Here is a 95,279-nt window from a genome sequence, read left to right on the forward strand (position 1 = left end):
TCCTGATGCTGTAAGCCTTCACCGTTCAATGTGGTACGACCCGCGGTTGCACCAAGCAAGAAACCTTGTGCCTGTGCATCACCGGCTGCCCAGGCAATGTCACCAATACGCTGGAAACCGAACATCGAGTAATACATGTACATCGGAATCATTGGCAGGTTATTGGTCGAATAACTGGTCGCCAAGGCTGCCCAGGCACTCATCGCACCGGCTTCGTTAATTCCTTCCTGTAACATGTGACCATCTTTGGCTTCACGATAGTTCATCAGCTGTTCTTGATCTTCAGGCGTGTATTTCTGACCATGTGCAGCATAGATACCCAACTGACGGAACATGCCTTCTAAACCAAAGGTACGTGCTTCATCCGGTACGATCGGAACTACGCGGTCTTTGATTGCTTTTTCTTTCAGTAGCGCTGAAATTAAGCGGACCATGACCATCGTGGTTGATTGCTGTTTGCCATTTGAACCTTTGAGTACAGCATCAAACACTGAAAGTTCTGGAATTGCCAAAACTTCACTTTCTTTACGACGTGCAGGCAGATAACCACCCAATGCTTCACGACGCGCCTTCATGTATTTAATTTCAGGCGAATTTTCACTTGGACGGTAGAATGGAACTTCTTCAAGCTGCTCATCGGTAAATGGCAAGTTAAAGCGATTACGTACATACTTTAATGATTCAAGCTGCATTTTCTTGATCTGGTGGGTTTTGTTCACCGCTTCAATTTCTTCAGACAAACCATAACCTTTTACCGTCTTCGCCAGGATCACTGTTGGTTGACCTGTCGATTTCATCGCTTCAGCATACGCAGCATAGACTTTGTATGGATCGTGACCACCGCGATTTAAGTTATCGATATCTTCGTCACTTAAATCTTTTACCAATGCTTCTGCTTCTGGGTATTTACCAAAGAAGTGTGCACGGGTATACGCACCACCTTTTACTTGGTAGCGCTGGTAATCACCATCCACCGCTTCTTCCATCACGGCTTTCAATGCACCGGAATTATCTTTTGCCAGTAACGGATCCCAATGACGACCCCACACGACTTTAATCACGCGCCAGCCGGCACCACGGAATAAAGATTCAAGTTCTTGAATGATTTTACCGTTACCACGTACCGGACCATCGAGACGTTGTAAGTTACAGTTCACAACCCATACAAGGTTGTCTAACTTTTCACGGCCAGCAAGAGAAATCGCACCTGTACTTTCTGGCTCATCCATCTCACCATCGCCGAGGTAAGCCCAGACTTTACGGTCTTCTTCTTTAATCAGGCTGCGGTTCATCAGGTATTTTTGAATATGCGCCTGATAGATCGACATGATCGGACCCAGACCCATGGATACGGTCGGGAACTGCCAATAATCTGGCATCAAGTACGGATGCGGATAACTCGGTAAACCATTACCACCGACTTCACGGCGGAAATTGTTCAGTTGATCTTCAGTCAAACGGCCTTCAAGGAATGAACGTGCATAAATACCTGGTGCACAGTGACCTTGGTAATAGATCATGTCACCACCAAAGTGGTCGCTATTGGCGCGGAAGAAGTGGTTAAAACCGACATCATATAAAGTTGCTGAAGATGCAAAACTGGCCAAGTGACCACCGAGGTCGTCACCGGTTTTATTGGCACGTAACACCATCGCCAAGGCATTCCAGCGAATCAATGCACGGATACGGCGCTCCATATCCTGGTCACCTGGCATGGCCGGGGTTTCATCCACAGAAATGGTATTTAAGTAAGGAGTATTTAGACGCTGAATGGGAACATGCTTGGCAATCGCGCGCTGATAGAGTTTTTCTAATAAAAATGCAGCACGCTCTGTACCCATATGCTGCAAAACCGAGTCAAATGCATCTTGCCATTCTTGGGTTTCTTGCGCGTCGGTATCACCATAAAACGCCATATTTCACCTGTTCCTTGAGCTTATTTATAGTCTCTATATGTACCATACTTTAGAGAGCATCAGTTATTGCTACAGCTGAATACGGAATAGCACTATTATTTAGATAATAAATACTTGTTGACCATTCTTTACGCAATAAAACAAAAAACCGCCAATATAGGCGGTTTTTTATACAATAACTATTCTCTTGAATGATACTCTTATATTCGAAAGCTCTAACAGGCTTAGAGTTACTCTTTAATGAATATGCAAATACCTGTAGTTCTCAATTGTCGTTATCCACTTATGGCAGCATTGCTAAATAAGGGGATGGATTTTTACGTTGTCCATCTTTGACTACTTCATAGTGTAGATGCGGGCCGGTACAACGACCAGTACAGCCTACATTAGCAATTTGCTCGCCTGCTTCCACACGATCGCCAACACGGGCAATCAAACGGGATGCATGTGCATAACGGGTTAAATAACCATTGCCGTGATTAATTTCCACGTATTGGCCATAACCGGTACCCCAACCTGACTTAGTCACTACACCCGGGCCAGTCGCATAAATAGGCGTACCACTTGGAGCAGACAAATCTAAACCTGAATGATGTTCAGCTCGCCCCGCCATACTACGGCCACCAAAATCTGAGCTCACACGTTTCATGGCTGGAAGAGGATGAGATACTAGCCAGGAGTAAGCATTCGCAGAATAAGTTTGTGAATTCTTTGAACCATATTTTTTAGCCAATGATTCATTGTTTAATTCAATTGTTTTTTCACGCAATTGAACATTCATTCTGGTGTCAGCAGGAAGATCAATGTCATTTGATTCTGCATAAGACCCTTGAGCCAAAGTACGGGTCAATTGTTCAATGCGATCTACCGATGCATTGTTGGAGCTAGGATTTAATTCGACTAAATCTGCAAAAGCTACAGATGCGGCAGAAGCTGCCAATGAAAACGCTAATAAAATACGTCGCGTATGCATAAAAACCTCTTTTAACTGTTCTTAGTCAATGTCCTTGCGTGATCTCTTCCTTGATATCCACTAAAAGAAGTGCGTAAGATTAAGACACAAATATGTAGGAACAATGTATGTCGGAACCAGTAAACGTCTTTCAACAAACAAGAAAACACTTAAAAACAGGAAACTTTACGTTTCTCTCTACACAAGTTGCTGCATGGCAGAAACTTACAAAACTCATTCAACCGCTATTGCCCCAACCAGAGCAATGGCAAGTTGTTTGTTATCAACATGGCATTTTGACGATTACAGGTGCAAATCAAGCTATGATTAGTCAACTTGCATATCTTCAAAAGCAATATATCGCCCAATTGTTACAATTACCTGAATTTAAAGACTTACAAAAACTGCAAGTACGTTTAAGAATTCAGACGCAAGCCCCTCTAAAACCCCAATCTCTGTCCCGATCCCTTAGTCCAGATACTCAAGACTTACTTCGTGGTGCTGCCGACTTTGTAAGCGATCCTAAGCTTAGCCAAGCTATGCTACGTTTGGCAAGCAATAAAAAGTAACCAATACGGGCATACCTTTGAATTAATAAAAAGAATATGTGAACTGTTTAACAATTCATTTTGTTATATTATAACACTCGCATTAAAAGACAATGACTTATGTCACACTTACATAAGAAATAGGACATTGAGTAATGTCATCAAATGTTACAATTTCGTAATTACTTGGATCACTTTTAACATTGCGTAATAATTGATTATTTAAGGCATGGCCAGACTTATAGCCATCAAATTTGGCAATAATCTGGTGTCCCAAGAGATATAAATCTCCGACTGCATCCAGAATTTTATGCCGCACAAACTCGTCCGAGAAACGCAAACCTTCTTCATTGACTACACCGGTTTCATCCACTCCAATGGCATTTTCCAGACTGGCACCTAATGCCAGATTATTGGCTTTTAAATAATCCAGATCTTTCATAAAACCAAAGGTACGTGCTCCACTGACTTCGTAGACAAAGGTTTCAGTAGAGAAATCGATGGTTGCAGACTGGTATTCTTTTTTAAATGCTGGATGATCAAAATCGATGGTGAAGTTGAGTTGAAAACCGTCATGAGGATGAAATACAGCGCGTTTATCCTCAATGAGCGCTTCAACAGGTTTTAAAATTTTTATAAATTTCTTCGGCGCATTTTGTTCAGCCAGACCACCTTGCATTAGCAAGTAAATAAATGGGCCGGCACTACCATCCATAATTGGAACTTCTGAAGCAGAAACTTCAATAATAAGATTATCAATTCCCAGTCCGGCAATTGCACTCATGACATGTTCAATAGTACCGACTTTGGCATTTTCCTGAACCAGATTAGAACACATGAATGCTTCTTGAATCAGCATGGCATCTGCTGGAATATCCACCGGCGGATTTAAATCGATACGTCGAAATACAATGCCCCCATCCACATGGTGCGGCACAAAGTTAATTAAGACTTTTTGCCCACTATGAAGACCAATACCGCTCGCTTTCACGACACGCTTTAGGGTGCGCTGTTTCAACATGTTTTTCTATCATCTGCTCATCAAACCGCTATACGTTAGCATATTTAGCCATTGATAAAAAACAAAAAGGTAGCCTTAAGACTACCTTTTCTGCTGAATCTATACAGATTACCTAGCTCTATCTTTACTTACGTTGCTGATTTTTCAAGTAATCTTGAATACTCATTGGGGTTGGACGTGCTGAACCCACGGTTGGAGCAGGTGCGGCACTAGTCTCGTTGTGTTGACGTTGAATTGCCGGAACATCATCATCCTCAACTACAGCCTGAGCGACATGACTAGAAGGGCGTGTCACAGGCTGGGAAGTTGGACGTTTTACCGCATCTGCAGAATCGGCTGAATTTCGGGTTAAACCTGTTGCAATCACAGTCACGCTAATTTCATCACGTGCATCCGGATCAAATACAGTACCGTAGAACACCTGACCTTCATCCAGATCGACTATCTGATTGACTACATCGGTAATTTCTTCAATTTCACCGAAAGTCACGTCATCACCACCGGTCACGTTAATCAAGATACCTTTGGCATTCATGATAGTGACATTATCGAGCAATGGACTACGGATTGCCTGTTCAGCCGCCTGACGCGCACGGGTTTCACCACGACCTGAACCCACACCCATCATGGCATAACCACGAGTACTCATGGCAGTTTTCAAATCGGCGAAGTCAAGGTTGATGTGACCTGGGCGAACCACAAGATCAAAGATACTACGTACTGCGTTCAGCAATACATCGTCTGCTTTTTTGTACGCATCTTTCATTGAAATGTCGCGGAATACTTTAAGCAAACGCTGGTTAGGAATAATAATCAGTGAATCGACATGCGCTTCTAAAGCTTCTATGCCTTTTTCAGCAGACTGTTGGCGACGTTTCCCTTCAAAATTGAAAGGTGTAGTCACCACACCAACGGTCAAAATACCCATTTCTTTGGCAATTTCAGCAACCACTGGCGCAGCACCAGTACCTGTACCACCACCCATACCCGCAGTGACGAATACCATGTCGGTACCTTCCAGATGCTGGCGAATGATTTCACGGCTTTCTTCAGCAGCAGTTTGACCCACTTGAGGATTTGCACCTGCACCCAAACCACGTGTGCTTTGCTCACCCAGCTGGATTTTGAATTGGGCATTCATACGGTCTAAAGCTTGCTTGTCGGTATTGGCACAAACAAATTTTACCCCTTGAATGTCGGATTCAAGCATATGTTGTACAGCATTACCACCAGCACCACCAACACCAAATACAGTGAAACGGGCTTGACCGTTGCTATCGTTTTGATCATCTTCTAAAAATTCAAATGAGGCCATGATCTTTGGATTTCCTAATTCGTAATTGGCAGTCACTTAAGCCCGTATACTGCCTTGATCTTAATAAAAATTGTGTTTTAGGATGCTGTCCTACTACATGCTTGTCAAGTACAAGCCGTTAGACGTACAACTTCCTAACAATATTCCCAATAAATTTCACTTAAAATATCGATTTTAACTGATTGTTTAACGCCGACCATGCCCGACCTACCCGCTTAAAGACTGTCAGTTTTTCAGGGTCTGTCGCTTCTACAATGGTATCTTGCGTATCACTTTGGCTAAACATCAACAAACCGGCAGCAGTCGTATATTGTGAACGACGTAAAGCAGCCTGATTCTGTTCTTCAGCATGCACTTGTACCGGCGGATTACCCAAATGCGCTGAAACACCCAACATATGACGTGCCAAATTTACCATGCCTTCAATTTGACTGGCATCCCCGGTCAGTACCACACCATGATACAAACCATGAATAGCCCCATTACGCTGTAACTCCTGATGGACCTGAGTCAGAATTTCTTCATAACGCGCAATAATGATTTCCGCCAGTTCAATGCGGCTGATGGTTTGTGGTCCATCAATGCCCTGAAATTGAATCATATGGTCAGGTTTGACCACTTTCAGGTCAACACAGCCATATAACAACTTCAACCGTTCAGCTTCTTCGGTCGTGGTTTGCAATACCGCAGCAATATCACGAGTGACATGTTCACCACCACGTTGCAAAGTATGCGTCAATGCCAGACGACCATCCAGATACACGGCAATATTGGTGGTACCGGCACCAATATCGACCAAGCATACACCATATTCTTTTTCATCTTTCAGCAAACTGGCTTCAGCAGTCGCCAAACAGGAGACCACCATTTTTTCGACGCCAATATTGGCTCCTTTCAGCGCACGATCCAGATTCTGCATGGTGCTGATTGGCAACATCATCAGCTGATAATGTCCCATCATGCTATGTGCAGACATGCGAATCGGATTTTGCACCCATTCAGCAGAATCGTCCAATTCAAAACCTAAAGGTACCGCACTGACCAGATAATGATCTGAAGTCAGATGGCTGGCTTTGGCCAACTCGAGCGCACGGACCACTTCGCTTGTTGTAATTGTATGGTCACTATTTTCAATAGGTGTACGACCTGAGGCATAAAAGCTTTTTAATTCTGCACTGGGAATGGAAATCCAAGCGGAATGCACCCGGCATTCAGCCATATCTTCTGCTTCTTGTACGGCATTTTTAATTGCAGTGATGACCTTGTCGAGACTAACAATTTTCCCTTTATTCATGCCTCGGTTACGAGCGGTTGCCATCCCAATCACTTGGATATTGTCTGGCGCATGTACCTTACCAATCAAAACTGAAACTTTGTGTGTCCCAATGTCAATCGCAACAACCGAGGGAACAGCTTCATTCATTATCTACTACTACCATTACGTGTTTAGTTAATTTATGGCCTTAAGCCTCTATTTTATATAAAGCCGCTCAATTATGGCTTTACCATTCTCGCATCTGCAATGCTTGTGTCATCAATAGTTACAACAAAATGACCATTTACAATATTCGGCGGTGCCGAATTCTTCCATTGTATGGCCAATCCATTTCGATAACGCAAGTCCACTGACGAAATTTTAGCCCAAACCGGTTTTAAATCACTTTGTGCCAGATGACTCAAGCGTTGAAGTTTACCCATGGTCTGATCCTGATCCACAATAATGCGTAAACCTGAATCAAACTGCATGAACCAGGTCATACGTTCTGTTAAATATAATTCTTTTAAACGAACATTGACCGGCAGGAATAACTGATTAATTTCATTGTAGCGACGCATCATCATTTTTGACTGAGAAGCAGGGCCATGCAGCAAAGGCAATTTCTGGTTATTTTGCGGCACCACTTCTGCAAAAATATCACCACTATCACTCAATAATCGCCCGGTTCCCCAACGGGCAATGGCATGACGAGGCATCACTCGCACACGAATTGAATTTGGCCATGCGCGTGAGACCACCACACGATCAACCCAAGACAACTCTAAAGCCTGATCCCGGATTTGTTCCAGATCAGAAGTAAAATAATTTTCCGTTACTTTGGGTGCCACATGGGTCGTGACCTGGCGATTTTCAGCCTCCGATCGGGTACCCACCACATTCAGCTCTGCCACCCGTGCATCAGTCATCACACCGTACAGACCATATACCCCCACAGCCAATACCACAAGTGCAACCAGCATCAATAACCAGCCACCCAGATTCGTAAGCTTTTCCTTACGTGTAGGTGGCTTATCATGAATTGAAGTAATTGCTGCTCGTTTACGACGCATTGAAGCAGGGAGTTGAGCCATAGTTTAGTGAGCCGCAGCCGTTAAAGTTTGTTCTAAAATAGCCACACACAATTCATCAAAACTATAACCAACAGCTTTGGCAGCCTTTGGTACGAGTGAATGACTGGTCATACCCGGAACAGTATTCACTTCCAGTAACCAGAAGTTGCCCTGTTCATCCTGCATGGCATCAATACGTCCCCAACCACTTGCACCTACGGCCTGGAAAGCACGTAAACACAAAGCTTGCAGACGCTTTTCTTCATCTTCACTTAAACCGCATGGAATGCCGTACTGCACATCATTACGGTTGTATTTGGCTTCATAATCATAGAATGCCACATCTTTTGGTGGTTCCAAGCGAATGACTGGCAAAGCCTGACCATTTAAAATCACAATGGTGAATTCACGGCCAGTGATCCATTTTTCCGCCATCACCACTGCATCATGTTCAGTCGCCTTGGTAATCGCATCGGCAAAGTCTTCTTTACGTTCAACTTTACTCATGCCAATACTTGAGCCTTCATGTACCGGCTTGATAATGAATGGCAGACCGATACTGTCCACAATGGCATCCAGATCAGAATCTTTGGTCACAATGCGATATGGCGCAGTTGGCAGTTCTGAACCTTGCCACACCTGCTTGGTTTTCACCTTGTCCATACCGATAGCAGAACCTTGTACACCGGTACCGGTATAAGGCAGGTTCAACCACTCCAGCGTCCCCTGAATTTGACCATCTTCCCCACCACGACCATGCAGCACAATAAAGGCACGGTCATAGTTGACCAGTTCAGTCACACTGCGTTCTTGAGGATCAAAAGCTTCGGCATTCACCCCCGAGCGTACCAATGCTTCAAGCACCGCCTTACCACTATCTAGAGAAACCTCGCGCTCAGCCGATTTACCACCAAGCAACACGGCAACTTTGCCGAATTTTGAAGCATTTGCCACGTTTATATCCTTAAACTTTATAACTGAACGATCACATTCAAAATCACACAAGGTGATTATTTTAAATACAAATTATTTTGTGCAAGATCAACCGAGATCGCACCCACATTACCTGCGCCTTGCGTTAATAACAAGTCATTCGCCTGTAACACTTTTTGCATCGCATTGGGTAAATTGCCATCTACAGGATCAATTAAAATCGGTTCAACATCACCGCGTAAACGAATGCTACGTGCCAAGCTACGGCTATCTGCACCCACAATCGGTTTCTCACCTGCAGGATACACTTCTAGCAATAACAATTGGTCAACTTGTGACAATACATCGACGAAGTCATCAAAGCAGTCGCGGGTACGGCTAAAGCGGTGCGGCTGGAAGATCATCACCAAACGACGGTCTGGATGACTTTGACGCGCAGCTTTAATGGTGGCTTCCACTTCTTTAGGATGGTGACCATAGTCATCCACCAGTTTCACATTACCGCCTTCCAGCTCAAATTCCCCCTGAACCTGGAAGCGACGGCCTACACCGCTAAATCCTTCTAGTGCACGGCAGATCGCGCCATCAGAAACGCCTTCATCGGTTGCGATACCAATTGCCGCCAAGGCATTCAGTACATTGTGCAAGCCAGGCTGATTGACAGTCACACGAAGCGGTTCACGACCTTTACGTAATACGGTAAAGTGAGTACGCATACCATCCTGATCAACCTCAACAGCACGAATGTCATTATCTTCATTAAAGCCGTAGGTTAAAAGTGGACGGCCAATACGCGGCATGATTTCACGAATGTTGGCATCATCACCGCATACTACAGCCAGACCGTAGAATGGAAGTTTCTGCAAGAACTGTACAAAAGTATCTTTTAAAACATCAAAACTACCGCCATAAGTGTCCATGTGATCGGCATCAATATTGGTCACGATGGTGGCCATAGGCTGCAAGTGCAAGAATGAAGCATCTGATTCATCTGCTTCAGCCACGATATAACGGCTGGCACCCAGCGCAGCATTCACCCCGGTACGGTTCAGCAAACCACCAATCACATAGGTTGGATCAAGGTTTTCTTCTGCCAACATACAGGTGACTAAACTGGTGGTTGTGGTTTTACCATGGGTACCGGCAACCGCAATGCCATGACGATAGCGCATCAGTTCACCCAGCATTTCCGCACGACGCACCACTGGAATACGGCTTTCAATAGCCGCTTTAATTTCTGGATTTTCAGGATCAATTGCGGTTGAAACGACAAGCACATTGGCATCTTTAATATTGTCAGCAGCATGGCCGATGTACACTTTAATGCCATTTTCTTCCAGTTGTGCCGTGGTTTTAGACGCTTTGATATCAGAACCAGAAACTTTGTAGCCCTGGTTTTTTAATACTTCTGCGATGCCACACATCCCTGCACCACCGATCCCGACAAAATGAATGTGTTTGATACGGCGCATTTCAGGCACTTTAATTAACTTTTTTGCTTGGTCAGCAGGAGTAGATGGGGACATATATTACTCTAATTTACAATTCTTGAATTAAACGAACCACGTGTTGGGTTGCATCTGGTTGAGCCTGTTGACGGGCCTTTACTGCCATTTCAGACAATAATTGACGATTCATCAACGGTGCTAAAAGTTCTTTTAAACTGTCTGGGGTTAAAGTGCTTTGCGGACAAATTTTAGCGGCACCACTATTAGCCAAGAATTTGGCATTGGCAGTTTGGTGATCATCCACGGCACTTGGCAGTGGAACAAAAACCGCAGCCACACCCGCAGTAGCAATTTCAGTCACAGTAAGCGCCCCAGCACGACAGATAATTAAATCAGCATTGGAATAGGCTTGAGCCATATCTTCAATAAATGGCTGTACTTCAACCTTTAACGATGCCGGTTTATCGACATAGCGTGTCTGGGTGGAATCGGCATGGTTTTGACCACATTGATGATAAACATTCAACGGCACATTGAGCTGTTTTAATGCTTCAGGCACACGCTCATTCAGCGCTTGTGCACCCAAGGAACCCCCAACAATTAAAATACGCAGCGCTAAACCTGCTTTTTCCCGCTCTTGGTAACGCCAGGACGGACTTAAAATTTCAGTAATTTCTTTACGTACCGGATTACCTGTAGTGACTATTTTGGCACTTGCCGGAAAAGTATTGGGAAAAGCCTGACACACTGTTTTCGCAATACGCGATAGCTGGGTATTGGTAAAACCGGCAATGGCATTTTGCTCATGAATAATCACGGGAATACCCAAGGCGCGAGCTGCCAGTCCACCCGGGCCTGCAACATAACCGCCAAAACCGGCAACAGCATCGACTTTTAGCTGTTTCATGTAGCGCATGGCACTTAAAGTGGCTTTTAAAATTTTAAAAGGGGCCAGTAACTTACGTACTGCACCATTACCGCGTACACCTTGAATATCAATCTGATAAATTGGAATGTCGTGATTTTTTAATAAGCGGTTTTCCATGCCAGTTGGTGTTGCCAACCAGGACACTTGAATGCCTTGCTGCTGTAATTCTTTGGCAACAGCAAGTGCTGGAAAAACATGCCCGCCAGTTCCGGCAGCCATCATCATCACATGTTTCGGCTTTGTTTGCGTTGCTTCGGTCACAGTCTAATTCTTCAATTTTAAAATAGGGATAACGAGATTTGATTTTAAGCCAACAATTGTAATCACAAACGCATAACCGTGAAAGGTTATTTACTTTTTTTCAACATGCGTTTCATTGTTTTTTTCTTCAGATTTTAAAGTTTAAACTAGTTTTATTATTAATCGAGCAAAAATATACATTTTTATGCGTTGTTCACCGCATTTTATGCGCTATTTTTTTTACCCGCTCCATCAATTCGCGCCAATATCTCCCGATCCAAATAAAAAAATCGGATAAATAAATAAGACAAATAAAAAGAGCCCCTTCTTAGGAGCTCTGATGGATCAAAATAATGCTTAAGCTTTTATACCTGCTTCCAGAACTGTAAATAAATCGTCGGCAATTGAAGTTCCAAACTGGTGATCAATTTCACGAATACAGGTTGGACTGGTGACATTAATTTCCGTCACGTAATTACCAATCACATCCAGCCCCACAAAAACCAAACCTTTTTCACGTAAATAAGGTCCCACTTTTGCGGCAATGGCTTTATCATTTTCACTTAAGGGACGCGCTTGACCCAAGCCACCTGCTGCCAGATTGCCTCGCACTTCGCCATTTTGCGGAATACGGGCCAGGCAGTAGGGTACAGGCTCGCCATTCACCATCAGGATGCGTTTATCCCCTTCTACAATTTCAGGGATATAACGCTGTGCCATAATCGGTCGGGTACCGTTATTGGTCAGCATTTCAATGGTAGATCCTATATTTATACCATCTTGATATAAACGGAAAATGCCTGTACCACCCATGCCATCCAATGGTTTTACAATTACATCTACCTGTTCTTTCAGAAACTCACGAATCAAACTGTCTTGTGAAGTGACCAAAGTGGGAACCTGAAGTTCTGGGAACTGGGTGGCGAAGAGTTTTTCATTACAGTCACGCAGGCTTTGCGGCTTGTTGATAATCCACGCCCCTTCACGTTCGGCCTGTTCCAGAATGTAAGTGGTATACACGAAGTTCATATCGAACGGTGGGTCTTTACGCATCAACACCACGTCATAAGCCGCGATGGACTCTTTTTTCTTTTCGCCCAATTCATAATAATGGTTATAGTCTTCAAACACTTTCAGTGGTGAAATTAAGCCAAAGGCTTTACCTTGTTCGATATACAAGTCTTGCTGCAATGCATAACCCAGTTCATGCCCACGGCGTGATGCTGCCCAGAGCATGGCCATAGAGGAATCTTTTTTCAGGTTGACATTTTCGATGGGATCCATCACAACAAGTACGCGCATATCTTTGCTCTTTTAAAATTAATCTGCTTAAGAGTATAACGGAGATTATTCTTTTCTTTTTCTGAATTTCGGTAAAGCTTTATCTATTCTTTTGAGTTTTCAGGAGGTTTTTATGCAGCAAGCAATTATTGGTTTTCACCAGGATGAAGAACAGCATTGGGTTGCAGATTTGGCCTGTGGCCATACACAGCATGTACGGCATGATCCGCCGTGGCAAAACCGTCCTTGGGTGATCACTGAACAAGGACGAAAAGAGAAATTAGGCGTGAGGTTGGAGTGTAAAAAGTGTGAAGAACAAATTTAGTTAACCTGAATCGCGGATAAGAAATTAACTTGAAAAAAAGGTGGCTGAAAACCATTAGGGAGTTACCACACCTCCTACGCCTTCAGCCACCATGTTCGATTTTACATATTTCTTCTGCATGATCGATGACTTTTTTCAAAAATTCGAAGCAACCTATTTGCAATTCTTAAAACGGAATGGATACCGAAACTTGGCTACCATTCCATTCAAGAAGCAAGACTGGATGTTGGGCTTTATTTAATGGAATATTACAACCGCATCAGACCACATCAATTTAACCAGGGGTTCAGTCCTTATGAGGCTGAACAAAAACTTAAAACTGTGTCCAATATTTGTTGACCACTACACTTTAAAGCTTCTTCCTTTAAAAAGGAGGGCTCTTGAATTATTTCACCTTCATCTTACGGATCATTTTATACAGTGTGCTTGGTGATAAGCGCGATACCCATACGCCCAGTTTTTCTTTTGTCCCACCCACCACAATGTATTCTTCACCATTCAACAAAGCTGTGACCACTGTTTTGGCAAACACTTCCGGCTCTAGACCATTTTCAATGGCTTCATCCTGATGTCCTTGCGGTTTTCCGGCACCATTTAAGGCATTAAACGACACATTGGTTTTGACAAAACCCGGGAACACGACACTCACATCCACGCCATCTTGTGCCACCTCTGCACGCAAGCTATTGGCCCACATATGAATGGCCGCTTTTGCTGCCGAGTAACTGGCACGGTATTGGGTACCCAATAAACCTGCCACACTGGAAACAAAGATAATCCGGCCAGACTTCTGTTTCAGGAAAGTAGGCAGTACGGTTTTGGTCAGAAAAACTTGCGAGAAGTAATCTACTTCCATAATCGCACGTTCGGTTTGCATGGTGGTGTCGGCAATTAAGGCGCGCTGGCTTAAACCAGCATTGTTAATCAGCCAGTCAATACGACCTTTTTGGTTCAGTACCTGTTCATAGGCATGGCGAACCTGATTTTCATCGGTAATATCGGCACTGATACACATATGCTGTTCAGGATGGGCAAGACTTAAACGGACATTTTCCAGCTCCTCCACGCGGCGTGCAGTCAGTACTACCTGTGCACCCTGCAAGGCACATTTCTGAGCAAGTGCCTTACCCAAGCCTGAAGATGCACCGGTAATCCATACCACTTTATTGTCTAAACTGCCCTGCTGCGCCATGTGATGGTTCCTGTTTTGAGTTACGATTCAGAATTGTTTGAGCTGTCTTTTTTAGGCTCTGGATTCAAAAACATCAGAAAATGGTCAAAGTAACGATGGGTTTCGTGAGCATCGTAATAAGTCCCGATTTTTTCTAAACGTTTATAGCCTATTTGCGTGGTAAAACTAATAACACCATTTAAGGTTTTATCAACCACAAAATTGAATTTCAACATTTTTTTAGGCTCACGTACCAAATGTGTCACGCCCTGATCGACCATTTCGGTAAAAGCTTTCAAAGCAGGCGAAACATATTGGCTATTGCCGCTTTTGACTTGTTCCACACAGCCTAGCAGTTCCACCACCAACACATGATCAACACGATAGGAAATATAGTTTTGACCATTTTTTTCGTGTGCCATCTTAATCAAATAGTTGACCATAGGAATCAAGCGGTCATTACCAAAGAATGAAACCGACCATGGCATATATTTACGCACGGTATCGATAATTTGTTGAACTGCCTTTTCAGATTCGCGATCATCCGAGGTAGATAAACGGGCAATTTCACCAAACACCTGATCGACAATTTCACAAGAGATATCTGCCAGCACTTCACCTAGCGGTTTGGCCAGACTTTCATTTTCACCCTGATTCAGTTGCTGGTGTATTTGCTGGAACCGTTGATGCGTTTCGGCCTTTAATTTTAAAGAAATCATATAACTCATAATAATTATCTCCTTTTAGAATTGTTCTGCGATCATCTGCGCTGTTTTTATAATACTCTCATCATAGAACCTAATTGTGTATGTGCCAAATGCTTATTTTTTGCATTTTCTTTAGCTGCCTAATCTGTCTTTTTTTTTGCTACAATAGATGCAATTTTTTATTCACTTTCGATCTGTTTTCACTATGACTGATTCTGCGCAAAATATTGCTACGACCTACGATCCTACCGAGATCGAGAAAAAATGGTACAAGACTTGGGAAGAGAATGGCTACTTCAAGCCATCTCAGAAAGGCGATTCATTCTGTATCATGATTCCGCCACCAAACGTCACCGGTAGTTTGCACATGGGTCATGGTTTTAACAATGCCATCATGGATGCCTTGACTCGCTACAACCGTATGTCTGGCAAAAACACCTTATGGCAACCAGGTACTGACCATGCCGGTATCGCAACGCAAATGGTTGTAGAACGTCAATTGGGTGCTCAAGGTGTAAGCCGTCATGACTTGGGCCGTGAAAAGTTCATCGAAAAAGTCTGGGAATGGAAAGAACAGTCTGGCGGCAACATTACCCATCAAATCCGTCGTTTAGGCTCATCTGTAGACTGGTCACGCGAACGCTTCACCATGGATGAAGGCTTATCCAATGCGGTTAAAGAAGTATTCGTAAAACTGCATGAACAAGGCTTGATCTACCGCGGTAAACGTCTGGTTAACTGGGATCCAAAATTACAAACTGCCCTGTCTGACCTGGAAGTTGAGTCTGATAAAGAAGAAGCTGGTTCACTCTGGCATTTCAAATATTTCTTTGAAGATAAATCACTGCGTACCCACGACGGTAAAGACTACATCGTTGTTGCTACGACTCGTCCTGAAACACTTTTAGGTGATACAGCGGTTGCAGTTGCACTTGATGATGAGCGCTATGCAGATCTAGTCGGCAAAAACATCATCCTACCTATTACAGGCCGTGCAGTTCCTATCGTTAAAGACGAATATGTAGACAAAGAATTTGGTACCGGCTGTGTGAAAATCACCCCTGCACACGACTTCAATGACTATGAAGTAGGTAAACGCTGCGAATTGCCAATCATCAACATCTTCAACAAAAATGCTGAAGTTCTTGCTGAGTTTGAATACATTGCGAAAGCTGGCGAACAGATTTCTAAAACTATTCCTGCACCCGCGGAATACGTTGGTTTAGAACGTTTTGAAGCACGTAAAAAATTAGTAGAACAAGCTGAAAGCGAAGGCTGGTTAGATCAAATCCAACCGTACACATTGAAGCCACCTCGCGGTGACCGTTCAGGTGTAATCGTTGAGCCATTATTGACAGACCAATGGTATGTGAAAATTGCGCCACTTGCTGAGCCTGCAATTAAAGCGGTTAAAGATGGCGAGATTAAATTTGTGCCTGAGCAGTACAGCAACATGTACATGGCTTGGATGAACAACATTCAAGACTGGTGTATCTCGCGTCAATTGTGGTGGGGTCACCGTATCCCTGCTTGGTACGATGCGGAAGGTAATGTTTACGTTGGTCGTGACGAAGCTGAAGTTCGTGCAAAAAACAACATCGCCCCTGAAGTTGAATTGAACCAAGACGAAGACGTACTGGATACATGGTTCTCATCGGGTCTTTGGACATTCTCAACATTGGGTTGGACTGGCGATGCCAAGAAAGATGCGGAAAACTATTTCTTAAATACTTTCCACCCGACTGATGTACTGGTAACTGGTTTCGACATCATCTTCTTCTGGGTTGCCCGCATGATCATGATGACCATGCACTTCATGAAAAATGAAGATGGCACACCGCAAGTTCCGTTCAAAACTGTGTATGTACACGGTCTGGTACGTGATGGCGAAGGTCAGAAGATGTCTAAATCTAAGGGCAACGTACTTGACCCATTAGACCTGATTGACGGTGTTGATCTTGAAACCTTGGTACAAAAACGTACAACAGGTTTGATGAACCCGAAACAGGCAGCGAAGATTGAAAAATCGACTCGTAAAGAATTCCCTGAAGGTATTCAGGCTTACGGTACAGATGCAGTTCGTTTCACATTCTGTGCCCTTGCCAACACGGGTCGTGACATCAAGTTCGATATGAAACGTGTGGAAGGTTACCGTAACTTTGCCAACAAAATCTGGAACGGTACTCGTTTCGTATTGATGAACGTTGAAGGTCAAACCGTTGGTCAAACTGCACGTCCTGATCTTTGGGAATTACCTGAACAATGGATCGTGAGCCGTCTGCAAAAGGCGGAAGCTGCGGTTCAACAAGCATTTGCAACTTATCGTTTAGACTTGGCTGCTCAAGCGATTTATGAATTCATCTGGAATGAATACTGTGACTGGTATGTAGAGCTGACTAAACCGGTTCTGAACGATGAAAACGTATCTGAAGAACGTAAAGCTGAAGTTCGCCGTGTGTTGTTGGCGGTGATGGAAGCGTCTTTACGTCTAGCTCATCCAATTATGCCGTACCTGACTGAAGAAATCTGGCAAACCCTTGCGCCAATGATTGGTCTAGGTGCTGAAACCATTATGCTTGCGCCATACCCTGTTGCTGACCAAGCATTGATGAACGACCAAGCTGAAGCAGATATGCAATGGCTACAAGGTTTGATTGGTGCGGTGCGTAACATCCGTGGTGAGATGGGCTTAGGTAATGCTCGCTTGTTACCAGTTCTACTTCAAAACACGACTGATGCTGAAAAAGCACAGATCACGCGTATTGAAGCATTGTTCAAAGCATTGGCGAAAGTTGAAAGCATCACCTTCTTGGCTGATGGCGAACAACCACCATTGTCTTCGTCGAGTGTTGTAGGTCATGTGTCTGTATTCGTTCCAATGAAGGGCTTAATTGACCCTAAAGCAGAATTGGGTCGTCTACAAAAAGACTTAGACAAAGTTCAAAAACAGCATGACCAAATTGCGACTAAGCTTTCTAACGAAGGTTTCGTAGCAAAAGCACCTGCTGCTGTGGTTGAAGGTGAGAAAGTGAAACTTGCTGAGTTTGCTGATCAGTTAGCGAAAATTAAAGCGAATATGGAGCAGATTGCGGCGCTTTAATGTGTTGTTAGTTTGATATATTTCGTGTAAAAAGAAGCCTTTATAGGCTTCTTTTTTTGTTATATGAATATTGATAATTTATTATTAAATTTAAAAAATGATCACAAACTTAGTGAAAATGAGGTCAATAACAATATAGATACATTATTGCGTTCAGTAGTTTTTGAAGATATTAAAAAGAAAAAAATAAATTTTGTTCGTAATTACAAAATCAGTGAAAAAGCAATTTGTGATTTATATCTATTCGATTCTTACGAAAACTTTGAAGGTCCTATTGTTATCGAGTTTCAACCATATATAGATTCAAATTACTTTCACAATTTACTCAACCATCTTGTATTTAGTAGTAATGTAAACTATAAAACCTTATTAATTATTCATTTAAATGATTTTTATCCAGAAGAAATTTTAATAGAAGAAGCGAAGTTATGTGGTATTGAAATTCACTTTATAAAAAAATCATTTATCAATAAAATAATTAATAGAAACAAAAATTTAACAGAAAAAATTATAAAAAATTTATTTTCTATAAAAATTAAAGAAGCTGTTTTTAATAAAGAAGATGATTGGAAGACTAAAAGATCAAATTTAATTCTAGAATTAAAAAAAATATATAATGAAAGTGGTAAGACTACTTTGTTAACAGGAGCTGGCATTTCTTGTAGTGCGAATTTACCAAGCTGGAATGAATTGATATCAGGTCTATTTATTACTTATTTAATTAACATTAATTTTGATAATAGCGAGTTACAAGATATTAAAGCAGGAGATTTTATAAATTCAATTAAAGACATAAATAAGAATTTTTCAGAAAAACATTTAAAATCTGCTCTTTTATCAGCAAGATACCTACGAAAAGGGTTAGCTACTGATGATAAAGAAAACAGTAATGATTTTATCGATATTTTAAGAAAAAACTTATATAAAAATGAAAAAAATAGGGAATCCAAGTTAATTGAAGTAATTGGTAAATTATGTTTTCCTACAAGGACAGGTGCAAAAATTCATTCAATTATCAATTATAATTTTGATGATTTACTTGAACAACATTTTGAAAAACTTAATTTAAAGAATAAACCTATATATTTTCAAAATGCAACATATACCAATGAAGAATTACCTATATATCATGTTCATGGATTTATACCTGAATATTCCAACAACTATAACAACCTAGAATTAATAGAAATGGTATTTTCTGAGGAAGGTTACCATCGAATGTATTCAAACCCATATCATTGGTCAAATCTCGTACAATTAGCAAATTTTCGAGATAATACCTGCGTAATGATAGGACTTTCAATGGACGATCCAAATTTACGAAGACTGTTAGATATTGCTCAAAATGGAAACCCGAATGCTAACCATTATGCATTTCTTAAACGTGTAACTCTTTCCGAAATCTCAACTAAAAATGAAGGTGAATCTGTTATTGTTGAGGTATCTTTTTTAGAACGACACCATAAGTTACAAGAACTTATTTTTAAAGAATTAGGCGTTAACGTAATCTGGTTTGAAGAATTTGATGAATTACCCCAATTACTAGGTCAATTACTAAATTAACCATCCCTTCAGCCCTCTCCCAGTTGGAGAGGGAGCCTCATTTGATTTAATACCTGCATGAATTTTAAAACTGATATTCCCTCTCCTCCGAGGAGAGGGTTAGGGAGAGGTGTGCTTTAATTCATGACATTTTTGCCACAAATCCTCCAACACCACATCCGTCCGCCCCAACACATCATGATTCCAATACCTCACAACCGTTAAACCCAAAGCTTCTAAAAAATGAGTCCGTTCGGCATCATATTCAATCGCTTCATCAGCTCCATGCTGACTACCATCCAACTCAATCACTAAACCAATTTCATGGCAGTAAAAATCCACAATATACGGAGCAATCACATGCTGACGACGAAATTTAAGATTCATAAATCGCTTGGCACGGAGAATTTGCCACATCAGATTTTCAGCATCGGTGGCAGAGTGGCGCATGGATTTGGCGAATATTAGTAGTTGAGGGTCGATTTTCTTGTTCATAGGATTTTGTTTTTATCGTTTTCTTTACATTAGCAAATTTTATGACCTCTCCCTAGCCCTCTCCTACAAGGAGAGGGAACGTTCATTATTAAGTTACTTGATGGCATTTAATCAGATGCAGCTCCCTCTCCCTATGGGATGAGAAGCATTGCTTGTAGTGGTCTAATAAAGCTGGACACCAAATTAGGTGATAATAGATTCACCAATGAGGTGCTTATGAAACCAAGACGTACATTTACTCCAGAGTTTAAACTCGAAGCTGCTAGTCTTGTATTGGATCAAGGGTATTCAATCTTACATGCTTGCCGTGCCTTAGATGTGGGTCAGACTGCTATGAGACGTTGGGTCGATCAGCTTCAATCAGAACGTACTGGGCAGACGCCAACTCACAATGCTTTAACCCCAGAACAACGCAAGATTCAGGAACTGGAAGCTCGGATTTATCAGCTTGAGCAGGAGAAGATGATTCTAAAAAAGGCTACAGCTCTCTTAATGTCAGACGAGTTCAAACATATGCGCTGATAGACCGGTTAAGAAAGCTGAGCTCTGTTGAGTTGGTCTGTCGCGCTTTTGGTGTGCTTCGCTCAAGTTACTATCATTACCGTGCTAGACATAGTATGCATAGCTCTAAACGGTTACAACTTAAAGTGATGATTTCCAGCATCTTTAAGCAAAGTCGCAACTCCTTAGGCAGCCGTGGCATGAAATACGCATTGCAAAATCAAGGTATAAAGGTTGGACGATATTTAGTACGGAAACTTATGCGGAATCTAGGTCTGATTTCAAAACAGCGTAGAAAGCATAGATATCAAAGCTACACTGTCGATGATACTGGTACGGTAAATGTGTTGAATAGACAATTCAGTCCTGCCAAGCCAAATCGTGTATGGACTAGTGATATTACGTACATCTGGACTGGTAAAAGTTGGGCATATTTAGCTGTCGTGCTAGATCTATATGCCCGCAGAGTAATTGGATGGTCGATCTCAGATCAAGCAAGTCAGCAATTGGTAACCAAAGCATTAGACGACGCTTGGCAATGCAGAGGAAAACCGTCAGGTGTGATATTTCATACCGACCAGGGTAGCCAGTATAAAAGCCATATGTTCAGGCATAAGCTTCAGCAATATGCGATGGTACAAAGCATGAGCCGCAAGGGAAACTGTTGGGATAATGCCCCAACAGAGAGGCTATTCAGAAGTCTTAAAACGGAATGGATACCGAAACTTGGCTACCATTCCATTCAAGAAGCAAGACTGGATGTTGGGCTTTATTTAATGGAATATTACAACCGCATCAGACCACATCAATTTAACCAGGGGTTCAGTCCTTATGAGGCTGAACAAAAACTTAAAACTGTGTCCAATATTTGTTGACCACTACAGCTTTGCAAGGGGGTGAGGGAAACTAAAGAACTTGATGCTCCAACAACATCTCCAACCCACTCTCTTTCCCCATATACATCAATCTTTGCTTTTCTGCTTTTAACTGTTGCTTCACCGCAGACACATCCGCATCAATCTGCTTATATAAATCTGAAATATTGAGTTGCCCTTTTGACTTCTGCACCGCGATTTTGGCTTTATTCGACCAAACCAAAGAATCGATCAATTCCTGAATCTGCTTCTTCAATGCTTGGCTTTGCGCTTCCAAAGCCTGTTGGTAAAACTTCACTTGCTCTGCGCTTAAACCTTTATTTGAACCATTTTTACTTTGTTCTACTTCAAGCTGAAATTTCAGTAAAAAGAATAAATCTTCCTGTTCATAGGCTTCATTGGCACGTTGTAATAGCTCGGTCTTTTCGGCTTTTTTAGATTCATCAGGTTCACGGTCAGGGTGAATAATTGAAGCAATTTTTAAATACACAGTCTTAAGCGATTGATTCACGATCTTTTCAGCTTGTGCCTGTTTATCTTGCTGACGTTTTAATTTGGCTTGATCTTTTGCTTGCTGGTATTGTTCGCTATTCCAGTCTTCTTCAAAACTTTCATCTTCAGCATCTAGATTTTCAAATTCATCAAAAGATTCCGTCATTTTCTTTTTAGATTTCTTTTTCTGGGTGTATTCACTCGCCTGCTGATAGTAAGCATGCATTTTCTCAACTTCATCCAGTTGCTTTTGACTCAGCATATTCGAATCTTTTAACAATCGAGCTAATGCCTGAATTTTACTATCGACCTGTGCTGTATCAGACTTGCTTAAGTCATAACAACTTAGGCTATTCCAAAGCACCTGCATTTGCTCATACAGCGTTGTATACAACTCATGATAGGCAGGCATCAGTGCTTTTTGACTATAGGCACGAATTTCATCTTTGGCATTTTGCCACGCGGCAAGCAATAATTTTTGCTGTTCAATCTCATCAATTAAACGATTCAGCTTTTTCTCAGGCGTTGAACGTTCGATATTCGGCTGAATCGTGGTTTTTAAATCGAAAGACATAAGACAGAAGCAGGCAAAAGAGAAATTATAGCTTATTTATCTCGGTAACCCTCTTAGCTTGCTCAATGGCACTTCAGATCTATTGTTGGGAGAGCAACGCGTGAATGTAACATCAGTTTGCAGTTCACCTGCAAATCGCAGCAATTTTGAATAGGTATTTTTATTTTAACATTTTATTTTTCTTCAACTTAACTTGGAATCATCTCACATCTAAATTGCTACACAACTCTACAGTTTTACTGTGCTAAAACTTGCTAAATTCCTTAATAACAAAGAGAAAAGGAAACTAAATGGATTTATTGGATATTTTTATCTATGACACCAGCTGGCCTTTTGTCGGAGAAATTCTGATTCGCTGTGTCACCATGTATCTACTGATTATGCTGTTTTTACGCCTGACCGGAAAACGTGGTGTACGGCAGCTCTCGATCTTTGAAGTCGCCATTATTCTGGCTTTGGGTTCGATTGCCGGTGACCCGATGTTTACCGAAGATATTCCCCTGATTCAGGCCGTGATTGTCATGTTTGTCATTATTATCATGTACCGCCTGACCACTTGGCTGATGATGAAATATCAATGGTTTGAAGACTTAATTGAAGGTAAGGTGCTGTATATTGTAGAAGATGGTGAACTGGTACTGGATAAAATCAAAAAAGGTTCAATGTCACATGATGAATTTTTTGCCGAAATGCGCCAGCAAAATACCGAACACTTGGGGCAAATCAGAACCGCCTTACTGGAAACAGATGGAACCTTCAGTATCCTGTTTTTTCCCCACGACCAGGTGAGGTACGGTCTGCCCTTATTTCCCAAAGCTTGCCATATTGTCGATACAGTCGAGCCAGATATTCGTTATGCCTGTATTTATTGCGGGAATGTTCGTTTTCTATCCCGCCCGAAACAGCAATGTGACCGCTGTGGAGACCATGACTGGACCAAAGCAATGAATACCCGTCGGATTGGATAATCCTAAAATATGAATGAATTTTATAAAGAATACACAGAGAAAATAGCGTAAAGATTTCACTGGATCGAATCTGAATCCAGCATACTTACAGATCACTTCTGCTGAAATAAAACTGTATTTTAAAAACGATACCCCAGCAAAAAACATTTATTTCATAATCATTTATTGGTAACAAAACGGTAAAAAAATTTGCTTGAGCAATCCTTAAAAACTCGCTTAAGATGAAATCTGATCTATTTATGTACAGAAAAGAAAAACATCTTTTGCATAACAATATAAGCGGCTTTTATTCACCGCTAGGCACTTGATGATAATGAAATAAAAAAGGAGTTTTATACATGACCCATAAACGCAGTATCACCTCCCTACTTTGTGCAAGCGCACTCATGCTTGGTCTGAGTGCGTGTAGTGATAATAAAGCTCCATCTTCTGAAAAGCCTGCCGGCGGAGATGCCTCTGCTTCAGGTACGCTGGACAAGATTAAAAAATCTGGCACCATTGTTTTGGGCTATCGTGATTCTTCTATTCCATTCTCCTATATTGCCGACAATCCAAATCAGCCGGTGGGTTATGCACATGATTTACAGCTAAAAGTTGTAGATGCGGTGAAGAAAAAACTGAATATGCCGGATTTGAAAATTCGCTATAACCTGGTGACCAGCCAAAATCGTATTCCGCTGGTATCAAACGGTACGGTGGATCTGGAATGCGGCTCAACGACAAATAACAAGGAACGTCAGCAACAGGTCGATTTCTCGGTCGGTTTCTTTGAAGTCGGTTCTCGCCTGCTTACCGCTAAAGATTCCGGAGTGAAAGATTTTGCCGACCTGAAAGGTAAAAAACTGGTCACTACGGCGGGAACAACATCGGAACGTTATATCCGTCAGCATCAGCAGGAATTGGGTATCGGCGAAATCATTTCGGCCAAAGACCATGCCGAATCTTTCCTGATGCTGCAAAACGGTCACGCTGCGGCATTTATGATGGATGATATCTTGCTGGCCGGTGAAAAATCCAAGGCGGCTGATCCAAACAAATGGGAGATTGTCGGTACGGCACCGATTCACGAAATTTACGGCTGTATGCTGCGTAAGGGTGATACCGGCTTTAAACAGGTGGTGGATGATGCCATCAAGGCCACCTATAGCTCCGGTGAAATCAACAAGATGTATGAAAAATGGTTCCAGCAACCGATTCCACCAAAAAATATTAACCTGAACTTCCAGATGTCCGATCAGTTGAAGGCTTTAATCAGCAATCCACATGATCGCGACCAATAAACATTAGAACAACAACTTTATACATCAGGCAGGGAAAGGATTTTTTGCCTGATGCTACTCAGGAGTTACTATGAATTATAGTTGGAACTGGGGAGTCTTATTTCAGCCCACCGGGGTGGGCGACACAACCTATTGGAACTGGATTGTGACCGGTCTGGGCTGGCTGCTGGTCATTGCCGTGGTGGCCTGGAGCATTGCCCTGATTTTGGGCAGCATACTGGGCATTATGCGTACCTTACCCAGTCCAACCGCGCGTGGCATCGGTACCGCTTATGTTACCCTGTTTCGTAATGTTCCCCTGCTGATTCAATTATTTATCTGGTTTTATGTGGTTCCCAACTTTTTACCCACACCGATTAAATTATGGTGGATGAATGATCTGGGTGCCAATACCACAGCACTGATTTCAGCCAGTGTCGGTTTGGGGCTATTTACCGCAGCACGTGTTTGCGAACAGGTGCGTACTGGCATCGAAGCTTTGCCGGTCGGTCAGGTCAATGCCGGTTATGCCATGGGCTTTAGCACTGCTCAGCTATACCGTTATGTTATTTTGCCGCAATCGTTCCGCATGATTTTGCCACCGCTCAGTTCCGAACTAACCAACTGTGTCAAAAATACCTCTATTGCTTCATTGGTGGGCGTGGCCGAAATTATTTCCCAGATGAAAACCATCAGTGAATACACCCAGAACACCATCGAAATTTATACCTATGTGACCATCATTTTTATTGTAATTAACTTTTGTTTAATTCAGGCCATGTACATGCTGGAAAAACGCTTACGTGTTCCCGGTCTGATTGCAGGAGATAAATAATGGAATGGCTCACTGCATTTTTAAATGACTTACAACTCTCGGCTCCTGCCCTATGGCATGGTATGAGCATTACCTTAAAAGTGGTCATCAGTGCGACCATCGGCGGGATTTTGATTGGTACCCTGCTGGCCTTGATGCGCTTATCGTCATTTAAAGTACTGAATTTATTTGCGCAAGGCTATGTCAATCTATTCCGTTCAATTCCATTGCTGCTGGTGCTGATGTGGTTCTATTTTGCGGTGCCGTTTATCTATACTGCGATCACGGGGAATTACCTGACCATTGATACGGCACTGGTGTCGAGTATCGTGGCCTTTATGCTGTTTGAAGCGGCTTACTTTTCGGAAATTGTCCGGGCCGGAATTCAGTCCATTCCCAAGGGGCAAACTGCGGCAGCTTATGCGCTGGGCATGAGCTATGGTCAGTCGATGCGCCTGATTATTTTGCCGCAGGCCTTCCGTAAAATGACCCCTTTGCTGTTACAGCAAACCATTATTCTGTTTCAGGATTCAACTATGGTTTATGCCATTGGTTTACTGGACTTTTTCAGAACGAACTACGTACGCGGCGACCTGATGTCGTTATTGACCCAATACATCCTATTTGCCGGTCTGGTGTACTTTAGCGTAAGTATGATCGCGACCTATGCCGTTAAAAAATTACAAAGGAAGTTAACTGTATGACTGATGGTAAAGTGATGATTGATCTGCAAAATGTCAGTAAATGGTACAAAGATTTTCAGGTACTCACCGACTGTACCACCCAGATTCACCAAGGAGAAGTGGTGGTGGTGTGTGGCCCTTCCGGTTCGGGCAAGTCTACCCTGATTAAAACCGTCAATGGCCTGGAACCGTTCCAGCAAGGCAATATTTTGGTCGATGGCATTTCAATTAAAGACCCGAAAACCAATCTAAACCAGTTGCGTAGCCGTGTCGGTATGGTATTCCAGCATTTTGAACTGTTTCCACATTTAAGCATCACGGAAAATCTGACCATCGCCCAGATTAAAGTGTTGGGTCGATCTGAAGCAGAAGCCAAGAAAAAAGGCTTGGCCTATCTGGATCGAGTGGGTTTGAGTGCGCAAGCTAACAAGTTTCCTGCGCAACTTTCAGGAGGGCAGCAACAACGTGTGGCTATTGCCCGCGCCTTGAGCATGGACCCGATTGCAATGCTATTTGATGAACCCACTTCGGCGCTAGATCCGGAAATGATCAATGAAGTGCTGGATGTAATGGTCGAACTGGCCAAAGAAGGCATGACCATGATGTGTGTGACCCATGAAATGGGCTTTGCCCGTCAGGTGGCCAACCGGGTCATTTTTATGGACCAAGGTAAAATTGTTGAAGACTGTACCAAAGATGAGTTTTTTAATAGCCAGCGTGGTGAACGTGCACAGCAGTTCCTGAATAAGATTCAGCACTAATCCTGCAAGATTTAATTATGAAAGATTAATAAAAAGCAGATCGGATGATCTGCTTTTTTATTGGGTTATTCTAAAACCAAACGTGCATTGGTGGCCTGTACAGGTCGATTATTCGGATGTTCCATTAAACTGGAAAAGGCGTGTATCTGCTGTTTCGAGGCTTGTTGAATGTCTTTCAGTACAATCCAGCGCACCCCTTCAGAACAAGGTGGTGTGGTGAGTGAACCATTAAAACGGTAATAGTCTAAATGCTCAGGTAAAAAGGCTGTGGCAATATCCTGATGCTTTAACTGAACAGTACCACCGGCTTTTTTCGGCAATTCTTGCCATAATTTTTTCAGTTTTTTGTTTTCCTGTCCCTGTTCAAACATCACCGCGACTACTGCCAATTCCCCTTGTGCATTGGCATGCACCAGATGCATTTCCATGGCATAGCTTTTCCCATGAATGGTATTTTCACTTGGGCTATGTAAATGGAACTGTTTTAACTGAAAGCTTTGTTGATCCAGCGCTAGCGAACTTCCTTCATGAAAATTAACCTGTACCGTACGGTTATTATTGATGATGGTTTCAGCTTTAGAACTGTAATTGAATTTTAAGGCTGGCAGTTCAGCAGCTATGGTTTGATCAATATTAATCGGTGATTGATTCAAGCCCTCACAGGCCCGATATTCTGGTTTGATCTTGCTCCACTGTGCAGCTGTCTGTGCTTCATATCCCCAATCAAAAACTGTACCTTCGGCTGCGAAGGTAGAATGAATTCCGAACAGTGCCAGGCAAGCAACCATACTCCGTTTCATAGGTTAATCCTTAAAATACAATATAAAATGAGCACTTATCTTGTCGGCTTGCTATTTTGAGATCAAAACCAAAACTACCAATTGTTTAGGCTATTTGTATCTAGAATTGAGCAATTATTCATCAAAAATGGATGTTCAATATTTCTGTCTTTTATCTTCATTCCATATTCTTTATCCCAGCTCAAATCTGAATTAGATTTTTTTATGCACTATAATTGATTATAAAATCATCTAAATTTGCTTTATCAGCATGCATTTTTACTGAATATTGTTTAAATTATTTTTTAACATCTTCGCTTAAGAATATTGCCACTATTCAGTGCCATAAAAATTCAACAAAATTAACTTCTTTTAAAACTGTAAATTCCCCACAATTATCATATATTTATATATAATTTATATTAAAAATTATTGCACTATTATAGTGCGAAAAATACACTTCCAATAACTCTTTGCTTTATATCGAGTCTTATGATTTTTTGAGCTGGTTTAATCAAAATTTCCCAATTTCGACCATCTTCACGAAAACAATCACATGGTTATACTGAACATCTTTTTGTGATTTTAAGCACTAAAATGGAGCCATAAAATGCAAAATATTGATTTACTCTTTCTCCTTCTTGGTGCGATTTTAGTTCTGGCTATGCATGCAGGTTTTGCGTTCTTGGAACTGGGGACAGTCCGCCACAAAAACCAGGTCAATGCACTCAGTAAAATCCTGACAGATTTTTCCATTTCTGCTATCGCCTATTTTTTTGTGGGCTACTACATTGCTTATGGACAACATTTTTTCCATATTGGGGCAACACTAGCCGCAGATCATGGCTATAACCTGATGCGCTGTTTCTTTCTGCTTACTTTTGCCGCGGCCATCCCGGCGATTATTTCTGGCGGTATTGCGGAACGCGCCAAAATGCGTTCACAAGCGATTGCCACCTTATTGCTGGTTGCCTTGGTTTACCCGTTTTTTGAAGGAATCGCCTGGAATGGCAATTTAGGATTACAAGCATGGTTAGGCAAAACATTTGGTGCCAGTTTCCATGACTTTGCCGGTTCTGTGGTTGTGCATGCCATGGGCGGCTGGATTGCTCTGGTCGCAGTGATTTTACTTGGCGCACGTTACGGTCGTTATAAAAAAGATGGTCGTGTGAGTGCACATCCGCCTTCTTCCATTCCTTTTCTTGCCCTCGGCTCCTGGATTTTAATTGTCGGCTGGTTTGGTTTTAACGTGATGAGTGCACAACGTCTGGATGTAATTTCCGGCCTAGTCGCCATTAACTCACTCATGGCCATGGTTGGCGGTACCATTTCAGCCAATATCATGGGTAAAAATGACCCGGGCTTCTTGCACAATGGTCCTTTAGCTGGTCTGGTGGCAATCTGTGCAGGTTCGGATGTGGTTCACCCAGTCGGCGCCCTGATTATTGGTGTCATTGCCGGTATCATTTTTGTCAAACTTTTCACTTATACCCAAAACAAACTTAAAGTGGATGATGTACTCGGTGTATGGCCTTTACACGGCGTGTGTGGCACTTTCGGTGGCTTGGCTGTGGGGATTTTTGGACAACAATGGTTAGGCGGTTTGGGGGGGGTTTCCATGATTTCCCAAATCATCGGTACCTTGCTTGCAATCTCTATTGCACTTGCTGGCGGCTTTATAGTTTACGGTTCACTCAAAGCCATCATGGGTATTCGTTTATCACAAGAAGAAGAATTCCGTGGTGCCGATTTATCGATTCATAAAATTTCAGCCAATTCAGAAGAAACCATTTTTTAATACTTGACTGTTTAAACTGAATCTTGATTTTCAGCGCGACTCGAAAGGGTCGCTTTTTTTATTTTTTAAACTTCATTCCCCATGCAATAGCGAGATAAAATCTACATCGGCATCAAATTTAACATCATAAAAATTGCTTAATTTCGGCCAGACTTTGAATGCGTGCGATCTCCTGAGATACCTCCGAATCATGAAAACCTTGTAGCCATAAGGCATTCATTCCGGCACGGGTTGCGCCCTGTATATCGTTAACAGGATGATCACCAATAAACAGGCAATGCTCTGGCGCAATGTCTAACTTTTGACTGGTATACAGAAAAATTTCCGGATTCGGTTTACTGATACCAACCAGTTCCGAACTGACAATCTCATCAAAAAAATGGCTAAATCCCAAACCCTGTAAAATGGTTAAACGCGTAGCATGACCACCGTTAGAAACAACTGCCAGTTTATAACCTTGCTGTTTTAATTCATTCAGCAGTTGGTTGGCCCCTTGCATGGCCACTGCCGATAACCCAAATTGCTGAAACCAGAATTGGGTCAGTTCATCCAGCTCGGGTAAGCTGTGCCATTTTAATTCTTGCAATAAGGCATTAGCCACAGAAGCGGCAATACTGGGATGGGTCAAAAATTCTTTTTTTGGATATCCTCCGTTATCGATGCGGCGGATAATCGCTTGAATTTTCGTGGTTTGCTCAGGCTGTAATTGATGCTGATACCTTTGTGCCAGATATTGACTATAAGCCAGAATACTTTGATCACGATGCGTTAAAGTATTATCCAGATCGAATAAAACAGCACGAATAGTCATTTGAATACCTATACAAATCTTGCCGCTAATCTAGCACTGAAGCTTGATTCCATTATGCTCTTTCTTCGATATACTTATCAGTATTGCATGAAAAATGGGGCATCGTTTCTTGCTCTACTTAAAAAAATTAACTTATCTTCAAGCATGACTTAAGTCTCAGTTAAGTTTTTATTGCTGTAATCTGAGCACTTTACTTGATTCATCTTTACTATGCACGATAAGCAACGCTTCATGCTCTATCAGGGCTGCTTCCTCATTATCAGTTTCTGTGTACTTTTGGTGGGCTTCCCTATCGGTGGCTCTCTGGATCTGGCACTGATTCATCCCTGGGTGAGTGAGTCGGGAAAATTTTTGCTCCGTGACAACTGGTATTTAGCAGAACTGAATCACCGCTATGTTAAAGATTTGATCATTTTAGTCTATGTCATTTTCTGTATGCTCTGGCTCGCCTCATTCAAGCTTGAAAAACTCAAACCATTAGGCTGGAGCTATGGCTATTTCTTTTGGCTGGTGATCCTGTCGACCTCAATTATCGGGCTATTAAAATCACAATCAGCTCACGCCTGCCCATGGAATATTACCATTCCCACCCCTCAGGGTTTCTTATGGGATTTTTCTGCCACCAAGGGTCACTGTTTCCCGGGAGGGCATGCTGCTACTGGCTTTGCACTAATGACCGGATATTTTGTTTTTAGACAGTCCGATAAAAAACGTGCCTACTTTTATTTGGTTGCTGGCCTGATTTTAGGTTTTGCCATGGGCTGGGCACAAATGATGCGCGGTGCACATTTTCTTAGCCATAACCTGTGGACTGCCTGGGTGATCTGGCTGGTGAATGTCGGCTTTTATCTGTTCAATTATAAAAAATTCAAACCGGCTTCCTTAAAACCTCAATCTTAAACATAAGGCGAAACCCTGTTACAGGGGTAATTGCACATTCACCTGTAAACCGCCCAGACTGGCACTCTTGGAAAAAGACAGGCTGCCACCTAAACGCTCAGTGGCTTTGTCTACAATAGACAAGCCCAGACCACTGCCTATTTCCAGATGATGGTGAATCCGGTAAAAGCGCTTAAGTATGTTTTCATACATCTCTGGCGCAATGCCTGGTCCACTGTCCTCAACTTGAATCATGGCACAACCAGCTTGTTTAAACACCGATACATTGATCACCCCTTGATGAGGAGTGTATTTAATCGCGTTATCGATCAGGTTAAAAATGATGGAATGTACCGCCGATTGCTGACTGTGCAGCAGCAGATCTTCTTGTCGCTCCATCCCCAAATCAATTTCTTTTTGCATGGCTAAATGTATGAGTTGTTCTACACAATTCACCGCAACCTGATTGAGCAAAAATTGCTGTTTGGTTTCAAGCTCCATGATAGAGGCATCCTGTTTGGCCAGATTGAGTAACTGGCTGACCAAATTCTGAATACGGATTAAGCCCTGACTTAAATTCTGTAAATCCTGATCTTCCGGAGACTGTTTTAACAAAATCTGGATCTGTAAATTCAAGGCAGTGATCGGTGTGCGCAGCTCATGTGCAGCATCGGCAATAAACTGGCGCTGTTCCTGTTGCGATTGTGAAATGCGGTCAAACAGATGATTCATTTCAACTATGGTCGGAACAATTTCTACCGGATAATTATTCATTTGAATGGCCGTTAATTCATCTGAATCACGGCGTGCCAATTCTGCCTTAAAGTCATCTAAGGGCTGCAAACTACGACTGATAATCCAGCTCAGCCCCAAAATCACCACAGACATAAACAGCAAATAAGGAAGGAACATGCCGGCTGCCAGTTCTAAAGCCAAGTGCTCTCTGGTCGATTGCTGCTGGCTAATCTGAATCTGTTTATCTTTTAAAGGCAAGACATACGTATGCCAAATATCCTGTGTGGTTTTATGGGTATAAAATCCGGCTTTTTTTACGGGCTGAACCAGCAGGTTTAAGGCATGGGTTTTATAATTCTGATCTGCATAAGACCAGACATCAATAAATAAATCTTCTTCCTGATAATGCTTGGACTGATCGATTTGGCTTTGAATCAGTTCAGGATCATGTAGCGCGACGCGTTCTGCCAGATTTTGCATCTGGGCATCCAGAATTTCATTTATTTCTTGCAGCGCAATCCGGTAAGCCGAGAACACCAGCAGACAGCCAAAAGCAATACTGAAAATTGAAATATAAATAATCAGACGTTTTTTTAATGAATACTGTGGTTGCACCAATGATTAACCTTATAATTGCCCCAGTCGATAGCCCAACCCGCGAATGGTTCGAATAAAATCTTTGCCGAGTTTGGCGCGTAAATGGTGTACATAAACCTCAATGGTATTGCTGTTTATCTCACTGTCCAGATCATATAACTTATCTTCTAAATTGGCTTTAGAAAAAATCTTGTTCGGATGGCTGACCAAAGGAATTAAAATGGCCCACTCACGATTGGACAGGTCTATATATTGCCCCTGAAACTTGGCAATATGCTGTTCAACATCCAGCACCAAACCACCATAAGCCAAGGTTCTTAAACTATCTTGCAGGCTGGATTCCGCACCACTACGACGTAACAACGCATGAATACGCGCCAACAGTTCATCAAACTCATAGGGCTTGATTAAATAATCATCTGCCCCATGATTTAATCCATCTACACGGTTTTGCAACTGATCACGGGCAGAGATAATCAGTACTGGTAAAGTCGGCCATTGCTGGCGAATATTTTTCAACACCTGCATACCATCCATCATCGGTAAGCCAAGGTCGAGTAAAACAATATCAAATTTTTCTTGTGTCAGCCTTTTTAAACCATCAATGCCATTATTGACCCATTCCGCATCCATTTGCTGATATTTCAACAAAGTCATGCTGGATTCAGCAATCATAAAATCATCTTCAATCATTAATATTTTAGTCATGCGTTCAACTCATAGTTTCTTTTTTGATTGACATTGCTGCAACATATTATATTGCTCATCCATGGTCTGGCTTTGAACATCGAGCAGGCCGAGCAGACTTGGAAATAAATGATCATGACTCAATTCTTGGCTTTTTTGCTTTGCCAAGCAAGCAATTTGCGCAGAATTTTGTTGGCTCCACTCAGGTGAAAACCACATCAGCATGGGAATATGAGTTTGCTGTGCAGGTGCAATCGCATAAGGTGAACCATGTAGATATAAGCCATGCTCTCCGGTTGACTCGCCATGATCGGATAAATACCAAAATCCGGTTTGATAACTGGTATTAGTTTTTAAGACTTGAATAAGCGAACTTAACACATGGTCGGTATATACAATCGAATTATCATAACTGTTCAATAATTCTGTGCTGCTACAGCCCTGAATGGCATTGCTATCACAGCTCGGTTTAAACGGCTGGAATGCAGCAGTGGAACGCTGATAATAAGCCGGTCCATGACTGCCCATTTGATGCAAGACAATTAAACGTGGCGTTTGGTCAGTTGCCGGAATTCCTGCAAGATAGGCTTTTAGGCTGTCCACCAGAATTTCGTCATAACAGTCTCCATCTTTGGCACACCATTTATCTTTTAACTGTTGTGGAATTTGATACTGTTCCACCCGGTTACATGTCCCTTTACAGCCGGAATTATTATCAATCCAGGTCACCTTGTAGCCAGCTCGTTTGGCAACATCCAGCAATCCTTCACGATGGCTGGCAAGCTGGTCATCATAATCTTTACGCGGCATGCCCGAGAACATACAAGGCACTGAAACTGCCGTTGCCGTACCACATGAGCTGACATTGCTAAAATTGATAATATCCAGTTTGGATAGTTCAGGGTTGGTATTTTTAGCATAGCCATTTAAAGAAAAACTTTCCGCACGTGCAGTTTCACCCACCACCAGTACCATCAATTTAGGTTTATGCTGGGTACTGACTGGTTGATCCAAATGCGCATCTTCGCCATAAGCAATTAAAGGCAAATTCTGTTTCGGTGCAGATTTATGATAATAAGAAAGTGTTGATGCGATGGTGTTTTGAGGAGAAATCATGCCTTTTAAATCACGATGCTCCCGAAAGATCGCAGCATAATCCACATAAAAGAGAAATAACAATCCGCCCACCAATAACAATGAAACAATGCCATTAATGAGTTTTTTTGTGGCTTTAGGCAAGAAAACTTCAGGCTTGATACGCACCAAAGCCACAAAAATAAGCGGGCAGATCACCAGGAACACAGTCCAAAGCACAAAGCGCAGAGACATTAAACCTCGGACTTCACGTGCATCGGTTTGCATCATATTCTGAACCTGTTCAGGTGAAATCACCACGCCCAAACTATTGACAAAATATGCCGTAAAACCACCGACCACTAAAAGAATTGAAGCAAATATTTTTGCGTTCCATTTCCACTGGATCAGCTGAAAAATAAAGTTATACGCCGCAACAATCACCAATACGGTTGCCATTAAAAACAAATAGGCTTTAGGACCTTGATAGGGCGTTAGACTTTGTATTTTTTGAAAAAATGCAAAATTTAAAATCGCGCCCAGCCAGATTGCCAGCAATAAATTAAACTGGCTTAATGAAATCGGCTTTATCTTATTACGTATTGGATTGATGATATTGGACATAAGTGTTGGCTAAACTTTTTACTGATGTGTTAATCTAAAATATCAAACTTAAAACTCACTTAATATAAAAAAATAATAAAAAAAGGCAATAAAAACACTGCCTTCTCTTAAATAATAGCATCTAACCCATTAGAATTTGTATTCTAAGCCTGTACCTAATACAGGTTGTTTAGTTTCCAAATCACCTTGTTCAAGCGTTAAATAACCGGCATAACCATACGCTTTTACTTGTTTGTTAAATGCATAGTCTGCACCCACAAAAATTTGCTGCGCATCAAAATCTGATTTTGCTAATTTAAAGCTGGTGGTATTTTGGCTATATTGCGCTTTTACAGTCCAAGCTTTCGCAGTCGGAAGGTTATATTCCGCACCCACTAACCAGCCTTGTGAGTCATCAATATCTGCTGCTAATAGATCATTGCCTGCTGCATCTTCAACTTCAGAAGTTTGATAAAGCGCTTTAAGTGCCAAACCACCATCCAGGTTTACACGACCAATGGCACGAAGTGTATTTGCAGCAGCAAAAGCAGTTCCGGCAGCCCCAGCAGTTACTTCAGGTGTAGCTGCATTTAAAAAACCGCGGCCAGCAAAAGTACTTGGAATTGCTTTGTCATAAGCAATACCTGCCACAACCACCGGACTGTCATATACTACAGATGCAGACCATGCATCACCTAAGCCACGACCGGCAGTTTTAGATGCGCCATTGCCTTTTGCAATGCCTGAAGCTTCACCAGAAGCCAATAAAGCATTTACTTTAATGGCACCTGTAGGCAATTTAATTGCCGGAGATTCATAAATGACCGCATTCGATATACGGGCTTCACCAGTAAAAATACCAGTCACATCGGCTTTGTTGGCTACATAGTTATTAAATGTATCCACTGGGCTTGAAAGCTGTTTCAATGGCGTGTCATGTGCACCCACTTTTAAAGTACCGAATTGCGCATCTTTTAAACCGACAAAACGGTTACGTGTAGTCCAGTCTGTGTTATCACCATCTGCACTTAGGCCCCACTCAATCGCATAGACTGCGCTTAAACGATCGTTAAGTTTTTCTTCACCTTTTAAACCTAGAAATGAGCTGTTTGAACTGACTTCAACAACGTCACGATCAGAAACAGGCGATGCATTATCTTCTGGTAAATAATCGATACTTGCATCAATTTCTCCATAAAGAGTTGGCGCTGCAAAAGTTGATCCCGCTAATACACTTAAAGCAATCGCTGCTGCTATTTTGGCTTTCATTTATTAAGATTCCTAAATTATCTTGTAACAAATGTTACAACTGTCTCTTATATTACAAAATGATTAATTTTATATTTATATATATTTTTTAGTACTTTAGCTTGTCAGACAATTAAACGGCGGAGGATGGCTTTTTTGTTACACAGTTGATCCAGCGCAAGATAAAAACAACAGACAGAATCGCAATGATATTAATGGCCAGCAAATAATCGGCATATCCCAGTGCATCGGCAAAAATTCCGCTTAAGCTATACAATCCGCCACTTACGGTTGCCATCAGCGAAACCTGAAAAGTGAAATCTGTGCCGGCCAAATGTTTACGGCTGTATTGCATCACCAAGGTGAGCATGACCACTAGTAACATCGCTGAAATCATGTCTTCAGCAGCATTAATCAGATAAATCACCCAGGTTTCAATATGCCGTTGAGCCTCATATTGAAAAGCCAGCCAGGTATAAGCCGCCAGACTCAAAATCTTGAATATGGAAAAGACCAGCAGTGCTTGAGCACGGGAAAGAAACTTGAGGCTAAAACCAGCCAGCCCGGCTCCCGCTAATGCCGCCACGGCACCGAGCATGGTCACATAGAGGCCAATTTGCGAAAAGCTCAAACCTAAATCGACCATTAAGGGTTTCAGTAAAGGTCCGGATAAGCCATCGGCAATCTTAAATGTGATCAGGACTGCCAGCCATGCAGCAAGATTCGGAGTCCGATAAAAATAAGCCAGATAATTTTTTACTTTCTGCCAGCTAAAGCTTTCTGCTTCAGTCAGGGACGGCGTATGTTTCAGTCTATGCGGTTCTTTAAAAAACAGAATGGGCAATGTATTGAGCAATACCAGTGCCGCCAAAATTAAAAAAGTGCTTTGCCAATCCAGCCAGTCCAGTGCCCACAGAATGGCTCCCCCACCGACAATAAAACCCAGCCGTGAGCCGATCACCTGAAAAGTGTTGCCCCAATGCTGCTGCTGACTATGTAGCATATTGACCGCCAGACCATCAGTAGCAATGTCCTGGGTTGCCCCAACCAGATTCATGCTGAGTAAAGCTACAAAAAAAGCCAGTAAATATTCAGGCTGGTTTAAAGCTTGGATGGGAAGAAAAGATAGACCCAGCAACACTGCGACACTGAGTAACTGGGTGGGTACAATCCAGCTACGGTAATGCCCAAATGCTGCATGACCGAAACGATCGACCCAAGCTGCCCAGAAAATTTTAATCGACCAGGGCAACATCAATAATCCAAAGCCGCCAATATGGGCCAGCGATACCCCCTGGGCACGTAAAATCACCGGCAAAGCATGGGTCATAAAGCCTACCGGCAAACCCTGAGCCCAATATAAAGAAAACAATAAAATATAGAGCTTAGGTGAAGTCGGCATACTGTTCCCTGAGTCTCATGCCTTTCAAATTATTCATTTAAAGTTATTCATTTAAAATCATGTGTGTAGAGTTATATCTTTAGAGTCGTATCGTGAAACTTCAAGCAGATTGATCATTGTGCTCAAGTCAGCTGGATCGTTGCGTACTTTTTGCCAATGCATCTTATTTTACAAAAGCTTAGCATATTTTTAAGCCTATAAAATTTTGTCAGGAAGTTCAATCAACGGCCATGATCAAACATTTTCCTACATTGCCTGCTCAAGTTCCTGCCCGTAGCGGAAATTTAAGCCTAAATATTTTCAAAAAGATATTTCTTGCCCAAGGCTGGAGTTTTGATGGCGAATTTCCCAACCTGCCTAAAGCGGTAGCGATTATTTCTCCGCATACGTCTAATATAGATGCCTGGCATGGCTTTACTGCCCTGCTTGGGCTAGGGATTAAAATTACCGTTTTTGGCAAACACACCTTATTTAACACACCGCTGAAACCCTTGCTGGAATGGATTGGCGTGATTCCGGTCAATCGCAGCATTCAACAAGGTACAACTCAGCAAATTATTGACTTCATTAATACGCAACAGCAGATCTGGGTCGGTATGGCACCGGAAGGAACACGCAAACAGGCCGAGTCGATTCGAAGCGGGTTTTATCGTATTGCAGTAGGTGCCCACATCCCTATTGTGATGTTTTCACTGGATTACAAAAACAAGGCCATTCACTGCCTGGGCGTGTTCTACCCGACTGGAAATTATGAGCAGGATCTGGAACAGATTCTGGATCAATATACCGGTAAATTTTCTCCAAAAAATCCGGGCTGGCTGGCCAAGCCTTTACAAAATCGTTTAAAAAACAACTAGCCAAAGTGAAATTTATTTGTTGTGATGTGTGCAACATTGGCGATTTGATGTTCAATTTCAACCATGAAACTTGCACACTATTCCTGTATTGGCTTACTTGGACTGAGCCTGATTGGCTGTGATAAAGCCACTCAAACCCCACCGCAAACTACAAGCATAAAAGCGCGTGAACCTGTGATTGCCATCGCTTTAGGCGGTGGCGGCGCCAAAGGCTTTGCCCATATCGGGGTGCTGAAAGTTTTAGAGTCACATGGCATTAAACCGAAAATTGTCACTGGCACCAGTGCCGGCAGTTTTGTCGGCAGTATTTACGCCAGTGGTAAAACACCGTATCAATTGCAGCAAATTGCCCTGACGCTGAAAGAATCGGACATCCGTGACCTAACCCTGAACAGTCAAGGCATTGTACAAGGTCAAAAATTGCAGAATTATGTGAACCAGCACATTGCCAATAAACCGATTGAACAGTTCCCGATTCGCTTTGCCGCTGTCGCGACCCGTCTGGACACCGGGCTTAAAGCGGAATTTATTAAAGGCAATGCCGGTCAGGCCGTGCGTGCCTCATGCAGTATCCCCAATGTATTTGTGCCAGCCACCATTGGCGGAAAACAATATGTGGATGGCGGTCTGGTCAGTCCGATTCCAGTAAAAACAGCCAAAGCTATGGGCGCAGATATCGTCATTGCCGTGGATATTTCTGCGCGCCCCGAAGGCTCTAAACCACTGAATATGTGGGGGCTGCTGGATCAGACCATTAATATTATGGGACAGCAAAGCATCAATGAAGAACTGGGTCAGGCCAATGTGGTGATTCAACCTAAAGTGGGGCATTTGGGAACTCTGGATTTAAAAGCCAGCAATCAGTCTATTCTGGAAGGTGAGAAAGCAGCCCAGCTCAAAATCGTTGCCATTGACAAGGCGATTAGCGATTTTAAAAAATCAGCCGCTGCATTCAAGCCTACTGCAAAATCCAGAATTTAAAAATTATGCTTTTTTAATATTCAAAGACTTATTCATCTGCTAAATTGATATAGAGACTAAAATGATCTCTATTCATTTTTACAATACACGAGTAGATGTATGGAATTTGCTTTCGAACCTTGGCATTGGTTTGTATTGGGTGTGTTGCTCATGCTTTCTGAATTAGTCATCCCCGCTTTCGCTGCACTGTGGTTTGGCATCGCAGCCATCATGGTGGGCGTTTTATACTGGATGTTCCCGATGATGGGGCTTACCACCCAACTGGTCACCTGGATTATCTTGTCCGTTCTGTGTACTTTGCTGTGGTTTAAATTTATTAAACCGCTTTCGATTGATAAAACCAAAGCAGGTTTATCGCGTGAAGCCACCATCGGTCAAGTCGGCATGGTCATTCAAATTCATATGCAACATGACTTGATTACCGTGCGTTTTCCGATGCCGGTTTTAGGTTCAGATGAATGGAACTGCCGTTCATTGTCACCAGTAAAAGTGGGTGATCGGGTACGCGTAATCGAAATTTCGGGTAATGATCTTGTGGTGAAACCCCACAATCCAAATAACGAAAATATATAAAGTGAGGAAATAACATGTCTGGTGGAACGATTATTGTTTTAGCGCTGCTGGTTTTTGCCGGCGTGACCATTTTTAAAGGGGTACGTATCGTCCCGCAGGGTTATAAATGGATCGTGCAACGTCTGGGTAAATACCATACTACTCTGGGACCGGGACTCAGTTTTGTCATTCCTTATATTGATGAAGTGGCTTATAAAGTCACCACCAAAGATATCGTGCTGGATATTCCCTCTCAGGAAGTGATTACCCGTGACAATGCGGTGCTGCTAATGAATGCCGTGGCCTATATCAATATCACCACGCCGGAAAAAGCGGTGTATGGTATTGAAAACTATACCTGGGCCATTCAAAACCTGGTACAAACTTCACTGCGTTCTATTGTCGGTGAAATGGATCTGGATGATGCTCTTTCTTCACGTGACCACATTAAGGCTAAACTGAAAGCTGCCATTTCCGATGATATTTCCGACTGGGGCATTACCTTAAAAACCGTTGAAATTCAGGATATCCAACCCTCATCGACTATGCAGGCAGCCATGGAAGCTCAGGCTGCTGCCGAGCGTCAGCGCCGTGCAACAGTGACCAAGGCAGATGGTGAAAAACAGGCCGCCATTTTAGAAGCAGATGGCCGCCTGGAAGCTTCACGCCGTGATGCCGAAGCACAAGTGGTGTTGGCTGAATCCTCACAACGTGCCATCGAAATGGTCACTTCGGCTGTCGGGGATAAAGAAATTCCTGTGGCCTATTTGCTGGGTGAACAATATGTCAAAGCCATGCAAGACATGTCTAAATCGCCGAATGCCAAAACTGTGGTATTACCTGCAGATATTCTCAGCACCATTCGTGGGGTGATGGGCCGAAATTCATAAGCACCTGTTCTTTATTAAAAAATAGACAGCACTGGCTGTCTATTTTTTGGGCGCTGGAAAAATATCAGCAATTTTTTTTAATCTATGGTTAAATTTCGCGTTATTTTTTGAAATTATTTGCGCTTCTCTCCTAAAAGCCTGTGTTTCGATCTACTGTCCACCTTGTAACTGGATACCGTATGAGCTCCCTGAATCCGACCCTGATTACCTTTCTTTTTTATATTGTCGCCATGATCGCGATTGGCCTGATGGCTTATCGCGCAACCGCCAATTTCTCTGATTACATTTTGGGGGGGCGTCGTTTAGGTAGTTTTGTCACAGCGCTCTCTGCCGGTGCTTCAGATATGAGTGGCTGGTTGCTGATGGGACTTCCCGGCGCAATTTATCTTTCAGGCTTATCTGAAATGTGGATTGCCATTGGCCTGATTATTGGCGCATGGCTCAACTGGCTGTTGGTTGCCGGACGTTTACGTGTACACACCGAAGTTCAGCACAATGCCTTAACCTTGCCGGATTATTTTTCTAACCGTTTTAATGACCAAAAGAAAATCTTGCGCGTTACCTCTGCTTTCATCATTTTGATTTTCTTTGCTATTTATTGTGCTTCAGGCATGGTTGCAGGCGCACGTCTGTTTGAAAACATGTTTGATATGTCTTATAGCACGGCACTTTGGATCAGTGCCATTGCCACCATCAGCTATGTATTTATTGGTGGTTTCCTGGCTGTGAGCTGGACCGACACCATTCAAGCATCATTGATGATTTTTGCTCTGTTGCTCACCCCTATTGTGACTATTTTGAGTTTCTCGGACCTGTCGCAAATGACCCTGGCACTTGAAGCTGCACGTCCGCAAGCCATGAATGTCATGGGGGATTTAAGCTTTGTTGCCATCATGTCGCTGCTTGCCTGGGGCTTGGGCTACTTTGGACAACCGCATATTCTGGTTCGTTTTATGGCGGCAGATTCAGTTAAATCGATTCCCAATGCGCGCCGTATTGGTATGGCATGGATGACTTTATGCTTGGGCGGCGCAGTTGCGGCAGGTTTCTTTGGTATTGCCTACTTCCAGCAACATCCAGAACTTGCGGGAGCAGTGACAGCCAATCCAGAAACCGTATTTATGGAATTGACCAAAATTCTGTTTAATCCATGGGTTGCCGGTATTGTTCTTGCAGCGATTTTAGCAGCGGTGATGAGTACCTTGAGCTGTCAGCTTTTAGTGTGTTCAAGCACCTTAACTGAAGATTTCTACAAATCATTCTTGCGTAAAAATGCCACCCAAACCGAACTGGTTTGGATTGGCCGTTTAATGGTTTTACTGATTGCCCTGCTTGCAATCTGGATGGCTGGAAATCCTGAATCTAAAGTGCTTGGCCTGGTGGCTTATGCCTGGGCAGGTTTTGGTGCTGCCTTTGGTCCATTGATCATTCTTTCCTTGTTCTGGCGCCGTATGACCTTGAATGGTGCTCTGGCTGGTATGCTGGTGGGTGCGATTATGGTCGTACTTTGGAAAAACCTGTTTGCCGATACTGGCGTGTATGAAATTATTCCGGGCTTCATTTGTTCAATGATCGCGATTGTAGTGGTCAGCTTAATGGGTAAAGCACCTACAGAGGAAGTCACTGCGCGTTTCGATGAAGGTCAGCGTTTGTATCAAGAGTCTAAATAATCTTTAAAGCATAAAAAAAGAGGACCCTATGTCCTCTTTTTTTAATTCATTGTTTAGATTTATTGATTTAGCTTTTACGTGACAACAAAAATTGTGAAATCTGATTGAGTTCAGCAGCATCTTCGCCAAAGAAAGCCAGGGCTTGAAAGGCCTGATCATGCAGTTCTTGGGCATAGGCCTGAGCTTTGTCCAGCCCCATGAGTGCAGGATAAGTCGATTTCTCTACTTGCTGATCTTTACCGGCTGTTTTTCCTAATACTTCAGTATCGGAAATAATATCCAGAATGTCATCCTGCACCTGAAAAGCCAGTCCAATGGATTGTGCATATTCACGCAATTTAGGAATCGCTTGATCGGTGCCCTCAAACACGGTAACAGCTGCCATCATCACCGCTGCAGAAATCAGGGCACCGGTTTTATTGCGATGAATATTTTCCAATACCTGCTGATCGACATGCTTGCCTTCAGCCTGTAAATCCAGCACCTGGCCACAGACCATTTTTGAACTGGCAGTCGCCAAAATTTGCATCTGTTTTAAAATAATCGAATGATTCACCGCAGGCCCCTGATCAAACAGGCGGCTGCCCAAAATTTCAAAGGCCATCGACTGCAAGATATCTCCCGCCAGTAATGCGGTATCTTCACCAAAAGCCACATGACAGGTGGGTTGGCCACGACGCAATAAATCATTATCCATACAGGGTAAATCATCATGCGCCAGTGAATAGCAGTGAATCATTTCGATGGCGACGGCTGCACGGCGAACGGCTGCAAAATTAGCATTCGGTTTTAAGGCTGCAGTGGCATAACACAGTGCCGGACGTACACGTTTACCCCCAAGCATAACAGCATGATGCACTGCACCTTTCAGCGGCTCCGGAATGGAAAATGCGTCTAATGCAGTCAATAAATCCTGCTGAATACGGTGTTGTGCTTGGGTTAATGCATTTGCTTGCACGTCAGTTAAAGATGACACATTCGCCTCGAATACTTTGCTTTGGTTAATAGATCGGGAAAATTAAGAATGCGCCCGATCTAATATACAATGCTCTTGTCACCATCGACAGAGAACTTGCGATTCCTCATCTGCATGAGAATTAGATAGTCATGATCGTTTAAGCTTTGGCTAAGCGAACTTACCAATCAATGACAAGCAGCATGATACTGCTTTCTCGCAAGATTCTCTATCTGCTTTGTTATTTCAGGCTATCTTCTGGAATTCGAACCCAGCCTTCCATCAGTACCCGTGCACTGCGGCTCATGACCGCTTTTTTGACTACCCATTGTCCATTTTCCTGAACTGCTTGCGCACCAACACGTAAAGTTCCTGAAGGATGGCCAAAACGTACCGCTTCACGCGCGCCACCGCCAGCTGCCAGATTCACCAAAGTTCCAGGAATTGCCGCAGCTGTACCAATGGCAACAGCAGCCGTGCCCATCATGGCATGGTGCAGTTTACCCATCGACAATGCCCGTACCAGTAAATCAATATCATCGGTTTGAATATCTTTACCGCTTGAAGATGTGTAGGCCTTAGGTTTCGATACAAAGGCAATTTTCGGGGTATGCTGGCGCTTTTCCGCTTCGGCAATGTCCTGAATCAAGCCCATCTGTTTGGCGCCATAAGCGCGGATGGTTTCAAAACGTGCCAGTGCCTGAGCATCGCCATTGATGGCATCCTGTAATTCAGTGCCCTCATAGCCAATCTCTTCAGCATTTAAAAAGATGGTTGGAATACCGGCATTAATGAAAGTGGCCTGGAAAGTGCCAATATTCGGAACGTCGAAAGTATCGACCACATTGCCTGTCGGGAACATTGCACCGCCCTCTTCACCATCATCTGCCGGGTCGAGAAATTCAATTTGAACTTCTGCTGCCAGAAAAGTGACCCCATCCAGTTCAAAGTCACCAGTTTCCTGCACTTGACCGTTGCTGACAGGTACATGGGCAATAATGGTTTTTTGAATATTGGCTTGCCAGATGCGTACCGTACATATGCCATTTTCAGGAATACGCTCTGCACTGACCAGACCATTAGAAATGGCAAAGGAACCGACCGCTGCAGTTAAGTTTCCGCAGTTTCCACTCCAGTCAACAAAGGGCTGATCAATGGCCACCTGACCAAATAAATAATCCACATCATGATCCGGCTGAGCGCTTTTCGCCAAAATTACGGTTTTACTGGTACTTGAACTTGCTCCACCCATACCATCAATTTGCTTGCCGTAGGGATCAGGGCTTCCAATCACTCGCAGCAATAACTGATCACGCACTTTTCCAGCCTGCTGTGCAGCTTGTGGCAAGTCATCCAGTTTAAAAAACACACCTTTACTGGTACCGCCACGCATATAGGTTGCTGGAATCTTGATTTGTGGAGCAAAACTCATTTCTCTTTTATCCTTTCATTTATCATTGTTGTACATCGCCATCAGCAAAATGCTAAAAAGCATCATAGCGATTTTTTTATAAAATATATGCTTCTCTGGACTTAAGTATAAAAAACAAACTTTAAACTTTTTTTTATAACTCCAATTACTTTATTTTATGTAATTAAAAATAAAATTAATTGCTTGATTCAAAATCAAAATATATAGAATATTTTTTTTGTGATTATTTTTTAACAACCTCCCTCCTAGCCCTGTACTAGGCTAATACATTTCAATCTATTACAATCTATTACAATCCTTTCCTTACACATTGTCGGGCTGAATACTTTGAATAAAGAGTCTTCTCAACTTCAGCGTGGCTTAAAGAACCGTCATATCCAACTGATCGCCATGGGCGGTGCAATTGGGACGGGCTTATTCTTAGGGTCCGCACAGGTCATCCAATCTGCTGGTCCTTCCATCATTTTGGGTTATGCCATTGGCGGTTTAATCGCCTTTTTAATCATGCGCCAACTGGGTGAAATGATTGTACATGAGCCTGTAGCAGGATCATTCAGTCATTTTGCCAATAGATATTGGGGTAAATTCCCGGGCTTCCTGGCGGGCTGGAATTACTGGATTTTGTACATTCTGGTTGCCATGACTGAACTGACTGCCGTGGCTAAATACATCAACTATTGGTGGCCACATATTCCGGCATGGGCTTCGGTACTGTTCTTCTTCATCGTGATTACCCTGGTCAATCTCGGCAATGTGAAATTTTATGGCGAATCTGAATTCTGGCTTTCGATTATTAAAGTGACCGCTGTTATTTCCATGATTGTTTTTGGTTTGTATTTATTACTGACCGCAGATGCAGGATCAACATCTTCATTTAGCAATCTTTGGACACATGGCGGTTTCTTTCCGAATGGCTTTGAAGGCCTATTTTACATGCTGGCCTTCCTCATGTTTGCCTTTGGTGGGATTGAACTGATTGGTATGGCAGCTGCAGAAGCCAAAGACCCGGAAAAAACCATTCCTAAAGCCATTAACCAGGTGGTGTTCCGTATTCTGATTTTCTATATCGGTTCACTCACGATTCTTTTATCTTTAGTGCCTTGGAACCAGCTTGAACTTGGCGGGCTGGATAAAAGTCCATTTGTGATGATTTTCAGTCAACTCGGGATTGGCTGGGCAGCGCATTTACTTAACTTCATTATCTTGACTGCTGCACTGTCTGTTTATAACAGCGGTATGTATGCCAATAGCCGTATGTTGTATGGTTTGGCACAACAAGGCAATGCACCGAAAGTATTCCTTGGTGTGAATAAACAAGGTGTACCTATTGCTGCTGTTTTATTCTCTGCACTGTTAATTTTCGGTTGTGTACTACTTAACTACTTTGTTCCAGAAGATGCTTTAGGCCACTTGATGTATGTAGTGGTAGGTGCATTAGTACTCAACTGGGCCATGATTAGTCTGACTCACTTGAAGTTTAGAAAAGCAGTTAAACAAGCCTCAATTCAAACCAAGTTCCCTGCACTTTGGGCACCCATCAGTAATTATTTAGTCCTGATCTTTATTGCAACCGTGCTTTATATTATGTGGACCCAAGGTTTTAAAGAATCCGTACTGATGATTCCAATTTGGGTGGTGGTGATGTTTGGCTTATTCAAAATATTGAATAAGAGTAAATCTTAAGCAAATACGCTCAAGTAGAATCTTTAAAAAGTTATTGTTTCGACAATAACTTTTTTTTTATATCTATTTGCGCTAAATTAGCTGCATTTTGTGCCCTTAGCTTAACTGGATAGAGCAGTTGCCTCCTAAGTGACCGACGCGGGTTCGACTCCCGCAGGGCGCACCACCCCAATAGTAGAACATATAAAAATTTAATTAAAATACTTTTATATTCACACACATATAAACAAAACATAGAAAAATATAGATTAATATATAAAGATATAGTTGCAAAATATAAGGATATGATTGAGGATATATGCAGTTCTACTCAATATATATCCTTATTCAATCATGGCCAAAAAGACTATTCCTCTATCTGACTCCAAATGTACTGGGGCAAAACCACAGGAAAAAGACTACTCTTTGTATGATGGTCATGGACTGATATTATTCATTCGAAAGAGCGGTTCGAAGGTATGGCGATTTAAATATAAGAGAGCCAATGGCAAAGATGGCTTAATGACTTTAGGCAACTTCCCTGCTTTAAGTTTAAAGGCTGCCCGGGATAAGCGCCGTGAATTAGAAGAACTAATTGCTAATGGTATAGATCCAATTGAATACAGCGAAGTGCAAAAAGCTAAATTGAATAATGCATATAGTTTTGAGGTTATAGCTCGAGACTGGCATAAGGAATATAGCAATACAGGTCGCTGGATTAGACATACAGCAGAAAGAGCATTAAAGAACTTAGAAGATTATGTTTTCCCTATCATCGGGCAACAATCGATAGATGCAGTAAAGCCTAAAGACCTTGTTAAAGTTTTACGCTCCATTGAAGAATCTGGATATACAGAAGTATTAAAGAAAACTCGTCAAAGATTTAGCAGCATATTTTCTTATGCAATATCACGCGGCCTTATAGAAGAGAATCCTGCTTATTTTCTAAAAGATGTTTTTGTAATAACGAAGAAGTCTAGACATCATCCTCAATTACCTTTAGAGCAACTGCCTGAGCTTTTGCAAAGATTAGAAAGTGATAAAGGTTACCCTATAACAAAATTATGTACGGCATTTGCACTTCATACATTTGTACGTTCCAGCGAGTTTCGGTTTGCACGTTGGAGTGAGTTTGATCTTCAAAAAGGCCTGTGGACTATCCCAGGAGAAAGAGAGTTCATTCCAGGACAAAAGTTTTCTAATCGTGGTGCCAAGATGAAATTAGACCACTTAATACCACTCTCACCTCAAGCTATTACCCTGCTCAAAGAAATCCACAAATATAGCGGAATGACAAAAAATGTATTCCCTAAAAACGGCGATCCTCAAGGTTTTATTAGTGAGTCAACAATAAATAAGACATTACGCCGTATTGGCTATGACACTAATACAGATATATGCGGACACGGCTTCAGGGGCATGGCATGTTCAGCCCTGGTGCAAAGCACTTTATTCCAGAAGGAAGCTGTAGAAAAACAAATGAGCCATCAAGAACGCGACCAGGTACGTTTGGCTTATACCCATCAAGCAGAATACCTGGAAGAAAGAAAAGCGATGCTGAATTGGTGGAGTGACTACCTGGATGCAAATCAATATGGCTATATAAGCCCTTATGACTTCACTCAGCAGCTTCTAAACAATGATGTCATCAATTTTAAATATGCAAAGCTGGGAAAATAACAAGTTTTAACAGTTTGCTAAGTCTAGCCCGACGGGGCGAAAGTCGGACACCCATCCGATTGGCTTAGCTCCTACTTGGGTATGCCTTGGGAGGCGAATATGCAACAAATAGTATTGGATTCTTTAGAAGAAGAGCTTAATTACTGGTCTCCATTAATGGAGATAAAAACTCTTACTGAAACAGCACGTGATATCTTTTTAAAGGAACTATTTCCTTATGAAAAAAGTGGCAAAGTGATACCTGAAAATCAATATGTTCAAGAAATTAACACCATATTCACTGCAAATTTTACAGGTAAACGCAATGATCCAAATCGCCAAACTGGGATGCAGGCTGAAGATGATTTTTTTAGTTCAATTCTTAATAATACTGACGAACAGTTAAAAAAAGATAATTTAAATAATGCTCTTTTCCAACTTCTAAACATCGTTTGTATGTACATTTGTGATGCTGCAGCAATTTTAGAAACCATCAAAAAGGAGTTTAAAGAAGGAGAAGCAATAATAGTGGATAATTCACTAATTACTGATAATAAAATTTTTTATTATTTATGCAAAAGTAATTATTTTATTGGTCTTTGCAAAGCAACTCATGCAAGTCATGTAGGATCAAAAGAGCAACTAAAAGAAAAAATGATTAAACTGGCTGAGATAAAACATAAAGAAATTAATGCTAAAAGATCTAAAGATGAAATTACTATTAAAGAAATTTGGGAAAATCATAACTGGAAAAATTACACAAAGTGTGCAGAGCACATTTTCGAGACTAATCTAGTAAAGCGAAGCTACAGAGACATTTATACAATAGTTAGCAAAGTTGCTAAAAAGAAATAATTTTTACATTATGCTTCGCAGTATGTACATGTTCCAGTGGAACATGTACATCAACGGCGCACTACGTTTTAAAACATAAAAACAATAACTTAAATTACATCCATACTTTTATAAATATATGGCTGTATTTATGCTTCAAGCAACTCCAATTCGAATTCAATTTAGTACCGCATGTCGACTACTTGATGTAACACGACCATCACTTCTCCACACTATCAGTAAAGATCCTACCTTCCCTCGGCCGTTGAAAATGGGTACCTCCAAACAGGCTCCTGTTTTCTTTGATTACCAAGAATTAGTTGAATGGCATAACAGAAAAAAAGAAGCAGCTACCGCTGAAATGGGGGCATGATCATGAGTGCTTCCACAAATATTCAGAACTGGTCACCCGCTTCTAAAATTAAGATCGATAATGCTGCAATCCGTGCCGATCAGCATGGACGCTACAGCCTAAATGATTTACACAAGGCAAGCGGTGGTGACGTAAAAAATAAGCCATCTAACTTCCTGCAAAATGACAAGACACAAGAACTGGTTGCTGAATTGATCGATGCTGGAAATCCATCATCGGTCAATATTGAACCGGTATCAGCGATTAGGGGTGGTTCAGAACAAGGGACGTATGCTGTAAAAGAATTGGTCTATGCATATGCAATGTGGATCAGCCCTGTTTTTCACTTAAAAGTAATTCGTACTTTTGATAGTGTGACAGCACAGACACAACTACCAGATCTTAACAATCCAGCACAATTGCGGGATCTATTGCTAGGCTATGCTGAACAGAATATTCAGCTCAGTGCTGAAAACCAAGTACTGTCAAAGGCAATCGAAACAATTACGCATACTGAACACGGCGTAAAGTTTCAGCAAGCCTGCAAAATATTGAATGTAAAACAGCATGTTTTAGCCAAATGGCTTCGAGAACATGGCTGGGATCGTTATCTAAATGATGCCAGGGCTTCAACTTACTACAGTGAAAGTCGCGGTTATTGCGAAACTAAATATTCTCATAAGGAAGGTGTAAAACCTTCAGGTCAGCCATATAGCTTCACACAGACTGAGTTCTTTATCCTGCCAAAAGGCATGCAAATTCTTGCCAAAAGATTTGGGGAGGTTGTATGAAATTCAAAATTATTTTTTTAATAGCACTTCTCAAATTAAAGCGATTCAGCTATATTGATTCTGTTCGATGCAAAATCATCGAATTAGCTTTGGTCGGCTATGAATACACAAGCGCATACAGTCCGCTACGGGCTTTTTTTATGCGTAAAATCTCTATGCTTCTGCATCTCTATGGTGAAGCTGGAGAGGGACATCTTCGGATGTGCAGGTCTCTTGTGTACCTGTCGACCAACCCTTTTCAGCTTTGCCACCCTCACTTGGTCGTGACTGGTAAAGCTCCTAAACAAACACAAGGAGCGCATTCATCATGAACGCTAAAGTACAAATTCAATTATCAGAACAATTAATTCCTTTTCACAGTGCCGCAGATATTATAAGTGCTTACTCACTTGCATCTGAATCTGCCGTACAGCTTCGAACTCTGGCTAATCAGATCAGCAAAGCAACGGCGTTCGTTAAAGCGTATGCAGAAGAAAATAAAGTCGACGCCACTATTTTTGCTGAACTCGAAAATCTAATCGCAATCTCCCATCAGCTTGCTAACAGTCAAGCGGATACCTATGGCCTTGAGCTTAAAAGACATAAACAAGAACCCGATGACCAATACAGCGCGGGTGATCTGCACGATGCTTACTCATTAGCTTATGAAAATACATCATGGCTTGAGACTATGTTTTATCAAATTAAAGATGAAGTCGAAGTAGTCAAAGAAGCCATCAAGCAAAGTATTTATGGCGCCGTCTTTGCGACTCTTGAACGCTTAATTCATATTGCTGCGTATTGGGCAGAGAGCCATAGCAATACATTTGATGTTGAAAACGAAAAGTATAAATCGGAATGGGAGGCATCTAAAAATGACTAAGCTTCCTGCTTCTTCTGAAAAAAATGCAGTTCCATCAAGTGCAGAGCCTAATCGATCTGCTCCGTCATCAGCATATGCTGATTCTGTGCGAATGACACCAGAACGCCTATTTAACGCCGTGATCAAAAATAGCCGGCAAGGAGGGTCTAGTGAGCATTGATGCAACACGGTGGGCTTGGACCACTTCTGTTAAAACTTCTGCTCAACGCTTGGTTCTGCTTTCACTAGCAGACCGGGCTGGAGAAGAACATACAGCGTGGCCTAGCATCGATCGTTTGGCTGCTGATACCGTTCTGGACAAAAAGACAGTACAGAAGGTTATATTAGAGCTGATAAAACTTGGTCTAATCAGTGATACCGGTGAGCGTACAGGGCCAACGAAAAGAGTTCGTGTACTTAAACTCAACGGCGTCAAAGGACGTGAAGAATATACCCATAATTGGGATGATTCAGGTTCAAAAAAGGATGCTAAATCCAGAACAAATACACCCAAAAACGGGAATATTAAACAAACCCAAAAACGGAATGATTCCAATAATTGGAACAATCCCGAAAGCGGTACTTTAAATGATCCCGAAAACGGGATTTTGAACAATCCCAAAAACGGGATGCAGAACCAACCATTGAATCTATCAATGAATCTCTCTCAAGAACACGATTGGATTCCAGATAAAAATCAATTAATCAATGTGCTAAATACTGCGGGTCAACAACGGAATCTGGAATTAATTTTTGGATTGCCGGATTTCGAATTTCAATTGGGTGCATTCAATGCTCACTACGCTGGCCAAGTAATGCCCAACGCAAGAAAATTGTATTCATTCGTTCGCTGGATCATCGATAAATTTGAACGCTACCAAAAAGCTAATCCAAATTATGTGAACCAGTCTGCACTCAATACTGCTGCAGTCGAGCAACCACTTATTAATTTGACTGATAGTAAACCTAAAAGTTTACTTGGGAGCATACAATGAATACCAATACTGCTCCAATCCATAATCTACAAATTGAACAAGCTGTTCTTGCTGCACTAATGACGGTAGCAGGTTCTTATGCTCAAGTTGAAAACTTACTGACTGAACAAGATTTTCATGCAACGCGCCACAAACTGATTTTCAACGCAATTGTTGACCTTGATGCTAAGAACTCACCATATGACGCCGTGCTCGTCAATGAATGGATTGAAATGCGCAATTATGGCGAAGCATCAGGCGGTGAGAAATATCTCATGCAGTTAATGAGTGATGCTCCTTCCAGTTTCTACAATCTGCAATCGTACGTAGAAAAATTGAAGGATTTTACCGCATGCCGCCAGGTTGAAGCTGAAGCACTGAAAGTAATCCAACAGGCCCGGCATTTAACTATCAGTCGTGGTGAGCTGGTACAAAATGCTCAAGCTGCTTTTGCCGATCTGAATACTGAATCCGGAAGTGAATCTCTATTTCACATTCATGATGCTGCAGCCAATACTTTTACTGAAATGCATCGAAAGATTGAAGCGGCTCTTGCGGGGGAAACTTCAATTAAAGGTATTCAAACAGGAATTTATGATCTTGATAAAAGATTAGGTGATGTTGAGCCAGGCTGTCTAATGGTGGTAGCTGCCCGTCCTGCCATGGGTAAAACTACCATGCTTCAGCTGATTGCCAATAACGTAGCCGTTGTTCAGAAAAAGCCTGCTTTGATCATGTCTGGTGAAATGCCAAAAGAACAAATCGCCATGCGCCTCTGCTGTGCCATTGCACCGGCAAATATTGGAGTAGTACGTAATTCCCCACACATGCTTCCTAAGGAGGAATTTACAGCGTATACAAACGCCGTCGTGATGCTTAAAAGTGTGCCGATGCACATCAATGATACGTCACGGCCTTCTATTGCAAATATCCGTGAATCTATTCGCAAGATAAAACATCAATATGGTTCCGTAGGTGCTGTACTGGTTGATTATCTACAGATCATGAAAACGACTAAGCCATTTGCCCGGGAAGATTTAAAGATCGCCTATTTCACTGGTGAATTGAAATCTATGGCCAAGGAATTTGAGTGTGTCATTGTCCTTTTATCACAGCTCAATCGTGAGTTAGAGAAACGACCAAACAAGCGTCCAGTGTTATCAGATCTACGTGAGTCTGGCGCAATTGAACAGGATGCTGATCAAATTATTTTCTTGTACCGAGATGAAATCTATAACAAAGAATCTCAATATAGAGGTATTGCTGAAGCCATAGTTGGTAAGAACCGCCACGGCGAAGCTGGTACTGCATTCATGCATGCTCAGCTGAAGTACTGCCAATTTACCAACTTAGATCATGATGCACTTAATCAAATTCAGGGGATTGGATAACTATGTTGTTTATAAATGATTGTGGCATGGATAGCACAGTTTTAAAAAAAGCTAAGGCCGAACGTTTTATCAACCTAAGGCAGCAAAAGAAGGTTAAAGAATTTCTCGTCAAACGTCGTGGATATAAGCGTCCCGACTTCAACCGCATGATTTTGGATTTGAGCCGGCTTAAATGGACACATGAAAAGATCGCATTTGTTCTGCCTGTAGCGAATGCCAGTACGGTTAGCGAGTGGGCACGTGGTGGAAACCCAAACTTTGAACATGGTGAAGCTTTTATCGAATTATGGAAAGCCGAAACTGGTGTTGAGCGCGTCCCGCGCGAAGGTGAATGGCAGACATATAAATATGAAGTTGGGCAGTTAGAGTTACTCTAAGTGCAAAAATATAAGCCCCGAAAATGGGGCTTTTTAATGTGTAACGGCTATCTAGATCAGCTATTTTAACGTGTAACACCTATCTAAATCGGCTGTATTTAACGTGTAACACTAATCAAAATAAGCTGTTTTTAATTTGTAACACCCCTGATTTTTAAAGTGTAACAGCAGCCATATTTAAGGTGTAACAGCTAAAATAGGTCATTTTATAACGTGTAACGGTAGACATTTGATATTTTTGACCAATTTGATACCAATTACTTTGCTACTATCTTCATCGGTTGAAAATCATCAATATGTACCTGTTTGGTTTTCAATAAATCCTGTCGTTTACCATCAGCAACCAACACGGCGCGCTTAACCTGAACAGTCCAGGTACGATCTGCTCCGCACATCGTTTCGGACTCAAGAAAAACATTCCCAAATGCTTTACCTTGAAGGTTTTGTATATCGCCGTAGGTTATTACATTCTCAGAAGTCCCCTGCACTCTACCGGCTTTGTCCTTTGCCACAAGGTCTAAATACAGTTTGTCATAGGTCCCAAGAAAATCATGGATCGTCACATCCACTACAGCGGAACATATCCCGGAGTTCACATAGCTTGTTCTGGAATGCTGAAGTGTAATTGGTGTAGCCATTACTGCTGAACTGAATAAAAGTGAAGTTATGATTAATAAAATCTGTTTCTGCATTCTTAAGCTCATTATTTTTAGAATAAAGTATATGGATGGCTGAGATTAAGGACTATTTAGCTTTAGCATCTTTGTGGCAAAATCCATAGACTCCTTAAAACCGATTAGGTTAATTGTTTCGCTAGAATACCCATTGGAATTCTCCCATGAGTAAATTATCTTTTTTCCTTTTATTAAATCTCGCATTAAAAAATTAGCCTCTACACCTGGCAAAAGAGCAGAATGTTCTAAAGTGCGTATGGGTGAATTATCAATCTTATAATTAAGTTTATGATCTTTTTTCTGCTCTGCCGATTTATCCAAATTGAAAATAATCGATTTACCATTATCGTTTGTTAGCACGGTGAATTTTTTATTTTGCGTAATACAAGAAAAGACGTCTATTCCCATATACTTATCATTAAAACAATTGGTAAACCATACATCCTCACGAACATTTTCATTCGATACAAACATAAAAACCACTTGCTCAGTGTTGTTAAAAAAGTCTCTATTAACGTTATAGCCGCGCTCACCATCTACCCAAAATGACTTGTATTCAGGCGGGATCAATATTTTTTCATTTGAATAGCTATGAGTAGAAGACATTAATACAAAAAATGCCGTTAAAATTTTTATTTTCATATTCCATCACCTTTTACCCTATATCAAATACCATACAACAAAAAAGGAGCCGAAGCTCCTAATTTTATTCAGATAAATCCCACCAGTAACTATTACCTAAGTTCTCCATCCGCTGCTGTGTTTTCGGCAAATAATCCGGATCAATCATATTCTGCATTTTCGAATAAAGCATTCGATCAACGATCAATTTGCTGTACCAAAGATTCTGTAATGGAATATTGCTTTTTAATGTATTGGCCACCTCCATCATCCGGGTAGACTCCTTACCCTCAATAATGTTGTTACCCATACCGGTTAATAGCATACCCAGCTTCATACTCTGACCTAAGAGTGGTCCGCTAATAAAGTCAGATGCACTTCGACCAGTAGGATCTGAAAGCGCAGACATAATGTCACCCAGAAAGGAAAGTCCACCACCTTTAAGAAGTGACTTACCAAAGAAATCAATTGTGAATACCGGCTCTGGATTCTTACCATTTGCCAAGTTCTGTGTCTGGACAATCAAAGCCCCTGCCAGTGTTTGATACACCAGTAGCGAAGCCAGGAATGTCACTCGGCTCTTAATATCTCCCTGAGCGAAGGCCCGATGACCAATACGGAACATATAAGCTAATGGGAAGCCTTTAAACTGGAATAAGGTACGGCCTAATTCCCCCTGGATAGTTCCGGCCTCACCCAAGTTGATAATACTACGCTCACGTACACCGGCTTCAATGATGGCGACCGACTCCTCATTGAAGATATGAGTCTGGTACTTCATTGCAGCTTTGTATCGAAAGTCAGCAATTACATTAGCATTATCCTGCTTATCCAGTGGCAGGAATTGCTTAATCACATCATCAGGAGCACTGAAGAAATCATTCTGAGTGAGCACCGCCGTCCCATCTTCACGTTTACTCGGTTCCAACTGCTGCCATAGCTGCCAGTCACGTTCGGTAATACCGTTCCCCTTCAGAATCTTAAGATCATCCGCACCAAGATCCTTCCAATCTGTTTTACGGGTCATTTCGGCAAGCTTATTCATATGTACCAGATTGAGTGCTCTTTTAGCTCCTGCGGTGACGGCGTTCAGCCCCGACAGTTTCATCGTCATTGCAGCAAAAGCCTGCATACGCGCATTAAAACGTCCTGACTTGGTAGCACTGCTGACAATATCGGCATCACCGAAACGAGTCATGGAACCTGCCATTTCGTTAATACCCAAGCCGAATCGCAATGCTTCATCACGTGTAGCACCCTGTTTCAATTGCTTCATGTATTCAGGGAGAATGGATTTGGTATAAGACAGGCCCAGCATATTTGCCACTTTTTTCATGCTGGCATGGTCACCAAACGTGGTTAATGTGGTACCGCCCAGTTTTGATGCAACCATTAATGCTCGTAGACCACCCATAACATTTCCCAGTGTTGAATCAATCGCCCGGGTATTGGCATCCAATGTGTTGTACATCGACATAGCCCGATGAGCCTGCTTATCAATTTCGCCGTGTTTCAATCCATTCTGTGGATCAACTTTAAGTTTGATCTTGGCTTCATCCAGTAGCGACTCAAAGGTATGACGAGGGTTAGATCCTAGGTTCTGCATCATCGCCACTTCTGTACTCATACGTTGAGTATGATTTTTCAGGATTTCATGGAATCCAGCTTCATCATACGTTCCATATTTCTTTTGATATGCCAGCCATGCCTCACCATCCTTAAAATGCAATGCTCGGGCTTCCTGGTGACGATTCGCCATCTTAGAGCGACCACCTACAGGTGATGTACCTGCTTTGGCCTGCTTATTCAACACCAATAAGTCTTTGTTCGCGCCGTTGGTTGAAATAGTTTTATAGACCTCCTCGAGCATAGTTTTCAGCTCAAGTTCATCCATCAACTCGCCAGTATCTTTGAAATATTGATTACGATCCAAGCCAGCCAAGGCATCATTCACCCATTCAGCTTGATCTGTTAAGGCCACCTTCTTTTGATCATGCGAAGTCATAAAGCCGAAATTATCGAGCTTTTTAATATTTCCTCCAGCCCGATTGAAGGCTAAACGCATCTCCTCCAAAACGGCGCTTACATCTTTGGCCATAGCCGTAATTTCTGGATTATCAGACTTGCCACCAAACATGACCCGGATAATGTCATCGGTCATTTCTTTATTGACGGACATGCCGAAGCGCTCTTGTGTTTTGGTAAACACATCTGCAACCAAAGACATCCAGCGGCTATGTAAAGCTTGAGATTGTTTTTCTATTGACTGGATACCGCTCTGATCAGAGAAATATGCAATCTTCCGCATTAAGACCTGGAGGGGATTTAATTTAGGATGGTTATAAATCTCGTTCTGCAGCTGGGCCTTGATGATCGCGTCCCGGGCAATGTTCTGATTATTTTTAGCAATCTGCACGGCGAGATCCGTGGCAGTTTTCTGCGCAATTGCTTCCGCACGCTCAGCATGACTTTTAAAAATCCAGTCTGGATCTGTTCTGGCCAAAGTATTTTGTGCACGGATATACAGGGATGAAATACGATTACTGTCCGCAGCACTTAATTTTCTTTTACCTAATGCCTTTGCAACTTGTTCTCTACATTCAGCTCTCATGCTGCTTCACTCCCGAATTTTAATGCGCAGCTTGCTAATGCTTTCACTGCCTGAATTTCATCTTTTGCTATTTCTTCTTGCTCTTTGACATAGTCCAGCAGATCCCGGGATGACATCGTCACAATTTCCTCATTCCCGTTTTCATCCAAACGAGTAAATGTCACTTCCATATCAGGATCAGCTTCCAGGATTGAAACTGCTTCTCTACCGTCTGGCGTATCAGTGAACGCGCCGTATTCACCTTTACTGGATTTGGTTAAATCTGGTGCACCATCAATTTTAGACTTACCAGGCTTCCAGAACTCCCGCTCTAATGCTTGGGCAGCTTTATGCTGTACTGCAGTTAATTCAGGATTATCTGCTTTGCCATTACGAGGATGAGCAAATAAATCACTTCCGTTACGTGAGGCTTTAACCGGTGAGATGGTGCCATCTTGATTTATTTCACGCTGGAATGTCGTATTAGAGGCTTTGTTGTGAAGCTCTTGAATAACTCCCCCTGAGCCAGTTGAACGCTCTCGCTTAAGGTAGTTCTGCGATCTTGTAGCAGCCCAATTATCAACCCCTGCATCAATGGAGCCTTGCTGTATATTCTGCTCTGGTTGACGTGCATTGAGATCGAGAGCATTTGCCTCTGTATCCGGCATGATGATCCGCTGTTCTTCAGGCAGCACATACTGAAGTTCAGAATCTAAAGTATCCAATGTACGATTGGCACTATTACCAGGACCTGATAAATCAACTTGGGGTTCCACATACGGCGTCCGGTAAGTACCGCCGTTAGAATATTGATAATGTGCCGTAGCCTTTAAATATTCCAGATCCTCTTTGGTCAAGGGAGAAGATAGAGCTTCAAATTCTTCCAGGAGTGATTTAGTACTGTGCTCATCAGCACTGAATACAAAAGGCATTGCTTCGATTTCAGCATCAGATTGAGATTTGTAGGTAGGAGGTGCTGCGATATCAGATTCGAATTCCGGAAACTCAGAATCACTGCCACGCACAGCTGTAAATTCATCAACAGCGGAAGCCGATCCAATACCATCATACTGTTTAGCAATATCATTCCAGCGATTTTGATATTTTGCTTTTACCTGGCCAACGGTCATGCCATTAAATTTATGGGACGCCGTGATACCTTCTGCAATCTGCCTTGAAGTCTTTTTCTCGGTACCTTTGCTCCAACGAGTAGCGACATCCACAAATAACTCATTGTCTTTAGCTTTTAGGAATATTGGTCCACCACCTTCACCAAAGAAATGCATGTAATACAGTTCTATGCCGTTAGGATCTCGCTTAAATTGATTACGGAAAACCTTTGCATTGTGTTCATAGTAATTAAGGCCCGCTTTAATTTGATCATTGCCATCAAACTTATTCTTTCCACCCATCCGGGCAAACGTGCCATCAAGGGTTTGAAATAGACCAGTAGCAGATGAGAGTAGATTCCCTTCCCTATCTTTGGGTTGAATCTTTGGATCAAAGGTACCACCTGTTTCCAGGTGTGAAATGATCAAAGCATCTACTGGGTTAATACTGCGCTTAGAAGCTTCTTGGGCAATAGTTTTGGCCCATGGCTTTTTATCCAATATCGGATTGGTAAAAACTTGTGCTTTATGCTCATCAGCATTCAATGGAACCGGTCTTACGATCGCTTTCGGAGTCCCTGTAAGCACATCTTTTGGATCCACTACCACTTTTTTGGCAACTTTCTCTTTTGGTGTTCCTGCCACAGGTACTTTCAAGCTTACCAACTCATCATTTAATGCGCTTTCCATGGCGCTATCCAATGCATCAAAGTGTGAATTGGCTTCTTTAGCATTTGCTGGACTAAATGGATTGGTACTTTCTGCATGCTCAACATTCGCTTGAATATGAGCTGCATCATTCATAGCATCTACATTACTGTGGTCTTTGACCTGATCTGGTCGCAATCGCCCCTTATTTGCCCAGAGGTTAAGCAATAAAGCCATGCCACCATTCGCTGCCAGTGTAGAAGGGCTGGTTGCATTTTCCTTTAATGCCTCGCCGTATTGAGCTACATTCTTATTCTTATTGTTTTCAAGATATGACCCTTCGATATAGTCACCAGCTGAACCTGCAGCCGTAGATAAAGCCGTTGTTGCTATGGCGTCAGCCACTACTGATTTAGCAACACCGTGGGTAGGAATAGCAAATCCCAAAGCATCTGCAACCCCTTTCACAGCTCCACCGGTACGGGCTGTTTTTATATCGGCTCCTTTGTTAAGCAAATCAGATTTTTCTGCTTCAAAAGTCTGATAACCAAATAAACCTGAATTTAGAGCCAAACCAGGTACACCACCTGTACCTAGTGTGGTTACGGCGTTCCACCCAATACGTGTAAAATCTTTAGTCAGACCATAGGTAAACTCCCCTACACCACCAAAATCATCAGGTTTAAAAATTTCAAGGTTTTGTGCTCTAAGAGCAGCTGCTTTTTTATCTCCCCTAATTAGGGAGTCTGGTGCTGTGGCGGCCTCAATTGTTCCCATTGCGATACCGGAAACAGTACCTAATGCACCGTCTGCAAAGCTCCCACGCTGACTTTTAGGTTTGAAGCGAGGATCATCCTGATTTAACGTTAATTCATCATCTGCTAAAAAATCCATATCGACCTCATCGAACCGTAAAAGTTAAGCGTGTTTTGCGCTGTTTATCGTTCACATCCATGACGTACTTAGCCCCATTTTTGAAATAGTATTTATATGGATTATTAGGGTCTTGCTCTAAAGGTAAATCTAGAAAGAATTCCTTATCAGATCCACCATATGCACGTGCATTGCGGGAATTAAAAGTTTTCAACTGATCATCAAAAGACTTTTCATTAACGGTATGAGGGCGTAGAACAACTGACTTGGAGCCAAAAAATCCACCAGAGGTGTACTTCCCTCCAGTTACGTTCAACACAGCTTTGTGGAATAAATCTTCATCAATTGACTTACTCAGGAGGCTTCCTTTTGAATCAGCTACTTGCCCTGACTTCTGCAGCAAATAGGCATAATTAGCCTTTACAGACTCCAGATAAATTTCAAAATCTGGTTTACCTGGTGTAGTTACACCAGATAAATAAGTGGCTGTATTTGCTCTAAGTACATTCTCATCAACCTTTACCAGATTCTTATCCAGCAGATCCTGTCCTGTGACAATCTGCCCAGCAATATCATTCAAACCTCTACGGCCCAATGATGCTGATAAACGATAAGCTCCACTATCACCAGCAACACTCTTGATTATGTCTCGTGCTGCATTAGCATTCCCCGCACTAGCAGTAAATAAATTGGTCAAGAGTGTAAGTTTATCGCCTGGTTTTGCCTTACCCCAGTAGTCCTTCAATTCTTGCTGCTGTTGAGTAGAAAGTGGATTAAGTGAACCATTTACACCATCAAGAATATTATTAGCATGGATCGTTTTAATATTTTTAGATAATGCCGAAACCGCTTTCGGGTCTCCCATAATAATTGAAGTCGTTGGTACCGGCGTTAGCTCCTGCCCCGTTTTAATAGAATATGCCAAAGACGAATTATTCTTCTCATAATCCAGCATGTTGTTATGCGTATTCGATAAAAGCTTTAAATTCCAACTCACATCTTGAGGATTATCTTGCGCCGTATTCTGAGCATTGGCACGCTTTTTAGCTAAATATGCTTCCCGTTGATCAGGCCCAAGTCTCATAAAACTCTGAACCTCTACAAGCGATTTACTGTATTGCTTGAATTCAGTCTCATGAGTTGTACCTTTAACTTTTGCCAGACGTTCACTCATCACAGCTTCACTAGGAATCAATCCTGTTTCAATATCAGAACGCATCTCACGAATAGTGTTTTCGGCATCCTGTTCAATACGGCGCAGCTGTTGCTCTTGGACTTTTGTATTTCGGTCCAATTGAACTGAAAATCGATCTGCCCAATGAACTGACTGCTCTTGAGTTAAATCAGGGTAAAACTTGCTTACCGATTCAGGTGTAGTTAGCTGGCCCAGTGTCTCACTATCTTCTTTATTAGCTGTGAAAAATGCTGACACATCATTAGATGAACGTTTATTTTTATATTCCAGCAAATTGTTATCAACATATGCCTGAGTTAATCCTTTAGATCGTGCGTAAACTTGCAAGCCCGATTGAACCTCTTGTTCAGTTGCATTCGGATTCTTCAAATAGTTCTCAGTCATATCTTTAAGACCGACTATTGCCTGCTGCTGTTCCGCCTTTTGAGCCATTGGCAAATACTTCGATGCACTTTGGTAAGAATGCTGTTCAAAATAATTATTAAAATTCTGCTCAAATGTCTTAGGCACTGAATTTTTGTATTGGCCTTTGATAGTTTCTAAACTCTTTTGGCGCTGGGCTACCGCATCCTGATAAGTGATTTCTCCACTTTGCATTTTAAGCAAAAGATCATTGTCTACTGTACTGATATCAGCACCAACCTTTGACGACTGCAGTGCAAAATCGGCCTTATCTTTCTTATCCTGCTCAATCTTTAGCTTTTCTTGTTCTAGTTTTTCTTTTTCATGAAGTTGCTGTGCAGTCTGTGAGATATTCTGCATTGCACCTGCAATCATCTGGCCACTTTGGTTTTGTGGCATTTGGATACGCCCAACCTGAGGCATAGCATTACCAAAATTGCCCATTGGGATTTTAGCCATTTTAATTACCTTTAAATTTATCGATTAAAGGTAATTTAGAACGCTATTCGCATTCAAAAAATGGGTATATTTAGATGTAAAAAAGGAGCCTAAATAGCTCCCATCTCTGAATCTGACTTAGGCTGTACGCTTTGTTTGATTAAAGCAATGATTGATATTTCTCACACCAGACTTACGACCAATAGAAAGTGATCCCAGCACATTTTTTATAAACTGGATCTTCTTAACAATCTGGCCCAACTCAAACTCGAATGTATTCCGGTTAAGGAGGCGTTTAAATTCTTGATCAGGATCTAAATAATGCGCCGTAATGATCAAGGCATTTGGGCAACTATTCAGGCTAATTAGAATCGTATAGAGATGCTCATAATAGAATTCTTTATTGTTCTTAGCCGTTAAGTAAGTAAGGCGATGAATAAGTTCTTCCAGGTGAGAAACAACTTTTAGCAAGTGCCCTTTATAATTACTGTTAAATAATTGCACGGCTTCTTTCCCATTAATCTCTCTTTGAAACTCATCAATAAGGTATTCAATCCCATTACATAACTGGATTGATCTTTCCATATCATCACAGTCTAAAGGCTTAAAAGCCGGTTTTTTTGGTTTGTTCATAACCTATAGGCTCCAGTGATTATTTCTCGGAATATCTTTATCGTCTTTATCTGTAAATAATTTCCAAAGCTCAATCAATGCCTCACCTACTTCATAGTTAGGCCTACCACCACGTGCCCACTGGCTAACCGTACTGGCATTCGCTACAGGCAGAACAAATGCGATTTTTTCAGCCGTCATTTCATGATGTTCTTTTAGCTCTTCAATCATTTCCTTATAATTTGGTGCACCATAATGGATGGTATTTTTAACGAATATCAGCCTTTTCGATACTTCAAAATTATTGAGCTCAACAAAAACCCCCATATACCCCTCCATAAGTTTCAACTTATTAAGAAGTAATCTAAGCGCCTAAAAAATGGGTATATTTGCAACAAAACGCGCGCGCGCGCGAGGCAGGGAGCAAAACACTATATTTTTAACCATCTCCCCCATATAGCAATTCGTTATAGCAACCCTATTATCTTCGCTAACCAACAACGAACATGAGTAAACAAATAAGATTTATAGCAGGCACTCTCATATCGTTCTAATTTGCTCTATAAGCCCACTAAAAATATTGATGTACCAATTATCATTTTTTTAATTCAAATCGCTCACAGCTCAAGCCAGTGCAAAATTGATACATATATCAAGTTAGTTTTAAAGTTTATTCTTGAATATGGAATGAAGAGTTACCTTTGAATTAGTACGGCGCTCTCTCAAAAGAGAGATGATTGATTCAATGGTAGATTCATTGATAGGTTCTGCATCCCAAAAACGGGTACATTCAAAATCCCAAAAATGGGATAGTTCAAAACCCCAATATTGGGAATATTACCGTTTTCGGAATGATACCAATATTGGGTATATTAGAAAGGTAGGATTAAAGCAAACTTCCAGCCTCCTTAATTGGGGGCTTTTTATGACTGTACTTCCTCAATCCATCATACTCAAATGTAACAAAGCTGTTAAAAGTGAAATCACCCTTCAAAATATCACTTTTAAAGTGCAAATGCTTATGCCACAAGGATTGTAGAGAAATCGACCTCTACTTGTCGATACGTGGAATATCGTAAAAGAGAAAGATTGTTTTTTAAGTTTTTTTTGTAACAGAAATAGGACTTTTTAAGTACTTTCCAGAGTTTCTATGGAATGTCGTAATTAAGAGTTCCATTGAAGCCAAAAATTAACCCGGTTTAAATGCCAATCCATGCAAAGTGAAAAGAAGTCACTTTCAAAGTGAAATTAAAAGTATGCCTTGATTAAGTTAAGCCTTAACAATTATTAACAGGTGCGCCGTGTGAATGTCAGGTTTTGTCAGGTTGAAATACTTACTATTGCTTACTTTCTAATAACAGGTTTTGTCGGGTTAAAAGAATTAGATCCTTACTTCAAGCGTTTTTAATACTAGGTTTTATAAGGCTTTTAATATCAATTGGAGAACTATATGTTTAAACAAAAATATATCATCACTGTAGAAAGTGAATCTCTCCCCTCAAATATGCTTAGGAGATAAAATCCACGGCGCTACTTTGTACATTATTTATTCAATAAATCTTAGAATTTTAAACAATCATTTTTAATACAACCTAAGATAATGATTTAAAACAAAAATAAAAACAAAACTATCCAATCTACGCCTATGTTTTGTATCGTAAAATTAATTATCAAAATGAGTAATTAAGCTTAAGAGGAAAAATTCATGCAAATTCGATATATTCCAAAATCAGGAAATTTCATGGGCCTAATCCATACCCCATTTAAAAACAAAGATGGGATGTATATTGTTAGCAAGGATCGTTTTTTAGAAAATTATATTTATGTTTCGACAATTGAGGATGCTTATTCCTATTTGCAACAAGGTTTAAAAATTCGAATGCAATATGAAAATAATGCACCTAGCTTAATTAAATTATCGTCATTAGAAATTACTTTTTAATTTTTTGAATGCTACCTGGTATATGTAGAACTAATGAAAAATACGTTTTCACCTTTCGTATTAGCAGTAATTAGCTAAAGGACAATATACCCACTTATAAATTAAATTTTACAGGTTTATAGACTTAAAAACTAAGTTAGCCTGGCTAACTAAACGCTTTAGTATTTAGCGATTCTGAAACACCCTGCTGAATAAGCAAAGGCTTATCTGCAAAAGCCAATGATGAAATTAAAGATAAAGTTGTGATTGCCAATAATTGTTTCATGTTGCCCCATTGAGATAAGTGGACAAAATACTAATTTATCAGGAAAAAAGAAAACATATAAAAGGTATGGATATAACAGCTACATATGTTGATCGTAATATTAAAAAAGCACCCTAAGGTGCTTTTGCCTTATTAAATTTTTCCACCAAATTGATTATTGGTTTCAGTCCAACTCTAATCATTTTTTTTAAAATTGGTTTTTCTGAAACAAAGTTTGCAACATTCGGGCTTAAAGTGTAATAGGTTTTAATAAATAATCTTCCAGATTTTTTCTGCATTAACCAGGTATCCCTAAACAACCGCAACTCGTTAACCTCATAAGCCATCGGTGTGCCGAAAGCGGCAGTAGCAATAAAACACCCGTTAGGATCTTGTAAGGACTTTAAGTTATGTTGAATGGTAATATCTCTCGGAGCTAATTCTGCTGCCTTTTCAATTAATGGCCTTGCCTTCTCTTTATCACCTAAGCCATTCCAAACTAACAAACCCTTTAAATTAAGATAGATTGGATTGCTTGGTTCAATTTCCAAGCTGCGATCAATATACTCAATTGCCAAATTCACATTAGCTGGATTCGCCCCACTCAAAGCAGAGTTTGAACCGAACACCTTTAAGTTAGCTGAGAGTTCATTAAATATAAACTGTGCCTGCAAATGATAGCTTTCGGCTTCGGATTTATTGTTTATTTCTTTAATATCTGGCGTGGAATCACTTATAGCTACTACCTCATCACTATAATAATTAACAAAAGCCTTTCCATCATCCTCACTTAAAGAGTTGATAAAATCCTCAACAATATCTCCTGCATCTAATAGAGCTTGATGGGTTGTCAATTTCTCAGTCTCTACTTTACTCTCTACAAAGTCCTGCTTTGCTTTTACTAGACTGCGAACTTCACTTCTTGAAACTGGAGAATGAATTTCAACACCAAAAAGTTCACCTATTATTTTTTGTTCCACATAGCACCCCCTCATTAAATCACCATAAAATAACAAATTAATGAGAGGTGGTGTAAATTTCAAGCATTCAAAAAGCACCCTAGGGTGCTTTTTGAATTAATGACAATGCCTAGTGCCCGTACTGGAATCATTATGACATCCATCACTAGCCGTTCTTCCACTATGTGAATAAGCTGCTGCAGCAAAAGAAGCGATTAATGCTAATACAATAATTTTCTTCATGATTACCCCAATTTCAAAATATAAAACTTATTTATATCTGAAATAGGTTATTTTTCAAACATTAAAAAACCACTCCGGAGAGTAGTTTATTTGATATCGTCCGATTTAAGTGGATTAGCTTTCCATCTTAAAGCTAGTATTTCTAAATCTTTAAATTCAGCTAAAGCGCCGTGGATGGTCAGGCTTGAGGATTTCGCTATCTATTTAGATCAACAATACGCCCTGCATCGTCATGATTATGATGCTATGAAAAAATAATCCCTGTTAAGCGAACCATCAAAACTTCAAAATTAAACTAATTTATACATAAATATAGCTAAATATAGTTGTTGGAAAACTCATCAATAAGCGTTATAAAGCATTGCTAAGAAAGAAAATATTGGGGGATATATGTCTTATATAATTAAACTGATCTCAGAAAATTGCTACATCATTCCAGATGATGACGGTTGGCTTACTACTACAGAGTCACAGCAAGAAGCGATTGATATAGGCATCTTTGACGATATGGAATCTGCAGATGAAACGGCTCAAAGTTTTAGTGGCGGGATGACCAGAGGCATTGATTATATAATCCACCCAGTTTCTAAAGACCCATACCATGTGGTGGAAATTATTATTCCTGAAGAAATTGCCCCGAACCTAAAAAATATCAATAGCTTCATTAAGAATGGTAAGGCACATATATTCCTTACTAATGTGACAACTGCAGATGATGCTATGGATGGCTTTACTCGTTATGGGGTATCTACCGGTAAAAATGCAGTCCTTTATAAAACTACTCAGTATGAAGCTCGTAAAGAGGCTATTTCACAATACCTAAATGAGCGTTTTGGCAATCAGTGGGAAATAAAGCTACTAGCTGTTCAGGCTTGAAGAATGAGATAAATCATCTAAAAAAGCTTTAATCAAATAATTTTAGCCTAGATATTTAATTTAGCTATAAGCTCGATACAGACATAGTTGGTTTTAAGTTTTTGATTTATATATGTGTATTTAAAAAGTAAGTCACCGGTGACTTGGGGTGCTGACTTTTAAAATATAAAAAAGCCGCGAACCCGACGCGGCCCTTTAGATCGGGTGGGGTAAAATATGGCTGCAAAAAAACGCTATCGAACATTGTTTTATAAAAGTGCAAAAATAGTAGGAGTATCAAAATCCTTAAGTGAAATGTTGAAAGAGGCATTATCAGATACTTCAAACAGAAAAAAGGTCGCTTCAAGACAAGAAGGTCTTAATGATTCTGGGGATATGCGATTTATAAACAGTTATGAAAACTATAATGGAATGTTTTTTTCTCAACTGATTAGTATTGAAGCCGGTAAAATTCAAAGTTACTTACATTTGGATGATGAGTCTGAAAGTTATCCAATAAAACCAGTTAATTTAGATCTTATTGACAGCTCAGCCTCTAAAACTACAGAAAAATTGAGACGTGAATTTCTTGATTCAATTATTTACTTTGGTGTTATAGGCAATCACGTTGCAATTTTGCAAACATCTACATTAAGATCGCGACAATTAGAGTCGTACCTTAATTGGTTTTTAGGTTCTTCATGTTGTAATATCCTTCCTGAAAACACCCCAATTATACTTAATGATTCTATAACTGATGAAATGAGAGAGCGCATCACAAAAAGCCCTGCAAAAGAGATTAGTGTAGGTAGTCCAATTAATACAAAACCCGTATTACCAGTTAATTTTTCAAACAACCCTGAGACTCAAGCTCTTACTACAAATGCTAATGTAGCAAGTGTTAAACACGTACTAGATCAAGATGATGCTTCTTTAATCAAACGATTCTTTGGACTTAATTTAAGTGGTAAAGAGTTTTCAGATTCTTTAGAAAAAGCTAATTTAAGCCTTGAAATGACATTAAAGTTCAAGAAAACCACGACACAAAATGGTCAAGAGCTTATTGACCGGGTTGCAACATCATTACGACATTTAGATCCAGAAGACTATTATATTAAGCTTAATGATAAGTCTACAATTAGGGGTGGAGATTTAGTAGTGGCTGGACCTATAACAGTTCATATGACTGAAAGTGGTGCAGTTGATGAGGGGATATTGAAAAATGATATGCATACTTGGTTGGTGAAAAATGCTAATCATAGTAACTGAAACCACATTGAGAGAGATTTATGAATACACATGTCCGTAAAGCAATCATATATAGATATTGGCATATATCTATATTGCTGCTTACGGCCGTTTTTTTTGTTTCATATTATTTTTTAGATAAACATCTGGGTTCTGCGGAAATCAAGCTAAATGGATGGGCTCAAATTCTTGCGTTGCCCACCTTGCTCTCTCCTATTGCCTATCTTGTATCTAATTATCAAAAGATTAATGAAAGCAAAGACATTAAGGGTATTAGTGTCCTTGAAAGAAATGCTCTTAGAGGTATTATTAATCAGAGATGTAGTGATATCTTATATACAGTTTTATTAGCTACGCTCATATCTATTGTAATCACGGGTTATAGTGTGTTTGCACAACAAAATAGTGAACTCATAAAGCCAATGAAGCTTTCTTTATTTTTATCAATAATTATCAGCTATGTTGTAACTTGTTTTTTTTGGATTTATTCTGCTTTCTTGGCTATTTCAGAGTTAACCGATTATAAATCAGATATTCAGCAACGAATTGATAAAGATGGTAATAAAGAGAATTTTGAAAAGTTACTACGATCTGATGATTAGAACTAAACATAAACTCAACTCTATGCCAGCGGTGAGCTTGTAATTATGAATTGTCTACTTCGAATTCTGAAAACATAATGCTGGCGAATCAATTATACTTTTAATTTTGAATATTTAATAAATTTATTAAATGAGGCGTATGTTTATGATCGTCATCACTGGACTTAATACATATAGTATTTACAACCTACCACCTTTAAAAAAAACAATTAAAGAATGTTTTAATATTGATAGCGAAACAAAAAAACCTTTAAATATTCAACAGCTATCTAAACGCATCGGAGAGAATCCAAGCCTTCTGTTATGTGCAATGCTGACGACGGATTCGATGTGTAGTAAGTTTGGTGTTGAGTGCTTAATTGAAGTGCTTTCTGGTATTGCTGATAATAATCCAGTACATGTTGCTACGCTTGATTATGGCCCACGTCAAACTAGACCATTTAATTTCACACTAACAACCCGCGGCTTCCTCAATGAAGTATTTAATTCTATTAACGAGCTGTTATGTGAGCGCAACCAGGCATGTTTTAGTTTTACGTTTATACCAGAGAATAAAATCACAAAGTCAGATTTACGAAGTGGTCAATCAAACCTCTATGGAACATTCTCGCTTGATTTGACAATAGAGCTACATATGACAATTTTCGCTGATGAAATAAATCAAAATATGGAGCAGCAAAAAAGAATACAGAAAGATTTTTTAATAGGGAGAGTTGTCGTTGAGTTTGATGGCATACAACACCTTAGCGATGAACAAGTCAGAAAGGATAAGCTTCGTGACTCAATGATTCAGGGCGAAGGTTGTACTGTATTTCGTATTCAAATGCCATACCAGCAGGATGGTACAGGTAGTAGTAAAGTTAACAAAGAGAATCTTTCAACTTTACTCAATGGTCAAGTTGAAGATATAAAAAATCACTTTAGAAATCGACTTCATGAGGCTATTTCTATCAACTATTTACTACGATCATTAATTAAAAGTAATCTTCAAAAACTGCCACAATCCCAATTAAATGAAATGGTAAATAAGCCCTCATTTAGGGCTAATCTCCCGTCCCAATTCACCAATGACTTGATCACACAAGCCGCCATATTCAAAAATATCTAACTGCCCTATTGTGTACTTGTATGTGCACCATTCACCTTCCAGTAGGTAATGTTGAATATTAGTCTCTGTTTGCCAGATCATTATGAAGGCATGGCCGTTGTCATAATTTGGTACGCCATTTTCAACTCGAATTGTTTGTTCTTTTTCTCTTATACCAATCTATTTATAGCAATCACATGAGTTCGAATCCCTCTTTCTGATCCGAACCCACGTCCCTCTGGAATTTCAGCAATACAAAGTACTTAAAGAAATAAGGATACAAATAGGGATATAATTCAAAAACATGAAAGCTCAAACACAACAATGACAAGCATTATATCGTAAAGTTCTATCCCCGCAGGGCGCACCACCTTTATGAGGTAGAGTTAAATTTACAAACTATTTAATTTAAAATCAATAAATTAAAAAGATATACAAGCACAATTAGCCTATAGTTTCCTCTTAACATTTAGATGTTTTTTTACAATAAAAGATCTCATCACAAAAATCTCTTAACTTCAGTTAGGGTCAAATCCCAGACAAATAATTTTCAATTTCATCGACTGCGGCTCTGGCTGTTCTTGATACCCCAATTATGGTGGTCGAAGCCATCCCTGTCCATTCTCCATACCCGACTAACCACAAGTGAGGTATCTTGACCGATCTTCCATTCTTAACATCTACCGAATCATCTGACTCTATCACCCCTAGACTTCTTAGATGATCTAATGAAGCTTTAAATCCGGTACACCAGATCACGGCATCGACTTGCTCTTTTGAGCCATCCGGCCAAACGACTGCATCTGCTGTAAATGATTTAAAAGGAGCCTGACTATGGAGAACTCCTCGCTCCCTTGCTTCCTTAACACTATCAATCATCACAATATCACCCAAGCCACCCACGGGCTGATCGATTGCTCTTCCCTCTTGCTGTGCTTTTAAACGCTCCGTAGCTCTCAGAAACAGTACACGCCCATCTACATCATCAGATAAAAACTGGGGTGGAGTTTGGGTTACCCAAATCGTTTGAGCAACTTGAGAAACTTCAGCCAGTATTTGTGCACCAGAGTTTCCCCCTCCAACAACGATGATTTTTTTATTTTTAAATGGTGCGGCATTTATATAGTGTGCTGAATGAAGCTGGATCCCTTGAAAGTTTTCACGCCCATCATAATCAGGAATAAAAGGCTGGCTCCATGTTCCTGTGGCACTCACCACAGCCTTGGCTCTCCAAAACTTTTCTTTAGCATACACATCAAGATAGCCCGCATGAGATTCAACCCGATCGATATGAACTGGCCGAACCACGGGAAACTGATATCTGTGTTCATAAGCCGATAAATACTGGATAACCTCATTCCTGGTCGGATAGGTCTGCTCAGTGGTTGGCATCATCCAGCCTGACAATGAGCTCCAGGTATTGGGAGAAAAAAGGCGCAATGACTCCCAGGCATGCTGCCAGGCTCCGCCCGCTTGATCTTGATCATCTAAAATAATAAATGGTATTTTCTTTCGCTTTAAAAAATAAGCCGTAGATAAAGCGGCCTGTCCGCCCCCAATAATGATCACATCGATTTCAGTCTGTTGATAATTCAAAGCTTTTTCCCCTGTTCTTGTTTCAGAGATTTTTCTGCATTCTGTGTAGCCATACAGCCTGAACCGGCTGAACTAATCGCTGTATGGTAAACCTTATATCAATATTACCTACAGCAAAGACACCATCTACAACAGTGACAGTGAAGCCATTCGCTACCCCCTATGAATCTGGATAAAACTATCATGCAGGTTCAACTATTTTTTAAACAAAATTTGGGCAAATCATATGCCAGTTATCAGTTCGGTCATTGTGGTCAATTGCCTGCCAATTGCACTATAGCCACTGTATACCGCGACAATTTAAAAAATCGATAGTGAAATTTACAGTCAGTTGATATGTTATTAAGGGCTGGCCTAAAATCTGGTTGTTGAGTTGCTCAACCATTCAAATAAAATGGTCAGCATAACAACGCCTGCCTAATACTATATGGGCATCAAACTTATGCAAATTGAGATATTTTATGGGTGAATTTTAGAACAATTTAATTTAAAAATTTATAGAATATTCATGTAACTTATATTAGAATTCATTTACAATTGTATTTTTATTGATCTATCTAACCATATTATTGCTTAGCGTACACGATTACTGGTGCTAAATATAAGCAGTTATTGGTCAAACAATGATTCATGAAAGACATCTAATAACGTACTCACATATAGAGTATTAATTATATTAAAAAAGGAAAGGTTATGAAAAAATCAAATTATTCGTTATTCGCCATAACCATCTTATCCACTCTTGCCCATACTCAAAGCTCGAATAACAACTCTACCACCTTCAAAGTACAAATGACCGTCACTGAACGATGTGATATCGAAACGGGTCAAGCTCAAAATGTCGACTTTGGTACAATTCAAAGGTCTTCAGGCGCACTCACCTCCTCCGGGTCATTAAATGTCGTCTGTACTGAAGGTACCCCTTATGCCATTACCTTGCATAGCGACAAAGCTTTAAAAAATACCCAGGATAACTCGATTCAAATTCCTTACCAGTTATATCAGGATGCAGCTTATAAAGTGGTATGGGGAGAAAGTTCTCAGGAAAGTTTCACCCAATCAGGTACCGGAACTGACCAGCCATTTAAAGTGTGGGCAAAAATTGAAGATGGTAAAACCAATGTACCTGCCGGCACCTATAGCGATACTGTCGTAGCGACAGTAACGTATTAATCAATACGTTAAGGTCACGGTAATGGTATCTTGATAATCACCTGCACTTTGCACGTTTTGTTTAGGTACTTTGCCATAAACCGCAATAGTTTGAATTTGGTTGGTACCACTCGATTGAACCATACTATTTGAATCTGCTCCCCAAACACGACTCAAGCCAGGATCAGAATATAATTCATAATTTATATAATCTTGACCGTTCCACATACGTCGCTGACCGTTGCCTAGAGCATATTTACCTTGATTTAAACTGACCTTCCACGCAGTTCTATTGGGACATTGCAATGAAATCTGGGCAGATGATGTTTTATCGGTATTTAAATTATCAAAACTGCCAAAAACTAAATCTGTCGCATTATGCAGCACACAACTATTTTCATAGTAGGCCGTTACCAAACCACTACTTGAGGCAATTGTTCCTGAAGTGAGTACCTCATTTCTATCAGGATAAAGACTCCCCCCCTTATACGATGCATACAACAGCTCCAAACTTAATGTTGAAGAATTATATTGTCCCATTGCCGGTTGTTGACCCGAATAAACCAATCCGTAAACTTGAATTGGAACAGTTAATTTTTCATTTCCAGTCACTGTAAAGTTTGAACATTGCAAGCTGCTTGTTTCACTTTTTGATTTTATTTTATTTTCACGTGCCGGATCGTAAAACAGGTCATATCTTAAACTGTCTGACAGTAAGGGAATACCGCGATATAAATAGCGTGAGTTATTAGCATAGGCCCAGCTATCTGCGCTTAAACATAGGGTGTAATTGGTTTTACCATTATTGGGTGGGTTACAAGTGACAGTGACAGTGGTACTGGCAAAATTTGCTGCTGTGCTGACTTCCCCAAAATCTAGAGATAAAGAAGAAATGTTGCATTCAGCAGCATTTGAATTTGAATATAGACCTGTAATACAAAGTCCAAAAGCAATTTTAAGAACAGATGCTGACGAAAAGAAATTGCCTGGATTTGTCTGTTTTTTTATTGGCATAGCAGCTCTCCTAAATCAATTAAACCACTTTTTTGACTTAAATCTGGCAATTCAACATGACATACACTATTTTTTTGCTGTATGTATAATTTCGAAACTGTTGGACTTTCCAAATATACAATACCTTCATGCGCCACAATAGTCAGAGGTTGCTGGGTCTCGGAATTCATGTCATCCGATACCCAAACATTACTGCCCGGCTCAATAAAGTGACCTTGCTTATCCTTTAAAGTCATCTGTACTGTTTTAACCCGATAAATCGGAAATTCAACATAAACGCCACTTCCATATCGGGGCACAGCATTCAGTTTGGTTGTTTCAATATGATAATCTACCGGGAGTTCCAAAGGATCTATTGATATCCGGTTATGCTGGTAAGGATTGAGTGCATCTACCACCAAAATTCCTTTTTTATTTGTTTTACCTACATAACGATTTTCTAATTTCACCGGCACATCTGGAACCGCTGATGTTGAAATCAGTGCAAATGAATCGTAAGTTCGGCGCATTGGAAGCAAGCTGTTTTTCATCATCAGTACACTTCCATTAACAGTACCGGTGATGAAGGTTGAAGAGGATTGACCGGAATTAAAGTCCTGAATTCCCATACTCCATTCACCATAATTGTGGAGTTTTCCGATTTGTGCCTGTAAATTTCGGAGATCTTGACCTGCATCTGCTTGAACTTGCCATCCCCACCCACCTGTATCTCTTGGAATAGACTGGTTTGCATTGAATGACCATTTTTCTTGATTCTGTTCTTGTTGCAAGGACAGATTTGCAGTTCGACGTTTTTCCAGTGGAATATTAAGACTTAAAAAATATCGCGTATCTTGCTGATTCAAATCATGATTGGCACTTAAATTCAGGAAAATATTATGTGCAAAGGAATAAGACCAGTTAAAAGTTAAATATTGACCAGGTACAGAGGATGGATATTCCTGATGAACATAACTGGCACCAAACTGGCCTAAAGCATTGTTAAATCCTAAAAAAACCTGATCAGAACGTTCAGGGAAAGCAACCCCATGAATACGCGCAATGTCATAAAATTCCCCCGACTGACGCAAGGTATTATAAAAGAAATTCAAATATCGGGATGACCAGTTATAACCCAACTGATAGATATAGCCTTCTGTATTTTGGTATTGGCTATATGAATATGCTGCATTGAGCATACCGGCACGATTCCCCAATTTCTGAATCACGCCCCCTCCAAGCAGAGCAAGTTCAGGTGCAAACTCCATATGACTTTCAATGGTTAAATCATGGGTCAAGCCATAACGATAGGTTCCATTTGTGACCAAATCCCGATCGTATTGAAATGAGCGCTGTCCATAATCTAAACGGGTATAACCAAGATTCAGGGACCAGTCATCGAGACCTTGTTGTAGCAACTCATTCGTACCATACAAGGAAAAGCTGATTACACGTTGTTGACCATTTATATCGGTTAAAATTAATTGCGCCTCTCCTGTTCCACTAAGTACAGGCAAGGTTTCAATTTCAAATTGTCCCGGAACAACCTGCTGGGTGGTTTGTTTTAAACCATTAATAAATAGATCGACAGTAGATGGTAAAGCCACCTGACCTTTAAACGATGCTAAGGGCGTAGTAATTCGATAAGGCTGTAATGAGAAATTTTTAGCCAAGCTTAATCCGCTGATACGAGTTGATCGAGACCAGTTCAATTGTCGAGATTGATCATCTCCGATTTTTAAACTGAACATGTCTTCAGGAAAATCCTTTTGCCAAAAAACATCTAATACTTGGCTATTAAAGTTCGACTCTTTACCGGAACGATTATAATTATAGTGGGCCGATAAACTAAAAATGCCTTCCTCCCCCAGTCCAAAGACACGATACTCATTTGCCCCACTTAAAGTGGAAGCATCAGCCGAATATTGTCCATAAAAATCATAATTTAATAGCGTACCCGGCTTATCCTGATTGGGATCTATTTTTGCCGGCTCTATAGCAGTATAGGCTTGATAGCGAGCTATGCTGTTTAATGCCTCCACATCTACATTTAAGTAGATTCTCTGGTTGAGACTGTCATATTCATAATTTAGAGAAGGAATGTCTTCCAGAAGAACATAAGGCGTTGAAGTACTATCAGTCCGGTTAGGCAGACGAATCTTGAGCTGTTCTAAGGTTTCTCGGGAAATCAGCAACTGATTATTTTCTTGCAGAAACTGTCCTAAAATATCTTGCTGAGATTGATTCAGAATGATATCGAGAATTAATTCTTGCTTTATAAAATTAGGAGATGAGGAGACAGAAGCCGTTTCTGCCTGAACTTTATGAATACAGCAAAATATAATGAGGACTATGCCCCACCAGCTTATGGGCTTTTTCATCGCATCATATATATTTATTTTTGGACAGGTAAGGTTTGTTCTTTAAAATCGGAATTAATAACCGCCTGAAACTTGCCCGATGAATCCGAAGGGATCGCTGCGGGTAAAATCCATGACATGGTTTGTCCAACTAAAACATAGCCTACTAATCCTGGAAATAGCGCTGATTTTTTCCCATTTCCCGATACATAACTAAGCTGACTCAAGCGAATATATGAATTAGATAAATTAGTAGCAGTCAATTGCCCCTTGGCATATTTAAACTGTACTCGATCAATTGAAGTTATTCCCTGATTAATCATTGGTTTCTGATTGGTCTTATAAAACACAGGAATTGAATACTGAAGCAGTATATTTAATCCCGTTTTATTATTATTCGACTTATTATCAGGCAACTCATCTACAATGAGGCGAAAAGCCTGTTCCTGATTGACAGGAGTAGCTGCAGGTTTAATCAGACGTACGAGTTGTCTTTGTCCTGGCTTAACTTCAGTAATCAAGGGACTGGCAATCAGATTTTTTGTGGCCGCTAAATTATCCTGGCTATTTTGTTGGGTCCATTGCTGCACTCGAACTTGAGCACGAATATTGGTAGTTCCAGTATTGGTGAGCCAAAGTTCTTTAGCCTTATCAGCGGAAGAAAACTCAATCAGGATAGGTGCAACCTGAAGGCTTGCAGCTTGCACCTGAGATAAAGGCAGAAATGCTAAAATAGCCAAAATACCAGAAATATGTATGCTTTTTTTATTCCAGGTATTGAGCAGCTCAGTTTTCAGCATCCCGACTTTCCCTCTTATTTAACTTCTAAATTAATAGCTAATTCTGGCTGTCACTGTATCTATGTAATTACCAGCTTTGACGTTTGTATTGCCTTTAAGTTGTGCATAAACGGTTAAATTCTCGACTGAACCAGTACCGATTTTTGCCACGGCCTCATTAACAGTTTTACCCCAAATTTTCTTATTAGTAGAGTCCTGAAATAAATCATAAGCCACGACTGAGCTAGCATCATTGGTATTCACCATTTCACGATTACTATCTAATATGATCGTATAAGGTGTACCCATAGTGCACGTCGCTGCTAAGGTACCATTTGCAGTTTGAGTAGCTTGTGTTGAACGATTGAATGCTCCAAAATCAATACCAGATGCAGTACCAAATTCACATGATTCATTAATTGTTAGTTTCACTTCAAAAGTGGTGGTATTTTCAGCAGCATAGACAGAACCAGCGCTTAAAATTGATGAAGCAAGAAGAGAAACATACAGAAAATTTTTCATGATAATTACCTTAGTATTAAGATTTACTTCACTCAAGAATCAATTAAAAGTATTCATAAGTAAGCTAAGCCGTGGAATATACGCTTGTTTTATAGCCTCGTACATAACTTTTTTAAATAAAATTAACTACTTCACAGCAAACAAAGGCAATAAAACTACTCGGATTTCAAGTAAATCGGTATCTGTAGGCCAATTCAATAAGGTGACTTACATCGCAAATAATATGAATTACGTGATATTTAATATGAATCCAACTTATAAATAATTAATATTTTAAGTGACGAAAAAACTATTAGGAATACTGCTAAATAATATTGAATATTATTATCAATTAAGAATTTCTATACAATGAGATCTTTAATAGAGTACTCACGATTATTCTGTTTTAGCTCGATATGCAAAAGTTGAGATCAAGGATACTTAAGGTCACAAATATAAAAACATGACTAAAATCACATAATAAAATTTTAATTTTCATATGCTTTTGGATATTTTTTAAACAAAAAAACTTTTTCACCTTATTATTTTATTACAATAAAAATCAATTTCTTATATTCATTAATTTATAATTATTAGTATAAAAACTCTATTTAGCTGTTTTTTTAGACTGACTAGTTTTTTATAGAGCATTTACTCTTTTTTTTATTGTGCTATTTTTGTCACATGGAGTAACAAACGATAGTCGGTCAAAAAAACCGCTGTTACCAAAAATGAATACTGAGCCATAAATAACATAAAGCCGCAGTAAAAAAATTTGTACCTCAAGGAAAGACAAAGAATGAAATTAAAAACTCTTAGTACAGCAATGATTCTTGCAACCGTACCAATGACAGGCGTATTCGCAGCTGCTTTGGACCGTTCAGGTCAATCTATTTCAGCATTTCTACAACCTGGTAACTATTTCGAAGCGGGTATTTCTGTTTTAGATCCGAATGTTTCTGGTAAGGCAAATGCAAATAATTCAAATCTATCAGATATGGGAGATGATTATTACTTCCCTAGTGCTGCACTAAAACTACAACTAACGGATAATTTTTCATTTGGTTTAATTTACGATCAACCATTCGGTGCTGATGCAACTTACTCTACTACCGACCAAGTTTTAAACCCACTTACTGGAGAGGGTTTATTCCATAATGGGTCTGAATCGACCAAAGTTGAAGTAAAAACACAAAACATATCAATGCTATTTGGTTTCCAACCAAATAAAAATTTAAATTTTTATGCAGGTCCAGTTTACCAAACAGTTGAAGGTGACGTGCAATTACGTGGTCTAGCATATGGTGGTAACGCTACATTTGGTTCTTATAATGCCAAGATGAAAGAAGATGGTTCAGTCGGCTGGTTAGCTGGTTTTGCTTATCAAATTCCCGATATTGCTCTAAAAGCATCTTTAACCTACCGTTCTGAAATTGACCATGATGCAAAAACCACTGAAACCTTTAATACAGGTTTATTTGCAGGCCTTAACCTACAACCAAATTCAAGCACTTCAATCACGACACCACAATCTATTAACTTAGATTTCCAAACCGGCATCATGGCAGATACCGTAGCATTTGCGAATGTACGCTGGGTTGAATGGTCTAACTTCTCCATTCGCCCACCTAAATTTGGTACAGCTAGTGTACAAGCACCGGTTGTAGCTTCAACTGGAAAACCAAATGGCTTTGATTTAGTTGCTTATACAGATGATCAAATTTCAGCAACCGTAGGTGTTGGTCGTAAAGTAAATGATCAATGGGCAGGTAATGTATCAGTAGGTTATGACACTGGTGCAGGTAATCCAGTATCTACTCTTGGTCCTACTGAAGGATACTGGAATGTAGGTTTAGGTTTACAATTCAGCCCAGCACCTAACTACTTCATCGCTGGTGGTGTAAAATACTTCTGGTTAGGCGATGCTAAAGCACAATCTGGCGCTCAATTCAATACGCCAGCTACTGTAGCTAAATTTGAAGACAATAATGCGCTTGCTTACGGTCTTAAAATCGGTTACCGCTTCTAATATTATTTAACTGAAAGATAAAAAGACCATTGTTCGCAATGGTCTTTTTCTACACTTTTAAATTAAAATTTATCAACCATTCAAATTGATACATGACTATATGTTTGTAATTTAAACAACCAGTTACTCTCCAAAAAATCCATGAATTTAAATTAATTACTCTAATTTTTCATATAAAAATCATTAATATACAACTGTTTTATTAGTATTTTTACTCTATTCAAGTCATTTCATTGGATTCATCAGTTCATTTCTTAAACGGTACTAAATATTTACTCTTTTTTTATTTATGTTACTTTTCCTTAACTTTTAGTTACAAAGCGATATCAGGGAAAAGTATCAATGAAGCTTAATACCATTCAAACCGCTATTTTACTCAGCCTCATTCCAACAACATCAACTTTTGCTGCTGGGTTAGATCGTTCAGGCCAATCAATTTCTGCTTTTCTACAGCCAGGGAATTATGCGGAAGCCGGTATTTCTGTATTAGATCCAACGGTTAAAGGTACAGATAATAATGATCATTCTGTTAGCGATATGGGTGATGACTACTACTTCCCTTCTGCTGCTATTAAAGTTCAAGCCACAGATAAAATTTCTTTAGGTCTTTTATATGACCAACCTTTTGGTGCAGATGCAACGTATCAAGTTGATGGTTCAGACTTCTCAGACCCAAAACTTAAAGAAGGCACACAAGTAGAAGTCCGTACTAATAATTTAACTGCTTTGATTGGTTATCAACCAACAGCAAACTGGAATTTTTATGCAGGTCCGGTTTGGCAAACTGTTGAAGCTGATATTAAATTACGTGGTGCAGCTTATTCACTATTAAGTGGTTACAACATTAAAGTTGATCAAAAACAAGCGTATGGTTGGTTAGCTGGTTTTGCTTATCAAATCCCAGAAATAGCCTTAAAGGCTGCTGTAACTTATCGTTCAGAAATCAAACATAAAGCTAATGCTACAGAAACAAGTAATTTAGCTGCTCTTGGTGCAAGCATTCCTGCAACAGGCCATCCATATAGTCCTTACAAACCATTTTTATCAACTTTAGGCTACAAAGAAAGCATACTTGATGCTACAACGCCTCAATCTGTAAATATTGATTTGCAAACAGGTATTGCCGCAAACACTTTAGCATTTGCAAACTTACGCTGGGTACATTGGGATCAATTCGCAGTTAAACCTGAATTGTTAGCTCAAGCATCTACATTTGCAAAAGGCAAAGCGCAAAACCTGATTGATTACTCAGACGATCAATACTCTGTAACCACAGGTCTTTCACACAAGTTCAATAGTAAGTGGGCGGGTACAGCAGCTGTTGGATACGATTCTGGCGCAGGCAACCCTGTAACTACTTTAGGCCCAACTGAAGGCTATTGGAGTGTTGGTCTAGGTGGACAATACAGTCCTGCAGAAAACTACTTTATTCAAGCTGGGGTTAAATACTTCTGGCTAGGCGATGCTCAAGCTCAAACTGGCGGCACTGTAAAAGCTGACTTCACTGATAACCATGCAATGGGTTATGGCCTGAAAATCGGTTACCGCTTCTAATTGCGTTAAACATTAGGACTAAACAAGAAAGGGCACCATTGGCGCCCTTTTCTTATTTCAAAGATTTAGGATCTTAAGCTGGAATATCACGTACAGAAGCATTACGAATTGCCTCTTTCAATGCTTCATAACCGTGAATAGCTGGAAATTGCGGGAACTCAGCAATCACATTTTCAGGAGCATCAAACAGGAAGCCATGATCTGCTTCGCCCAACATGGTGGTGTCATTATATGAATCACCTGCAGCAATCACACGAAAGTTTAAACCGTGCAATGCTTTAACTGCCTGACGCTTTTGATCCGGCTGGCGAAGTTTGTACGCAGAGATCATGCCATTTTCATCAGTTTCCAATTTATGACAGAAAATGGTTGGCCAATCCAGCTGCTTCATTAAAGGATGAGCAAATTCATAGAAAGTGTCTGAAAGAATAATCAACTGGAAATGCGTACTTACCCATTTCACAAATTCTTTAGCACCCGGGAAAGGTCCCATATCTGCAATCACGTCCTGAATATCATTCAAGCCTAAACCGTGCTCTTTTAAAATATTCAGGCGCTGCGTCATCAACACATCGTAGTCTGGAATGTCACGTGTAGTGGCTTCCAATGCTTTAATTCCAGTTTTTTTGGCAAAGTTAATCCAAATTTCTGGAACTAACACACCCTCAAGATCAAGACATACGATTTCCATGGGTTCTCCCAATGTGAGTGAAAAAATTTTGCGCTATCATAGCTTAAAAACTGATATTTCAGGTGCTGTTTTTCAAATCTATTTTATTCATAAGTATTTATTTTTTAGTGCTAAGCAGATTATTTCAATTCTATTAAAATCGTTGTGAAATAAATTAATATAGGTTTTTAAGTATCCAAGCCTATAGCCAGGAACTGTCATGACTACCATCCCTACCATTGACCTTGTGGATGCACTTGCATCTGAATATGCCGATAAATCTCCCAGTGAGATTCTGGAACTTGCATTAAGCCAGCAAGGCGAAATTGCCATTTCATTTTCAGGTGCTGAAGATGTCGTTTTGATTGATATGGCCTCCCATCTGGGTAAGCCCTTCCGTGTCTTTAGTTTAGATACCGGCCGCTTACATGCAGAAACTTACCAATTTATCGATACTGTCCGTAAACACTACAATATTGAGATCGAAATTTGCTTCCCAGAAACAGAAACAATGCAAAAATTGGTCACTGAAAAAGGTTTCTTTAGCTTCTATCAAGATGGGCATAAAGAATGTTGCGGGATTCGTAAAGTTCAGCCCTTACGTAAAAAACTGGCTACGCTGGATGGTTGGATTACCGGTCAGCGTAAAGATCAAAGTCCGGGTACTCGGAATGAAATTCCCGTAGTTCAGGCGGATGCCGGTTTTTCAGGTCCAGGTAAACAACTCATTAAATATAATCCCTTGGCTAACTGGTCAAGCGCTGATGTATGGAACTATATTCGTATGATGGAAATTCCATATAATCCTTTGCATGAACGTGGTTTTATTTCGATTGGCTGTGAACCTTGCACCCGCCCTGTATTGCCAAATCAGCATGAACGTGAAGGTCGCTGGTGGTGGGAAGAAGCTACCCATAAAGAATGCGGATTGCACGCAGGAAATTTAAAATAATTTTCAAAAAAACCACTGTTATTCAGTGGTTTTTTTAACTTATCATTACACAGAAAGCAGTTCTTTTCTTTTTGAAAAAAGATATACTAAAAAACGGTTTTTATAATTCTAACAAGCCTGTTCATATAAGAACAGCCAAAAATTGCAGTGAGGCATTCCGCGCTATGCGTCCATTACATCCAATTGATTTTATTTTTTTGTCGCTAGAAAAACGGCAACAACCGATGCATGTCGGTGGACTGTTTTTATTTCAAATTCCTGACAATGCACCTGATACATTTATTCAAGACCTCGTTGCTGATATTCGTAAATCCAAGTGTCTTCCTGTTGCGCCTTTTAATAATAAACTCAATGGCCTATTTTGGGACGAAGACCAGGAATTTGATTTAGACCATCATTTCCGTCACATCGCGCTTCCGCATCCAGGTCGAATCCGTGAATTACTGACTTATATTTCACAAGAGCATAGCGCACTGCTTGATCGTGCTAAACCACTGTGGACCTGTAATATTATTGAAGGTATTGAAGGCAACCGCTTTGCCATGTACTTTAAAATTCACCATGCGATGGTTGATGGTATTGCCGGCATGCGTTTAGTCGAAAAATCACTATCCTATGATCCAGAAGCCAAGAGTATTGTTCCTCTCTGGTGTGTCGAAGGTCCTCGTGCTAAACGATTAAAAGAACCAAAAGCAAGCCGTATAAAGAAAATCATGGGAGCAGTAAAATCACAATTTGAAGCTACCCCTAAAGTTATGTATGAACTATCGCAAACCATCTGCAAAGATATGGGGCGCAATCCGGACTATGTTTCCAGCTTCCAGGCACCCAGCAGTATTTTAAATCAGCGAGTCAGTTCATCACGCCGTTTTGCTGCCCAATCCTTTGAATTGGGTCGTTTAAGTAAAATCGCAAAATCACTCGGTGTCACCATCAATGATGTAGTCTTGGCCATCTGTTCTGGCGCTCTGCGTGAGTATTTGCTCAGTCATAACGCATTGCCAAAAAAACCGCTGATTGCTATGGTTCCTGCTTCAATTCGTGATGATGATTCTGAAGTTTCAAATCGTATTACCATGATTTTGGCTAATCTGGGTACGCATAAAGATATGCCTTTAGAACGCCTGCAAATTATTCGCCGTAGTGTATTAAATGCCAAGCAGCGGTTCAAACGCATGAATTCAAATCAAATTTTAAACTATAGCGCGCTGGTTTACGGTGCAGCGGGTTTAAATATTGTCTCGGGAATGATGCCAAAACGCCAAGCGTTCAATATTGTGATTTCTAATGTGCCGGGGCCACGCGAACCGCTATACTGGAATGGTGCGAAACTGGATGCACTCTACCCAGCTTCAATTGTACTGGATGGACAGGCGCTGAATATTACCATGACTAGCTATCTGGATAAACTGGAAGTGGGTTTAACCGGTTGTCGCAATGCCTTACCGAAGATGCAAAACTTGCTCACACATCTGGAAGATGAAATTCAGTGCTTTGAAGAGATTGTGGGGCAAGATACTCCGCCAAAAAAGTTAAAAGCGGTGAGTTAACCGCAGCTTCAAAAGAGTGAATGATAAATAAAATAAGGGACCTTTCAGAGATCCCTTTATTTTCTATCGCATGAGATTAATTCTTGATTGCACGACATTGATTTAATAGTTGATGGCAAACTGAATGAATCATGGCAGCTGTAATTTGAACTTCTTTACCCTGCTCATTCACAATATAACCACTGTGAGCTGGTTTATTTTCTAAAACATTCAAACTTTTTTTAATAATTGCTTTGCTCATACTCATGTCATACCTCTTTTTTGCTAAGCCAAAACTGGGAGATTTTGGCTTTGGCTACTGTGTATGACTAGTATTCAAAATTACACTTAAAAAGTAAAATTTCAGATGTAACAAGTGTTTAACGATATTCTGTTACAATTTCAACTCAGAATGATATCGTATTGCTCTTGCGTATACAGATTTTCCACCTGAAATTTGATGACACGCCCTATAAAGTGCTCTAAATCGGCCACTGCGGGTGCTTCCGCTGTTAACAATCGGTCAATCACCAAAGGATGTGCAACCACGGTAAAACCACTTTTACTTTCAAAAGCACGTGCATATCTTAAAATTTCGCGAAAAATTTCGTAACACACCGTCTCTGCCGTTTTCACATAGCCCCGCCCCTGACAAGTAGGGCACGATTCACATAATAAGTGCTCTAAAGATTCACGGGTACGTTTTCGGGTCATTTCAACCAACCCCAACTCCGAAACCTGGGTGATTTTGGTTTTGGCATGATCACGTTCCAGCATACGCTCAAACTGACTCATCACTTCTTCACGATGCTGGGCTTCCTGCATATCAATGAAGTCAATAATGATAATGCCGCCCAAATTGCGTAAGCGCAGCTGACGGGCAATGACCTGAGTCGCTTCCATATTGGTTTTAAATACGGTGTCTTCTAAGGTTCGCCCGCCGACATAGGAACCGGTATTGACATCAATAGTGGTCATCGCTTCAGTCTGGTCGATCATCAGATATCCGCCTGACTTCAACGCTACCCGTGTTTGCAGAGCCTTCTGAATATCTTCTTCGACATTATATAAATCGAAAATTGGACGTTCACCCGGATAGTGAACCAAGCGGTCTTGCATACTCGGTACAAACTCAAGCACAAATTCTTGTAACTTGGCATGTATTTCACGTGAATCTACGGAGATTTTGGCGGTATCTTCATTGGCTAAGTCACGAATGACCCGCTGAGGCAGCGGCAATTCTTCAAAAATCAGAGACGGTACGGCAATGCTTTGTTGCTTGCGCTGAATAAATTCCCACAGCTTGGCCAAATAGGCCATATCTTGTGCAATTTCAGATTCAGGAATCCCCTCTGCCGCAGTACGAACAATAACGCTGCCGGGCAATTTATGTTCAGTTTGAATCCGTTCGATCATTGAACGTAGTCGATCACGTTCCTGTTCAGATTCAATGCGTTGTGATACACCGATATGATGACCATAAGGCATCAGTACCAGATAACGTGAAGGAATGGAAAGATCGGTACTAAGACGCGCACCTTTGGTTCCCAACATGTCTTTCATCACTTGAACAGTCAGAATTTGACCAGGTTGCAGCAGTTCAAAAACATTGGGAATAGGTTGATTGCGTGGCCAGACCATATCATTGATATGCAGAAAAGCAGTGCGAGAAAGCCCGATATCGACAAAAGCAGCCTGCATGCCCGGCAGCACGCGCACCACTTTGCCTTTATAAATATTGCCTACCAATCCACGCTTAACTGTACGCTCAACAAATAATTCATTGACCGTGCCGTTCTGGATTAAGGCCACACGACATTCCATAGGCGTGACGTTAATCAACAACTCGTCAGACATAATAAAACTCAAAACATTATAAAAATTCTTTTTGGGGCCAGTTAATTTAGTGCCTTAACTGCCTGTAATAACTGTACGGTTTCATGTAAAGGCAAGCCCACGACATTGCTATAACTGCCTTCTATACGGGGAATATAACGCGATGCGATACCTTGAATGGCATAACCACCCGCTTTGCCTATCGGCTCCCCTGTTGCCCAATAATCTTCCATATCATTGAGACTTAATTTTTGAAACTCAACCTGCGTTCGTACCACTATACTTGATTTTTCTGTACTTGTACGTACGCAAACACCTGAAAATACATCATGTTTACGACCTGAAATACGTTGCCACATCTCAAAGGCATGTTGTTTAGATTCAGGTTTACCTAAAATTTGACCATCCACCCCTAAACTGGTGTCAGCGGCAATAACAATAGCCTCCGGAAATTGCACTAACACGGCTTGAGCTTTGCTACAGGCTAAACGCTCGACATAAGCGGTAACTTCTTCCCCTGCAAGAATAGATTCGTCGATATCCGGGCTAAAAATTTCAAATTCTAGTCCGAATTGCTGAAGCAGCTCTCGACGACGTGGAGAACTCGAAGCCAGAATTAAATGCGCCATTTTTTCAGCATAAAATACATGACCGGGAAAACCAGCAAACTGGTCAATAAAGGCTGCCAGTGTCTGGCAATTGAAAATTGCAAGCCACCCATAATTTGCAAAACCCAGGTCAAAAATAGATGCGCCAGTACCACAAAAAAGCTAATGAGCCAAAGATTAGCAAAGGTCAAGATGCGTCGTTCACGGGTTAAAAACCTGACAATAAAGGTGATCAACACAAAACTTAATGCATTCATGCCTAAAGGAGCATCAACCAGCAGGTCGGTAAAAATCCCGGTGGCAAAGGCAAACCAGATGCTGCACCAAGTTGGCTGGCACATCACCCAAAACAGCATGAGCAGCAACATGAATAAGGGACGTGCACCTGATATGGCATATGACAATGGATAAACCATCAGCACGGAACAGAGTATGACTGAAACAATAATGGCAATGAGAGGATCACGCTTTTGTTCAGCACGTAATTTAGCGAGTGGCATGCGGCTGCTCCATCGCTAATGAATCAGAAAAAAGTACGACAACATGATGTCCACCTGCCAATTGCGCGGCTGGAACTACCTCAATCTGGGCAAATTCACCTGTATTATGCCGGTTGACTTTGGACACTGTGCCAACCAGATAACCTGCCGGGAAATGTGCGCCCAAACCTGAGCTATATACTTTTTCGCCGACCTTGACATTGGCACTGGTCGGAACATATTCCATCTTCAAATGACCTAAATCACCTGTCCCCGATACAATGGCACGCATCCCAGTATATTCTAGACGTACAGAGAGGGAGTGTTCTTTGTCGGACAACAACATAATCCGGCTACTATGCGAATTGACATTGATGATCTGCCCCATAATCCCCTTATCGTCCAGCACGGTCTGACCGACCTTGAGCTGACTGCTGGAACCACGGTTAATCACAATAATATGTCTTAAAGGATCTGCATCGGTACCGATCACTTCTGCAATTTCCATGCGTCCATCAATAATCAAAGGCGTATCCAGCAGCCCTCTTAGACGGGTATTTTCAGCAGAAAGTTCAGATAATTTTTGCAGACGAACCTGAGCCTGTAACAGCTCGGCTTGCATCGCGGTATTTTCACGACGTAACTGGGCTTCAGACTTGGTTTGTTGATTGAGCCATTCTCGCGATAACACCGGATAACTTGCAGCCGCATAAATCGGATTATATGCCGCATACAAGACATCACGGGCGGGCTGAATCACATGCGGCATGCGCCAGTTAAAAAACAGCACAACCAGACATGTGATGACCGCAATGATAAATGAGCGAAAAGATGGCGGTTGTCGAGAAAACAGTTGTGTTTGCACCGCCTGGTCCTTAACTTAACCTACAAAGAGCATGTCGTGATTTGGATTGTCGAAGAATTCCAGAACTTTACCACCGCCACGAGTGACGCAAGTCAACGGATCTTCAGCCACAACCACAGGTAAACCCGTTTCTTGTGCAAGTAGCTTGTCAAGGTTGCGAAGTAATGCACCACCACCGGTCAGCACAATGCCACGTTCTGCAATGTCGGAAGATAGTTCAGGTGGAGTTTGTTCAAGGGCAGATTTCACCGCAGACACAATATTTTGTAATGGATCAGAAATCGCTTGAGCAATTTCAACCGAAGTCACGGTAATTGCACGAGGCACACCTTCAGCAAGGTTACGACCACGAACTTCGATTTCGAGTATTGGAGCACCTTCATCCGGCAATGCCATACCCACTTCTTTTTTAATCACTTCAGCCGTGGTTTCACCAATCACACAGCCATGCGCTTTACGTACGTAGTTAATGATCTGTTCATCAAATACATCACCGCCAATACGTAGCGAGTCTGCGTATACACAACCCTGTAATGAAATGATTGCGATTTCAGTGGTACCACCACCAACGTCCACAACCATCGAACCACATGCCTGTTCTACCGGCATACCGGCACCAATTGCAGCAGCCATTGGCTCTTCAATTAAGCGGACATCGCGTGCGCCAGCATTAAACACGGCTTCACGAATGGCACGGCGCTCAACCAGCGTTGATTTACACGGTACACACACGACTACACGCGGTGCAGGCGGGAACAAACGCTTTTCATGTACTTTACCAATAAATTGGTTCAACATGGTTTCGGTCACTTCGAAATCGGCAATCACGCCATCTTTCATCGGGCGAATTGCAGAGATATTTGCAGGAGTACGACCAAGCATTTGTTTAGCATCAAGACCAACAGCGGCAACGATTTTTTGTGAACCACTGTGACGAATTGCCACAACCGTCGGCTCATTTAATATAATGCCTCGTCCTGGTGCATAAATAAGTGTATTTGCTGTACCTAAATCAATGGCTAGATCGGGCGAAAACAAGCCAATTAGTCTTTTTAGAATCACGGAGACGTTCTCGATTAAACTTTATGTGGACGCAAGGTGGCAACTTTAACTAAATGTGATGATTTGAACAAGTCAATCGCTTATTATAACGCACGATATTTTGAATTTTTTTAATACTGATTAGGTAATATTATGTCTACATCGGATGCTCAGCATTCTGCAGATTTAAATGCAAAAACAGTTTCAGCAATCGCACATCTGGCTCGATTGTCGCTAAATGATACGCAATCTGCTGAATATGCTCAAAGTCTAAATAAAATTTTAGGCATGATGGAAACCTTAAAAGGCATTGACACTGAAAATGTCGAGCCGCTTAAAAGCCCATTTGACCATCCACAGCCCTTACGTGAAGACGTGGTTTCTGAAGAAAATCATCGTGAAGAATATCAAGCTGTTGCACCTGCAACCCAAGATGGCTTGTACCTTGTTCCTCGCGTGATTGAGTAGTTTTTATTCAGTTAAATCATTTTATTAAATTAAACGTAAAGAAATATTTCTCATGACAGATTTACATCGCTTATCGATTCGTGAACTTTCCGAGGGTTTGGCTGAGGCTAAATTTTCGTCTCGCGAATTAACAGAACATTATTTAAAACGCATTGAAAAAATCGATGCTCAAGTACAATCTTATGTGACTGTAACCGCCGAGCAGGCTCTGGCTCAAGCCAATGCGGCTGATGCAGCCATTAAAGCAGGCAATGCAAGCGCTTTAACCGGCGTACCAATTGCGCATAAAGATATTTTCTGTACCCAAGGCATTAAAACCACTGCCGGTTCTAAAATGCTGGACAATTTTATCTCTCCTTACGACGCCACCGTTGTAGCGAAAGCTAAAGCTGCGGGTCTGGTGACTCTAGGTAAAGTGAACATGGACGAATTTGCCATGGGTTCAACTTCCGAGTCATCTTACTTTGGTGCGACCAAAAACCCGTGGGCGCTGGATCACGTTCCTGGCGGTTCTTCAGGCGGTTCTGCTGCTGCTGTAGCTGCTGACCTGGCTCCGTTTGCAACCGGTACTGACACTGGTGGTTCAATCCGTCAGCCTGCATCATTCTGTGGCCTTACCGGCTTAAAACCGACATACGGTCGTGTATCGCGTTTTGGTATGATTGCCTATGCATCATCACTAGACCAAGGCGGTCCGATGGCGCGTTCGGCTGAAGACTGTGCGTATCTTATGAACGTGATGGCAGGTCATGATGCCAAAGACTCAACCTCTGTTCAAAAAGATGTTGATGACTACGTTGTAAATCTGAACGGTACTTCGATAAAAGGTTTACGTATTGGTATTCCTAAACAGTACTTTAATGTTCAAGGTTTAGATGCCGACGTAAAAGCACGTGTTGAAGAATCTCTGAAAAAATTGGAAGAAATGGGCGCAACGTTGGTTGAGATTGACCTCAACATGACGGAAAGCTACGTTCCAACTTACTACCTGATTGCCCCTGCTGAAGCGTCGTCTAACTTACAACGTTTTGATGGTGTACGTTATGGCTACCGTTGTGAAAACCCAGTGGACTTGATGGACTTGTACAAACGTTCGCGTTCAGAAGGTTTCGGCCCTGAAGTGCAACGTCGTATCCTGATTGGTACTTACGCGCTTTCTGCCGGTTATTACGATGCCTACTATGTAAAAGCACAAAAAGTACGTCGTTTAATTCAGCAAGACTTCTTAAAAGCATTTGAAAATGTTGACGTGATTGCGGCTCCTTCTGCACCAACAACTGCGTATAGAATCAGTGCAAACCTTTCGCCTGTTGAAATGTACCTGGGTGACATCTACACCATCGCGGTGAACTTGGCAGGTCTACCTGCGATTAACGCGCCTGTTGGTTTTGACAAAGACAATTTACCTGTTGGCTTACAGCTGATTGGTAACTACTGGTCAGAATCTCAATTGTTGTCTGTGATCCATCAGTATCAACAAGCAACGGATTGGCATACGAAACGCGCTGCAATTGCTGAGGAGAATGCATAATGGCTCAAGCTCAAAAATCTGTTAAACCAAAATCTAACCTGATTGATGGTTGGGAAGTGGTTATTGGTATCGAGATTCACACTCAGCTTGCCACCCATACTAAAATTTTCTCAGGTTCATCGACTGTGTTCGGTAACGATCCAAACACGCAAGCCAGCCTTGTTGATTTGGCCATGCCGGGCGTATTGCCAGTATTGAACAAAGAAGTGGTTGATCTTGCGATTCGCTTCGGTTTGGGTATCGATGCGTACATCGACCAGGCTTCTGTGTTTGCACGTAAAAACTATTTCTACCCGGATTCTCCAAAAGGCTACCAGATTAGCCAGATGGACAACCCGATTGTGGGCTTGGGTCATATCGACATCCAGCTTGAAGATGGCACAGTAAAACGCATTGGCGTAACCCGTGCGCACCTTGAAGAAGATGCAGGTAAATCGATCCACGACCAATTCGAAGGTATGTCAGGCATCGACTTGAACCGTGCCGGTACGCCTCTGCTTGAAATCGTATCTGAACCGGATATGCGTTCGGTTGAAGAAGCGGTTGCTTATATTAAAGCAATTCATACACTGGTGCGCTGGTTAGGCATTTCTGACGGCAACATGGCTGAAGGTTCGTTCCGTTGTGACTGTAACGTGTCTTTACGTCGTCCGGGTCAACCGTTTGGTACACGTTGTGAATTAAAAAACCTGAACTCATTCCGTTTCATTGAACAGGCAATCAATGTTGAAATTGAACGTCAAATGGAAATCCTGGAATGGGACGGCACGATTGACCAAGAAACACGTTTGTTCGACCCTGTGAAGATGGAAACGCGTTCAATGCGTTCTAAAGAAGAAGCGAACGATTACCGCTACTTCCCAGATCCAGACTTGTTGCCTGTAATTATTGCAGATGAGCAAATTGAAGCGGCACGTGCTGCACTTCCTGAGCTTCCTGCTGCACGTCGTGAGCGTTTCGTGGCTGACTTTGGTGTGACTGAGTACGATGCTCACGTTCTTACCCTTACACGCGAGCTTTCAGACTTTTTCGAGGCTGTTGTGGCTGCTGCGGGCGGTGCTGCACAAGGTAAAGTATCTGCAAACTGGGTAATGGGTGAATTCTCAGGTGCTTTAAACAAAGCTGGTCTGGATTTGGCTGATTCTCCTGTTTCCGCCGAGAAACTTGGCGGCATGATCGCTCGCATTGTCGACAACACCATTAGCGGTAAGATCGCGAAACAAGTGTTCGGCTTTATGTGGGAAGAAGGCAAAACTGCGGACGAAATTATTGCTGAAAAAGGCTTGAAACAGGAAACTGATACAGGCGCAATTGAAGCAATTATTAAGGAAGTGCTTACTGCCAATGAGAAGATGGTTGAAGAGTATAAATCTGGTAAAGAGAAAGCTTTCAATGGTCTGGTTGGTCAAGTCATGAAAGCGTCTAAGGGTAAAGCCAACCCTGCTCAAGTGAATGAATTGATGAAGAAATTGATTGGATGAATTGTTCGCTAATGAATTGATTTCATGTTATAAAAACCTCGCTTAATGCGGGGTTTTTACATTTATTGTACTCAAGAGGGATATATATAAAATCGTTTTCCTAAGAAAATTTTAAAGTACTGCCTTGTAAATAAATGATTTAGTCAAGAATAAAATCACTTACTTTATTCCCTTGCCTATCGATATATATCAAATCCCCGTTAACTTTTACCAAAGAAAGTTGTTGGTTTGCTCCAAAACCAAGCCCACCCTGATCAAATCTTGCAGGTAAAATTATATTTTGATTTAAATCCATTAGACCAGATCTTCTCTTTTCACTAAATGTAATTAAACCTTCTAATGAAAAAGATAGGTTTTCGTATTTAGGCTGAATTACTACCATATTCGTCTTAATATTCATTAGGCCATATTTACTGTTCTTATCAGCAATAATCGCCAAATCAGGAAATTTTTTATCCAGTTTTAAATCTGTATACTGAGGCTTGATTATTACTTTACCATTCAGATCAATTACCCCATAAAGTTCTTTATTACCAATATCCTGACGAATGACAGCATACTCAGTCTCAAAGGTATATACATGAGTAAATTGAACATCAAAAACCTTTTCTCCTGACTTATTTATAAAATAGTAAGGACTGGACATTGACCCTATGCGTGCCAATCCATTCTCAAATGACATCGCCATTTCATGCACTAAAGGGATTACAACTTTTCCAGACTTGTCAATAAATCCATATTTTCCTTTAATACTGACATAAGCTAAGCCTTCGGAAAAACGTCCGATTTCATCGTAAATAAACTCAGTTAACAACTCATCTTTTTCATTAATTAAAGCCCATTTCTGATTAAGTCTTACTGCGGCCTTATTACCATAAAAAGCATTACATCTTTCATATTTTTCATTAATCATTTTTTTATTCTGATCTGTAATATACCCGCACCGACCATTTATAGAAAATGACGCTAGACTACCACCATTAAAATCAAATGAATAAATGTTATTATCGTATATAGTTGGAATAATCAGCTGTCCTTTCGAACTCAACACACCTCTTTTACCATCTTTATTAACATTAATTAAATCATCTCTCCCTGTTCCAAGAAAATAAATCTCATCAGCATCATATGTTGGTTCAATAAAAACTCCCCCTTGATCATCTATAAAACCAACCACATTATTTTTTTTAATTGGATAAAGCTGATCTGGAGACTCACTAAAACCATATGACGAAAAAAGTAAGAAAGGTATTACCAATATTTTCTTTAAATTTTGTATTCTCATGACTAACTTTTATAATGAATTGATACTAGAAAAATTTAGTTAAAATTACGTTAATTGCAACACTTACGTCATAATATAATATAAAAAATTAAAAAAGAAAGTTCCCTGTTTCTTAAATCAGTATTAGGGGAAGACTGATTTAATTTTCGAATCTGAACAATATGACCATCAAAAAGTATCCTCTATCTCCGAACTCGAGGACTTAGGACGCATTCAGCTTTCTAAGTCTTTCTTTATGCGTGACTTCTGAATCCACCTAAATCCCCCTTTTGCAAAGGGGGACTTGTCACTTAATCAATTCGATACGCGTAGTTCCCTCTCCTTTAACAAAGGAGAGGGCTAGGGAGAGGATTTAAACTAACGAATCACACCCAACTTATTCCACACATCCGGCGTTAAAAACGTCATCACCATCTTATTCAAGTCGACATAACGCAGCACACCTTTCAACTGCTGATTCACCTCAGGATTTTTCACAATCGCTTCACCGGTAGTACGACCTAACTCCTGAAAACTATCGCCTACAGCCTGCAAGCCTTCTGCCTGAATCACAGCTTTGGTTTGTGCAGAACACTGCTCGACCAGTATGCGCTGTAAAATGGTCGCCAGGCTTTTATCCAGTTGCTCTTTCTGAACATCGGTCACATGACTAAAACTTTTTAAATCTGGATGAGTCGATAAAGCTACAAAGGTCCATTGCAATACAGTTTTCTTATCGGTTTCGGTGGTCGATTTCACCAGACAATCGCTCAGCTGATCAACCGTTGGCCCTGCTGTCGCCAGTTGCGCGGAACCCAGCAATCCAACCGCCATCAAGGCAGAAAAGCCTATACGTGAAATACTGTGACGAGCCGTGGTAAAAACATTGCGAGACATAAAGCGAACTCCAGTGAAAAAATCATTTTCTTTGTATCATAAAGCTCAAGTTTTTACCTGTTATGACCTGTAAACTGGACTCACTGAAAATTGAATCAAACCCTAAAAATGCTGTTTTCCATTTAAGTAACCCGAATCGCGGATAAGACTTAACTTGAAAAACGGGAGGACTAGAGCCATCAGTTGAGTTACCACACCAAACTCACAACTCTAGTCCTTATGTTCAATAGTACCGAATTATTCTGTGTAATTGATGATTTCTTTCTTAAATTTGAAGCAACTTATTGGAAATTTCTAAAGCAAAGCAATCACTGCTTAAGAATCCGAAAAGCACAACTGAGTAT

Annotated in this window: 86 protein-coding genes, 1 tRNA gene and 2 pseudogenes (1 of these 89 running past the window's edge); 43 read left to right on the forward strand and 46 right to left on the reverse strand. The window is 41.0% G+C overall.

Annotation, left to right across the window (positions count from 1 at the left end; genetic code table 11):
* Both aceE and B9T29_RS04100 read right to left on the reverse strand, forming a co-directional pair.
* Positions 1 to 1,916 carry the 5' portion of a pyruvate dehydrogenase (acetyl-transferring), homodimeric type gene (gene aceE / locus B9T29_RS04095; RefSeq protein WP_086174694.1) on the reverse strand. 799 nt of this gene lie to the left of the window's left edge, so only the first 1,916 of its 2,715 coding nucleotides appear in the window; it begins with the start codon at positions 1,914 to 1,916; its stop codon lies off the left edge, out of view.
* A 283-nt stretch (positions 1,917 to 2,199) separates the two neighbouring features.
* Complete coding sequence (locus B9T29_RS04100; protein WP_086174695.1) at positions 2,200 to 2,889, reverse strand: M23 family metallopeptidase; 690 nt, start codon at positions 2,887 to 2,889, stop codon at positions 2,200 to 2,202.
* Positions 2,890 to 2,996: 107 nt separating this feature from the next.
* On the opposite strand from B9T29_RS04100, the gene B9T29_RS04105 reads away from it, so the two are divergent.
* Positions 2,997 to 3,437 (forward strand): DUF721 domain-containing protein, encoded by a 441-nt coding sequence (locus B9T29_RS04105; RefSeq protein ID WP_086174696.1) that lies wholly within the window; start codon positions 2,997 to 2,999, stop codon positions 3,435 to 3,437.
* A 97-nt stretch (positions 3,438 to 3,534) separates the two neighbouring features.
* On the opposite strand, the gene lpxC is transcribed toward B9T29_RS04105, so the two are convergent.
* The 8 genes from lpxC to gshB all read right to left on the reverse strand — a co-directional run bounded on the left by lpxC (position 3,535) and on the right by gshB (position 12,931).
* Positions 3,535 to 4,437, reverse strand: a complete 903-nt coding sequence (gene lpxC / locus B9T29_RS04110; RefSeq protein ID WP_086174697.1) for a UDP-3-O-acyl-N-acetylglucosamine deacetylase — start codon at positions 4,435 to 4,437, stop codon at positions 3,535 to 3,537.
* 124 nt (positions 4,438 to 4,561) lie between these two features.
* On the reverse strand, positions 4,562 to 5,752 hold the full coding sequence (gene ftsZ / locus B9T29_RS04115; RefSeq protein WP_086174698.1) for a cell division protein FtsZ: 1,191 nt from the start codon (positions 5,750 to 5,752) through the stop codon (positions 4,562 to 4,564).
* A 160-nt stretch (positions 5,753 to 5,912) separates the two neighbouring features.
* On the reverse strand, positions 5,913 to 7,175 hold the full coding sequence (gene ftsA, locus B9T29_RS04120; protein ID WP_086174699.1) for a cell division protein FtsA: 1,263 nt from the start codon (positions 7,173 to 7,175) through the stop codon (positions 5,913 to 5,915).
* A gap of 71 nt (positions 7,176 to 7,246) precedes the next feature.
* Positions 7,247 to 8,101: a cell division protein FtsQ/DivIB gene (locus B9T29_RS04125; RefSeq protein ID WP_086174700.1), complete on the reverse strand. Its 855-nt coding sequence runs from the start codon at positions 8,099 to 8,101 to the stop codon at positions 7,247 to 7,249.
* A gap of 3 nt (positions 8,102 to 8,104) precedes the next feature.
* Positions 8,105 to 9,034, reverse strand: a complete 930-nt coding sequence (locus tag B9T29_RS04130) for a D-alanine--D-alanine ligase (RefSeq protein ID WP_086174701.1) — start codon at positions 9,032 to 9,034, stop codon at positions 8,105 to 8,107.
* Between the two features lie 56 nt (positions 9,035 to 9,090).
* Positions 9,091 to 10,539, reverse strand: coding sequence for a UDP-N-acetylmuramate--L-alanine ligase (gene murC / locus B9T29_RS04135; RefSeq protein ID WP_086174702.1), 1,449 nt, complete (start codon positions 10,537 to 10,539; stop codon positions 9,091 to 9,093).
* Positions 10,540 to 10,552: 13 nt separating this feature from the next.
* Positions 10,553 to 11,650, reverse strand: coding sequence for an undecaprenyldiphospho-muramoylpentapeptide beta-N-acetylglucosaminyltransferase (gene murG / locus B9T29_RS04140; RefSeq protein WP_086174703.1), 1,098 nt, complete (start codon positions 11,648 to 11,650; stop codon positions 10,553 to 10,555).
* A gap of 336 nt (positions 11,651 to 11,986) precedes the next feature.
* Positions 11,987 to 12,931: a glutathione synthase gene (gshB, locus tag B9T29_RS04145; protein WP_086174704.1), complete on the reverse strand. Its 945-nt coding sequence runs from the start codon at positions 12,929 to 12,931 to the stop codon at positions 11,987 to 11,989.
* A gap of 112 nt (positions 12,932 to 13,043) precedes the next feature.
* Here gshB and B9T29_RS04150 point away from each other — a divergent pair, with 112 nt between their 5' ends.
* Together B9T29_RS04150 and B9T29_RS16800 are read left to right on the forward strand one after the other, a co-directional pair.
* Positions 13,044 to 13,235 (forward strand): DUF3565 domain-containing protein, encoded by a 192-nt coding sequence (locus tag B9T29_RS04150; protein WP_086174705.1) that lies wholly within the window; start codon positions 13,044 to 13,046, stop codon positions 13,233 to 13,235.
* Between the two features lie 162 nt (positions 13,236 to 13,397).
* Positions 13,398 to 13,574 (forward strand): hypothetical protein, encoded by a 177-nt coding sequence (locus B9T29_RS16800; RefSeq protein ID WP_416202476.1) that lies wholly within the window; start codon positions 13,398 to 13,400, stop codon positions 13,572 to 13,574.
* Between the two features lie 46 nt (positions 13,575 to 13,620).
* On the opposite strand, the gene B9T29_RS04155 is transcribed toward B9T29_RS16800, so the two are convergent.
* Together B9T29_RS04155 and B9T29_RS04160 are read right to left on the reverse strand one after the other, a co-directional pair.
* Positions 13,621 to 14,427 carry an SDR family oxidoreductase gene (locus B9T29_RS04155; protein ID WP_086174706.1) on the reverse strand — a complete coding sequence of 269 codons (807 nt, stop codon included), beginning with the start codon at positions 14,425 to 14,427 and terminating at the stop codon, positions 13,621 to 13,623.
* A 20-nt stretch (positions 14,428 to 14,447) separates the two neighbouring features.
* Complete coding sequence (locus B9T29_RS04160; protein ID WP_086174707.1) at positions 14,448 to 15,134, reverse strand: hypothetical protein; 687 nt, start codon at positions 15,132 to 15,134, stop codon at positions 14,448 to 14,450.
* Positions 15,135 to 15,318: 184 nt separating this feature from the next.
* Between B9T29_RS04160 and B9T29_RS04165 the strand changes: the two genes are divergently transcribed.
* Positions 15,319 to 18,213: a valine--tRNA ligase gene (locus B9T29_RS04165; RefSeq protein ID WP_086174708.1), complete on the forward strand. Its 2,895-nt coding sequence runs from the start codon at positions 15,319 to 15,321 to the stop codon at positions 18,211 to 18,213.
* 63 nt (positions 18,214 to 18,276) lie between these two features.
* Positions 18,277 to 19,776 carry an SIR2 family protein gene (locus B9T29_RS04170; RefSeq protein ID WP_086174709.1) on the forward strand — a complete coding sequence of 500 codons (1,500 nt, stop codon included), beginning with the start codon at positions 18,277 to 18,279 and terminating at the stop codon, positions 19,774 to 19,776.
* 99 nt (positions 19,777 to 19,875) lie between these two features.
* Here the strand turns inward: B9T29_RS04170 and B9T29_RS04175 are convergent, their stop codons facing one another.
* A complete protein-coding gene (locus B9T29_RS04175; protein WP_086174710.1) occupies positions 19,876 to 20,250 on the reverse strand; it encodes an endonuclease domain-containing protein in 375 nt (124 codons plus the stop codon).
* Between the two features lie 216 nt (positions 20,251 to 20,466).
* On the opposite strand from B9T29_RS04175, the gene B9T29_RS04180 reads away from it, so the two are divergent.
* Positions 20,467 to 21,626, forward strand: a protein-coding gene (locus B9T29_RS04180) for an IS3 family transposase (protein ID WP_143223861.1) whose coding sequence is annotated in 2 segments (ribosomal slippage) — positions 20,467 to 20,719 and positions 20,719 to 21,626 — 1,161 coding nt in all. Because the reading frame shifts where the segments join, the coding sequence is not laid out codon by codon here.
* Between the two features lie 31 nt (positions 21,627 to 21,657).
* Here B9T29_RS04180 and B9T29_RS04185 read toward each other — a convergent pair.
* The gene (locus tag B9T29_RS04185; protein ID WP_086174711.1) at positions 21,658 to 22,692 is read right to left on the reverse strand and encodes a hypothetical protein; all 1,035 of its coding nucleotides are present in this window, start codon (positions 22,690 to 22,692) and stop codon (positions 21,658 to 21,660) included.
* A gap of 290 nt (positions 22,693 to 22,982) precedes the next feature.
* Between B9T29_RS04185 and B9T29_RS04190 the strand changes: the two genes are divergently transcribed.
* The 5 genes from B9T29_RS04190 (at position 22,983) to B9T29_RS04210 (ending at position 27,177) form a co-directional block, all read left to right on the forward strand.
* Positions 22,983 to 23,660 carry a DUF421 domain-containing protein gene (locus B9T29_RS04190; protein WP_086174712.1) on the forward strand — a complete coding sequence of 226 codons (678 nt, stop codon included), beginning with the start codon at positions 22,983 to 22,985 and terminating at the stop codon, positions 23,658 to 23,660.
* Between the two features lie 338 nt (positions 23,661 to 23,998).
* Positions 23,999 to 24,940 (forward strand): transporter substrate-binding domain-containing protein, encoded by a 942-nt coding sequence (locus B9T29_RS04195; protein WP_086174713.1) that lies wholly within the window; start codon positions 23,999 to 24,001, stop codon positions 24,938 to 24,940.
* 70 nt (positions 24,941 to 25,010) lie between these two features.
* The gene (locus tag B9T29_RS04200) at positions 25,011 to 25,754 is read left to right on the forward strand and encodes an amino acid ABC transporter permease (RefSeq protein WP_086174714.1); all 744 of its coding nucleotides are present in this window, start codon (positions 25,011 to 25,013) and stop codon (positions 25,752 to 25,754) included.
* Positions 25,754 to 26,437, forward strand: coding sequence for an ABC transporter permease subunit (locus B9T29_RS04205; protein WP_086174715.1), 684 nt, complete (start codon positions 25,754 to 25,756; stop codon positions 26,435 to 26,437). The genes B9T29_RS04200 and B9T29_RS04205 overlap by 1 nt, the downstream gene beginning before the upstream one ends.
* 14 nt (positions 26,438 to 26,451) lie before the next feature.
* Positions 26,452 to 27,177: an amino acid ABC transporter ATP-binding protein gene (locus tag B9T29_RS04210; RefSeq protein WP_171263974.1), complete on the forward strand. Its 726-nt coding sequence runs from the start codon at positions 26,452 to 26,454 to the stop codon at positions 27,175 to 27,177.
* A gap of 65 nt (positions 27,178 to 27,242) precedes the next feature.
* Here the strand turns inward: B9T29_RS04210 and B9T29_RS04215 are convergent, their stop codons facing one another.
* Complete coding sequence (locus tag B9T29_RS04215; RefSeq protein ID WP_086174717.1) at positions 27,243 to 27,977, reverse strand: carbonic anhydrase; 735 nt, start codon at positions 27,975 to 27,977, stop codon at positions 27,243 to 27,245.
* 589 nt (positions 27,978 to 28,566) lie between these two features.
* Between B9T29_RS04215 and B9T29_RS04220 the strand changes: the two genes are divergently transcribed.
* Positions 28,567 to 29,754: an ammonium transporter gene (locus tag B9T29_RS04220; protein WP_086174718.1), complete on the forward strand. Its 1,188-nt coding sequence runs from the start codon at positions 28,567 to 28,569 to the stop codon at positions 29,752 to 29,754.
* 124 nt (positions 29,755 to 29,878) lie between these two features.
* Here B9T29_RS04220 and B9T29_RS04225 read toward each other — a convergent pair whose 3' ends face one another.
* The gene (locus B9T29_RS04225) at positions 29,879 to 30,565 is read right to left on the reverse strand and encodes an HAD family hydrolase (protein ID WP_086174719.1); all 687 of its coding nucleotides are present in this window, start codon (positions 30,563 to 30,565) and stop codon (positions 29,879 to 29,881) included.
* Positions 30,566 to 30,775: 210 nt separating this feature from the next.
* On the opposite strand from B9T29_RS04225, the gene B9T29_RS04230 reads away from it, so the two are divergent.
* Complete coding sequence (locus tag B9T29_RS04230) at positions 30,776 to 31,465, forward strand: phosphatase PAP2 family protein (protein WP_086174720.1); 690 nt, start codon at positions 30,776 to 30,778, stop codon at positions 31,463 to 31,465.
* 18 nt (positions 31,466 to 31,483) lie between these two features.
* Here B9T29_RS04230 and B9T29_RS04235 read toward each other — a convergent pair whose 3' ends face one another.
* The 5 genes from B9T29_RS04235 to B9T29_RS04255 form a co-directional block, all read right to left on the reverse strand.
* Positions 31,484 to 32,794, reverse strand: coding sequence for a sensor histidine kinase (locus B9T29_RS04235; protein WP_086174721.1), 1,311 nt, complete (start codon positions 32,792 to 32,794; stop codon positions 31,484 to 31,486).
* Positions 32,795 to 32,806: 12 nt separating this feature from the next.
* Positions 32,807 to 33,484: a response regulator transcription factor gene (locus tag B9T29_RS04240; RefSeq protein ID WP_086174722.1), complete on the reverse strand. Its 678-nt coding sequence runs from the start codon at positions 33,482 to 33,484 to the stop codon at positions 32,807 to 32,809.
* A gap of 9 nt (positions 33,485 to 33,493) precedes the next feature.
* A complete protein-coding gene (locus B9T29_RS04245; RefSeq protein WP_086174723.1) occupies positions 33,494 to 35,161 on the reverse strand; it encodes a phosphoethanolamine transferase in 1,668 nt (555 codons plus the stop codon).
* 129 nt (positions 35,162 to 35,290) lie between these two features.
* Positions 35,291 to 36,409 (reverse strand): porin, encoded by a 1,119-nt coding sequence (locus tag B9T29_RS04250; protein ID WP_086174724.1) that lies wholly within the window; start codon positions 36,407 to 36,409, stop codon positions 35,291 to 35,293.
* Between the two features lie 112 nt (positions 36,410 to 36,521).
* Entirely contained in the window at positions 36,522 to 37,790 is a 1,269-nt protein-coding gene (locus tag B9T29_RS04255; protein ID WP_086174725.1) for an MFS transporter, read from the reverse strand.
* Positions 37,791 to 38,020: 230 nt separating this feature from the next.
* Here B9T29_RS04255 and B9T29_RS04260 point away from each other — a divergent pair, with 230 nt between their 5' ends.
* The 5 genes from B9T29_RS04260 (at position 38,021) to putP (ending at position 42,740) form a co-directional block, all read left to right on the forward strand.
* On the forward strand, positions 38,021 to 38,647 hold the full coding sequence (locus tag B9T29_RS04260) for a 1-acyl-sn-glycerol-3-phosphate acyltransferase (protein WP_086174726.1): 627 nt from the start codon (positions 38,021 to 38,023) through the stop codon (positions 38,645 to 38,647).
* Positions 38,648 to 38,710: 63 nt separating this feature from the next.
* Positions 38,711 to 39,628 (forward strand): patatin-like phospholipase family protein, encoded by a 918-nt coding sequence (locus B9T29_RS04265; protein WP_086174727.1) that lies wholly within the window; start codon positions 38,711 to 38,713, stop codon positions 39,626 to 39,628.
* Between the two features lie 99 nt (positions 39,629 to 39,727).
* Positions 39,728 to 40,201, forward strand: a complete 474-nt coding sequence (locus B9T29_RS04270) for an NfeD family protein (protein WP_086174728.1) — start codon at positions 39,728 to 39,730, stop codon at positions 40,199 to 40,201.
* Between the two features lie 14 nt (positions 40,202 to 40,215).
* Positions 40,216 to 41,070 carry an SPFH domain-containing protein gene (locus tag B9T29_RS04275; protein ID WP_086174729.1) on the forward strand — a complete coding sequence of 285 codons (855 nt, stop codon included), beginning with the start codon at positions 40,216 to 40,218 and terminating at the stop codon, positions 41,068 to 41,070.
* Positions 41,071 to 41,249: 179 nt separating this feature from the next.
* The gene (putP, locus tag B9T29_RS04280) at positions 41,250 to 42,740 is read left to right on the forward strand and encodes a sodium/proline symporter PutP (protein ID WP_086174730.1); all 1,491 of its coding nucleotides are present in this window, start codon (positions 41,250 to 41,252) and stop codon (positions 42,738 to 42,740) included.
* Between the two features lie 67 nt (positions 42,741 to 42,807).
* Here the strand turns inward: putP and B9T29_RS04285 are convergent, their stop codons facing one another.
* Together B9T29_RS04285 and prpF are read right to left on the reverse strand one after the other, a co-directional pair.
* A complete protein-coding gene (locus B9T29_RS04285) occupies positions 42,808 to 43,716 on the reverse strand; it encodes a polyprenyl synthetase family protein (RefSeq protein ID WP_086174731.1) in 909 nt (302 codons plus the stop codon).
* A gap of 220 nt (positions 43,717 to 43,936) precedes the next feature.
* Positions 43,937 to 45,127, reverse strand: a complete 1,191-nt coding sequence (prpF, locus tag B9T29_RS04290) for a 2-methylaconitate cis-trans isomerase PrpF (RefSeq protein WP_086174732.1) — start codon at positions 45,125 to 45,127, stop codon at positions 43,937 to 43,939.
* 327 nt (positions 45,128 to 45,454) lie between these two features.
* On the opposite strand from prpF, the gene B9T29_RS04295 reads away from it, so the two are divergent.
* The 11 genes and pseudogenes from B9T29_RS04295 (at position 45,455) to B9T29_RS04350 (ending at position 54,008) form a co-directional block, all read left to right on the forward strand.
* Positions 45,455 to 46,810, forward strand: coding sequence for an amino acid permease (locus B9T29_RS04295; RefSeq protein ID WP_086174733.1), 1,356 nt, complete (start codon positions 45,455 to 45,457; stop codon positions 46,808 to 46,810).
* 90 nt (positions 46,811 to 46,900) lie between these two features.
* Positions 46,901 to 46,976 (forward strand) — tRNA-Arg (locus B9T29_RS04300).
* A 167-nt stretch (positions 46,977 to 47,143) separates the two neighbouring features.
* Positions 47,144 to 48,469: a tyrosine-type recombinase/integrase gene (locus B9T29_RS04305; protein WP_086174734.1), complete on the forward strand. Its 1,326-nt coding sequence runs from the start codon at positions 47,144 to 47,146 to the stop codon at positions 48,467 to 48,469.
* Positions 48,470 to 48,568: 99 nt separating this feature from the next.
* On the forward strand, positions 48,569 to 49,303 hold the full coding sequence (locus tag B9T29_RS04310) for a hypothetical protein (RefSeq protein ID WP_086174735.1): 735 nt from the start codon (positions 48,569 to 48,571) through the stop codon (positions 49,301 to 49,303).
* Positions 49,304 to 49,433: 130 nt separating this feature from the next.
* Positions 49,434 to 49,655 carry a transcriptional regulator gene (locus tag B9T29_RS16450; RefSeq protein ID WP_086174736.1) on the forward strand — a complete coding sequence of 74 codons (222 nt, stop codon included), beginning with the start codon at positions 49,434 to 49,436 and terminating at the stop codon, positions 49,653 to 49,655.
* A gap of 2 nt (positions 49,656 to 49,657) precedes the next feature.
* Positions 49,658 to 50,425, forward strand: a complete 768-nt coding sequence (locus B9T29_RS16455; RefSeq protein ID WP_228146558.1) for a KilA-N domain-containing protein — start codon at positions 49,658 to 49,660, stop codon at positions 50,423 to 50,425.
* Positions 50,422 to 50,736, forward strand: a pseudogene (locus B9T29_RS16805) (hypothetical protein). Before B9T29_RS16455 ends, B9T29_RS16805 begins: the two are co-directional and overlap by 4 nt.
* A complete protein-coding gene (locus B9T29_RS04335; protein WP_086174737.1) occupies positions 50,733 to 51,287 on the forward strand; it encodes a hypothetical protein in 555 nt (184 codons plus the stop codon). Before B9T29_RS16805 ends, B9T29_RS04335 begins: the two are co-directional and overlap by 4 nt.
* Before the next feature lie 149 nt (positions 51,288 to 51,436).
* Positions 51,437 to 52,261, forward strand: a complete 825-nt coding sequence (locus B9T29_RS04340; protein ID WP_086174738.1) for a helix-turn-helix domain-containing protein — start codon at positions 51,437 to 51,439, stop codon at positions 52,259 to 52,261.
* The gene (locus B9T29_RS04345; protein WP_086174739.1) at positions 52,258 to 53,631 is read left to right on the forward strand and encodes a replicative DNA helicase; all 1,374 of its coding nucleotides are present in this window, start codon (positions 52,258 to 52,260) and stop codon (positions 53,629 to 53,631) included. Before B9T29_RS04340 ends, B9T29_RS04345 begins: the two co-directional genes overlap by 4 nt.
* A gap of 2 nt (positions 53,632 to 53,633) precedes the next feature.
* Positions 53,634 to 54,008: a hypothetical protein gene (locus tag B9T29_RS04350; RefSeq protein WP_086174740.1), complete on the forward strand. Its 375-nt coding sequence runs from the start codon at positions 53,634 to 53,636 to the stop codon at positions 54,006 to 54,008.
* A gap of 257 nt (positions 54,009 to 54,265) precedes the next feature.
* Here the strand turns inward: B9T29_RS04350 and B9T29_RS04355 are convergent, their stop codons facing one another.
* The 7 genes from B9T29_RS04355 to B9T29_RS04385 form a co-directional block, all read right to left on the reverse strand.
* Positions 54,266 to 54,700, reverse strand: coding sequence for a hypothetical protein (locus B9T29_RS04355; RefSeq protein ID WP_086174741.1), 435 nt, complete (start codon positions 54,698 to 54,700; stop codon positions 54,266 to 54,268).
* A gap of 45 nt (positions 54,701 to 54,745) precedes the next feature.
* Positions 54,746 to 55,324 carry a hypothetical protein gene (locus tag B9T29_RS04360; RefSeq protein WP_086174742.1) on the reverse strand — a complete coding sequence of 193 codons (579 nt, stop codon included), beginning with the start codon at positions 55,322 to 55,324 and terminating at the stop codon, positions 54,746 to 54,748.
* 64 nt (positions 55,325 to 55,388) lie between these two features.
* A complete protein-coding gene (locus B9T29_RS04365; protein ID WP_086174743.1) occupies positions 55,389 to 57,914 on the reverse strand; it encodes a hypothetical protein in 2,526 nt (841 codons plus the stop codon).
* Complete coding sequence (locus B9T29_RS04370; RefSeq protein WP_086174744.1) at positions 57,911 to 60,544, reverse strand: hypothetical protein; 2,634 nt, start codon at positions 60,542 to 60,544, stop codon at positions 57,911 to 57,913. The genes B9T29_RS04365 and B9T29_RS04370 overlap by 4 nt, the downstream gene beginning before the upstream one ends.
* Positions 60,545 to 60,551: 7 nt before the next feature.
* Positions 60,552 to 62,480, reverse strand: coding sequence for a hypothetical protein (locus tag B9T29_RS04375; protein WP_416202477.1), 1,929 nt, complete (start codon positions 62,478 to 62,480; stop codon positions 60,552 to 60,554).
* 216 nt (positions 62,481 to 62,696) lie between these two features.
* Complete coding sequence (locus B9T29_RS04380; protein ID WP_086174746.1) at positions 62,697 to 63,191, reverse strand: hypothetical protein; 495 nt, start codon at positions 63,189 to 63,191, stop codon at positions 62,697 to 62,699.
* Positions 63,192 to 63,194: 3 nt separating this feature from the next.
* The gene (locus B9T29_RS04385; RefSeq protein WP_086174747.1) at positions 63,195 to 63,497 is read right to left on the reverse strand and encodes a hypothetical protein; all 303 of its coding nucleotides are present in this window, start codon (positions 63,495 to 63,497) and stop codon (positions 63,195 to 63,197) included.
* 1,378 nt (positions 63,498 to 64,875) lie between these two features.
* Here B9T29_RS04385 and B9T29_RS04395 point away from each other — a divergent pair.
* Positions 64,876 to 65,112, forward strand: coding sequence for a hypothetical protein (locus B9T29_RS04395; RefSeq protein WP_086174749.1), 237 nt, complete (start codon positions 64,876 to 64,878; stop codon positions 65,110 to 65,112).
* Between the two features lie 378 nt (positions 65,113 to 65,490).
* Here the strand turns inward: B9T29_RS04395 and B9T29_RS04400 are convergent, their stop codons facing one another.
* The gene (locus tag B9T29_RS04400; RefSeq protein WP_143223863.1) at positions 65,491 to 66,336 is read right to left on the reverse strand and encodes a tetratricopeptide repeat protein; all 846 of its coding nucleotides are present in this window, start codon (positions 66,334 to 66,336) and stop codon (positions 65,491 to 65,493) included.
* A gap of 96 nt (positions 66,337 to 66,432) precedes the next feature.
* Positions 66,433 to 66,558, reverse strand: coding sequence for a YHYH domain-containing protein (locus B9T29_RS16810; protein ID WP_143223864.1), 126 nt, complete (start codon positions 66,556 to 66,558; stop codon positions 66,433 to 66,435).
* A gap of 390 nt (positions 66,559 to 66,948) precedes the next feature.
* Here B9T29_RS16810 and B9T29_RS04405 point away from each other — a divergent pair, with 390 nt between their 5' ends.
* From B9T29_RS04405 to B9T29_RS04420, 4 genes are all read left to right on the forward strand, one after another.
* Positions 66,949 to 67,434, forward strand: coding sequence for a hypothetical protein (locus B9T29_RS04405; RefSeq protein WP_086174751.1), 486 nt, complete (start codon positions 66,949 to 66,951; stop codon positions 67,432 to 67,434).
* Positions 67,435 to 67,650: 216 nt separating this feature from the next.
* Complete coding sequence (locus B9T29_RS04410; RefSeq protein ID WP_086174752.1) at positions 67,651 to 68,682, forward strand: hypothetical protein; 1,032 nt, start codon at positions 67,651 to 67,653, stop codon at positions 68,680 to 68,682.
* Between the two features lie 20 nt (positions 68,683 to 68,702).
* Positions 68,703 to 69,263 carry a hypothetical protein gene (locus B9T29_RS04415; RefSeq protein WP_086174753.1) on the forward strand — a complete coding sequence of 187 codons (561 nt, stop codon included), beginning with the start codon at positions 68,703 to 68,705 and terminating at the stop codon, positions 69,261 to 69,263.
* Between the two features lie 145 nt (positions 69,264 to 69,408).
* The gene (locus tag B9T29_RS04420; RefSeq protein WP_171263973.1) at positions 69,409 to 70,371 is read left to right on the forward strand and encodes a DUF559 domain-containing protein; all 963 of its coding nucleotides are present in this window, start codon (positions 69,409 to 69,411) and stop codon (positions 70,369 to 70,371) included.
* 507 nt (positions 70,372 to 70,878) lie between these two features.
* Here B9T29_RS04420 and B9T29_RS04430 read toward each other — a convergent pair.
* The gene (locus B9T29_RS04430) at positions 70,879 to 71,946 is read right to left on the reverse strand and encodes an ArsO family NAD(P)H-dependent flavin-containing monooxygenase (RefSeq protein ID WP_086174755.1); all 1,068 of its coding nucleotides are present in this window, start codon (positions 71,944 to 71,946) and stop codon (positions 70,879 to 70,881) included.
* Between the two features lie 693 nt (positions 71,947 to 72,639).
* On the opposite strand from B9T29_RS04430, the gene B9T29_RS04435 reads away from it, so the two are divergent.
* Positions 72,640 to 73,119 carry a spore coat U domain-containing protein gene (locus tag B9T29_RS04435; protein ID WP_086174756.1) on the forward strand — a complete coding sequence of 160 codons (480 nt, stop codon included), beginning with the start codon at positions 72,640 to 72,642 and terminating at the stop codon, positions 73,117 to 73,119.
* Here the strand turns inward: B9T29_RS04435 and B9T29_RS04440 are convergent, their stop codons facing one another.
* The 4 genes from B9T29_RS04440 to B9T29_RS04455 are packed head-to-tail and all read right to left on the reverse strand — an operon-like array spanning position 73,120 to position 77,752.
* Entirely contained in the window at positions 73,120 to 74,112 is a 993-nt protein-coding gene (locus B9T29_RS04440) for a spore coat U domain-containing protein (RefSeq protein WP_086174757.1), read from the reverse strand. It lies immediately after the preceding gene.
* Positions 74,103 to 76,472 (reverse strand): fimbria/pilus outer membrane usher protein, encoded by a 2,370-nt coding sequence (locus B9T29_RS04445; RefSeq protein ID WP_086174758.1) that lies wholly within the window; start codon positions 76,470 to 76,472, stop codon positions 74,103 to 74,105. The genes B9T29_RS04440 and B9T29_RS04445 overlap by 10 nt, the downstream gene beginning before the upstream one ends.
* A gap of 14 nt (positions 76,473 to 76,486) precedes the next feature.
* On the reverse strand, positions 76,487 to 77,251 hold the full coding sequence (locus B9T29_RS04450) for a molecular chaperone (RefSeq protein WP_086174759.1): 765 nt from the start codon (positions 77,249 to 77,251) through the stop codon (positions 76,487 to 76,489).
* Between the two features lie 30 nt (positions 77,252 to 77,281).
* Positions 77,282 to 77,752 carry a spore coat U domain-containing protein gene (locus B9T29_RS04455; protein ID WP_086174760.1) on the reverse strand — a complete coding sequence of 157 codons (471 nt, stop codon included), beginning with the start codon at positions 77,750 to 77,752 and terminating at the stop codon, positions 77,282 to 77,284.
* A 778-nt stretch (positions 77,753 to 78,530) separates the two neighbouring features.
* On the opposite strand from B9T29_RS04455, the gene B9T29_RS04460 reads away from it, so the two are divergent.
* Together B9T29_RS04460 and B9T29_RS04465 are read left to right on the forward strand one after the other, a co-directional pair.
* Positions 78,531 to 79,760, forward strand: a complete 1,230-nt coding sequence (locus B9T29_RS04460) for an OmpP1/FadL family transporter (RefSeq protein WP_086174761.1) — start codon at positions 78,531 to 78,533, stop codon at positions 79,758 to 79,760.
* A 342-nt stretch (positions 79,761 to 80,102) separates the two neighbouring features.
* On the forward strand, positions 80,103 to 81,314 hold the full coding sequence (locus tag B9T29_RS04465) for an OmpP1/FadL family transporter (RefSeq protein WP_086174762.1): 1,212 nt from the start codon (positions 80,103 to 80,105) through the stop codon (positions 81,312 to 81,314).
* A 73-nt stretch (positions 81,315 to 81,387) separates the two neighbouring features.
* Here B9T29_RS04465 and thrH read toward each other — a convergent pair whose 3' ends face one another.
* Positions 81,388 to 82,005 (reverse strand): bifunctional phosphoserine phosphatase/homoserine phosphotransferase ThrH, encoded by a 618-nt coding sequence (thrH, locus tag B9T29_RS04470; protein WP_086174763.1) that lies wholly within the window; start codon positions 82,003 to 82,005, stop codon positions 81,388 to 81,390.
* Positions 82,006 to 82,204: 199 nt separating this feature from the next.
* Between thrH and B9T29_RS04475 the strand changes: the two genes are divergently transcribed.
* Together B9T29_RS04475 and B9T29_RS04480 are read left to right on the forward strand one after the other, a co-directional pair.
* Positions 82,205 to 82,936 (forward strand): phosphoadenylyl-sulfate reductase, encoded by a 732-nt coding sequence (locus B9T29_RS04475; RefSeq protein ID WP_086174764.1) that lies wholly within the window; start codon positions 82,205 to 82,207, stop codon positions 82,934 to 82,936.
* 164 nt (positions 82,937 to 83,100) lie between these two features.
* The gene (locus B9T29_RS04480) at positions 83,101 to 84,486 is read left to right on the forward strand and encodes a WS/DGAT/MGAT family O-acyltransferase (protein WP_086174765.1); all 1,386 of its coding nucleotides are present in this window, start codon (positions 83,101 to 83,103) and stop codon (positions 84,484 to 84,486) included.
* A 76-nt stretch (positions 84,487 to 84,562) separates the two neighbouring features.
* On the opposite strand, the gene B9T29_RS16240 is transcribed toward B9T29_RS04480, so the two are convergent.
* From B9T29_RS16240 to B9T29_RS04510, 6 genes are all read right to left on the reverse strand, one after another.
* Entirely contained in the window at positions 84,563 to 84,733 is a 171-nt protein-coding gene (locus B9T29_RS16240) for a PA1571 family protein (RefSeq protein WP_086174766.1), read from the reverse strand.
* A gap of 134 nt (positions 84,734 to 84,867) precedes the next feature.
* On the reverse strand, positions 84,868 to 86,322 hold the full coding sequence (gene rng / locus B9T29_RS04490) for a ribonuclease G (protein WP_086174767.1): 1,455 nt from the start codon (positions 86,320 to 86,322) through the stop codon (positions 84,868 to 84,870).
* A gap of 41 nt (positions 86,323 to 86,363) precedes the next feature.
* Positions 86,364 to 86,930, reverse strand: coding sequence for a Maf-like protein (locus B9T29_RS04495; protein WP_086174768.1), 567 nt, complete (start codon positions 86,928 to 86,930; stop codon positions 86,364 to 86,366).
* Positions 86,918 to 87,409 (reverse strand): rod shape-determining protein MreD, encoded by a 492-nt coding sequence (gene mreD / locus B9T29_RS04500; RefSeq protein WP_086174769.1) that lies wholly within the window; start codon positions 87,407 to 87,409, stop codon positions 86,918 to 86,920. The genes B9T29_RS04495 and mreD overlap by 13 nt, the downstream gene beginning before the upstream one ends.
* Positions 87,396 to 88,253, reverse strand: coding sequence for a rod shape-determining protein MreC (gene mreC / locus B9T29_RS04505; RefSeq protein ID WP_086174770.1), 858 nt, complete (start codon positions 88,251 to 88,253; stop codon positions 87,396 to 87,398). Before mreC ends, mreD begins: the two co-directional genes overlap by 14 nt.
* Positions 88,254 to 88,268: 15 nt before the next feature.
* Positions 88,269 to 89,315 carry a rod shape-determining protein gene (locus B9T29_RS04510; protein WP_086174771.1) on the reverse strand — a complete coding sequence of 349 codons (1,047 nt, stop codon included), beginning with the start codon at positions 89,313 to 89,315 and terminating at the stop codon, positions 88,269 to 88,271.
* A gap of 132 nt (positions 89,316 to 89,447) precedes the next feature.
* Between B9T29_RS04510 and gatC the strand changes: the two genes are divergently transcribed.
* The 3 genes from gatC to gatB are packed head-to-tail and all read left to right on the forward strand — an operon-like array spanning position 89,448 to position 92,774.
* Positions 89,448 to 89,762, forward strand: a complete 315-nt coding sequence (gene gatC, locus B9T29_RS04515; protein WP_086174772.1) for an Asp-tRNA(Asn)/Glu-tRNA(Gln) amidotransferase subunit GatC — start codon at positions 89,448 to 89,450, stop codon at positions 89,760 to 89,762.
* 52 nt (positions 89,763 to 89,814) lie between these two features.
* On the forward strand, positions 89,815 to 91,293 hold the full coding sequence (gene gatA / locus B9T29_RS04520) for an Asp-tRNA(Asn)/Glu-tRNA(Gln) amidotransferase subunit GatA (RefSeq protein ID WP_086174773.1): 1,479 nt from the start codon (positions 89,815 to 89,817) through the stop codon (positions 91,291 to 91,293).
* A complete protein-coding gene (gene gatB, locus B9T29_RS04525) occupies positions 91,293 to 92,774 on the forward strand; it encodes an Asp-tRNA(Asn)/Glu-tRNA(Gln) amidotransferase subunit GatB (RefSeq protein ID WP_086174774.1) in 1,482 nt (493 codons plus the stop codon). Before gatA ends, gatB begins: the two co-directional genes overlap by 1 nt.
* A 139-nt stretch (positions 92,775 to 92,913) precedes the next feature.
* Here the strand turns inward: gatB and B9T29_RS04530 are convergent, their stop codons facing one another.
* Both B9T29_RS04530 and B9T29_RS04535 read right to left on the reverse strand, forming a co-directional pair.
* A complete protein-coding gene (locus tag B9T29_RS04530; protein WP_086174775.1) occupies positions 92,914 to 94,059 on the reverse strand; it encodes a WG repeat-containing protein in 1,146 nt (381 codons plus the stop codon).
* Between the two features lie 357 nt (positions 94,060 to 94,416).
* Complete coding sequence (locus B9T29_RS04535) at positions 94,417 to 94,935, reverse strand: hypothetical protein (RefSeq protein WP_086174776.1); 519 nt, start codon at positions 94,933 to 94,935, stop codon at positions 94,417 to 94,419.
* A 219-nt stretch (positions 94,936 to 95,154) separates the two neighbouring features.
* On the opposite strand from B9T29_RS04535, the pseudogene B9T29_RS16150 reads away from it, so the two are divergent.
* Positions 95,155 to 95,279, forward strand: a pseudogene (locus tag B9T29_RS16150) (IS982 family transposase); the annotation flags it as partial.

The sequence above is a fragment of the Acinetobacter sp. ANC 3903 genome, from assembly GCF_002135315.1.
In the GTDB taxonomy this organism is placed as follows: domain Bacteria; phylum Pseudomonadota; class Gammaproteobacteria; order Pseudomonadales; family Moraxellaceae; genus Acinetobacter.

Bases quoted from the DNA above. Each gene is read 5' to 3' on its own strand.
- B9T29_RS04445 (WP_086174758.1), bottom strand. From the start codon at position 76,472: ATGAAAAAGCCCATAAGCTGGTGGGGCATAGTCCTCATTATATTTTGC.
- B9T29_RS04150 (WP_086174705.1), top strand. From the start codon at position 13,044: ATGCAGCAAGCAATTATTGGTTTTCACCAGGATGAAGAACAGCATTGG.
- B9T29_RS04125 (WP_086174700.1), bottom strand. From the start codon at position 8,101: ATGGCTCAACTCCCTGCTTCAATGCGTCGTAAACGAGCAGCAATTACT.
- B9T29_RS04480 (WP_086174765.1), top strand. From the start codon at position 83,101: ATGCGTCCATTACATCCAATTGATTTTATTTTTTTGTCGCTAGAAAAA.
- ftsA (WP_086174699.1), bottom strand. From the start codon at position 7,175: ATGAATGAAGCTGTTCCCTCGGTTGTTGCGATTGACATTGGGACACAC.
- B9T29_RS04190 (WP_086174712.1), top strand. From the start codon at position 22,983: ATGGATTTATTGGATATTTTTATCTATGACACCAGCTGGCCTTTTGTC.
- B9T29_RS04435 (WP_086174756.1), top strand. From the start codon at position 72,640: ATGAAAAAATCAAATTATTCGTTATTCGCCATAACCATCTTATCCACT.
- ftsZ (WP_086174698.1), bottom strand. From the start codon at position 5,752: ATGGCCTCATTTGAATTTTTAGAAGATGATCAAAACGATAGCAACGGT.
- B9T29_RS04225 (WP_086174719.1), bottom strand. From the start codon at position 30,565: ATGACTATTCGTGCTGTTTTATTCGATCTGGATAATACTTTAACGCAT.
- B9T29_RS04360 (WP_086174742.1), bottom strand. From the start codon at position 55,324: ATGAAAATAAAAATTTTAACGGCATTTTTTGTATTAATGTCTTCTACT.
- B9T29_RS04380 (WP_086174746.1), bottom strand. From the start codon at position 63,191: ATGAACAAACCAAAAAAACCGGCTTTTAAGCCTTTAGACTGTGATGAT.
- B9T29_RS04415 (WP_086174753.1), top strand. From the start codon at position 68,703: ATGAATACACATGTCCGTAAAGCAATCATATATAGATATTGGCATATA.
- B9T29_RS04185 (WP_086174711.1), bottom strand. From the start codon at position 22,692: ATGTCTTTCGATTTAAAAACCACGATTCAGCCGAATATCGAACGTTCA.
- B9T29_RS04370 (WP_086174744.1), bottom strand. From the start codon at position 60,544: ATGGATTTTTTAGCAGATGATGAATTAACGTTAAATCAGGATGATCCT.
- B9T29_RS16240 (WP_086174766.1), bottom strand. From the start codon at position 84,733: ATGAGTATGAGCAAAGCAATTATTAAAAAAAGTTTGAATGTTTTAGAA.
- B9T29_RS04250 (WP_086174724.1), bottom strand. From the start codon at position 36,409: ATGAAAGCCAAAATAGCAGCAGCGATTGCTTTAAGTGTATTAGCGGGA.
- B9T29_RS04100 (WP_086174695.1), bottom strand. From the start codon at position 2,889: ATGCATACGCGACGTATTTTATTAGCGTTTTCATTGGCAGCTTCTGCC.
- B9T29_RS04200 (WP_086174714.1), top strand. From the start codon at position 25,011: ATGAATTATAGTTGGAACTGGGGAGTCTTATTTCAGCCCACCGGGGTG.
- B9T29_RS04460 (WP_086174761.1), top strand. From the start codon at position 78,531: ATGAAATTAAAAACTCTTAGTACAGCAATGATTCTTGCAACCGTACCA.
- B9T29_RS04335 (WP_086174737.1), top strand. From the start codon at position 50,733: ATGAACGCTAAAGTACAAATTCAATTATCAGAACAATTAATTCCTTTT.
- B9T29_RS04495 (WP_086174768.1), bottom strand. From the start codon at position 86,930: ATGGCGCATTTAATTCTGGCTTCGAGTTCTCCACGTCGTCGAGAGCTG.
- B9T29_RS04220 (WP_086174718.1), top strand. From the start codon at position 28,567: ATGCAAAATATTGATTTACTCTTTCTCCTTCTTGGTGCGATTTTAGTT.
- B9T29_RS16810 (WP_143223864.1), bottom strand. From the start codon at position 66,558: ATGAAGAAAATTATTGTATTAGCATTAATCGCTTCTTTTGCTGCAGCA.
- B9T29_RS04465 (WP_086174762.1), top strand. From the start codon at position 80,103: ATGAAGCTTAATACCATTCAAACCGCTATTTTACTCAGCCTCATTCCA.
- B9T29_RS04240 (WP_086174722.1), bottom strand. From the start codon at position 33,484: ATGACTAAAATATTAATGATTGAAGATGATTTTATGATTGCTGAATCC.
- mreD (WP_086174769.1), bottom strand. From the start codon at position 87,409: ATGCCACTCGCTAAATTACGTGCTGAACAAAAGCGTGATCCTCTCATT.
- B9T29_RS04265 (WP_086174727.1), top strand. From the start codon at position 38,711: ATGAAACTTGCACACTATTCCTGTATTGGCTTACTTGGACTGAGCCTG.
- B9T29_RS04385 (WP_086174747.1), bottom strand. From the start codon at position 63,497: ATGGGGGTTTTTGTTGAGCTCAATAATTTTGAAGTATCGAAAAGGCTG.
- B9T29_RS04155 (WP_086174706.1), bottom strand. From the start codon at position 14,427: ATGGCGCAGCAGGGCAGTTTAGACAATAAAGTGGTATGGATTACCGGT.
- thrH (WP_086174763.1), bottom strand. From the start codon at position 82,005: ATGGAAATCGTATGTCTTGATCTTGAGGGTGTGTTAGTTCCAGAAATT.
- B9T29_RS04405 (WP_086174751.1), top strand. From the start codon at position 66,949: ATGTCTTATATAATTAAACTGATCTCAGAAAATTGCTACATCATTCCA.
- B9T29_RS04260 (WP_086174726.1), top strand. From the start codon at position 38,021: ATGATCAAACATTTTCCTACATTGCCTGCTCAAGTTCCTGCCCGTAGC.
- murC (WP_086174702.1), bottom strand. From the start codon at position 10,539: ATGTCCCCATCTACTCCTGCTGACCAAGCAAAAAAGTTAATTAAAGTG.
- B9T29_RS04420 (WP_171263973.1), top strand. From the start codon at position 69,409: ATGATCGTCATCACTGGACTTAATACATATAGTATTTACAACCTACCA.
- B9T29_RS04530 (WP_086174775.1), bottom strand. From the start codon at position 94,059: ATGAGAATACAAAATTTAAAGAAAATATTGGTAATACCTTTCTTACTT.
- B9T29_RS04365 (WP_086174743.1), bottom strand. From the start codon at position 57,914: ATGAGAGCTGAATGTAGAGAACAAGTTGCAAAGGCATTAGGTAAAAGA.
- B9T29_RS04215 (WP_086174717.1), bottom strand. From the start codon at position 27,977: ATGAAACGGAGTATGGTTGCTTGCCTGGCACTGTTCGGAATTCATTCT.
- prpF (WP_086174732.1), bottom strand. From the start codon at position 45,127: ATGAGTTTTGCTCCACAAATCAAGATTCCAGCAACCTATATGCGTGGC.
- gshB (WP_086174704.1), bottom strand. From the start codon at position 12,931: ATGCGCGTACTTGTTGTGATGGATCCCATCGAAAATGTCAACCTGAAA.
- B9T29_RS04345 (WP_086174739.1), top strand. From the start codon at position 52,258: ATGAATACCAATACTGCTCCAATCCATAATCTACAAATTGAACAAGCT.
- B9T29_RS04455 (WP_086174760.1), bottom strand. From the start codon at position 77,752: ATGAAAAATTTTCTGTATGTTTCTCTTCTTGCTTCATCAATTTTAAGC.
- B9T29_RS04230 (WP_086174720.1), top strand. From the start codon at position 30,776: ATGCACGATAAGCAACGCTTCATGCTCTATCAGGGCTGCTTCCTCATT.
- B9T29_RS04270 (WP_086174728.1), top strand. From the start codon at position 39,728: ATGGAATTTGCTTTCGAACCTTGGCATTGGTTTGTATTGGGTGTGTTG.
- B9T29_RS04245 (WP_086174723.1), bottom strand. From the start codon at position 35,161: ATGTCCAATATCATCAATCCAATACGTAATAAGATAAAGCCGATTTCA.
- rng (WP_086174767.1), bottom strand. From the start codon at position 86,322: ATGTCTGACGAGTTGTTGATTAACGTCACGCCTATGGAATGTCGTGTG.
- B9T29_RS04305 (WP_086174734.1), top strand. From the start codon at position 47,144: ATGGCCAAAAAGACTATTCCTCTATCTGACTCCAAATGTACTGGGGCA.
- B9T29_RS16455 (WP_228146558.1), top strand. From the start codon at position 49,658: ATGAGTGCTTCCACAAATATTCAGAACTGGTCACCCGCTTCTAAAATT.
- B9T29_RS04255 (WP_086174725.1), bottom strand. From the start codon at position 37,790: ATGCCGACTTCACCTAAGCTCTATATTTTATTGTTTTCTTTATATTGG.
- B9T29_RS04440 (WP_086174757.1), bottom strand. From the start codon at position 74,112: ATGCCAATAAAAAAACAGACAAATCCAGGCAATTTCTTTTCGTCAGCA.
- B9T29_RS04165 (WP_086174708.1), top strand. From the start codon at position 15,319: ATGACTGATTCTGCGCAAAATATTGCTACGACCTACGATCCTACCGAG.
- putP (WP_086174730.1), top strand. From the start codon at position 41,250: ATGAGCTCCCTGAATCCGACCCTGATTACCTTTCTTTTTTATATTGTC.
- B9T29_RS04170 (WP_086174709.1), top strand. From the start codon at position 18,277: ATGAATATTGATAATTTATTATTAAATTTAAAAAATGATCACAAACTT.
- B9T29_RS04210 (WP_171263974.1), top strand. From the start codon at position 26,452: ATGATTGATCTGCAAAATGTCAGTAAATGGTACAAAGATTTTCAGGTA.
- B9T29_RS04450 (WP_086174759.1), bottom strand. From the start codon at position 77,251: ATGCTGAAAACTGAGCTGCTCAATACCTGGAATAAAAAAAGCATACAT.
- B9T29_RS04205 (WP_086174715.1), top strand. From the start codon at position 25,754: ATGGAATGGCTCACTGCATTTTTAAATGACTTACAACTCTCGGCTCCT.
- B9T29_RS04475 (WP_086174764.1), top strand. From the start codon at position 82,205: ATGACTACCATCCCTACCATTGACCTTGTGGATGCACTTGCATCTGAA.
- lpxC (WP_086174697.1), bottom strand. From the start codon at position 4,437: ATGTTGAAACAGCGCACCCTAAAGCGTGTCGTGAAAGCGAGCGGTATT.
- B9T29_RS04395 (WP_086174749.1), top strand. From the start codon at position 64,876: ATGCAAATTCGATATATTCCAAAATCAGGAAATTTCATGGGCCTAATC.
- gatC (WP_086174772.1), top strand. From the start codon at position 89,448: ATGTCTACATCGGATGCTCAGCATTCTGCAGATTTAAATGCAAAAACA.
- B9T29_RS04310 (WP_086174735.1), top strand. From the start codon at position 48,569: ATGCAACAAATAGTATTGGATTCTTTAGAAGAAGAGCTTAATTACTGG.
- B9T29_RS04160 (WP_086174707.1), bottom strand. From the start codon at position 15,134: ATGAGTTATATGATTTCTTTAAAATTAAAGGCCGAAACGCATCAACGG.
- B9T29_RS04375 (WP_416202477.1), bottom strand. From the start codon at position 62,480: ATGCAGAATATCTCACAGACTGCACAGCAACTTCATGAAAAAGAAAAA.
- B9T29_RS04195 (WP_086174713.1), top strand. From the start codon at position 23,999: ATGACCCATAAACGCAGTATCACCTCCCTACTTTGTGCAAGCGCACTC.
- B9T29_RS04105 (WP_086174696.1), top strand. From the start codon at position 2,997: ATGTCGGAACCAGTAAACGTCTTTCAACAAACAAGAAAACACTTAAAA.
- gatB (WP_086174774.1), top strand. From the start codon at position 91,293: ATGGCTCAAGCTCAAAAATCTGTTAAACCAAAATCTAACCTGATTGAT.
- B9T29_RS04410 (WP_086174752.1), top strand. From the start codon at position 67,651: ATGGCTGCAAAAAAACGCTATCGAACATTGTTTTATAAAAGTGCAAAA.
- gatA (WP_086174773.1), top strand. From the start codon at position 89,815: ATGACAGATTTACATCGCTTATCGATTCGTGAACTTTCCGAGGGTTTG.
- B9T29_RS04355 (WP_086174741.1), bottom strand. From the start codon at position 54,700: ATGCAGAAACAGATTTTATTAATCATAACTTCACTTTTATTCAGTTCA.
- B9T29_RS04350 (WP_086174740.1), top strand. From the start codon at position 53,634: ATGTTGTTTATAAATGATTGTGGCATGGATAGCACAGTTTTAAAAAAA.
- B9T29_RS16450 (WP_086174736.1), top strand. From the start codon at position 49,434: ATGCTTCAAGCAACTCCAATTCGAATTCAATTTAGTACCGCATGTCGA.
- B9T29_RS04275 (WP_086174729.1), top strand. From the start codon at position 40,216: ATGTCTGGTGGAACGATTATTGTTTTAGCGCTGCTGGTTTTTGCCGGC.
- B9T29_RS04175 (WP_086174710.1), bottom strand. From the start codon at position 20,250: ATGAACAAGAAAATCGACCCTCAACTACTAATATTCGCCAAATCCATG.
- B9T29_RS04535 (WP_086174776.1), bottom strand. From the start codon at position 94,935: ATGTCTCGCAATGTTTTTACCACGGCTCGTCACAGTATTTCACGTATA.